The organism is Johnsonella ignava ATCC 51276 (genome assembly GCF_000235445.1).
Classification (GTDB): Bacteria; Bacillota; Clostridia; order Lachnospirales; family Lachnospiraceae; genus Johnsonella; species Johnsonella ignava.
Genome location: NZ_JH378829.1, coordinates 361242 through 461000, shown reverse-complemented (window position 1 = coordinate 461000; position 99759 = coordinate 361242). Strand labels below are relative to the sequence as shown.

78 protein-coding genes and 1 other annotated feature (1 of these 79 cut by a window edge) are annotated in these 99759 nt (G+C 36.1%); of the genes, 74 read left to right on the top strand and 4 right to left on the bottom strand.

Features of this window, described 5'->3' with window-relative positions:
- The 42 genes from HMPREF9333_RS12455 to pgeF form a co-directional block, all read left to right on the top strand.
- A partial coding sequence (locus tag HMPREF9333_RS12455; protein ID WP_156797249.1) for a tyrosine-type recombinase/integrase occupies positions 1-151 on the top strand: 151 nt, incomplete at its 5' end.
- A gap of 359 nt (positions 152-510) precedes the next feature.
- Positions 511-1356, top strand: a complete 846-nt coding sequence (locus HMPREF9333_RS12105) for a helix-hairpin-helix domain-containing protein (RefSeq protein ID WP_050798089.1) — start codon at positions 511-513, stop codon at positions 1354-1356.
- Positions 1357-1387: 31 nt separating this feature from the next.
- The gene (locus HMPREF9333_RS02115) at positions 1388-2086 is read left to right on the top strand and encodes a response regulator transcription factor (protein WP_005539446.1); all 699 of its coding nucleotides are present in this window, start codon (positions 1388-1390) and stop codon (positions 2084-2086) included.
- A gap of 3 nt (positions 2087-2089) precedes the next feature.
- Positions 2090-2572 carry a 23S rRNA (pseudouridine(1915)-N(3))-methyltransferase RlmH gene (rlmH, locus tag HMPREF9333_RS02110; RefSeq protein WP_005539445.1) on the top strand — a complete coding sequence of 161 codons (483 nt, stop codon included), beginning with the start codon at positions 2090-2092 and terminating at the stop codon, positions 2570-2572.
- A gap of 322 nt (positions 2573-2894) precedes the next feature.
- Positions 2895-3278, top strand: coding sequence for an Asp23/Gls24 family envelope stress response protein (locus HMPREF9333_RS02105; RefSeq protein WP_005539444.1), 384 nt, complete (start codon positions 2895-2897; stop codon positions 3276-3278).
- A gap of 207 nt (positions 3279-3485) precedes the next feature.
- Complete coding sequence (locus HMPREF9333_RS02100) at positions 3486-4007, top strand: Gx transporter family protein (protein WP_005539442.1); 522 nt, start codon at positions 3486-3488, stop codon at positions 4005-4007.
- Between the two features lie 26 nt (positions 4008-4033).
- Entirely contained in the window at positions 4034-5218 is a 1185-nt protein-coding gene (locus HMPREF9333_RS02095; protein WP_005539440.1) for a CobW family GTP-binding protein, read from the top strand.
- A gap of 156 nt (positions 5219-5374) precedes the next feature.
- Positions 5375-6322 (top strand): TIGR03943 family putative permease subunit, encoded by a 948-nt coding sequence (locus tag HMPREF9333_RS02090; protein ID WP_005539437.1) that lies wholly within the window; start codon positions 5375-5377, stop codon positions 6320-6322.
- Between the two features lie 150 nt (positions 6323-6472).
- On the top strand, positions 6473-9469 hold the full coding sequence (locus tag HMPREF9333_RS02085; RefSeq protein WP_005539435.1) for a toll/interleukin-1 receptor domain-containing protein: 2997 nt from the start codon (positions 6473-6475) through the stop codon (positions 9467-9469).
- Between the two features lie 39 nt (positions 9470-9508).
- A complete protein-coding gene (locus HMPREF9333_RS02080; RefSeq protein ID WP_156797230.1) occupies positions 9509-11410 on the top strand; it encodes a Rossmann-fold NAD(P)-binding domain-containing protein in 1902 nt (633 codons plus the stop codon).
- A 180-nt stretch (positions 11411-11590) separates the two neighbouring features.
- Positions 11591-11882 (top strand) — a binding site (T-box leader).
- Positions 11883-11987: 105 nt separating this feature from the next.
- Positions 11988-13010: a phenylalanine--tRNA ligase subunit alpha gene (pheS, locus tag HMPREF9333_RS02075; RefSeq protein WP_040882028.1), complete on the top strand. Its 1023-nt coding sequence runs from the start codon at positions 11988-11990 to the stop codon at positions 13008-13010.
- 152 nt (positions 13011-13162) lie between these two features.
- Complete coding sequence (pheT, locus tag HMPREF9333_RS02070) at positions 13163-15589, top strand: phenylalanine--tRNA ligase subunit beta (protein ID WP_005539429.1); 2427 nt, start codon at positions 13163-13165, stop codon at positions 15587-15589.
- Positions 15590-15603: 14 nt separating this feature from the next.
- A complete protein-coding gene (locus HMPREF9333_RS02065) occupies positions 15604-19206 on the top strand; it encodes a PD-(D/E)XK nuclease family protein (RefSeq protein WP_005539428.1) in 3603 nt (1200 codons plus the stop codon).
- On the top strand, positions 19187-23128 hold the full coding sequence (locus tag HMPREF9333_RS12100; protein ID WP_005539426.1) for a UvrD-helicase domain-containing protein: 3942 nt from the start codon (positions 19187-19189) through the stop codon (positions 23126-23128). The genes HMPREF9333_RS02065 and HMPREF9333_RS12100 overlap by 20 nt, the downstream gene beginning before the upstream one ends.
- Positions 23129-23294: 166 nt before the next feature.
- Entirely contained in the window at positions 23295-23792 is a 498-nt protein-coding gene (nusB, locus tag HMPREF9333_RS12450) for a transcription antitermination factor NusB (RefSeq protein WP_005539424.1), read from the top strand.
- Between the two features lie 86 nt (positions 23793-23878).
- Complete coding sequence (xseA, locus tag HMPREF9333_RS02050) at positions 23879-25090, top strand: exodeoxyribonuclease VII large subunit (protein ID WP_005539423.1); 1212 nt, start codon at positions 23879-23881, stop codon at positions 25088-25090.
- Positions 25091-25182: 92 nt separating this feature from the next.
- Complete coding sequence (gene xseB, locus HMPREF9333_RS02045; RefSeq protein ID WP_005539421.1) at positions 25183-25602, top strand: exodeoxyribonuclease VII small subunit; 420 nt, start codon at positions 25183-25185, stop codon at positions 25600-25602.
- A gap of 2 nt (positions 25603-25604) precedes the next feature.
- Entirely contained in the window at positions 25605-26546 is a 942-nt protein-coding gene (locus HMPREF9333_RS02040; protein WP_005539420.1) for a polyprenyl synthetase family protein, read from the top strand.
- Positions 26547-26550: 4 nt separating this feature from the next.
- Complete coding sequence (gene dxs, locus HMPREF9333_RS02035) at positions 26551-28413, top strand: 1-deoxy-D-xylulose-5-phosphate synthase (protein ID WP_005539418.1); 1863 nt, start codon at positions 26551-26553, stop codon at positions 28411-28413.
- 44 nt (positions 28414-28457) lie between these two features.
- Positions 28458-29429 carry a TlyA family RNA methyltransferase gene (locus HMPREF9333_RS02030; RefSeq protein ID WP_040882026.1) on the top strand — a complete coding sequence of 324 codons (972 nt, stop codon included), beginning with the start codon at positions 28458-28460 and terminating at the stop codon, positions 29427-29429.
- Between the two features lie 10 nt (positions 29430-29439).
- Positions 29440-30291, top strand: coding sequence for an NAD(+)/NADH kinase (locus HMPREF9333_RS02025; protein WP_005539415.1), 852 nt, complete (start codon positions 29440-29442; stop codon positions 30289-30291).
- Positions 30292-30304: 13 nt separating this feature from the next.
- Positions 30305-30748, top strand: a complete 444-nt coding sequence (locus HMPREF9333_RS02020; protein WP_005539414.1) for an arginine repressor — start codon at positions 30305-30307, stop codon at positions 30746-30748.
- 22 nt (positions 30749-30770) lie between these two features.
- Positions 30771-32447: a DNA repair protein RecN gene (recN, locus tag HMPREF9333_RS02015; protein WP_005539413.1), complete on the top strand. Its 1677-nt coding sequence runs from the start codon at positions 30771-30773 to the stop codon at positions 32445-32447.
- A gap of 16 nt (positions 32448-32463) precedes the next feature.
- Positions 32464-33909 (top strand): glycogen synthase GlgA, encoded by a 1446-nt coding sequence (gene glgA, locus HMPREF9333_RS02010; RefSeq protein WP_005539412.1) that lies wholly within the window; start codon positions 32464-32466, stop codon positions 33907-33909.
- A 55-nt stretch (positions 33910-33964) separates the two neighbouring features.
- On the top strand, positions 33965-34489 hold the full coding sequence (locus HMPREF9333_RS02005) for an HD domain-containing protein (protein WP_050798092.1): 525 nt from the start codon (positions 33965-33967) through the stop codon (positions 34487-34489).
- Between the two features lie 21 nt (positions 34490-34510).
- Entirely contained in the window at positions 34511-34966 is a 456-nt protein-coding gene (locus HMPREF9333_RS02000; RefSeq protein WP_005539410.1) for a divergent PAP2 family protein, read from the top strand.
- Positions 34967-35144: 178 nt separating this feature from the next.
- The gene (locus HMPREF9333_RS01995; protein ID WP_005539409.1) at positions 35145-35933 is read left to right on the top strand and encodes a Cof-type HAD-IIB family hydrolase; all 789 of its coding nucleotides are present in this window, start codon (positions 35145-35147) and stop codon (positions 35931-35933) included.
- A 202-nt stretch (positions 35934-36135) separates the two neighbouring features.
- Entirely contained in the window at positions 36136-37140 is a 1005-nt protein-coding gene (locus HMPREF9333_RS01990) for a peptidyl-prolyl cis-trans isomerase (protein ID WP_005539408.1), read from the top strand.
- Between the two features lie 119 nt (positions 37141-37259).
- On the top strand, positions 37260-37769 hold the full coding sequence (locus tag HMPREF9333_RS01985; RefSeq protein ID WP_005539407.1) for a DUF5721 family protein: 510 nt from the start codon (positions 37260-37262) through the stop codon (positions 37767-37769).
- 747 nt (positions 37770-38516) lie between these two features.
- Positions 38517-42419 carry a phosphoribosylformylglycinamidine synthase subunit PurQ gene (locus tag HMPREF9333_RS01980; RefSeq protein ID WP_005539406.1) on the top strand — a complete coding sequence of 1301 codons (3903 nt, stop codon included), beginning with the start codon at positions 38517-38519 and terminating at the stop codon, positions 42417-42419.
- A 204-nt stretch (positions 42420-42623) separates the two neighbouring features.
- Positions 42624-43946, top strand: a complete 1323-nt coding sequence (locus tag HMPREF9333_RS01975) for an aspartate kinase (protein ID WP_040882025.1) — start codon at positions 42624-42626, stop codon at positions 43944-43946.
- 130 nt (positions 43947-44076) lie between these two features.
- Positions 44077-45330 carry a BaiN/RdsA family NAD(P)/FAD-dependent oxidoreductase gene (locus HMPREF9333_RS01970; RefSeq protein ID WP_005539404.1) on the top strand — a complete coding sequence of 418 codons (1254 nt, stop codon included), beginning with the start codon at positions 44077-44079 and terminating at the stop codon, positions 45328-45330.
- 21 nt (positions 45331-45351) lie between these two features.
- On the top strand, positions 45352-46014 hold the full coding sequence (gene cmk / locus HMPREF9333_RS01965) for a (d)CMP kinase (RefSeq protein ID WP_005539403.1): 663 nt from the start codon (positions 45352-45354) through the stop codon (positions 46012-46014).
- A 375-nt stretch (positions 46015-46389) separates the two neighbouring features.
- Entirely contained in the window at positions 46390-47244 is an 855-nt protein-coding gene (gene ispH, locus HMPREF9333_RS01960; RefSeq protein ID WP_005539402.1) for a 4-hydroxy-3-methylbut-2-enyl diphosphate reductase, read from the top strand.
- Positions 47225-48478 carry a 30S ribosomal protein S1 gene (locus tag HMPREF9333_RS01955; RefSeq protein ID WP_005539401.1) on the top strand — a complete coding sequence of 418 codons (1254 nt, stop codon included), beginning with the start codon at positions 47225-47227 and terminating at the stop codon, positions 48476-48478. Before ispH ends, HMPREF9333_RS01955 begins: the two co-directional genes overlap by 20 nt.
- A 183-nt stretch (positions 48479-48661) precedes the next feature.
- Positions 48662-49267 (top strand): PadR family transcriptional regulator, encoded by a 606-nt coding sequence (locus tag HMPREF9333_RS01950; RefSeq protein ID WP_005539400.1) that lies wholly within the window; start codon positions 48662-48664, stop codon positions 49265-49267.
- Between the two features lie 262 nt (positions 49268-49529).
- A complete protein-coding gene (locus tag HMPREF9333_RS01945) occupies positions 49530-50633 on the top strand; it encodes a serine hydrolase domain-containing protein (RefSeq protein WP_005539399.1) in 1104 nt (367 codons plus the stop codon).
- Between the two features lie 186 nt (positions 50634-50819).
- A complete protein-coding gene (locus HMPREF9333_RS01940; RefSeq protein ID WP_040882107.1) occupies positions 50820-51704 on the top strand; it encodes an acetamidase/formamidase family protein in 885 nt (294 codons plus the stop codon).
- Between the two features lie 378 nt (positions 51705-52082).
- Positions 52083-52970, top strand: a complete 888-nt coding sequence (ylqF, locus tag HMPREF9333_RS01935) for a ribosome biogenesis GTPase YlqF (RefSeq protein WP_005539397.1) — start codon at positions 52083-52085, stop codon at positions 52968-52970.
- Between the two features lie 70 nt (positions 52971-53040).
- Entirely contained in the window at positions 53041-53685 is a 645-nt protein-coding gene (locus HMPREF9333_RS01930) for a ribonuclease HII (RefSeq protein ID WP_040882024.1), read from the top strand.
- A 29-nt stretch (positions 53686-53714) separates the two neighbouring features.
- Positions 53715-54068 (top strand): YraN family protein, encoded by a 354-nt coding sequence (locus HMPREF9333_RS13625; RefSeq protein WP_083816555.1) that lies wholly within the window; start codon positions 53715-53717, stop codon positions 54066-54068.
- Between the two features lie 77 nt (positions 54069-54145).
- Positions 54146-55090: a peptidoglycan editing factor PgeF gene (pgeF, locus tag HMPREF9333_RS01925; protein WP_005539395.1), complete on the top strand. Its 945-nt coding sequence runs from the start codon at positions 54146-54148 to the stop codon at positions 55088-55090.
- Positions 55091-55219: 129 nt separating this feature from the next.
- On the opposite strand, the gene HMPREF9333_RS01920 is transcribed toward pgeF, so the two are convergent.
- Complete coding sequence (locus tag HMPREF9333_RS01920; RefSeq protein WP_005539394.1) at positions 55220-56434, bottom strand: ribose-phosphate pyrophosphokinase; 1215 nt, start codon at positions 56432-56434, stop codon at positions 55220-55222.
- 261 nt (positions 56435-56695) lie between these two features.
- Between HMPREF9333_RS01920 and HMPREF9333_RS01915 the strand changes: the two genes are divergently transcribed.
- The 24 genes from HMPREF9333_RS01915 to HMPREF9333_RS01800 all read left to right on the top strand — a co-directional run bounded on the left by HMPREF9333_RS01915 (position 56696) and on the right by HMPREF9333_RS01800 (position 86512).
- Positions 56696-58192, top strand: coding sequence for a DUF512 domain-containing protein (locus HMPREF9333_RS01915; RefSeq protein ID WP_005539393.1), 1497 nt, complete (start codon positions 56696-56698; stop codon positions 58190-58192).
- A 96-nt stretch (positions 58193-58288) separates the two neighbouring features.
- On the top strand, positions 58289-59614 hold the full coding sequence (gene der / locus HMPREF9333_RS01910) for a ribosome biogenesis GTPase Der (protein ID WP_005539392.1): 1326 nt from the start codon (positions 58289-58291) through the stop codon (positions 59612-59614).
- A 42-nt stretch (positions 59615-59656) separates the two neighbouring features.
- Complete coding sequence (plsY, locus tag HMPREF9333_RS01905; RefSeq protein WP_040882105.1) at positions 59657-60298, top strand: glycerol-3-phosphate 1-O-acyltransferase PlsY; 642 nt, start codon at positions 59657-59659, stop codon at positions 60296-60298.
- Between the two features lie 218 nt (positions 60299-60516).
- Complete coding sequence (locus HMPREF9333_RS01900; RefSeq protein ID WP_156797227.1) at positions 60517-60813, top strand: hypothetical protein; 297 nt, start codon at positions 60517-60519, stop codon at positions 60811-60813.
- Between the two features lie 45 nt (positions 60814-60858).
- Positions 60859-61236, top strand: a complete 378-nt coding sequence (locus HMPREF9333_RS01895) for a YbaN family protein (RefSeq protein ID WP_005539390.1) — start codon at positions 60859-60861, stop codon at positions 61234-61236.
- Entirely contained in the window at positions 61233-63068 is a 1836-nt protein-coding gene (locus HMPREF9333_RS01890; protein ID WP_083816554.1) for an ABC transporter ATP-binding protein/permease, read from the top strand. Before HMPREF9333_RS01895 ends, HMPREF9333_RS01890 begins: the two co-directional genes overlap by 4 nt.
- Complete coding sequence (locus HMPREF9333_RS01885) at positions 63061-64821, top strand: amino acid ABC transporter ATP-binding/permease protein (protein WP_005539388.1); 1761 nt, start codon at positions 63061-63063, stop codon at positions 64819-64821. The genes HMPREF9333_RS01890 and HMPREF9333_RS01885 overlap by 8 nt, the downstream gene beginning before the upstream one ends.
- A gap of 101 nt (positions 64822-64922) precedes the next feature.
- On the top strand, positions 64923-66137 hold the full coding sequence (locus HMPREF9333_RS01880; RefSeq protein WP_005539387.1) for an acyltransferase family protein: 1215 nt from the start codon (positions 64923-64925) through the stop codon (positions 66135-66137).
- Between the two features lie 177 nt (positions 66138-66314).
- Positions 66315-67319, top strand: a complete 1005-nt coding sequence (locus tag HMPREF9333_RS01875) for an NAD(P)H-dependent glycerol-3-phosphate dehydrogenase (RefSeq protein ID WP_005539386.1) — start codon at positions 66315-66317, stop codon at positions 67317-67319.
- A 218-nt stretch (positions 67320-67537) separates the two neighbouring features.
- Complete coding sequence (locus HMPREF9333_RS01870; protein WP_005539385.1) at positions 67538-68734, top strand: ABC transporter substrate-binding protein; 1197 nt, start codon at positions 67538-67540, stop codon at positions 68732-68734.
- Between the two features lie 236 nt (positions 68735-68970).
- A complete protein-coding gene (locus HMPREF9333_RS01865; RefSeq protein ID WP_005539384.1) occupies positions 68971-69966 on the top strand; it encodes a GHMP family kinase ATP-binding protein in 996 nt (331 codons plus the stop codon).
- Between the two features lie 72 nt (positions 69967-70038).
- Positions 70039-71130, top strand: a complete 1092-nt coding sequence (locus HMPREF9333_RS01860; RefSeq protein WP_005539383.1) for a glycosyltransferase family 4 protein — start codon at positions 70039-70041, stop codon at positions 71128-71130.
- Positions 71131-71157: 27 nt separating this feature from the next.
- On the top strand, positions 71158-72390 hold the full coding sequence (locus HMPREF9333_RS01855; protein ID WP_005539382.1) for a glycosyltransferase family 4 protein: 1233 nt from the start codon (positions 71158-71160) through the stop codon (positions 72388-72390).
- 14 nt (positions 72391-72404) lie between these two features.
- Positions 72405-73181, top strand: coding sequence for an ABC transporter permease (locus tag HMPREF9333_RS01850; protein ID WP_005539381.1), 777 nt, complete (start codon positions 72405-72407; stop codon positions 73179-73181).
- Positions 73182-73922 (top strand): ABC transporter ATP-binding protein, encoded by a 741-nt coding sequence (locus HMPREF9333_RS01845; protein ID WP_005539380.1) that lies wholly within the window; start codon positions 73182-73184, stop codon positions 73920-73922.
- Positions 73923-73930: 8 nt separating this feature from the next.
- Positions 73931-76732: a glycosyltransferase gene (locus HMPREF9333_RS01840; RefSeq protein ID WP_005539379.1), complete on the top strand. Its 2802-nt coding sequence runs from the start codon at positions 73931-73933 to the stop codon at positions 76730-76732.
- Positions 76733-76824: 92 nt separating this feature from the next.
- Entirely contained in the window at positions 76825-77718 is an 894-nt protein-coding gene (locus HMPREF9333_RS01835; protein ID WP_050798087.1) for an NAD-dependent epimerase/dehydratase family protein, read from the top strand.
- 18 nt (positions 77719-77736) lie between these two features.
- On the top strand, positions 77737-78894 hold the full coding sequence (locus HMPREF9333_RS01830; RefSeq protein ID WP_005539377.1) for a hypothetical protein: 1158 nt from the start codon (positions 77737-77739) through the stop codon (positions 78892-78894).
- Between the two features lie 12 nt (positions 78895-78906).
- The gene (locus HMPREF9333_RS01825; protein ID WP_005539376.1) at positions 78907-80313 is read left to right on the top strand and encodes an MBOAT family O-acyltransferase; all 1407 of its coding nucleotides are present in this window, start codon (positions 78907-78909) and stop codon (positions 80311-80313) included.
- Between the two features lie 9 nt (positions 80314-80322).
- Positions 80323-81507, top strand: a complete 1185-nt coding sequence (locus HMPREF9333_RS01820; RefSeq protein ID WP_005539375.1) for an acyltransferase family protein — start codon at positions 80323-80325, stop codon at positions 81505-81507.
- Positions 81491-82438: a type I phosphomannose isomerase catalytic subunit gene (locus tag HMPREF9333_RS01815; protein WP_005539374.1), complete on the top strand. Its 948-nt coding sequence runs from the start codon at positions 81491-81493 to the stop codon at positions 82436-82438. Before HMPREF9333_RS01820 ends, HMPREF9333_RS01815 begins: the two co-directional genes overlap by 17 nt.
- A 114-nt stretch (positions 82439-82552) precedes the next feature.
- Positions 82553-83623: a mannose-1-phosphate guanylyltransferase gene (locus tag HMPREF9333_RS01810; RefSeq protein WP_005539373.1), complete on the top strand. Its 1071-nt coding sequence runs from the start codon at positions 82553-82555 to the stop codon at positions 83621-83623.
- A 19-nt stretch (positions 83624-83642) separates the two neighbouring features.
- The gene (gmd, locus tag HMPREF9333_RS01805) at positions 83643-84674 is read left to right on the top strand and encodes a GDP-mannose 4,6-dehydratase (protein WP_005539372.1); all 1032 of its coding nucleotides are present in this window, start codon (positions 83643-83645) and stop codon (positions 84672-84674) included.
- Between the two features lie 113 nt (positions 84675-84787).
- Positions 84788-86512: a phospho-sugar mutase gene (locus tag HMPREF9333_RS01800; RefSeq protein ID WP_005539371.1), complete on the top strand. Its 1725-nt coding sequence runs from the start codon at positions 84788-84790 to the stop codon at positions 86510-86512.
- A gap of 239 nt (positions 86513-86751) precedes the next feature.
- Here the strand turns inward: HMPREF9333_RS01800 and HMPREF9333_RS01795 are convergent, their stop codons facing one another.
- Entirely contained in the window at positions 86752-88566 is a 1815-nt protein-coding gene (locus HMPREF9333_RS01795) for an ABC-ATPase domain-containing protein (protein WP_040882021.1), read from the bottom strand.
- A gap of 415 nt (positions 88567-88981) precedes the next feature.
- On the opposite strand from HMPREF9333_RS01795, the gene HMPREF9333_RS01790 reads away from it, so the two are divergent.
- The 8 genes from HMPREF9333_RS01790 to ytvI all read left to right on the top strand — a co-directional run bounded on the left by HMPREF9333_RS01790 (position 88982) and on the right by ytvI (position 97790).
- Positions 88982-89401: a hypothetical protein gene (locus HMPREF9333_RS01790; protein WP_005539369.1), complete on the top strand. Its 420-nt coding sequence runs from the start codon at positions 88982-88984 to the stop codon at positions 89399-89401.
- Positions 89401-90387, top strand: coding sequence for a hypothetical protein (locus HMPREF9333_RS01785; protein ID WP_005539368.1), 987 nt, complete (start codon positions 89401-89403; stop codon positions 90385-90387). The genes HMPREF9333_RS01790 and HMPREF9333_RS01785 overlap by 1 nt, the downstream gene beginning before the upstream one ends.
- 86 nt (positions 90388-90473) lie before the next feature.
- Entirely contained in the window at positions 90474-91328 is an 855-nt protein-coding gene (cdaA, locus tag HMPREF9333_RS01780) for a diadenylate cyclase CdaA (RefSeq protein WP_005539367.1), read from the top strand.
- A complete protein-coding gene (locus HMPREF9333_RS01775; protein WP_005539366.1) occupies positions 91309-92808 on the top strand; it encodes a CdaR family protein in 1500 nt (499 codons plus the stop codon). Before cdaA ends, HMPREF9333_RS01775 begins: the two co-directional genes overlap by 20 nt.
- A 232-nt stretch (positions 92809-93040) precedes the next feature.
- Positions 93041-93310 carry an HPr family phosphocarrier protein gene (locus tag HMPREF9333_RS01770; RefSeq protein ID WP_005539365.1) on the top strand — a complete coding sequence of 90 codons (270 nt, stop codon included), beginning with the start codon at positions 93041-93043 and terminating at the stop codon, positions 93308-93310.
- A gap of 102 nt (positions 93311-93412) precedes the next feature.
- Entirely contained in the window at positions 93413-95116 is a 1704-nt protein-coding gene (ptsP, locus tag HMPREF9333_RS01765) for a phosphoenolpyruvate--protein phosphotransferase (protein ID WP_005539364.1), read from the top strand.
- Positions 95110-96588, top strand: a complete 1479-nt coding sequence (locus HMPREF9333_RS01760) for an O-antigen polymerase (protein ID WP_005539362.1) — start codon at positions 95110-95112, stop codon at positions 96586-96588. The genes ptsP and HMPREF9333_RS01760 overlap by 7 nt, the downstream gene beginning before the upstream one ends.
- An 80-nt stretch (positions 96589-96668) precedes the next feature.
- Positions 96669-97790, top strand: a complete 1122-nt coding sequence (gene ytvI / locus HMPREF9333_RS01755) for a sporulation integral membrane protein YtvI (RefSeq protein ID WP_005539360.1) — start codon at positions 96669-96671, stop codon at positions 97788-97790.
- A 153-nt stretch (positions 97791-97943) separates the two neighbouring features.
- Here ytvI and HMPREF9333_RS01750 read toward each other — a convergent pair whose 3' ends face one another.
- The gene (locus tag HMPREF9333_RS01750; protein ID WP_005539358.1) at positions 97944-98324 is read right to left on the bottom strand and encodes a RidA family protein; all 381 of its coding nucleotides are present in this window, start codon (positions 98322-98324) and stop codon (positions 97944-97946) included.
- A 154-nt stretch (positions 98325-98478) separates the two neighbouring features.
- Positions 98479-99759 carry the end of a 2-hydroxyacyl-CoA dehydratase gene (locus tag HMPREF9333_RS01745; RefSeq protein ID WP_005539357.1) on the bottom strand. It continues 3030 nt past the right edge of the window, so 1281 of the gene's 4311 nt are visible here — the last part of the coding sequence; the start codon falls outside the window, past its right edge; the stop codon is at positions 98479-98481.

Sequence of the window (99759 nt, the reverse complement as noted above, 5' to 3'; positions counted from 1 at the left end):
CACATTCTGCACTAAGTTAGCGGGTGCCGGGCTTAATCCCAAATCTTTACAGTATCTTATGGGACACGCAAGTATAGCAATGACACTTGATTACTATACCCACGCCAACATACAGACTGTAAAAGAGGAATTTAATAAGCTGGCTATGTGATATAAGTATTAGGATTACTACTATTTTACTACTTTTGAATAGCAAAATAAGTGAAGTTTTAAGAATTTATATCATATCTTCCATAAAAGAAAATACCGATAAAGCACGTAAATACGGGATTTATCGGTATATAAGAACTTATAAAAAGATGAATGGGAAAGTGGATATTATTTGGATAAAATTATAATATTCGGCTTGTATTTGCATATATATTTGGTAAAATATATATGTGCAGACTTATACGGTATCCTTTAAAGTTTAAAAATCCCGTTTAACTGTTTATGTATTATGCATTAAGCAGCATTAGATTTCATTAAGATGATTTCTATATATGGGATATGGATTTTGAAAGGAATATCATGGAAAAAAATAAAAAATATAAATACAAATTTAAATTAAGTAATAAGGATTTGGTTTTTATTATATTTTGTGTTTTATGTACTTTTATATGCTATGGCTGCAAAAAAACTGACAGCATTGATATAAAAAAGTATGATAATGATGATTTTATAAAAATGGACGGTGCAGTTTCAAGTACAAATTCAGCGGATACTGCCGATATATCCGATTTTACAGTTTCAGAAGGTTTTAATAAATCTTCCGGTACTGCTGTAAGTCAAATTCAGGCTTATTCAGATAAAGAAGATACAGATGATGCCGACATGTCTGAAAATAAAAAGATATTTGTACATATATGCGGAAGTGTAAACAATCCTGATGTATATGAGCTTGAAAGCGGTTCAAGGGTAATTGATGCGGTTAGGGCGGCAGGGGGGTTTAGGCAGGAAGCTGCAAAGGACTGTATAAACCTTGCAGGTATACTTTCAGACGGGGAGAGAGTTTATATACCTGATAATTCCGAGGCATCAAGTATGTCAGCAGCAGGTGAGCTTTATAAAAACGGAAATTTTTCAGAAAACTTTGCGAACGGTCTTTCGGAGAACTCTAAAGCTGCGGATTTATCAGAGGGTAATAAAATCGGAAATGATTTGCACACAGGAAGAGCAGCCGGAAAAATAAATATTAATACTGCCGGTGAAGAGGAACTTATGAGGCTTAAAGGTATAGGGAAAACCAGAGCAGGGGATATTATTTTATACAGAAATACACATGGAAGTTTTAATGACATTTCGGATATAATGCAGGTACCCGGTATAAAACAGGCTGCATTTGACAAAATAAAAGATGATATATGTGTAAAATGAACTTTTAAAACTTAAAAGAATTGAGGGTATTATGAGCAGAGCACTTATAGTTGATGATGAAAAAGGTATAGTTAAGGGTATTAAATTCAGTCTCGAACAGGAAGGCATGGAGGTTGATGCTGCATTTGACGGTGAGGAAGGATTAAAGCTTGCAAGGGAAAATGAATATGATATAGTGCTGCTTGATGTTATGCTGCCCAAAATTGAAGGCTTTGAAGTATGTAAGGCGATAAGAGAGTTTTCTCAGATGCCTATAATTATGCTTACGGCAAAAGGTACCGATATGGATAAGATACTTGGACTTGAATACGGTGCCGATGACTATATGACAAAACCCTTTAATATACTTGAGCTTAAGGCTCGTATAAAGGCTATTATGAGAAGAAATCAAAAAAGCCAGCATGCCGCCTATGAAGAAAGCAGTATAATCAGAGAGGGTGATATGCAGATAGATATTGACAGTCGCAGGGTTATGATAGGTGATAAAGAGATAAACCTTACTGCAAAGGAGTTTGACATACTAGAACTTCTTGCAGGCAATGCAAATAAGGTATATAGCAGAGAACAGCTTTTAAGTCTGGTATGGGGCGGAAAGTCAGGCGAAACCGGCGATGTCAGAACCGTAGATGTACATGTAAGAAGGCTTAGGGAAAAGATAGAACCTTCCCCCAGTGAACCCAGGTATGTACATACAAAATGGGGAATAGGCTATTATTTTAGAGCAAGATAATATATGGTCAATATATGCTTTTTAGTAGTCGGGAGTATTAAAGAAAGCTTTTATCGTGAGGCATTTGCCGAATATAAAAAGAGACTTTCAAGATATGCCGATATCGAAGTATTTGAAGTAAAAGATGAAAAAACCTCAGAAAAGGCATCTGAGGCTCTTAACAATAAAATATTATCAGCTGAGGGCTTAAGGCTGCTTGAAAAGATAAGGGACAATGATTTTGTAGTTGCACTTGTTATAGACGGAAATAAAACCTGTTCATACGGATTTGCGGAAAATATTTCAAAATGGCTATGCAGCCTCAGGGGCAGGCTTTGCTTTGTTATAGGGGGTTCAATAGGACTTTCAAAAGATGTAATTAAAAGGGCTGATTACAGGTTAAGCTTTTCAGATATGACCTTTCCGCATCAGCTTATGAGGGTAATACTTGCCGAACAGATATACCGTGCATTCAGGATAATAAATAATGAACCCTATCATAAATAATGAGCCTTATTAATTAAGCAGTTATAGGGATTATAAAAGATGTAAGTTTAATTATATTTGCCTTGGGGGAAATAATTAATAACGGTTATCGCCTGATATAATGTAAAAAAGTCATCTATGCAAAATAAAGATATTTTGTTATAATACGGTGTGATTCAGTTTTGAATCTGAATATAATAATACTTTTATTTTAAAGGAAATATTTATCAAATACGGTAGGGCATAAGCCTTTTGACCGCAAGCAGGGCTTTTTCACTGCTTTTAATTCTGCTGCAGCCGGCAATGCCGAAGCTGTATATATTTAAATTCCAGGAGGTGCTATATGGCAGAAATTGATGATGTAAAAGTCGGTTTATCATGTGATAATAAGGCATTGGGTGAGGTTAAAATAGCTGATGAGGTAGTCGCTGTAATAGCAGGGCTTGCGGCAACTGAAGTTGACGGTGTAAACTCTATGGCAGGCAATATAACCAATGAATTGATAGCCAAGCTGGGTATGAGGAACCTTTCAAGAGGAGTAAAGGTTGAAGTTGCAAATAAGCATGTGTCGGTTGATCTTGCACTAAATATAAATTACAATGCCGATATACCGGAAGTGAGTGAAAAAGTTCAGGAGAGAGTAAAGAATGCAATAGAGAATATGACAGGGCTTTCAGTTGTGGAAGTCAATGTGAAAATAGCCGGTGTTAATACAAAACAATCATAAAAACCGGCAAATTATAATATCATATATGTTTTATGAGTTGTTTAAGGAAAGTTTGTTAAAAATGGCTACATGCGATATAAGAGATAATAATACCGGGATATATTGATGGTATAATGGAGGAGGGAAAACATAGCTTTATTTTATATAAAATAAAGCTGCTGTTTTCCTTTGCCTTTTATGCGTAATTCTATACAATATGGAGGTGTTTTGAAAAAGGAATTTGAGCCGAAGGATATAGCATTATATGGTATGCTTATAGCACTTGCCATGGTTCTTAGTTTTATTGAAACTATGATACCGATACCTATGGGTATACCCGGGATAAAGCTTGGGCTTGCCAATCTTGTAGTAATAGTATGTCTGTATACTCTTGGTGAAAGGGCGGCATTTACGGTTTCACTTATAAGAATACTGCTTATAGGATTTACCTTTGCAAATCTTTCAACTATGATGTATTCAGTAGCAGGAGGTATGGTAAGTTTTGTGATCATGGCTGCGGCAAAGAGATTTTCAAGTCTGAGTATGCCTGCTGTAAGCGTGGCAGGTGCTATAAGTCATAATCTGGCACAGCTTGTATTTGCAGCCGTGATAGTTGGGACGGCAGGAGTGTTTTCTCTGCTTCCGTATCTTATAACGGCGGCGGTATTAAGCGGCTTTGTAATAGGTATAATTGCCATATTGGTAATAAAAAGGATTGTAAAAGTATTTGGATATAAACTTGAAGAATAGATGTAATTTGAGGAAGGAATATAGCTATGGGAAGAACTAAGGTTGATATAATTTCAGGATTTTTAGGTGCCGGAAAGACTACATTTATAAAAAGGCTGCTTGAAGGAAGACCTGATAATGAAAAGACCGTACTTATTGAAAATGAATTCGGTGAGGTAGGTATAGACGGAGGATTTTTAAAGGATTCAGGTATTGACATAAGGGAGATGAATTCAGGATGTATATGCTGCTCACTGGTAGGAGATTTTTCTAAAAATCTGAAGGAGATTCTTGATAAATACCGCCCTGACAGAGTTATTATTGAACCTAGCGGGGTAGGAAAACTCTCTGACGTATTAAAGGCGGTAGCCGATGCGGCAGAAGAATCCGGACTTGAGAACAACTCTGCGGTTACAATAGTGGATGCTAAGAAGGTAAGGCTTTATGCTAAGAATTTCGGTGAGTTTTTTAATAACCAGATAGAAAATGCCAAGGTTGTAGTACTCAGCAGAACCGATATTATGGATAGAGAAAAGATTGATGAGTCGGTAAAAGAAGTAAGAAAAATCAACCCTGATGTAAAGATTATAGATACTCCGGTAAATGAACTGTCAAGTAAAAAGCTGTTTGAGATACTTGAGACTGACGGGAATTTTGAAAAGGAGCTTTTGCGAGAGGTTCAGCTTAAAAGTTCTCATAGTCATGAGGAACATGAGCATCACAGTCATGAACATGAACATCATAGCCACGGAGAGCATGAACACCACAGTCATGAACATGAACATCATGGCCATGGAGAGCATGAGCACCACAGTCATGAACATGAACATCATGGCCATGGAGAGCATGAGCACCACAGTCATGAACATGAACATCATAGCCATGAGGAGCATGAGCACTCTGAAAGCTGTACTTGCGGCTGTCATGACCATCATCATCACCATCACCATGCAGATGAGGTGTTCGACAGTTGGGGAAGTGAGCAGATGCCGCCGGTGGAAGAGGGAAAACTTAGAGAAATCCTTGAAGAGCTTGCGGAGGGCAGCGATTACGGTATAGTTTTAAGAGCAAAAGGTATGTTAAGGGATAAAAACTCCGATAAATGGATTTATTTTGATCTTGTTCCCGGAGAAGTTGTTATACGAAACGGGGAGCCTGACTATACCGGAAAGGTTTGTGTGATAGGAACCAAACTTAATACTGAAAAACTTGAAAAAGCATTTAAATCTTAAACTTAAAGATACGTTTAAAGCGACTTTAAGAAGTATTTAAAAGTTGATTTGATGATTATTAACCGGCCGGCTGGATTGTAACTGTAAGAATATTGCAGCAATTTTCAGCCGGTAAAGTACATATAAATATAATTGCAGCAAGAGGGATATTTAAAGATGAATAATAAAGAACAGAGGATTCCCGTATTTTTAATAAACGGCTTTTTAGAAGCGGGAAAAACAAAGTTTATTAATTTCACATTGGAGCAGGATTACTTTAAAACGGACGGAACAACCCTGCTTATAGTTTGTGAGGAAGGTGAGGAAGACTACCATACTGATGTATTGGGAAAATTTAATACAGATATAGTTTATATAGAGGATAAAGAAAATATAAGTATACCGAAGCTTCTTGAACTTGAAAAAAAATATTCTCCTGAGAGGATACTTATAGAATGGAACGGGATGTGGATGCAGGATGAGCTTAAGATACCGCCTTTATGGTTTATAAATCAGACTATAAGTATATTTGATACATCAACTATGGATTTATATCTAAAAAATATGAAACCGTTTATGGGACCTATGCTTAAAAATTCCGAGCTTGTTATATGCAACAGAGCAGATAATATATCGGAGGAAAAGCTTGGAGAATACTATCTGGCACTTAAAGCCATGGCTTCCGAGGCTGAGATAGTATTTGAAGGTGAGGAGGGAGAGATAAGAGGCGATTTTTGTATACAAACTCCTTATGATATAGACAGCGATAAAATCACTGTAAAACCTGAACACTTCGGAATATTTTTTGTTGATACTATGGACAGATCTGAAAGATATGACGGTAAAGATGTTGAGTTTAGTGCACAGGTTTTAAGGGTACCGGGTTTTCCGAAGAACTGTCTTGTGGCAGGAAGAAAGTGCATGACATGCTGTGAGGCGGATATGCAGTTTTTAGGGTTTATATGCTTCTATGACGGTGCGGATGCATTTAAAAACCGTGATTGGATTAAGGTAAGGGCGAAACTTAAAAGTGAATATAATAAACAGTACGGCAGAGTAGGTCCGGTACTTTATGCATTTGATATAGTGCGTACAGGTCCTTTAGATGAAGTGGTGGCATTTTAAATTAAGCAGCTTAAAAAATGGTCTTAATCTGAATGTTTGCTGTTTTTGTTTATTTACAGCCGGAAAAAATTTTTTTAAAGAAGTATGTGTAATCTGAAAAGGCAATGAACCGTATTTGTATTTTATTAAATATGTTTGGAGAAAAAAGTAATGTCTGATAATATAATAAAGAAAAAAGAATATAAATATGATGCATTTATAAGTTACAGGCATCTTGATCCTGATGTTGATATAGCACAAAAATTGCACAAGCTCCTTGAAACATTTAAAATGCCTAAGGAACTCTCAAAAAGAATAGACTGGAAAAGCAGGTCATTTATAGACAGAGAGGAGCTTACTACAGGAGATCTTTCAAGTGCTATAATAGAGGGGCTGAATAATTCAAGACACCTTATAGTGATATGCTCAAAGAGAACAAAGTTTTCACCATGGTGTATAAAAGAAATAGAAACTTTCAGAAAAATACATGGCGATGATAAAGTCCTTGCACTTCTTGTTGAGGGTGAACCGGACGAAGCTTTTCCGGATCCTGTAAAGCAGCTTAAGAGCAGACAAAAAAATGAAGTAATAGATGCGGAATATCTGAATGATACAGACGACGAACCTTTAAGTGATAATAATGCCGGTGAAATACTTGCAGCAGATGTAAGACCGTCTAAAGTTAAATCTCCGGATTTTAAAGGATATGAATATTTAAACAGGGAAGAAATTAAAGAATTAAAGAAAGAATCTCTGCAAATACTTAAGCAGAAGGAAATTTACAGAATAGTGGCAGGAATGGCAGGTATAACTTATGGCGACCTGAAGCAGAGAGGGCGTGAAAGAAGACTTAAGATCATACTTGCAATAGGTACGGCTGCTATGACGGCACTGTCGATATTTACCACCTTTATGATCATGATGTATATGCGTGCATTAAAGTCTGAGAGGACGGCAAAGCAGCAGACGGCACTTATGATACAAAACTATGCGGATAAATCGATAGAAAACGGTGATAAAATCTCTGCCCTTTTAATTGCTAAAAAAGCTATGGAATATGCTTCAAATAAAATGGATTCAATAGACTATATAAATGCCGAAAATTATTCCATACTTACAAGAGCTGTTGTAAATGAACCATATTCAGCGTTTGCAGAAATTGACATAGGCAGAGAAAGTCCGCAGTTTGCCATAGTTGACAGCGGCAAAAAATTGGCAGTTATAGGAGAGGAGGGAGATATTGAGGTTTGGAATATAGAAAACGGAATGTTTGATAAAAAACTGGAATCGGATAAATTCTTTGTTTCAGTTACGGGTGAAGAAAATTCAGATAATGTTATAGGAATTACGATCGACAGAAAGATAATAAAATATAATATTTCAAATTCCTCACAGGAGGAGATAGGCAGCTCCTCAAATTCAAGGTATTCGGAAACCGTATTGACAAAAAACAGTACATGCATGATTGGATTCAGCACTTATACGGATAAGAGCTTTTTAGATATATGGGATATTGAGAAGAAAGAAATTGTATATAACAAAAAATTTGATTCAAACAATAAATTTGTACGTGCGGCACATTCAAATGCAGGTGCTCATATAACCTATCTTTTAGATGACGGTTCGCTTACAGGTATAGATCTTAATACAATGGAGGAAAAACAGATTGCACCGCCTGTAAGTGCTGAAACAAGCCGTTTCAAAAATATGGTTTATAATGAAAAAGGAGATAAACTTTATTATACTTTAGAAACAAAATTATATGCGGTGGACCTTGCGGACCCTTCAAATAATAAGGAGTATGATCTCGGTTTTTATGCAGGAAGTATTAGATGTAGTGATGGGCTGTTATATATAGAAAACAGAGCAGGTTCAAAAATAAATATAACGGTATTAAATGCCGATTCGGGCGAGACAGAGGCAATACTTAAAGGAAAATATGGAACTTTAAATAATTTCAGTATAAATCCGGCACAAAAAGAGGTTGTAGGTTCATGGTCTGACGGCAGCATAAGCGTATGGAGAGATATAACCTTTAATACAACGGCTGATAATGAAATATATAAGTATATAAAAGGTATTGACAGTTCGGTTTCTGCAAGGCTGAAATTCAGTGAGGACGGGAAATATCTGATAAATTCAAATATTGACGGCACTATCTCAGTTGTAAGCACGCTTGGGAATACGGAGTATGAAGAGTTTAGCGGAGAGCTTATGGCTCAAAGCAGAAATTACAGATATGCTCTTATTAAAAACGGGCTTAAACTTTCAATATATGATACTTTGGAAAAAACTGAAACTGCCGAGCTTACAATGCCTGAAGACTTTGATATATTTTATACTATTTATGCGGTTTCAGATGATGCCGGAACAATTGCGGTAAGTAATTTTAAAGATCTGGGAGTATTATTTGTAGATACTCAAACCAAACAGGTGATTTCGGAAAGCAAGGCGGTAGACTTTATCATTGATGATTTTACTATGATTAATGATATAAAGTTTGCACAGGATAATAAATCTGCATATATAACCTATTCAAACGGTGAATTTGCTAAGGTTGATATATCGGACGGCAAAAAGATACAGGACTACGAGGGAGCCGACTCAAGCATTGACTCGATTATACTGAGTGATGATGATAAGTGGCTGGCTATAAATACATCCGACAGGAATACATTTATTATAAATGCAGAGTCCGGAGAAACAGTGCATAAGCTTAACGGTGAAGCCTATGCATTAGATGAAAGCTCAGGAAGGCTGGAGGTTATAGGAACCCTGAATGACGATATATTTACATGGACAAAGGAGGATGGCGAAAAAATCACCTCAACCAATAATTTAAGACAGGGATTGCTGAATCGTGCTTTAAATTATAACTCAATATCTCCTGATAAAAAATATATGCTTACCAGTATTTCAAATGGAGATACGGTACTTACAGATGTAACAACCGGAGTATTTATAAAAAGTTTTTCAGGAGAAAAAAAATCATTCGGAAGGGCATTTTTTGCAGGGGATTCATCAAGTGTAATTTATACCTCTGCAAAAGGAGTTTCAAGACTTGAAAAGCTTTATAATATGGAAGAACTTGAAAAGAAAGCTGAAAATATATTGAGAGGGCGTGAACTTTCTGATGAAGAACTTGAAAAAATAGGAAAATCAAAATAATTATAATAATTTATTTAAAAACGAATGGATAAAATATTTATGAAAAAAAGAATATTAGATTTTTTTATAAGATTCAAGAATGAGATAATGACTATATGTATATTTATGGGCGGAATATGCGGTGCCATAGGTTCATATATGTATTATAAACCGGTTCTTTCAGGTTACAGGCTGGTATTTGCGGTTCTTTACAGTACAATTAAACTTTTTATATTTACTCCTGTAATACCGATTGATGCGGATTATTCGGTTTTATTTGAAATAGGAAAATGGCTTGCTCCGCTGGCTACATTAATAGGGCTGTTTTCAATATTCGGAAATGTATTTTATAAAATTAAGCAGATGATTATGTCATATGGAACATATAACTATATAGTATTCGGCAACAGTGAGGATGCAAGGAAGCTGCTTGGTAATATAATAAAAGAGGATAACCGGGCGATAGGCTATCTTATAGTTGATTCTTCTGAATTTTTAAATAATGAGGAAGAACTTATAAAAATCGGAATAAAAACTGAATATTTAAATTTTGAAGCTGAAAATTATATAGTAAAAAACGGTTTTAAAAATTCCGCTCTGTATGAAAAAATAAAATCGCTCAAATTAAAAAAAGCAAAGCATATTATTTTTTTTGATTCGGAGATGGAAAATTACGGAAGACTTAAATCTCTGATAAAATATCTGCCTGAAAGAAAAAATAAATATAAAATTCTTATGAGATATGAAACTGATGAGATTAAGGAGATTATTGAATCCGATATTGATGAAGCGGATAACCTGAATGTTGACTTTTTTAATTTTGAAGAAAGGATAGCGCAGGAGCTGCTTCAAAAAAGCTGCCGTCCTTATAGAAGACTGAATGCAGAGTCATCTGACGATAGTCAGACTTTAAAAATAAATTCTGAATTCAGTATTGAAAAAGAAATTTTAAATTCACAGGCTCCGCTTAAGGCGATAAGTTCATATCTGGGTCAAATGCATATACTTATAATAGGATTTGGAAAGCTTGGCAGAGCGGTGCTTATTCAAAGTCTTAATATAATGGTGGTAAATCCTGATAAAAAGCTAAGAATAACCATAGCGGATAAAAATATAAATGAGAAGTTTTCCGATTTTATTGCCGATTACAGACAGATTTCAGAGATGGCAGAGATAGAACTTATAAATGAAAATGTGCTTCACAGGGATTTTTATAAGGAAATTATTAATATTGATTCAAAAAATAAAATTAATAATATTATTTTTACGCTTGATAATTATAAAAATGTTATTATTGTCTTAAACAGGCTTAAGGGAATACTTCCGGATACTGATATAGCTGTAAGAACCAGAAAGCTGAAAAATGCCGAGATATTTGCCGAAAGATTAAATGAATATTACAGCAATATAACTCTTTTCGGGGAAGAAAGTCAGGTGCTTGGAAAGGGTTTTGTTCTTGAAAATGAGATCAAGGAAAAAGCTATAGAATTTAATTACAGATACAATATAAATGCTGCAAGGATAATGGGGTATGATGAACCGAAAGATTCTGCTTTAAGTATGTGGGAAGGGCTTAATACGGTAAAAAAGGAATCTTCTTTTAATCAGATATTTCACAATTCCACCAAGCATAAGCTTATACAATTTTTTATCGAGTCCGGGATTTTGCCTGCCGATCTTACTGTGGATAAAGTGCTTGAAAGTTGGGAGGAAGTAATTAAAAACAAGGATATAGATGAGCAGATTAATATCATAGAAAAAGATCCTTTGATGAATTATTTTGCGGCTCTTGAGCATAGGAGATGGTGTAACTTTTATTTTCTTAGAAATTTCTCATATAGTGAAAAAAAAGATGAGAAGGCTTTAAAGCATGACTGCCTTATTACAGATTGGGATAAGTTTTTAAAATCATCAAAGCGCAATACTGTAATATATGATTTTATTGCCGTGCTTAATAAATAATATGATTGTATAATTTTAAAGATATATATGGTTTTTTACAGGATACAAATAGCTTTTTTACAGCTTTATCCCCAAAATATAAGTTTAATTATTAAAAAGCTTTAAAAGACTTTTTATAAGAATCGCAGGAATAATTTGACTTTATCGCTTAAAGGGGTTAGAATAGTAGAAATTTCATATAAAAAAGCTGTGAAGGTGCATAGTAGTATTGCAGACAGGCACAGAGAGGGGGAGATATGCTGGAAATCCCCTGCCCCGGTCTGTATATACGAAATTCACACCGAAGCTCCGAAGCTGAACCGTTGTAGCAGTAGGCTCCGGCGTATTATACACGTTAAGTATTTAAGTGTCGTTTTATGTAGGCTGATATACCGTTTATAAACTGTATATATAAAAATATATAAGTTTGCGGAAGCTGTCGGCAGGTAATACGGAAGCCGGGTGGTACCGCGGGTTAATTCTCGTCCCAGTTTATACTGGACGGGAATTTTTTTGTTTAACGGGAAATTTTCCTGTTTACATTAAAATACTTTTTATATGAATATTTATAAAACAAATGAAAGGAATGCTAAAAACTATGAAGGAAAAACTTGAGAAACTTAAAAAAGAAGCATTTGAAAAAATCAACAGTGTTGATGCACTTGATGTTTTAAATGATATGAGAGTGGCTTATCTCGGTAAAAAAGGAGAAATCACAACCTTACTGAAAACCCTTAAGGATGCAAGCGATGAAGAAAGACCGAAGCTGGGTCAGTATATAAATGATACAAGGGTTGAAATAGAAAAATATATAAGCGATATGAAAGATAAGCTTACGAAGCGTATGCGTAAGGAGCAGATGGCATTTGAAGAGATAGATGTTACGCTTCCGGCAAGAGCTCCCGATATAGGACACAGGCATCCAAATTCAATAGCATATGAGCAGATAGAGAGAATATTTGTAGGTATGGGATATGAGGTTGTTGACGGACCTGAGATAGAATATGATGAATACAATTTCGGAAAATTAAATATACCGGAGAACCACCCTGCAAAGGATGAACAAGATACATTTTATATAAATAAGGATATAGTTTTAAGGACACAGACTTCGCCGGTACAGGCAAGGGTTATGGAGAAAGGGGAATTTCCTATAAGGATGATATCACCGGGAAGAGTTTTCAGGTCGGATGCCGTAGATGCGACACATTCACCGTGCTTTCATCAGGTTGAGGGACTTGTGGTTGACAGAGGAATAACCTTTGCGGATCTTAAGGGCACACTTAAAAAATTTGCCACGGAACTTTTCGGAAAAGATATAAAAGTTAAGTTCAGACCGCATCATTTCCCGTTTACAGAACCTAGTGCCGAGATGGATGTAAGCTGTTTTAAATGTATGGGAAAGGGATGCAGGTTCTGTAAAAAAAGCGGATGGATAGAGATACTTGGCTGCGGTATGGTGCATCCGAATGTGTTTGACAAATGTAATGTTGACAAGAGCAGGTATCAAGGCTTTGCTTTCGGTATGGGACTTGAAAGGATTGCACTTTTAAAATATGAAATAGATGACATGAGACTGCTGTATGAAAATGATATAAGGTTCCTTGAGCAGTTTAATTAAATATACCTGAATTTATCAAAGACATTAGATTAAAAGTAATATGGCTGATTCTTTACCGGTGGTATAGATATCGACCATAAAAATATATTGTAGGAGAAAGGAGAGTATGTTTATATCTTGTATAAAAGCTATACAGCATACGAAAAATATATATGAAGACAGCGTTATCGTGGATAAAGGAATATGTACCCGGGCTTGAAGTAGATGATGAAAAATACAGTGAAACCATGACAATTACAGGAACAAAGGTTGAAGGATATGAAAGACTTGATAAAAATCTTGACAAAATAGTGGCAGCCAGAGTGGTGTCTATGGAAAAGCATCCTAATGCCGATAAGCTCATGGTTTGTATGTGTGATGTAGGAGGGGATAAAAATCTTCAGATAGTTACAGGTGCGAAAAATGTGGCTGAAGGTGATATGGTTCCTGTAGTACTTAGCGGCGGCAGGGTGGCTTCAGTTCACGGCAAGGATGAGATTCCTGAAGACGGTGTAAAGATAAGCAAGGGAAAATTACGAGGCATTGAGTCGGATGGTATGATGTGCTCTATTGAGGAATTCGGACTTGACAGAAATTATTATCCTGAAGCCCCTGAGGACGGCATTTATATACTTGATAAAGATGTAAAGCCCGGTACTGATGTAGTGGAGCTTCTAGGGCTTCATGATACGGTATTTGAATATGAGATTACCTCAAACAGGGTGGACTGTTATGGTGTAAGCGGTATAGCAAGAGAGGCTGCCGCCGCATTTGACAAGGATTTTAAAGAACCTGAGATTATAAAGACCGGAAATTCCGAGGATATAAATGATTATTTAAGTGTAAAAATTCTTGATGATAAGCTTTGCAGGAGATATATTGCAAGAATGGTCAAAAATATAAAGATAGCACCGTCGCCCGCATGGCTGCGGCACAGGCTTGCTGCAAGCGGTATAAGACCTATAAACAATATAGTTGATATAACCAACTACGTTATGGAGGAATATGGTCAGCCTATGCATGCCTTTGATTATGATACCATAGAGGGGCATGAGATTATAGTTAAAAGAGCAAATGACGGGGAAGAATTTACAACACTTGACGGACAGCAAAGAAAGCTTGATCATGATATACTTATGATCAATGATGCAAAGAGGGCTATAGGTATAGCAGGGATTATGGGAGGTGAAAACTCCAAGATAAGAGATGATGTTACTACTATGGTATTTGAAGCGGCTACATTTGACGGAACCAATATAAGGCTTTCTTCAAAAAGGCTCGGATTAAGGACTGATGCTTCATCAAAATTTGAAAAGGGTCTATGTGCACAAAGTGCATATAAAGCTATAGAGAGGGCATGCACTTTAATTGAACAGCTTGGTGCGGGAGAAGTAGTAGGCGGCATAATAGATGAATACCCCAATAAGGATGCTCAGGTAGAGATAGATTTTAAGCCTGATGAGATAAATGCACTATTAGGCACTGAATATATAACGAAATATGAAATGATTTTTTATCTTAAAAGACTCGGAATAAAATATGATGAACAGACAGGTAAGGTAATATGCCCTGATTTTAGAAATGATCTTGAATCAAATGCGGATCTTGCCGAAGAGGTCGCAAGAATTTACGGTTATGAAATGATAGACACTACTCTGCCAAGAGGAGAGACTACACTTGGAGGTTGTTCGTTTGAAAAAAGGGTTGAAGATGCGGCAACTCTTGCGGCACGTTTCTTAGGTTTTTCTGAAACTATGAGCTATTCATTTGAAAGCCCTAAGGTATTTGACAAGCTCAATATATCAGAGAATGACAAGATGCGTGAGGCTGTTAAGATAATGAATCCGTTAGGTGAAGATTTTTCAATTATGAGAACCTGCCCTGTAAACGGTATATTAAATTCTCTTGCACTTAATTACAACAGGAGAAATAAGTCGGTAAAGCTTTATGAATCGGCACGCATTTACATGCCTAAAAGTCTTCCGCTTACCGAGCTGCCTGATGAAAGAAAGCAGCTTGTCCTCGGCTTCTATGACTGCGGTGATTTCTTTGATATGAAGGGTGCCGTACAGACAATATTTAAGTTTACCGGAGTTAACGGCAAAAAAACCTACAGCCCGGACTGCGATAAAGCCTTTTTACATCCTGGACAGAGGGCTGATATCCTCTATGAGGGTGAAAAGCTCGGTTATCTCGGAAGGCTCCACCCTGAAGTTGCCGATAATTACGGGATTTCACAAAAAACTTTCATCGCCGTTATTGACATTGAAAATGTAATTAAATATTCAAACTTTGATACCAAATTTAATGAAATTGCCAAATTCCCGGCTATGAGCCGTGATATAAGCCTTGTAGTGCCTAAAGCGGTTACTGCCGGTACAATTGAGGAGATTATTGAAGAAAAATCAGGCTCAATACTTGAATCTTATAAATTATTTGATGTTTATGAGGGCGGGCAGATTGCCGACGGATTTAAATCCATGGCATATAATATTATATTCAGACACAGGGAAAGGACACTTGAAGAAAAGGAAGTATCACAGATTATAAGTGATATTTTAAAAGAACTTGAAAAATTAGATATAAAGCTGCGCAATTAGTGTAAGGATAAGAAATGAAATTTATAATAGGTGCTTCAGGCAGCGGAAAAACAACATATGCCTATAAAAAAATAATAGAGCGGTCTTTAAAAGAAAAAAATACTGAATATATAATACTTGTGCCTGAACAGTATACTATGCAGGCACAAAAGGATATAGCCGGACTTCATCCGTACCATGCAAGCTTAAATATAGATGCTACAAGTTTTAACCGTCTTGCATACAGGATATTTAAAGAACTCGGCATAAAATGCCCCGATCTGCTTGATGATACGGCAAAAGCCGTAATAATAAGAAAGCTTTCTCTTGAATACAAATCAAGGCTTGGAATATGGAAAAACCAGTTTTCCAAGCCGGGATTTATAGAAGAAATGAAATCAATGATTTCGGAGCTGTATCAGTATGGTATAAGTGCAGATGATATAATAAATATAAAAAATAATTCATATAAAAATCAGACTGCCGGTGTACAGACATTTTTAAAATCAGGCAGGATACTTAAACAAAAGCTTGATGACCTTGAGGTAATATATAATGCATTTTGTGAATTTACAAAAAGAAAATATATGACTGCCGAAGAAATACCTGCGATATTATATGAGAATATACATAAAAGCGATATAATAAAAAATTCATATATACTGCTTGACGGATTTACGGGGTTTACACCTGTACAGTATAAAATAATAGACAGACTTTTGGACTGTTCAAAGGGGCTTGAATGTACGGTATCCATAGGTTCGGGAGATGAAAAATATTATGAATTTTCCGAAACCGAGCTTTTTGCCATGGGAAAAACAATGATAAATAAAATAAATGAAAGTGCAAAAAGCAAAAATATAAAAACGGAAATTTATGATTTAAATAAAAATTATAAAAACACACAATTAAGACCCAGATTTAAGGAAGCACCTGAGATAGATTTTCTTGAAAGACATTTCCTAAGATATGACCATGTAAAAAGCGTATATTCCGGGAAAAATATAAGGCTTATAAGAGCGGCAAATACTCAGGAGGAAGTGAATGCAGTATGCTGCACTATAATGCGGCTTATAAAAAATGAGAATATGAGATACCGGGATATAGCTGTAATTACCGCAGATGTTACGCTATATTCCGGGAAGTTTAAAAAATATTTTGAGCTTAATTCTATACCTTATTTTATAGACGGAAATATAGGCATAGAAGATAATAATCTTGTTGAATTTATAAGGGCGGCTTTTTTGCTTATGTCATCAAATTATTCATATGATGCGGTCATGCGATATATAAAAAGCGGTTTTGTATGCAGCAGCACAAGGCTTGAAAGCCTTATGGACAACTATATGACGGCATGCGGCATAAGGGGATATAAAAGAATTAAAAAACAGTGGGATTATGTGCCTTACTCGCTTGAGGGCATGGATATGGATGAGCTTAATGAATTTAAAGACGGGATATTTAATAAGCTTGAAGGCTTTCACAAGGCATGGCATAAAAAAAAGACGGATGCAGCTCTAATTCTTGACAGTTTTATTTTGCTTATGGAAGAACTTGATATAAGAGCAAAAATAATAGCTTTAAGCAATTTTTTTGAAGCGGAAAACCTTCCGGAAAAGGCAAGGGAATATGCAGAGGTTTATGATGCCACAGAGGAGTTTTTTGACAAAATAAAAAGGCTGCTTAAAGATGAAGAAATTAAGAAAAATGAACTGCTTGAGATAATTAATGCCGGTCTTGGCGAGATAAAAGTAGGGATAATACCTGCAAAAGTGGACAGGATAACCGTAGGTGATATAAAAAGGAGCAGACTTAAAGATATAAAGGCACTTTTCATAGTGGGTGCCGATGATAATATGATGCCCGGTATAAAAAAAACTCAGAGTATATTTAATGACCGTGAAAAGGGAAATCTTAAAAAGCTCGGTATAGAACTTTCATCAACTGCAAAGGAGGATTTATTTGTACAGAGATTTTATATGTACATGAATATAACAAAACCTTCAAAATATTTGTATATAAGTTATTCGGCTATGGATGCCGACTCAAGACCTGTAAGGGAATCATCATTTTCAGCTGCGGTAAAAAATATGTATAGAGGTCTACAAACCGAAGAAGCCTCAAAATTTACAGGGGTTTATTCAATATATACTGCAAAGCAGAGATTTATAGTCTTAATTGACATGCTTAAAAGACATCAGTTCAGTATAGGTGATAATTCTGAATGTGATATTGAATTTAAAAAACTTTCAGAGCTTTTTAACTGGTCAAAACTAAAAGAGGCATCATTATATACTTATGATGATACAGCCGCAGAAAACAGACTTAATACTTCTGCGGCAATTAATATTTATTCCCGGATTATAAATACGGATTATGTAATTAAAAACAATGACTTTGAAAGCGGTAATATTTCTAAAAATAATGCAGCTGAAAGTAACGAAGCAAATAAGAATATAATATCTTCAATTACACGCCTTGAAAAATATATAAGCTGTCCTTATGCATTTTTTATGAGATACGGACTGGGTATTGCAAAAAGACAGATATATTCATTGGAGGCGGTTGATATAGGGACTTTAGTGCATAAGACCATAGAGCTTGTATTCTTAAGCTGTAAAAGAAATTCACAGGATATAGCCTTGATAAGTGAGAATGAAAGAAACAGGCTTGTTGAGATATGTGCAAAACAGGCACTGGGTGAGAATCTAAGCGGCATATATAATGAAAGTGCCAGAAATGAATATCTTGTACAGAGGCTTATACGCATGGCAAAACAAAGTGTAGGGGTACTTTCATATCAGCTTAATCAGGGGGATTTTATACCCTGTGAATTTGAAAAAAAATTTGGCAGATATGATAAAATAAAGGCACTTGAGTTAAACCTTAACTGTAAGGCGACAGGTGCAGGCAGTGCCTGTAAAGATTCGGAAAATGTAAATATGTTTCTTGAGGGAAAAATTGACAGAGTGGATATATGTGATGAGGGAGACAGGATTTTTGCAAAAATTATAGACTATAAAACCGGCTCAATGTCCTGGGAACCCGATCTTGTATATTACGGAAGTCAGATGCAGCTTGTGATATATCTTGAGGCGTTAAAAGAGATGCTTATGAAGAAATTTCCGCATAAAGAGGTACTGCCGGCTGCAATGCTTTATTTTCATATAGACGATCCGTTGATTGAAGCAGTACCTTATGCGGATGATGACGAGGTAAAAAATGCTCTTATAAGAGAATTAAGACCCAGCGGTCTTGTAAATTCAGATATTGATATAATAAAACGCCTTGATAAAAATATAGAGGGGAGCAGTCTTGTAATACCCGCCTCAATCAAAGACAATACAGTGCAGGTTTATCGCTCAAGTACGGCTTCTACTGAAAGGTTTTCAAAACTGGGAGAATATGTCAAAAATAAATGCACTGATATAGGAAATGATATGTTAAGCGGCAGGATAAGCGTAAATCCGTCATTAAGGGGAAATATAAGTGCCTGCGATTACTGTGAATATAGGGCTGTGTGCGGTTTTGACAAAAAAACACCCGGATATAATTATAGGGTATTTAAAAAACTTGGACCTGATGAGGTATGGCATAATATAGAAAAGGATAAATATAATGGCGGCAAATTGGACTGATGAGCAAAGAGCGGCTATAAGCGTAAGAGATAAAAAGGTACTTGTGGCAGCGGGGGCGGGAAGCGGAAAAACCGCAGTACTGACAGAACGTGTTATAAGCCGTATAACTGATGAGAAAGCCCCTGTTGATATAGATGAGCTTCTTATAATGACATTTACAAGAGCGGCTGCTTCGGAGATGAGAGACAGAATATTTAAAAGAATAGAGGAGACCATATCGGATTATCCTTACGGTTCAAAGATGTATGAAAGGCTTAGAAGGCAGGCTGTGCTTGTAGAATATGCAAAAATAACTACCATAGACAGCTTCTGTCTTTCAGTTATAAGGGAGCATATAGATATGACACCGCTTGATCCTTCTTTCAGGATAGCTGATCAGGGTGAGATAAATATTATAAAAGATGAAGTGCTTTCAGAGCTTATGGAAGAAAAATATGATTCGGCTGATGAGGGCTATATCAGGCTTGTTGATTCATTTGCAGGTGCAAAAAGTGATGTCAGGATAAAAGAATATATTGAAAATCTTTATAGTTTTGCTTCGGCAAAACCATGGCCCCAAAAATGGCTTAAGGAACTGCTTAATTCTTATAAAGACGGTCATGACAGGAAAATGTGGCAGGATTATATAATTGAGAGAATAAAATATATTGCCTCAGATATAGAAAAAAAGATAGTTGTTGCCATAGATTTATGTGATAAATCTGAAGGACTTGCAGGATATAAAAAGACCTTTGAGTATGAGAGTGGTCTTATAAAAAGGCTTGCAAGTGTCGGTGATTATGAAGAACTACAAAGTGCACTTAAAGATTTTGATTTTCCTATGATAGGCAGAGCGGGCAAAGATGCCGATCCGGATTTAAAAAATATGGCAAAAAGTATACGTGATGATTATAAAAAAATTATAAAAGATAATTTTATAAAAAATTTTCTTGCAGATATCGAAAGGCTGGAGCTTGAAGAAAAATCACAGTATGCAGCCGCAGATGTGCTTATAAATCTATGTATTGAATATATGGATCGGCTTATTGAATCTAAAGTTGAAAAAAATGTTGCAGACTTTAATGATCTTGAACATTTTGCACTTGACATACTTTATAAGGATGGTAAAAAAAGTACGGCTGCACTTGAATATGCCTTGCAGTTTAAAGAAATATATATTGATGAATATCAGGATTCAAATTATGTGCAGGAAGAGCTTGTAAATGCCATAGAAAATGGCAATGTATTTATGGTAGGCGATGTAAAACAGAGCATATACGCTTTCAGACAGGCAAAGCCCGAACTTTTTAATCATAAATATAATACCTATAAAAGGTATGTGAGCCGCCGTGATGATTTGAATACAGAAAATTATATAAACGGTAAGTCATGTAATCTCAGGTCCGTTCAGCAATCTTCCGATTTGAATACAACAAGTTGTATAGGCAGCCGGGAGACTCCTTGCACTAAAGAGTGTGCAGGGAAAGATATACTTATAAATCTGAAAAAAAATTTCAGAAGCAGAGGCAGTGTAATTGACGGGATAAATGCACTGTTTTATAAAATTATGTCTTCAGGTCTTGGCGGTATCGATTATGACAGTGAGTCGGCACTTTACAAAGGGGCAAAATACGAGGATATAGATGATGAGAGGGGAAAAACCTCAATTATCCCTCAGCTTATACTGTATGAGGAGCCGAGTGATATAGCGGGCGGGGAAGATTTTAATGATGATTTTAATGATGAAGGCGAAAAAAATCAGGATGTATACGAGGATTACGGGCATACAAATGATATATTAAGAGGTATCGAGCTTGAAGCCGTTATGATATCAAAAAAGATAAAATCAATGATTTCAGGTGAAGGTGAGAAGCCTTTTTTGGTAAGGGATTCTGAAAGCGGTGATTACAGGAGACTTAAATATTCGGATATAGCAATACTTTTCAGAGCGGTATCGGGAAGGGCGGAAATTTTTGTTGATGCTCTTATATCAGAGGGGATACCGGCATATGCACAAACATCGGCAGGATATTTTGATACACTTGAGGTCAGGGTAGTACTTGCAATGCTTCAGGCTATTGACAATCCTTACAGCGAAGTTGAACTGGCAGCCTTTTTACATTCACCTGTAGTAGGGCTCTGTGATAATGAGCTTGCAGAAATAATATATAGATATAAAAGCCGTATGTATGAAAAAAAACATATAATCATGCTTTATGATGCCTGTATATATGCACTTAATATTGAACCTGAGAGTTTTAATAAAGATACTGTGCATAAAATTAAAAAGGCACTTGATATGCTTTCAGGATATAAGGAAATGTCAAGATATACCAAATTGTCCGAACTGTTAGTACATATCTATGAAGAAACGGGCTATCTTGATTATGTATCCGTACTTGAGGCAGGAGACATAAGAAGGGCAAATCTTATAATGCTTGTTGAAAAGGCTGCCGCCTACGAGGAAACCGGACTTAGAGGATTGTTTAATTTTATAAGGTATATTGATAATCTTAAGCAATACAATACTGATTACGGCGAAGCTTCTCTTTTGGGAGAGTTTGATAATACAGTCCGTATTATGAGTATACATAAATCAAAAGGTCTTGAGTTTCCTGTATGTTTTATAGCCAATATGGGAAAACAGTTTAATTTTCAGGAGACAAAATCACCTATAGTAATTGATTCGGAGCTTGGCATTGCCTGTGATTATATAGATCCGCAAAGGAGGGTAAAGTGGAGCAGCATAAAGAAAAATGTTTTAAAATACAGGATGAAACAGCAGGCTCTGGGTGAGGAGATAAGGATATTATATGTTGCAATGAGCAGGGCAAAAGAGGCTCTTATAATGACAGCCTGTGTAAAGGATTATGAAAAGGTTATTGAAAAGTATACACATCTTATAAATACGGATGGGCATTTAAGCACGGCAGACACCGGTGCAGCCTCCTCTTTTCTGGACTGGCTTCTTATGGCACAGCCATATATAAAAGAAAATATTGAAATAAAATGTGAAAGATATAAACAGGGCAAAGCGTGTGAAAATAATTATATAAAAGCTGAGAATATAACTGAAAGGCTGCACAGGCTTAAAGAGGAATTTAATAAAGCTTTAATTAATAAAAATACTGAAAAATCAGAGTATGAATATAATGATATAAAAAATCTTATAGAAAAACCCTATAAGTTTAATGCCGATATAGAGCTTTGTACTAAGATGAATATAATGCAGATTCATGAATTAAATAAAAATACATTAAGTAAAAAATATGAGAAAACCGATTATAAAATACAGTCTTTTAACGGACCTCATTTTAATAAAACGGCCGCTAAATTATCAGATGTGTCGGATTCAAAGGCTGACGAAGACTATACACTTTTTTTAGATGATGATTCTGATGAAAATAACTCCGGTTTTATTAATAAAAATAATAAGGCATTTGACAGGGGCAGCGCATTTCATCGTATTATGGAGATTATGGATTATAATTATGTGAGTGATATAAAAAGTCTGAATAAATTTATAGAAAAAATGCTTAAAGAAGGATTTATATCATTTTATGAAAAGGATAATATAAATATCACTGATGTAATGAATTTTATTAGTTCCGATCTCGGAAAATTATTTAAAGAGGCTTTAAATAATAAAACACTTAAAAGAGAAAAAGCCTTTACCATGACCGTTCCGGCAAATCAATTAGGTGTATCCTCAAGTGATGAGCCTGTTCTTATACAGGGGATTATAGATGCATATATAGAACAAAGTGATTCTGTAATTCTTGTAGATTATAAAACGGACAAGGCTGATTTACAAGAAGAACTTATAGAAAGATATTCATTTCAGCTTGAATATTATCAAAAAGCACTTGAGGCGGCATTACAGAAAAAAGTTGAGAAAAAATATATATGGTCATGTAGGCTGAATAAAAAAATAGAGCTTTGATATATTAAGATGATATTTTATTTTTCATTTTATGCCTGAATTTATTTTAATATTATTAAAATAAATTCAGTGCAGTTTTTTTAGAAAGGTTTAAAGGACTTGACATAAATAGAAGTATAAGTGTATAGTCTAGCTTTAAAGATCTAATTTAAGGATAAGGTAAGTTATGAGCAGAAGAAAGCTTAGGGAAAATTATTTTAAAATATTATTTTGTTCGTATTTTCATAGTGATAATGAGCTTCATGAACAAATTAAGCTTTTTATGGAAAATGAAGAAAACAGATACTCACAAAAAAAGGAAACTGAAAAAGAATATTCAGAAAAAGAATGTTCAGAAAAAAAGCATTCGGAAAAAAAAGAAGAAGTGCGGCATACCCGGGCTGAAGATGACGGCGGGTTTAATGAGTTCTGTTTAAGGCTAAAGGATATAAAAGAAAGATGTAATGATATAGACAGGGCGATCAGCTCGGTATCAAAGGGCTGGAAGCTTGACAGAATGGGGAAGGTTGAACTGACAATACTGAGGCTTGCAGTATATGAGATGGAATATGATGACAGTATACCAAAAAAAGTTGCAGTAAATGAAGCGGTTGAGCTTGCAAAGAGGTTTGGAGGGGACGATTCTCCGGCGTTTGTAAACGGTATACTTGCTAAGCTTATATAGAATTTTTATTATATAAAGCATAAATTAATGATTACTCAGCTATTTTGCAGTGCCATATATAAAAATCATATTTATTTCAGGGAGAGATGATGTCATCTGTATATTCGGTAACTCAAGTAAATACATATATAAAAAATATGTTTAGTCAGGACTTTTTATTAACAAAGATTAAAATAAAGGGTGAGATTTCAAATTGTAAATATCATAACAGCGGACATATATATTTTACCATGAAGGATTCAGGGGGAGTAATACAGGCGGTTATGTTCGCTTCAAACAGGGCCAATCTGAACTTTGAGCTGACTGACGGTATGCAGGTCATTGCAGGCGGCAGGATAGGTGTATATGAAAAGAGCGGGGTTTACCAGCTTTATGCCGACAGCATAGAAGAAGCGGGTACAGGAGATCTTTACCGGAAATTTATAATATTAAAAGAGAAACTTGAAAAAACCGGGATATTTGATCCTGTGAATAAAAAAAGACTGCCTTTTTACTGTTCAAGGCTTGGTATAGCTACGGCAAAAGAAGGCGCCGCCTTAAGGGATATAGTTAATATTTCACTGAGAAGAAATCCATATATAGAAATTGTAATATGCCCGTGTATAGTACAGGGAGCCGCTGCAAAAGAAAGTATAATAAACGCCTTAAAAACCCTTGATATATATGGAGTGGATGTAATTATAGCCGGCAGGGGAGGAGGCTCCATAGAAGACCTTTGGGCATTTAACGAAGAGGAGGTGGCAAAGGCACTGTATAACTGTAAAACTCCTGTAATAAGTGCAGTAGGTCATGAAACCGACTATACAATTGCCGACTTTGCAGCTGATTTAAGAGCATCTACGCCAAGTGCCGCAGCGGAGCTTGCAGTTATTGATATAAATTCATTTATAGACAGACTTGAAGTAAAAAAAGACCTTATGAAGGCTGCTTTGCTGAAAAGGCTTGAAAACATAAGGTACGAGCTTGCACATTTTAAAACGGAGCTTGAGCATCTTTCCCCTGGAGCTAAACTGGCTTTACAAAAAAGGATATGTATAAGCATTGAAACAAGGCTGAGAGAGGCTGCCGGGCATGTTTTTGAAAGCAGGCGGCATGAGGCGCAGCTTATGAATGAGAGACTTAAGGCTCTTTCGCCTCTTGATAAACTTGAACTTGGATATGCATTTGTAACCGATAAAAAATTTAAAAGGATAAACAGCGTTAAAAAACTTAAAAAAGATGATATAATTACATTGAGGTTCAGAGACGGAAGTGCAGATGCAAAAATCATATCCGGAGATGATATAAGCAGTTTATGATATGATGATAAGAAGAAGTGTAAAGAAACTTTAATTATAACCGTTTAGAATAATTGCTTATGATAAATAATAAAATTTAAGGAACTGTAAATATGGCAGATAAAAAGAGCATGGATGCCGCAAAAGAAGAGGCTCATACTTCAAAAAAAACTGTTACAAAAAAGGTACGGCAGGAAAAAGGTATAAAGAATAAAAAAGATAATAAAACGGGTGAGAGTCAGGTATGTATACATGATGACAGACCGGTTGAAGAGATACTTGCAGATATTGAAGATGTGATAAAAAAACTCTCGGATGACGAGATCTCACTTGAGGACAGTATAAAGACCTATGAAAACGGCATGATGCTGATGGCAGGTGTAAAAAGCAGGCTTGATAAAGCACAGAGGCAGATTATAATCCTTGAAAATAAATATACTAAAAAATCTGATAAAAAAGATAAAACTGTAGATGACGATTTTGCGGACAGCTTCAAAAATGACATTTCGGATAAAGAAACGGAGGTTGATTAGACATGGCTTCTGATTTTGATATATCTGAGATTGAAGAAAATATAATTAAATTTCTGCCTGAGGTCAAAGGACTTCAAAAAACGGTTCTTGATGCAATGTACAGTGCTGTAACCGGCGGAGGCAAGAGGATAAGACCCCTTATAATGCTTGAAACCTACAGGTTTTTTGCCGGTAAAAGTGCCGATATAAAAGCCGTAGCGCCTTTTATGTCTGCAATTGAGATGATACATGCATCATCTCTTATACATGATGATCTTCCATGTATGGACAATGATACGCTGCGGCGTGGGAAGCCTACTACATGGGTAAGTTACGGTGAAGATATGGCAGTGCTTGCAGGAGATGCGCTTATAGTTGAAGCGTTTTCAGTAATGTCTGAAGCCGTATTAAACTCGGATTTTCCAAAGAGGGCGGCACATGCCTTAAATATTATAGCACAAAAAACCGGTATAAAGGGTATGATAGGCGGACAGACTGTTGATGTTGAAAACACCGGAAAGCCTCTTGATAAACACAGGCTTGATTTCATATATAATTTAAAAACCTCGGCACTCTTAGAGGCATGTATGATGACGGGGGCAGTCATAGGAGGAGTTTATGAAAGAGATGCAAAGCTGATTGATGACATTGGAGAGTGTGCCTTATGTATAGGGCTTGCATTTCAGATACAGGATGATATACTTGATGAAACCTCAAGCGAGGCTGTACTGGGAAAACCTATACATTCCGATGAAAAAAATAAAAAGACTACATATGTAAGTCTTTATGGACTTGAATATGCACAAAATGAAGTAAAGAGACTTTCACAAAAGGCAAAAGATATTTTAAAAAATATTTCAAAAGCCGACATTAAAGATAATATGCGTTCAGGTGTTGATAAAGAATGTATGGATTATAAAGTCCTTGAAAAAATAATAGATAAACTGACATACAGAAAGAATTAGAGTAATGCTGCTTGATAATATTAATAAAGCCTCTGATGTAAAAAAAATCAAGGCTTCTGATTTAAACAAACTTGCAAAAGAGATAAGACGTTTTCTTATACGTAAGCTTAGCGTAACCGGAGGACATCTTGCCAGCAATCTTGGGGTGGTTGAGCTGACTATAGCTTTATACCGCTCTTTTAACATACCTGAAGATAAAATTATATGGGATGTGGGACATCAGTCCTATACACATAAGATTTTAAGCGGACGAAAAGATGCTTTTGATGACTTAAGGAGATTTGGAGGTATATCGGGCTTTCCTAAAACCAAGGAAAGTCCCTGTGATGCTTTTAATACCGGACATTCATCAACAAGCATTTCGGCAGGTCTCGGTATAGCCCAGGCACGGGATCTGATGGGAAAAGATTATAAGGTGGTATCAATTATAGGTGATGGAGCTCTTACAGGGGGCATGGCTTATGAGGCACTTAATAATGCTGCAAGAATGAAGAAGAATTTTATTATAGTATTAAATGACAACAGTATGTCAATTTCAAGAAATGTAGGCGGCATGTCAAATTACTTAAACGGTATAAGGACTGCAAACTTCTATAATAATTTAAAAAAGAATGTTCAGTCAACACTTGAAAAGTTACCTCTTCTTGGTAAACCCGTGATTGACAGTATAAAATATACAAAGAACGGAATTAAGCAGTTTCTTATACCCGGTATGCTTTTTGAAAATATGGGAATAATATATCTGGGTCCGGTTGACGGGCATAATACCATGCAGCTTTGTAAGGTACTTAATGAGGCAAAAAAACTTGACCTTTCAGTTCTTGTACATGTAATTACGAGAAAGGGAAAGGGATACAGACCTGCCGAAGAAAATCCTGAAAAATTTCACGGTGTTGGAGCATTTAATATAGCTACGGGAAAACCTTTAAAAGAAAAGACAAAGCCTGATTATACCGATGTATTTGCAGATAAACTGTGCGAACTTGCAAAAAAAGATAAAAGGATAACCGCAATAACAGCTGCCATGCCTGACGGCACAGGACTTGCAAAATTCGGAAAACTTTATCCTAAGCGTTTTTTTGATGTCGGTATAGCGGAACAGCATGCCGTTACACTTGCTGCAGGTATGGCTTCGGCAGGTCTTAAGCCGGTAGCCGCCATTTATTCATCATTTTTACAAAGGGGTTTTGATCAGGTGCTTCATGATGTATGTATACAGAATCTTAACGTGGTATTTGCTATTGACCGGGCAGGTCTTGTAGGTGCAGACGGTGAAACGCATCAGGGAATATTTGATCTTTCATATCTTAGCTGTATACCGAATATGAGTATAATGGTGCCTAAGAACGCCGTAGAGCTTGAGGCTCAGCTTGAATTTGCACTTTCATATAACGGTCCTATTGCTGTAAGATATCCGAGAGGACAGGCGTATACGGGTCTTGAGGAGTTTAATGCTCCAATTGAGTATGCAAAGGGCGAGATGATTTATGAGGAAGAAGAAATTGCACTTCTTGCTGCAGGAAGTATGGTAAGCTGTGCAAATAATCTGAGAAACAGGCTTAAAGCCACAGCACATAAATGCAGTCTTGCAAATGTCAGATTTATAAAGCCTTTTGATAAAGAACTTATTGACAGACTATGTAAAAAGCATAAGCTCATAGTAACTCTTGAAGAAAATGTTTTAAGCGGAGGTTTCGGGATTATGGCAGGCAGGTATATAAGTCAGAATTATCCTGATGTAAAGGTTTATAATGTAACTTTGCCCGATGCTTATGTTGAACATGGAGATGTATCGCTTTTAAGGCAGAGTCTTGGTATTGATTCGGAATCTATTTTTAAAAGACTTAAAGAAAGATACGGGCTGTAATATTTAATTATGCTTACTCTAAAAATAATAAAGACTATAAAGTGATGAATAATAAAAAAATATCAGACAAAATAAGACTTGATACACTGCTTGTAGATAGAGGGCTCGCTTCAAGCCGTCAGAGGGCAAGGGCTGTTATAATGTCAGGTGTTGTCTTTGTGGACGGAGAGAGAAATGACAAGCCGGGTACTGTATTTTGTAAAGATGCCGATATAATTATAAAGGGAAATCCGTTAAAGTATGTAAGCCGTGGAGGACTTAAGCTTGAAAAGGCGATCGAGAGCTTTTTTATAGAGCTTGAAGGCAGAGTGTGCATGGATATAGGGGCTTCAACAGGGGGGTTTACCGACTGTATGCTTCAAAATAATGCTGCAAAGGTCTATGCCGTTGATGTCGGATATGGGCAGCTTGACTGGAAACTTAGAACCGATCCCCGTGTTGTATGTATGGAGAGGACAAATATAAGATATATAGAAAAAAAGCTTATACAGGAACCGGTAAATTTTGCTTCAGTTGATGTATCATTTATATCGCTGTCAAAAGTGTTTCCGGCTGTTGTACCGCTTTTATCCAAAGATGCAAAAATGGCTGTTCTTATAAAACCGCAATTTGAGGCAGGGCGTGAGAAGGTAGGTAAAAAAGGGGTTGTAAGGGATAAGGCAACTCATATTGAAGTGATTGAAAATGTCATAGGCTACGCATATGAAAACGGACTTGGATTTGATTTAGATTTTAAAAAGTCTGAGCCACAAAATAATAATTTCATTACATATTCCCCTGTAAAAGGACCTCAGGGGAATATAGAGTATCTGCTTTATTTAAAAAAAATCACTGATGTTGATACATGTGATGCTGAAATAGATGATGTCGGTACAGATAAAGAAGAATTAAGCAGTGAAAAGCTGAAGGCGTATAGTTCGATACTATGCGTGGACGGCAGTTATAAAAAAGAAAAGAATATAGAGGAAATCATTAAAAATATAGTAGATGAGGCACATCTTAACCTCATGAGCTGAGGAGGGTTATATGAGGAATTTTTATGTTGTAGGAAATAGCGAAAAAACTGAAGCAGGCTATGTTGCAGAGATTATACAGGAGATAGTTAAAAAAAATAATGGCATATGCCATATCGGTTCAGGTTATGTCAATAGGCACAGTATACCTGAAAATATCGAATGTATAATAACACTGGGAGGAGACGGCACACTTTTAAAAGCTGCAGGAGAAACGGCAAGTCTCGGTATACCTCTTATAGGTGTAAATCTTGGGCATCTCGGTTTTTTGACAAGTGTAAGCTATGATAATGATATAAATGATATAAAGGATATGCTTAAAAAGCTTTTTGAATGCAACTTTACAATAGAAGACAGGATGATGCTTGAGGGCATCAAATCTGAAAAATATACGTCTGAAGTTGGCGCTTCAAAAAAATTTACTGCACTTAATGAGGTGGTTATAAAAAAAACGGAGACTGTAAAATTTACAAGATGCAAGGTATATGTTGACGGCGAATTCTTGAACGAATATTCTGCAGATGGTATAATAATAGCGACACCCACAGGTTCTACTGCATATAATCTCAGTGCAGGCGGTCCTATAGCAGGGACTGCCGGACGGATGATAATTATAACTCCGATATGCCCACATGCTTTAAGCCGCAGAAGTATAGTCTTATCACCTGAAAGCATAGTGGAGGTGGAAATGATAGACAGGGAAGATGTTGTAAAAGCGGCACTGTTTGACGGGGAGGTAAAATTAAGTCTTAATTATGCTGAAAGGATTTATATAAGAGAAAGCAGTGTTAAAACCAGGCTTGTTAAGCTTAAAGGGGCTTCATTTTTAGATAACTTAAGGCGTAAAATGAATAACAGTATATAAAACCGGAGGTGCTATGAAGAATCTCAGACATTCCAAAATTATAAATCTTATAAAAAAATATGATATTGAAACACAGGAGGAGCTTCTGGATAAGCTCAAAAAAGAGGGACTGAATGTAACTCAGGCTACAATATCAAGGGATATAAGGGATTTGAAGCTTACTAAAGCGGCTTCATCAAAGGGAGGGCACAGATATATTTTTAAACAGTCAAGTGAAAGCTTTTATGAAAAATATATCAGGATTTTAAAGGAAGGACTTTTAAGTGTAGAGCAGGCTCAGAATATGGTGGTAATTAAGACGGTTGCAGGTATGGCTATGGCTGTGGCTGCTGCGGTTGATGCACTGGAACTGGGGGAAGTTATAGGCTGTATAGCCGGTGATGATACTATAATGTGTGCTACAAAAGGGAATGAAGAAGCGGTTATTCTTATTGATAAAATCAAGAAAATTATGTGATAATATTAAGGCAGGTGATTAAATGCTTATAGAACTGCATATAAGAAATCTTGCACTTATAAGCAGGGCTGATCTGGAATTTTATACGGGACTTACGGTGCTTAGCGGTGAAACCGGGGCAGGCAAATCAATATTGATTGATTCGATAAATCTTGCTTTAGGTGCAAAGGCAGGGAAGGACGTTATAAGAAACGGCTCGGAATATGCATATATAGAACTTTTATTTTCAATAGACGATGAAGAAAAGATTAAAAAGATAAGGGCTCTTGATATAGAGATAGGTGATGAGGGGCTTCTTATCATAACAAGGAAAATAAGTTTTCAAAGATCGGTCATGAGGGTAAATGACGAAGCTGTGTCTGTAAATAAACTTAAAAGACTTACGGGCATACTTATTGATATGCATAGCCAGGATGAACATAGGAGCCTTATGGATCCGGTTCATCAGCTTGAACTTATAGATTTATATGCAGAAGATGAAACCGCTCCGCTTAAAGCACGGATTAGGGATTTACTTAAGGAATATGATGAAGTAAACTTGATGCTTTCCGATATACCAAGTGCACAGTTAAGACTTAGAGAGATTGAAATTTTAAAATATGAGATTGATGAGATAGAAGATGCACAGCTTAAAGCTGATGAGGAAGCCGAACTTGTCAGTCAGGTAAAAAAACTTAAAAATGCCTCAAGAATTATAGAAATGCTTAACAGAGCGGCTTTTATACTTGAGGAAAATGAATTTTCAGAGGCGGCGGCAAAAGTCAGAGAAGCTGCGGCATATGACAAGTCGCTTTCAGAGATAGCTTCACAGCTTGATGAGTCTGAGATTATAATGTCTGAGGCTTTGCACTCACTTAATGCATATATATCTGATTTTGAATATGACGGCAATGAGTTTGAGAGGCTTGAAAAAAGGCTTGATCTTGTAAGGAGACTTCAGGATAAATATTCGGATGACATAGATGAAATATTTAATATGCTTGAAGAAAAAAAAGAGAGACTTGAATTTCTGGAAAATTTTGATGTAAAACGTAATGATCTTATACAGAAAAAAAACTCATTAAGACAAACGCTGGATCAGGTATGTATGCAGCTTGGTAAAAAGAGGAGAGAAGCTGCTGGTATGCTGTCGGAAAATATAATAAAAGAGCTTAAAGACCTTAATTTTATGGGAGTTGATTTTAAAATTGATTTCGGCAATCTTAAGGAATATACAAAAACAGGAAATGATAGCGTTGAATTTATGATAAGCACCAATCCGGGTCAGCCTAGGAAGCCTTTAAGGCATATTGCAAGCGGAGGTGAGCTTTCCCGTGTGATGCTTGCCGTAAAAACCGTATTTGCAGGAAATGATGAGGCGGATACGCTTATATTTGATGAAGTTGATGCCGGCATAAGCGGAAGGACCGCACAGAGGGTTTCTGAAAAGCTGTGTATTATAGGCAGAAAACATCAGGTTATATGTATAACCCATCTTCCGCAGACAGCAGCTATGGCAGACCATCATTACCTTATAGCGAAACATACCGACGGTGTCGATACCGAAACCGATATTGAGTATATAAAAGATGAGCGCATAGTAAACGAACTTGCAAGGCTGCTTGGAGGAAGCAGAATAACCGAGGCTGTATATGGTACTGCAAGGGAGATGAAAACGCTTGCGGATAAATTTAAGGCAGAACTTGATTTGAAAGGATAAATAAAAATTAAAAACAATGAAAAATATACTATTTGTAGCATCTGAATCAGTTCCGTTTATTAAAACGGGAGGGCTTGCGGATGTTGTAGGTTCGCTGCCGAAATGTTTTGATAAAAAATATTTTGACTGTCGTGTAATAATCCCGAAATATATGTGTATACCGCAGGAAATGAGGGACAGGCTTGAATATGTAAGCCATTTTTATATGGACTATCTGGGACAGGGAAGATATGTAGGGATACTCAAAACAGTTGTTGAAGGTATTACATTTTATTTTATAGACAATGAATCATATTTTTCAGGTATGAGACCTTATGGAGACTGGCTTTATGACCTTGAAAAATTTTCGTTTTTTTCCCAGGCGGCACTTTCGGCACTGCCTATAATAGGTTTTAAACCCGATATAGTACATTGCCATGACTGGCAGACCGGGCTTATACCTGTATATCTGAAGGATAGATTCAGAGGCGGAGACTTTTTTAATAATATAAAATCAGTGCTTACAATACATAATCTGAAATTTCAGGGAGTATGGGATGTAAAAACTATACAGAGGTTTTCGGAGCTTCCGGACTATTATTTCAGCCCTGACAAGCTTGAAGCTTACAAAGACGGAAATCTCCTGAAAGGAGGTATAGTATATGCGGATGCTATAACTACCGTGAGCAGAACCTATGCTCAGGAGATACAGATGCCGTTTTACGGAGAGGGTCTTGACGGGCTTATGCGTGCAAGAAGCCAGAGTCTAAGGGGTATAGTCAATGGCATAGACTATAATGAGTATAATCCTGAAACTGATTCTTATATTGATACAAATTATACTAAAAAAAGTTTCAGGATTGAAAAATATAGAAATAAAGTACAGCTCCAAAAGGAACTGGGGCTTGAGGTGAATAAAGACAGATTTATGCTTGGTATAGTATCAAGGCTTACGGCACAAAAAGGGCTTGATCTTGTAAATTGTGTTCTTGATGAGATATGTGCATGGGATACACAGCTTGTAGTGCTTGGAACCGGCGATGAAATATATGAAAATACTTTTAGGCATTATGACTGGAAATACTCTGACAGAGTGTCTGCACAGATTTACTATTCTGAGGCTATGTCCCATAAGATTTATGCAGCCTGTGATGCTTTTTTGATGCCCTCTCTTTTTGAACCCTGCGGGCTGAGCCAGCTTATATCCCTTAGATACGGTACAGTACCTGTTGTGAGGGAAACAGGAGGTCTTAAGGATACGGTTGAACCCTATAATGAATTTGAAAATAAAGGAACCGGCTTTACGTTTGCAAATTATAATGCACATGAGATGCTTGCGAAGATAAATCATGCAAAAAGCGTATATTATAATAAAAAAAGGGAGTGGAACAAAATCATAGACAGAGGAATGTTAAAAGATTTTTCATGGAACAGCTCGGCACTTGAGTATCAGGAGCTTTATGACTGGCTTATAGGCTATTAATATAAAGTACAACTAAAAAGTGTAAATGCTTAAAAAGAACGAAAGATTGGGATTTATGAAAAAAATAACTAAAGAAGTTAAAAATGATGTATTGTATATAGAAGCGGTGTCGGATATAATAAGCTCAGTGCATTTTAAAAAAATGGATAAATTTATAATGCATGGTACTACAACCTGCCTTGAACACTGCATTGATGTGTCATATATGACCTATAAGATATGCAGGAGGTATGGACTTGATTATAAAAGTGCTGCAAGGGCGGCACTTCTTCATGATTTTTTCCTCTATGACTGGCACAGGCATTTTGAGGAAACAGGCGACAGATTTCATGGTTTCACTCATCCGAGGAAAGCCATGGAGAATGCCGTAAAATATTTTAAAATAAGTAAAAAAGAACAGAATATGATATTGAGGCATATGTGGCCTCTCACCATAATTCCTCCAAGAACTATTGAAGGTATGGTGCTTTTATATGCTGACAAGGTATGTACGGTCAAGGAAGCTTCAGCAGGTATAAGAAACAGATTAAGCGATAAGTTTAATAAACTGTGCAGGGTATTATATGTTACCGAAAATTAGACCTGTAAGGAGAGATATCCGATGACTATACTTAGCCAGCTTATTTCAAATCCTATGTTTATGAGTTCGGCAGCCGGCTGGCTTGCCGCACAAATTTTAAAAACTGTTATTGACTTCCGCTGTAATAAAAGTTTTAAAGCAGAAAGACTTTGGGGAAGCGGAGGGATGCCAAGCTCACACAGTGCGGCTGTGTGTGCACTTGCAACCACCTGTGCATATAGATTTGGACTGTCATCATTTGAATTTGCTGTAAGTGCTATACTTGCAGCCATTGTCATGCACGATGCCGCAGGTGTCAGGCGTGAGACCGGCAAGCAGGCAAAGGTGCTTAACCTTATAAAAGAAAGCATGGTGGTAAAAGAGGACGGAGAGACTTTTGATTTTGATGAAAAACTTAAAGAATTTGTAGGGCATACTCCGCTCCAGGTAATAATGGGAGCGATTCTAGGCATATTTATTGCAGTGCTTATGAAATAGATTCCTATATACCGGTATATAGAATTTGATTTTGCCGGTATATAGGCATTCAGAGTACTTTTGGCAGTAAAAGTGAGCTGTTTTTACTTTTTAACTGCCGTATTTTTTGTTATTTGACTGAATTTGTTTAGCCGCAGAAGCGGGTATGACCTATGTTTTAGAAGGTTGGATATAAAAAATGATCAGGCTTATTGCCACTGACATAGATGGAACTTTAGTAGAAGACGGAACTGCATCAATAAATCCGGAGATTTATGACATAATTCTTAAATTAAGAGAGAAAGGCATACAGTTTGCTGCCGCAAGCGGCAGGCACTGGTACAGTATAGAAAATCTCTTTAAACCTGTGTGTGAAAAAATTTTTTATATATCAAATAATGGTGCATATATAGGTATGAAGGGTAGAAATCTTTTTTTATATACATTTGAAAAGAAATTAAGCGATGAACTTATATCTGTAATAAAGGAAAATCCCAGACTTATAATTATGGCATCTGGAAAGGATACTTATTATACGGATACAAATGACGAGGATTTTCTTACATGGTTAAGGCAAGGCTACAGACCTCTTATAAAGATAGTCGATGACCTTACACAGGTTAAAGAGGATTTTATTAAAATATCCGCTTACAGCGCTTATCCGATAACCGATGAGGCATCATATATTGTTGACAGGTTTTCAAACAGGCTTGAGGCAAGGTATTCAGGAAAGATGTGGCTTGACTGTGTACCTTTGGGTGTTGATAAGGGAAAGGGAATAAAAATTATACAGCAGGCTCTGGGTATAAGTGATAAAGAGACCATGGTATTTGGCGATCAGGATAATGATGTAGAGATGCTTAAGTCTTCATACTATTCTTATGCTGTTTTAAACGCTGTTGACAGTGCTAAAAAAGCTGCAAGGTTTACAGCGGATAAAAATACTTCCGATGGCGTGCTGAAGATACTTAAACTATTGACAATATAAATATTTTGCACCTTTTAGGCTAAGTTTTTTACTTGGTCTTTTTAGAGTAGTCAGTTCAAGGTAACAACCTGGATTTAAAACCGATCATATTATTATAGCATTACAGACGGCAGGAAAGAACTGCCGGGTTTTATCATCAAAATTGTTCAGAGTACAAATATTAAAATCAGGATACAAATATTAAAAAGGGAAGTACGGATATATGAGATCTGTAAGCAGAATTGGTAGATGCGGTTATTTGGTTTATATTATTACGATGTTTGTATGTATGACCTGTATGGTATCATGCGGTAAAAAGGGAGTGTCAGGTCAGGAGACGGTTGCAAAAACCGAAATTATGGTTCCATATACTGAAAAACAGATGCTTATGATAAGCACCTCTCAGAGAAATGCTGAAAATAAGGCATATACTGATGAGATCTGGGGAGCAAAGATGGACAAACAGGGACATACTTATGATGAGGTATTTGATGTACGCATGAAGGAGTTCTTTCTAAGGCTCTATGTCATGAGTATGACAGCCAAATCGAGGGGAATAACTCTTACAGATAAAGAAAATGAGACTGTTTCAAAGCTTTCACAAGAGTATATAGATGCAGCTTTAAAGTCCGGTACAAAGCTGAATGAGCTTACATCTGATGAAGTAAATATGATGTTTAGAGATTATGCACTTGCAATGAAACTGAGTAAGTCGGTTACAGGGACAAAAGAGCTTGAAGTAAGTGAAAATGAAGCGAGAATTATGGATCTTGAATGTATAGTACTTGATAATAAAGAACAGGCTGAGAGGGCTCTTTTTGAAGTTAATGCAGAGGGGGCCGACTTTAGCGAAATTGCAAGAAAAAAATCCATAGAAAAAGAAATAAAGGTAAAAGCCGGTCATGCCGATCTTCCAAAAGAGGTTGATGAAAAGGTATCACTTCTTTCAGATTCTGAAATAAGTGATATTATAGAAATTGGCGGAAAATACTATATATACAAATGTATTAAAGGTTATGATGAAGATGCAACTGCAGATCGGAAAGAGCTTATGGAAAAAAGCCGTAGAGATGAAGAACTGAACAAAATTTATGATGAATATTTGAAATATAATAATGTAAATCTTAATATGGACGAATGGAATAAATTTGTTAATAGTAAAAAGACCGTTTTTAAAGAGGCTGATTTTTTTTCGTTATACAAAAAGGGTTTTAATAATTCAAAATAATTTAAAAGAAATCAGCAAAATAAAAAAGGTAAAAATCAGTATAAAAAATGAGGTAAAAAATAATTCGAAAAATATAAAGCATAAAATATAAAAATATATTTTTAGGATAAAATTAATTTATGAAAGTATATAATATATTAGACATAAAGGGATTTACAGGTGCATTATTTAACGGGGTATTATTTGATGATTTTTTTACTGTACAGGCTGAAATTACAACCTACAACAGTTTTTTAATAGACGGCAGAATAAAAAAAGAATATTATGATACTGATGAAATTAAAGATACTGATATAGACGTATATTCAAGATGGAGGAAATTAAAACCGATATGTTTTAATTTAATTAAAGGTAAAAAACTGCCTGTATCCTTTGCACTTGTTTTTAAATTTCCTCAAAAGGATTTTATCATTCGGCAGTATGATAAAATGCCGCAACTGGAACAAAAAGCCGATTATTATATTAATATTAAATATAATAATAAAATACTTTCATGCACCAGTGTATGTTCTATAAACACATTTACTGCAGAATTTCTTAATAAAGGGAATTTATTGCAGGAGGCGTGGGATGATTTTATAAAGTTTTTTTTAAAAGATAATAATATTGCGGTTGAAAGTGAATTGTAATAATAATAAAATTATATTAAATCAATAGATTTAAATATGAATAATATATTATACTCTTTTATATAAAAAATAAAACCATATATAATGTATAACAAATAAATTATTTCAAACAATAGGATTTACATAATAAAATTTATAAAAAATATATTATTAAATTTCCTCCGGTTATTTGTATTTTAAAATAACAGGAGGAAATTATATTTGGGTTTATTATTTTAATTTTTCTTTATTATAAAAAGATAAAATTTATTTTTACTAACCGACAGGACATTATTTTTTATTTATTATTAGGAATCGGATTTATAATATTTTTTATTTGTAATATTTATTTTTATAAAAAACTGTTATAAAAAGCTGTTTTTTATTATTGATATATTTAAATAAATGATGATGTGAATAGGATATAAAATACAGCATAAAAAATTTTAATATAAAACACTCTAACGTAAAATGTTTAAATAAATATCCGGATAAATATTCAAGCAAATAAAAATATTCGTAATCCGCCCATTTTTGCAAAAAATGACTACTTACTCATATTTTTTGCCAAAAGATAATAAATTCTCCTGCAAGCAATCTTACATCGAATTTTTATACCTTTGACATTTATATCATATATATTATTGATTAATGAATACTATGCAAATTGAGAATTTTAGTTTATACTGTATCGCAGAATTTCACGTCTTTAAGGCGGCAAATCATAAAATTCACAATAGCAAAGATATGTAATTTAAGGAGAAATTTATGAAAAGAGTTTATGTTGAAAAAAAACCGGAATATGCACTGAAAGCAAAGCATCTTAAGGAAGAACTTAAAAGGCATCTGGGTATAGAAGGGATTGAGAATGTAAGGATACTTTCAAGATATGATATAGAAAACATATCGGAGAAGACTTATAAAGAGTCGTTGAATACTGTATTTTGTGAACCTCCGCTTGATGAATGTTATGAGATGGAATTTCCTTATAATGATAATGAAATTTATTTTTCGTCTGAATATCTTGCAGGGCAGTTTGATCAGAGAGCCGATTCTGCTATTCAGTGTCTTAAACTTATAAATGAAAATGAGGATCCTGATGTAAGGACTGCATTTACATATGTTATATCAGGCAGTATAAGCGAGGATGAAGTAAAAAAAATAAAGAGTTATATAATAAATCCGGTAGATTCTCATGAAACGGATGAAAAGTCTCCTAAAACACTTAAACAGAGCCTTGAATCTCCTGATGATGTAGAAACGGTTTATATGACATCTGCAGGTGATTTAAAAAAAATCTATGATTCTTTATCTCCCGCTATGACATTTGAGGATTTTAAATGTATACGTGATTATTTTAAATCTGAGAAAAGAGAACCTACAATCACTGAACTGAAGGTACTTGATACATATTGGTCAGATCATTGCAGGCATACTACGTTTTTAACAAATCTTGATAATATATCTATAGATGAAGGGTATTATAATAAGGTATTTTGTGATAGCTATACCAAATATCTTGAGGGAAGAAAAATTCTTAAAAGAGAGAACGGAGTATGTCTGATGGATCTTGCACTTGCAGCCATGAGGCAGCTAAAGCTTGACGGCAAATTAAATGACCTTGAAGAAAGTGATGAGATTAATGCCTGTTCAATAACTGTAAATGTAAAAATTGACGGAAAAGATGAAGAATGGCTTATTAACTTTAAAAATGAAACTCATAATCACCCTACAGAGATAGAGCCTTTTGGAGGTGCTGCTACATGTCTGGGCGGTGCTATAAGAGATCCGCTTGCAGGAAGAACGTATGTATATCAGGCTATGAGAGTGAGCGGTGTCTCGGACCCTGAGACACCTTTAGAAGATACTATACCGGGCAGGCTGCCTCAAAGAAAGATAGCGGTTGAGGCGGCACACGGATATTCATCATATGGAAATCAGATAGGACTTGCTACGGGTTATGTCAAGGAGATATATCATGAAGGCTATGCGGCAAAGCATATGGAGGTAGGTGCGGTGCTTGGAGCGGCAAGGCGAGCTGATGTTGTCAGGAAAAAACCCGTACCCGGGGATGTGGTTGTACTTCTGGGAGGCAAAACAGGCAGAGACGGAATAGGTGGTGCTGCCGGCTCCTCAAAGGCACATAAAAAAGATTCTATGGAAACCTGCGGTGCACAGGTACAAAAGGGTAATCCTCCTGAAGAAAGGAAAATACAAAGACTTTTTAGAAAAAGTGATGTAAGCAGGCTTATAAAAAAGTGTAATGATTTTGGTGCAGGAGGTGTATGTGTTGCGATAGGAGAATTGGCGCCGGGTCTTATGATAGATCTTGACAAAGTACCTAAAAAATATGCAGGTCTTGACGGTACCGAGCTTGCGATATCAGAATCGCAGGAAAGAATGGCGGTGGTTTTGGATAAAGCGGATCTTGATACATTTATCGCATTTGCAAAAGCTGAGAACCTTGAATGTGTAAAAGTTGCAGAGGTAAGTGCCGAACCGAGACTTGTGATGCTGTGGAGAGGGAAAAGGATTGTAGACATAAGCAGAGCATTTCTTGATACAAACGGAGCGGTGCAGAGTGCTTCTGCAAGGCTTGCCATGCCTGATACAGAAGAAAATCCTTTTAAAAAGAATGTTTATTTCAGCAGCCTAAATCCCGGCATGTATATAAAAAAGCTTAAAAACTGTGATGATACCTGTAAGACCTTTGAGAGTATAATACTGAATAATAATGAAGATGATTCTAAAAAGCTCAAAGCATTATGGTTTGATATGTTAAATGATTTGAATGTATGTTCACAAAAGGGGCTTGTTGAGATGTTTGACTCCTCGGTGGGGGCAGCTACGGTAAATATGCCGTTTGGAGGGCGTTTTCAGCTTAGTGAGATTCAGGCAATGAGCGCAAAGCTGCCGCTGCTTAGAGGTGATACTGATGCGGTAACTATTATGAGTTATGGATTTGATCCGTATCTTTCATCATGGAGCCCGTATCATGGAGGTGTTTATGCGGTTATAGATTCAATCGCAAAGATAGTATGTGCAGGTGGAGACCGCAGAAAAATACATTTTACATTTCAGGAATATTTTAAACGCATGGATGATAATCCGTACTCATGGGGACAGCCGTTTTTGGCACTTTTAGGTGCATATACAGCACAACTTGGCACCGGTCTTGCTTCGGTAGGAGGAAAAGATTCGATGTCAGGAAGCTTTAACGATATGAATGTGCCCCCTACACTTATTTCATTTGCGGTTGCAATGGGAGATATAAATACAAGTTTAAGTCCTGAATTTAAGAAGCAGGGAAATAAACTTGTACTTATAGATATTAAAAAGGACGGGTACGACTTGCCGGATTATGATGATCTGTGCTTAAAATACGATACTTTTTTTGAAGATGTAAAAAAAGAACTTATAGAGTCTGCATTTGCACTTTCAAGATTCGGTATTGCCGAGGCGGTTACAAAGATGGCGTTTGGAAATCTTCTTGGTGTTAAGCTTGAACATAATGTTGACAGCAGGCAGCTTTTCGCTCCTGCATGGGGAAACATACTGGCAGAAGTAAAGCCTGAAAATGTCGGCAGGCTGTCTTTTAATTATACAGTGATAGGAGAGGTTGATGAAAAACCACGCATAAGCTGGCATTCACTTGATATAAGGCTTGATGATGCACTAAATACATGGTACGGCAGGCTTGCAAAAGTATATAAATGTGAGGATATAGAACCTGTAACAAGGAAGATAGCTGAACTCTCAGGCAATGAAGCAAATACCGTGCCGTTAAAATCGGCAGATGATGTGAGATTATACGAAAATGATGCGACCTTATATAAAAATAAGGATATCTATATATGCAGGCATAAAAAGGCGCAACCCAAGGTGTTCATACCGGTGATGCCCGGAACAAACAGTGAGTATGATTCGGAAAGAGCATTTGTTAAAGCGGGTGCGGATGTAAATAGTGTTGTTTTTAGAAATTTAAGTACAAACGATATAAATGATTCAATAGAGGCATTTAAAAGAGAGATAGCTTCTGCACAGATTATTATGCTTCCGGGAGGTTTTTCCGCAGGAGATGAACCTGACGGTTCTGCAAAGTATTTTGCTTCGGTTTTAAGGAACGCCTATATAAAGGAGGAGATATATAAACTGCTTAATGAAAGAGACGGGCTTATACTGGGTATATGCAATGGCTTTCAGACACTTATAAAGACGGGACTTCTGCCTTACGGAAATATATCCGCACAAAATAAGGATTCTGCAACACTTGCTAAAAACGGCATAGGAAGGCATATTGCCAAAACTGCGTATACGAAAGTTATAAGCTGTAAATCTCCGTGGCTTGCAGGAGCAAAACCGGGCGAAATCTATGCTGTGCCGGCATCACATGGCGAAGGCAGATTCATTGCTTCTAAGGAGATTCTTGATGCACTTTTTGCAAACGGTCAGGTGGCTTGCGTATTTACCGACTGTTTTGGAAATGCAAGTGATGAAGGCTACTGGAATATAAATTCCTCATATATGGGTATAGAGGGGATTACAAGCCCTGACGGAAGGATTTTCGGAAAAATGGCTCATGCCGAGAGAACTTATGACGGTATTTGCAGAAATACCTATGGAAATAAGGATATGGGAATCTTTAAATCAGGAGTTGAATATTTCAGATAATGATTTAATGCGCTTTTAAACCCTATATATATCAGATATATTAAAATCGGCTGTATATTTATATTTTATATATTATATATTATGCAGCCTTGTGCAGCTGTATTAATATTTTATATGTTTTGTAAATATATTTAAATGCTGTATATATTGCAGTTATACTTTGACTGTGTATTTCTTTAGAAAGGATAAATTTAGTTATAATTTATGAGAAAAGTAGTGAAATTCGGAGGCAGCTCTCTTGCAAATGCAGGGCAGTTTAAAAAAGCGGGCGATATAGTGCGTGCCGATAAAAGCAGGAGATATGTAGTGCCTTCAGCACCGGGTAAAAGAGACGGAAAGGACGATAAGATAACCGATCTTTTATACCAAACCTATGATGCTGCTGTTTCAGGGGCTTCATATAAAAAAATATATGAGAAGATCAAATCAAGATATAGGGGCATAATAGACGGACTTAACCTTGATTTAAACCTTGAATCCGAATTTGATAATATAGAAGAAAACTTTCTGGCAAAATCAGGGAGAGAATATGCCGCTTCAAGAGGTGAATATTTAAACGGTCTTATAATGGCTGAGTATCTCGGATTTGAGTTTATAGATGCCGACAGGATTGTGTATTTTAATGATGACGGAAGTTTTGATGCGGAATTTACAAATAAAGAGATAGAGGAGGTGCTATCAACTGTTGAAAAGGCGGTAATACCGGGATTTTACGGTATAGACCATTCGGGAAGGATAAGAACATTTTCAAGAGGGGGCTCTGATATAACGGGTTCTATAATTGCGAGAGGGATAAATGCTGATATATATGAGAACTGGACAGATGTGTCAGGATTTTTAGTTGCGGATCCTAACATAGTTGATGAACCGGCAGTTATTGAAACCATTACTTATAGAGAGTTGAGAGAGCTTTCATATATGGGAGCAAGTGTATTGCATGAAGATGCCATATTTCCGGTCAGAAAAGAGGGCATACCTATAAATATTAAAAATACAAACCGCCCGGATGACAGGGGTACTATGATTGTTGAAAGCACATGTAAAAGATCTCCGTATACTATAACCGGAATAGCGGGTAAAAAGGGATTTTGTTCAATAAACATCGATAAGGCTATGATGAATAATGAAGTCGGTTTCTGCAGGAAAGCTCTTCAGGCATTTGAAGACAGTTCAATCTCAATAGAGCATATGCCGTCGGGTATTGATACTATGTCGGTGATAGTGCATCAGGAAGAATTCCAGGATAAGGAGCAGCAGGTAGTAGCTTCAATACATAGGCTTGCAAAGCCGGATTCGGTAGAGATGGAGTCCGGCATAGCACTTATAGCGGTTGTAGGAAGGGGCATGAGGACTACAAGAGGAACTGCAGGCAGGGTATTTTCAGCACTTGCACATGCAAGGATAAATATAAAGATGATAGATCAGGGTTCATCAGAACTTAATATAATAGTGGGTGTAAGTGATACCGATTTTGAAGCGGCAGTAAGGGCGATTTACGATATATTTGTATCAACACAATTAAATTAAATATTATGATATAAGTGTCAAAAGTATAAAAGTTCGATGCAAGTTTGCTTGCAGGAGGATTTATTATATTTTAACACGCAAATCATATTACATTTAATGAATATTAAATATAATATAAGCTGGCAGGATTATGAAAACAATTATAGTAATAGGTGCAGGGGCGGCAGGTATGATAGCCGCTTTGGCTGCAAAGTCGGCAGCGCGAGCCGGTGCTGTAAGGGTACTTTTATTTGACGGAAATGAAAAGGTAGGCAAAAAGCTTTTTATAACCGGGAAGGGCAGATGTAATGTTACAAATGCTTCAGATATGAAAACTGTAATGGAAAATGTAGTTTCAAACCCGAAGTTTTTATACAGCGCATTTAAATGCTTTGGAAGTGCCGATATTATGAAAATACTTGAGGACGGCGGATGCCGCCTTAAAATTGAAAGAGGCAACAGAGTATTTCCGGTCTCCGACCATTCATCAGATGTTATAAATACACTTTATAAACTGCTTAAAAATGCAGGAGTAAATATAAAATTAAACTGCATTATAAAAAAACTGCTTATAAATGACAGAAAATGCAGCGGAGTGGTTCTGGCTAACGGCTCAAGTATCAGTGCCGATGCCGTTATAGTCGCCACAGGCGGTATCAGTTACAGGCTTACCGGTTCAAGCGGGGACGGTTATAAATTTGCCTCAGCGGCAGGGCATAAGGTGAGTGAGCTTTATCCTTCACTGGTTCCGCTTGTACTTTCAGAGCATGACTGCACCAGACTTCAGGGACTTTCGCTTAAGAATGTAAATGCCGCAGTTTATAAAGGTTCAAAAAGAATATATGAGGGTTTCGGTGAACTTTTATTTACACATTTCGGTGTAAGCGGTCCTCTTATACTTTCTGCAAGCTCCTATATTGCCGGACTGGTTAAAAACGGTAATCTGAGGCTGGTTATAGATTTAAAGCCTGCTCTTGATAAGAATGTGCTTGATGCAAGAATTTTAAGAGACTTTGAAAAATATAAAAATAAAAGCTTAAAAAATGCACTTGGCGATCTTCTTTTGCAAAGCCTTATACCGGTTATTATAGACAGGATGAATATAAGCCCTGAAACCAGGGTTAATGAGATAAAAAAAGAACATAGGCATAGACTTGTAAATATACTTAAAGATTTTGAATTTACGATAACGGGTATGAGGGGATTTGATGAAGCGGTTGTAACTAAAGGAGGAGTAAGTGTTAAGGAGGTAGAACCTTCAAGCATGGAGTCAAAACTTATAAAGAGTCTGTATTTCGCCGGTGAAGTGCTTGATCTTGATGCACTTACAGGGGGATACAATCTGCAAATAGCATGGTCAACCGGCTGGATGGCAGGAAGCTGTGCGGCAGGAAGTCTTTTATAAAAATTATACTGAGGGGAAATTATGCGTAGTATAGCAATAGACGGACCTGCAGGTGCGGGTAAATCAAGTATTGCAAAAGAGATAAGTAAAAAAACCGGTTTTGTATATGTTGATACCGGTGCCATGTTTCGTGCATTGGGTCTGTATTTTATAAAAAAGGGTATTAAACTTGAGGATGAAACTGCTGTTGCCCGACTTTTGGATGATATTGACATAAAAGTTGTATATAAAGATGAAGAACAGAGGATAATGCTTTCAGGTGAGGATGTTACCGGGCATTTAAGAAGTGAGGAGGCAGCCGGTGCGGCAAGCAGTTTGAGTGTATATAGTGCGGTAAGAGAAAAATTGTTATGTGTGCAGCGTGATATAGCAAAACAATATAATGTTGTAATGGACGGAAGAGATATAGGAACTAAGGTGCTTCCCGATGCCGATGTAAAAATATATCTTACTGCCGGAATTAAAGAAAGGGCAAAAAGGAGATTTTTTGAGCTTGTACAAAAGGGGGAAAAACCTGATATTAAAAAAATAGAGAGAGATATGCAGGACAGGGATTACAGAGATATGCACAGAAAAAATTCACCGCTTGCAAAGGCGGAGGATGCATATGAGATAGATACAACCGATATGACTATTAAAGAAGTTGTTGAGAAAATTCTTGATATTGCGGCTCTCACCGGATAATTGTACTAAATAAAAAACTAAAAAAATCGAAATTTTTAGTTTATATTATAAATTTATGTTTCAGGTCAATATTTGGTATAAATAATTCAAAAAACTATATATAAGTACAGTGTTATTCTTAAGACGATATTGGTTTTAAACTACATATATGACTTGATTTTATGCTTTCTTTTGCTCAAATGATACAAAAGTATTTTTAGACGGCTTTAAGCAGGAAATTCGCTAAAAATTAATGCTTATGCTATAATACCGGTAGGGTATTAGTAGAGGGTTTTAATATTTTTGTAACGGAAACACCTAATAGTGTTTCTATTAACTTAAATCCATAGCCCGTTAAACCAATAGCCCGGATTTAAAAAGAGAGGTTAAAACCTTATGAAGAAATTAAAAACTGCCAGGACCGCAGGCTTTTGTTTCGGAGTGGAAAAGGCGGTAAATAAAGTTTATGATGAAGTTGGTAAAGAGAATGGGAAGGTATATACCTACGGTCCTATAATACATAATGAAGAAGTGGTAAAGGACCTTACTGAAAAAGGTGTAGGTGTTATAGAAGAAGGCGATGACTTTACAAAACTTGAAAAAGGAACTTTAATAATACGCTCACACGGCATAGGCAAAACAGTACAGGAAAAGCTTGAAAGTGCAGGTATGACACTGATTGATGCAACATGCCCGTATGTAAAAAAGATACATAATATAGTTTCAAGGGAATGTGAAAAGGGGAATAAGGTAGTTATAATAGGCAGTCCTTCACATCCCGAGGTTGAAGGGATAAAGGGCTGGGGAAATGAGGAAACGGTTGCAGTAAACAGCTTTGAAGAGTTTGAAGGACTTAAAATCGACAAAAACAGGAAGATAAGCATAGTAGCTCAGACGACATATAATTTTAATAATTTCTCAAAAATTATTGATAAAATAAAGAATTTAGGTTATGATATAATCTGTTTCAATACAATTTGCAATGCAACGCAGGAAAGGCAGTCCGAAGCACAAAAAATTGCTTCCGAGGTAGATGCTATGATAGTGATTGGAGGCAAAAACAGTTCAAATACGGCTAAACTTGTAGACATTTGTAAGAAAACATGTAAGAATACTATGTTTATTCAAACACTAAAGGATTTAGATTCAGAGAAATTGCTTTCTGTGCGAAGTGTAGGCATTACGGCAGGGGCATCGACCCCAAAACATATCATTGAGGAGGTTCAAAATAATGTCAGATCTCAGTTTTGAACAAATGTTAGAACAGACATTTAAAGACATTCATGTAGGGAGTATTGTTGTCGGTAAAATTATTGATATCAAGGAGGATCTTGCAGTATTAAATGTCGGCTATAAGTCTGACGGCATATTAACTCGAAATGAGTATGGCAATGATGCCTCATTAGATTTGCGTACAGTTTTACATGTCGGCGACGAGCTTGAAGTAAAAGTGCTTAAAATCAATGACGGCGAAGGTCAGCTTATGCTGTCATACAAGAGAATTGCCCAGGATAAGGCAAGGAAAAAGCTCGAAGATGCTTTTGTAAATCACAAGCTGCTTAAAGAAAAAGTAAGCAGGATTGTAAATGGCGGAGTATGTGTCGATATAGAAGGGAACAGGGTATTTATACCTGCGAGCCTTATGTCGGATCCCTATGAAAGAGATCTTGCAAAATATCAGGATCAGGAGATAGAATTTGTACTCACTGAATTTAATCCGAAAAGAAGAAGGATTATAGGTGATAGAAAGCAGATTATTACTGAAAGAAAGGCACAGCTGCGCAAACAGTTTTTTGAAAATCATGCAGTCGGAGACACAGTTGAGGGAACTGTAAGCAGTGTACCGGTATTTGGAGCATTTGTTAATATAGACGGAGTTGAAGGTCTGCTCCATGTAACTGAGATGAGTTGGCTCAGGATTTCAAATCCTAAAAACGCATGCAAGGTCGGAGATAAAATAAAAGTATTTATAAAAGATATGAGCAATGACAGAATATCTTTAAGCAGAAAATTTCCTGAGGAAAATCCATGGAAGGATGCACAAAAAAAATATCCGATCGGAACGGTAGTAAAAGGGAAAATTATAAGGCTTGCAGATTTCGGAGCATTTATTGAAGTTGAGAAAGGCATAGACGGTCTTGTACATGTTTCACAGCTTGTAAAAAGGCGAATAGAGCATCCGTCAGAGGCGGTTGAAGTAGGTCAGACGGTTGAAGCTCTGGTTGTAGGCGTAGATGAAGCGGCAGAAAGGCTTTCTTTAAGTATAAGGGCATTTCAGGCACAAAAACGTAATAATGGAAGCAATAACGAAGAAGCCGATACAGATGGTAAAGATATTGCTGAAAGTGCCGCAGATGATAAAGAAAACTCGGTTAATGACAAGGCTGAAAGTACTGCAAATGAAGCGGCTCAAGGCGATGACAGTGCGGACGGTGCCTTAAATGAGGCTACCGGCGGTAATGAGGGCGATGCCGCAAATGATTAAGTCGCCGGTGAAGGCGATACCGGCAGTGATAGGTAATATAATTAAGCAATAAAGAAGTTAAAATCCTTGTAGGGCATTTATTTATAGTGCTTACAGGGATTTTTTATTTTGCAAAAATCTATAAAAAAACATTGACTATACCTAAAAGGTATGTTACTATAAAGTATGAAATGGAGGAATACTATGGATAAAATAATTTTAGGAATTTTGATGTTGCACAGAATGACGGCGTATGAAATTAAAAATGTCATCAAAAATAGTTTTAAATCAATGTGCAGTGATAGTCTCGGAAGTATACAAGTGGCACTTAAAAGGCTGTTTGAAATGGAGATGGTTATTTTTGAAGAAGTGGTAGAAAACGGAGTAAATAAGAAAAGGTACGCAATTACTGAAGTAGGACAGGCAGAATTGCTTGAATGGTTGAAGATTCCAATAGATAATTCAAAGACAAAAAATGTAGATCTTGCTAAGCTTCTCTTTATGGGTTATGTATCAAAAAAAGAACAGGAAATTTTGATTGATAAAGTCATTCTTTCATTGGAAGAAGAGTATAAGTCATTTTTACAATTAAGAGAATCAATAGATATAAGTGCTGAACAATTGCAGATTGAAGAATATCTGAATCTGGATAAGCAGTATCAGGAAAGAATGAAATCTCTTTACAATGAAAACAACCTGTCCAGCAAAATAAAAGAAATAAGCAAATTTACATTGGCAGCTTTGGATTACGGCATTGATAATATGGAATTTAATATAGAGTGGTTCAAAAAGCTTAAGAAAAAGTTGTAGTACTTACAATCAAACAAATATTATTAAGTTGAAAAAGGTGATTAGATTGAAAAATACTTTTCATTACTATTTGTGTCGCAGTTTGGCGGCGGAATGGAGATTAATATGAATGATGTAAAAAAAATCAGGCGTAATATACTTATGATGAGTCTAATCTACAGAATAAAATAGAAAATAACAGTATCTGAATGTATTAAACAACGAAACAAATAAAATGAAAGGGCTATGTTGTTATTGCTTCTATAACATCATACAGGATAATATGATAAAAAAAATTATGTTTGCACCATTAATTATAATAGCCGTTATTTTCACTGTTGTGGCGGGATTTAGAATCTATTGGCACATACAAAGCTCAACAGATTTACTTAATAGTCTTGACTATAACTTTAAGAAAACAAGAGGTGAGAAAGAATCTATTTTATTAATTGAAAATTCTGATTCAACTAAAAGCCATATTGTTACCAACAAAATGGATGAAAATCAATCAATTATGTTAGCCTCCGTTACTAAACTATATACACATTCGGTCATATATTCCATGGCAGATGAAGGGCTGATTGATCTTCAAAAACCTATTTTATTTTATCTTGAAAAATCCCAATGGCAAGAAATTAATACTATTGCCGGCACCGATTATAGCGATAAAATCACGGTTCAAATGTTAATTGACCAAAATTCAGGAATAGCTGATTATGAGACTGATTTTAAAAATGATGAATCAATCATAGATAAAGTTAAAAAAGAAGATTTTTCGCTTTCAGAAGCTGAGGCAATTGAACTCACAAAGAAATTGGAAGGGCGTTTTAAACCCGGTGAAAATAAGGCTCATTATTCTAATCTTAACTCTATTTTACTGGGAATAATTGCTGAAAAGGTATCCGGAGAATCACTATTGAATTTGTATGAAAAATATATTTTTCAACCACTAGGGTTAACAAATACCATGGTGGTTTCACAAGACAACTGCATAGCACCGTATTTAAAAGATAAAAAAGCAAGTAGAGCATTATATGCTTCTTCAGCTGTAGCTGCAGGTGGATTAGTTTCCAATGTAAGAGAGCTGATGATTTTTTTAAAGGCGTTTTATCAGGGTTCTTTATTTAAAAAATCACATATTAGTGATGTTGATTTTAATAGTATACAATTTTTTCCTTTAAAATATGGATCAGGTATGATGTCAGTAGAAATACCTTTTGTTTTATCACCGTTAATTGATTCGCCACAAATTTTAGGTCATTCAGGTTTATCAGGCAGTTTTGCATTTTATTGCCCTTCTAAAGATTTATATGTTGTAGGGAGCTTAAACGAATATGAAGCTAAACCTTATTCACTGATATATAAATACATAAATGCAATTAAATGAGTAAAGGTATTATGCTAACTAAGATGATTTAAAATATTGTTTTTGATTTTAGGTAAACAAATCTTGAGTTAATAGTATATTTATTATAATATTATTGTTGAGTAGATCTTTTATTTTTACTACATAACAGCGGAAAGGAGTAAATCCGTTCTTCTACAACAGAGTACGATCGGATTATACATGGATATGAAAATAATTGAAAACAAGAGAATATTTGCATTTGATTGTAAAAATGAATGTGTAGCAGAGGTTGAAGATGGTGAAATTCTGATTTTTCGTACACATGATTGCTTTGACAACCAGCTGAGTAAAGAGGGTTCAACTATCGGAAGTTTGAACTGGGATTGTATAAATCCGGCTACCGGTCCTGTTTATGTCAAAAATGCATTGCCGGGTGATGTACTTAAAGTTGAAATTTTGGAAATTGCACTTGGAAAACAGGGAGTAATGTGTGCCTTGCCGGATAACGGTGTGCTCGGTTCATTAGTTAAGAAGGAATCAGTTAAACGATTAAAAGTTGAAAATGGAAAAGTTCATTTCAATGAAAACATAGTATTTGACACAAATACTATGATAGGTGTGATTGGTGTGGCTCCTGAAAATGGTTCTATAAATTGTGGTACACCCGGCAATCATGGCGGAAATATGGATAATAAAAGAATAACTGAAGGGGCGACTTTATATTTTCCGGTATTTCATAACGGTGCAATTTTTTCTTTAGGCGATGTTCATGCTGCCATGGGAGACGGGGAAGTTATGGTAAGCGGTGTTGAGATTTCGGCTGATGTTAAAGTTAGGCTGTCTGTAATAAAAGGCTTAAGTATTGAAACACCTATGCTGGAAAATGATGATATCTGCGGGGTGATTTATTCTCATGAAGAAATTGAAAAGGCAGTATTTCATGCAGTAAGGATAATGAATGATACTGTACAAAAAAAGCTTGGATTATCCCTTAATGATGCCGGTATGTTGCTTAGCGCAGTAGGTGATTTGAAATTTTGTCAGGTAGTTGATCCTGAGCGTACGGTTATGATGTGCATACCAAAATCAATTCTTGCTCAGTTGTTTTAGCCGGTATATTTACTAAAAGTAGACTTAAAAAGATAATCAAAGTAAGAGAAAATAGACACAAACAAATTAGTGGATTATATGGAAAAAATTAAAATATAGCATATATAAAAACAGATTCTAAAATTATAAAGAATCTGTTTTTTATATGCTAAAGTGTGTATATTAAAGCCGGATTGAGCCGTATTTACACAGATGTTTTTATATAAGATAAAGTAAATTCATAACAAAGTAGGAAAAAAATTAGCTATTATTTTGATTAAACTATTGCATTTTTATATAGAATGATGTATATTAATCAAAAAAATAAAATTGTGGCAGGTATATTTAAGCTTTTTAAATAATGCAGTCAAGTCAAAAGAGCCGCAGAGGTGATAACACATGAAAATTCAATGGTATCCCGGTCATATGACAAAGGCAATGCGTGCTATACAGGAAGATATTAAAATTGTAGATATAATAATAGAAATGCGAGATGCAAGGATCCCCCTTGCTTCCTCAAATCCTGACATAGCCGTACTTGGTCAGGGAAAGGCGAGGGTCATTGTTCTGAACAAGTCTGATTTATCAAATGAACAGATAAATAAGGCATGGGCACAATATTTTAGAAAACAGGGGTGCAGCTGCATTTTTGCCGACTCACGGCAAAAGGGAGTGGTAAGAAAGCTTACTGAGCTTCTTGAAGAGGCTTCAAAGGCAAAAAGGGAAAGGGATTTAAAGAGAGGTATCAGCAACCGTCCTGTACGTGCTATAGTGTTAGGAATTCCAAATGTAGGAAAATCTACTCTTATTAATTCAATAGCAGGTAAGGGCAGTGCGAAAACCGGCAATAAACCGGGAGTTACAAAAGGGAATCAGTGGATAAGACTGAATAAACAGGTAGAGCTTTTAGATACTCCGGGCATGCTTATGCCCAAGATTGAAAATGAAGAAACGGCGGTAAAACTTGCTTTTATAGGAACTGTAAATGATCTTGTATTTGACAGTAATGAACTGGCTCTTGAACTTCTTGAATATCTTATTTTAAACCATATAGATGCACTTTATGAAAGATACGGTATAGGCGGTTTGCCGGAGGATGTGGACAGTAAAGATTATAAAACCGGTGCACATAAATATCTGGCAGATATAGCAAGAGTGAGGGGATGTCTAAAAAAAGGTGGGGAGTACGATTATGAAAAAGCTTCAAATCTGATTATAAGTGATTTCAGATCCGGAAGACTTGGGAGGATAAGTCTTGAGGAAGTGTCTCAAGACAGCGGCATTTAACTACATATAAAAAATTTATAAAAGCCTGATGCAGTGCTTTTTAAATAAAATTAAAAAGGAAGATAGTGTAATGAAAAGAAGAATCACAGAAAAACTGCTTGAATCCGAGCATGAAAGACTGAAACAAATGCATGAGTTTGAGGAAAAGTATGATGAGTATTCATGCATCTGCGGAATAGATGAGGCAGGCAGAGGTCCGCTTGCAGGTCCTGTTGTAGCTGCCTGTGTGATATTGCCTAAGGATACTGAGATACTTTTTTTGAATGATTCAAAAAAGGTTACAAAAAAAAGAAGACTTGAACTTTTTGAAGAGATCTGCTATAAGGCGGTTGATATAGGCGTGGGTATAATAGACGAAAACAGGATAGATGATATAAATATCTTAAACGCAACATATGAGGCAATGCAAAAGGCGATAGTAAAGATGGATACAGAGCCTGATATATTGCTTGTGGATGCGGTAAGAATACCCGATATAGGTATAAAGCAGATAAGTATAATACAGGGTGATGCAAGAAGTGTGAGCATAGCTGCTGCAAGTATTATAGCCAAAGTTACAAGGGACAAGCTTATGATAGAATATGACGAGCAGTATCCTGAATACGGTTTTGCAAAACATAAGGGGTATGGAACTACTGAACATATAGCAGCCATACGCAGACATGGGGCATGTCCTATACACAGAAAGAGTTTTGTAGATAAGTTTTTTGATTGACCTTGCTCTGGGCATGATGGAGGTATAAAATAAATAAACGCAGTATAGGTACGGCTTTTGAAGAAATCTCGGCAAAATACCTTATATCAAAGGGATATAGGATACTTGAGAAAAACTTTAGAAGCCGTACTTCGGAAATAGATATAATTGCATATAAGGACGGTACTATAATTTTCTGTGAAATAAAATACCGTTCAGGCAGTGATTATGGTGATGCACTTGAGGCTGTTGACATAAGGAAACAAAAAAAGATATGTCATGCAGCCCGCTTTTTTTATATGTGCAGGGGATATAGTGAAAATATGCCCTGTCGTTTTGATGTAATTGCGATATATGGAGATAAGGGTATAAAACATATAGAAAATGCCTTTGATTTTATATAGTGAAACATAAATTAAGTGTTTTGGGTGCAAAGTACCGGGACTTGACCGGTCATAAAATATATTTAAGGGAGATAGTGATGCTTAACTGGAAAATAAAACCGGAATATAGAAATATATATGAAAGAACAGGAGATAACGGCACAGTATATCTTAGTTTTCCCGCTCTTGAAGATATAGGTTTTATAAGACATGCATTTTCAACAAGACTGGGAGGCGTAAGCAAAAATAATCAGTCTTCTATGAACCTCAGCTTTTCAAAGGAACCGCTAAGCAGAGAAAATGTTATGGAAAATTTTTCAAGGATAACTTCAGTTCTTGGTGCAAAGCCGGATGATCTGGTATTTACACAGCAGACACACACTGTAAATGTAAAAAGAGCTATGCCTGATGATAGAGGAAAGGGTATAATCAAGCCGCTTGATTACAGCGATGTGGACGGGCTTATAACAGATGCTTCGGGTATATTGCTTACGGCATTTTTTGCAGACTGTATACCTCTTTATTTTGCAGATCCCGTACACAGGGCGGTAGGGATTGCACATTCCGGATGGAAAGGCACACTTGGTAAAATGGGTGAGGTAATGACAGTCAGGATGGCTGATGAATTTATGACTGAGCCTAAAGACCTGATTGTATGTATAGGTCCGGGCATATGCATGGACTGTTATGAAATAAGTGATGAGGTGGCAGTAAAATTTATAGACAGATTTAAGGATATAAGGGGATTTAAAGGTCTCAATCAGGATTTTGCAGGAGAGGGTGAGTATATATCACAGAAAAACGCCGGGAATATGAAAAAATATATATCTGATAATGCAGATATACTCAGGGAAGGCAGGAAAGGGCATTATTATCTTGACCTTTGGAAGGCAAATAAGCTTATACTTATGAATGCCGGCATACCTCCTGAGAATATATATATATCGGGAGTTTGTACGAAGTGTAACAGCCGATTTTTATTTTCACACAGGGTCATGGGAGAAGACAGGGGAAATATGGCTGCGTTTATAGGGATAAGATAGCTGAAATAAAAAAAGGGGAGTATCGCATCATAACTGAATCAGTTGTTTTGCGACACTCCCTTAATAAGTTTCGATAAAATAATTTATTTTTATAATTTGTATTTATGCGGTTTTAGTTTTATAACTAACCTAGCCTATCTTTCCGAAATACTGGTAGCCGCTTTCCTTGTTACAGAACCTTTTAACGAAGGTCTGGAGTTTTGTTGTAGGAGAAAGCACCCTTTCAATAGATACATCATGGTTAAGCGAATTTATTATAGCGGCTAAAAACTTGCTTATATCAGCCTCTATATACCAGGGTTTGTTAAAAATCTCAGGGTCTTTGTAATTAAGGTTCGTAGTGCATACATAGTCTATAATTTCTTTGTGGTAAGCCTCATCAAATTGTGAAAAACCGTTTGTAAAAAGTCCGAATGTGGCACAGACTATAACTCTTGCGGCATTTCTTGATTTAAGCTCCTTAGCCGTATCAATCATGGATTCACCTGAGGAAATCATATCATCAATGATTATAACGGTTTTTCCGTCAACACCGTCCCCTAAAAACTCATGTGCCACTATGGGATTACGACCTCCTACAACCTTTGAATAATCACGTCTTTTATAAAACATTCCCATGTTTACACCGAGATTATTTGCAAGATATACGGCTCTGTGCATAGCTCCCTCATCAGGACTTATAATCATAAGATGTTCTTTGTCAACCTGCATATCGGGAATAGTTGTAAAAATAGTTTTAACCAGATTGTATGTAGGTAAAAAATTGTCAAAACCGTGCAGAGGTATGGAGTTTTGTACTCTCGGGTCATGGGCATCAAAAGTAATTATATTGTTGACACCCATTGAAACAAGTTCCTCAAGTGCATAGGCACAGTCAAGAGACTCTCTTTTTATTCTTTTGTGCTGCCTGCCCTCATACAGGAAGGGCATTATTACAAAAACTCTATGTGCAGTCGAAACACTTGCACTTATAACCCTTTTCATATCCTGATAATGGTCATCAGGAGACATATGGTTTACAAAGCCGTTTACGGTATAGGAGAGTGAATAATTGGTTACATCAGCCATGACAAATAAATCAGTGCCTCGTACCGATTCATTTATTATGCACTTGCCCTCACCGGTACCGAATCTGGGACACTCAAGGTCAAGAAGATAACTCTCCCGTTCATATCCTCTGTAATGCAGGCTTTCTTTCCTTTCTGCAAGCTCTTTCATATCATTCTGTCTAAAAGTAACTATATGTTTATTTACCTTGTCGGCAAGTTCCATACAGCCTTTTAGGGCTGCAATCTTTAACGGGGCAACCGGAAGCTGCTCACTGAATGCGTAACTGTCTGGCATGAGTTCCTCCAAAAAAATCTTAAATATATTATCGTATATAGTGTACTAAAAATACATTTATAGTCTAACATTTTTATATGCTATTAGTCAATCTTACATATTCTTTTTTCTTTATATATTATATTACAGTTCTTTATAATCTTAGGCATAAGTCAATTTTACATCTTATTTTTTTGTTAATCCGATGATGCTGCCCGCTTCTTTTCTTTACAAAAATTATATAAATTGCTAATATATGTATGGCACGGCTTTTAAATATAAATGGAAACGGAGAAGTATGTGAGATCCAGAGGACATTTGATAACATCAGTCGCTCCCGGATCCATAGCCGAAGAACTTGAGATAAAACCGGGAGACAGACTTTTATCCATAGACGGGCATGAAATCAGTGATGTATTTGATTACAGATTTTATGTCAATTCAGCCGGCATGAATATGCTTGTGCTTAAAGAGGACGGTGAGGAGTGGGAGTTTGATATAGAGCATAACTATGAAGATATAGGGCTTGATTTTGATCTGGGGCTTATGAGTGAATGTAAATCATGCACAAATAAATGTGTATTCTGCTTTATAGACCAGATGCCTCCGGGCATGAGGGAAACCCTATATTTTAAGGATGATGATTCAAGACTTTCCTTTTTGCAGGGAAATTATGTAACTCTTACCAATATGAATATAAATGACATAAAGCGGATAATAGAGTTTAAGCTTGCACCTATAAATATTTCAGTACATACTACAAATCCGAAACTGAGGGTCCGTATGCTGCATAATAAATATGCAGGGAGCTCACTTAAATATATTGACATGCTTTATAAGCATAATATACCTATGAACGGGCAGATAGTTATGTGTAAGGGGTATAATGACGGAAAGGAACTTGAAAGGACTATAACGGATTTAATTAAATATGTGCCTGTTATGGAATCGCTTTCAGTAGTGCCGGTAGGCATTACAAAATTCAGAAAAGGTCTTGCCAGGCTTGAACCCATAGACAGGGAAAGCGCCTGTGAGACCATAGATATTATAGAAAAATACCAAAAGACCGTTATGGATAAACATGGCATACATTTTGTACATGCAAGTGATGAGTTTTATCTGCTTGCAGGCAGAAAAATACCTGAAGAAAGCAGGTATGACGGATATATACAGCTTGAAAACGGTGTAGGTATGCTGAGGCTCTTAAGACAGGAAGTGAAGGCGGCAATAAAGCAGGTAAAAACCGGATATAAAAATGGTCGATATAAAAGTGATAAATACAAAGGTCATAAATGTAAAGGCGGTATGGCAATAAACATGCCGTCTGATGCAGGGGGCAGCCATACAGGCAGATATGATGACATGCCTCAGAAAAAAAGGGTTGTAAGTATAGCGACCGGCATGCTTCCTTCAGATACTATAAGTGAACTTGCCGGGAAAGTTGAAGCCGCTTTCGGCGATATAATCGTAAAGCTCTATACTATAAAAAATGATTTTTTCGGAAATAATATAACGGTAACCGGACTTATAACCGGAGGAGATCTTATAAAACAGCTTAAGGGGAAGATGCTTGGAGAGAGATTGCTTCTTTCCGTAAATATGTTCAGAAGCGGAGAAGAGGTGTTTTTGGACGATTTAAGCAGAGCCGATGTCGAAAAGGAGCTTGGAGTAAAGGTGGTTATAGTAGGAAGAAGCGGATATGATTTTGTAAGTGCCATACTTGATGATGAATATACTGAAGTTAATGAAAACAGTGCATATGAGCCTGAAAAGCTCTGATAAGTTTTGAAAATAAGCATTGTTTTTTGTTTGCAGCTATTATCCGACGGCTGTTATATTGAGTACAAAATATAAGAAAGGTTTAAGGTAAATGTGATGGGAAAGCCGGTAGTGGCAGTAATAGGAAGGCCTAATGTAGGAAAGTCGACACTTTTTAATGTTATAGCGGGAGACAGCATATCCATAGTTAAAGATACCCCCGGAGTTACAAGAGACAGGATATATGCGGACTGTAATTGGCTTGATATGAATTTTACGCTTATAGATACAGGAGGTATAGAACCTGAAAGCACCGATATAATATTGTCGCAGATGAGACAGCAGGCACAGATTGCCATAGATAACGCAGATGTTATAATATTTATGACCGATGTAAGACAGGGTCTGGTTGATGCGGATTTAAAGGTTGCAGATATGCTCAGAAGGTCGGGAAAGACCGTAGTGCTTGCCGTAAATAAGGTTGACAGTATTCAAAAATTCGGCAATGATGTGTATGAATTTTATAATATGGGAATAGGCGATCCTATGCCTATATCGGCAGCCTCAAGACTGGGAATAGGTGATTTGCTTGATGCGGTATGCAGTCATTTTGATAAGGCATCGGCATCACAGGATATACAGGATGACAGACCGAAGATAGCTATAATAGGCAAACCTAATGTGGGAAAATCGTCTATAATCAATAAACTTATAGGTACCAGCCGTGTTATAGTATCTGATATAGCAGGAACTACAAGAGATGCCATAGATACGGTTATAGTACATAATAAAAAGGAATATGTATTTATAGATACCGCAGGCATAAGAAGAAAAAGCAAAATAAAAGAGGAACTTGAGAGATATAGTATAATCAGAGCGGTTACGGCAGTGGAAAGAGCTGATGTAAGCATACTTGTGATAGATGCACTTGAGGGTGTAAGTGAACAGGATGCGAAGATAGCAGGCATAGCACATGACAGAGGAAAGGGAGTTATAGTGGCGGTAAATAAGTGGGACCTTGTAACAAAGGATAATAAGACCATGAATGAGCATCTTTCAAACTTAAAACGAATACTCTCATTTATACCCTATGCCGAATATATATTTATCTCAGCAGTAAGCGGACAGCGTCTGTATAAACTGTTTGACCTTATAGATATGGTGGTTGCAAATCATGCACTCAGGATACAGACCGGAGTATTAAATGAGATAATCTCCGAAGCGGTTGTACTTCAGCAGCCTCCGTCAGACAAGGGAAAAAGGCTTAAAATCTTTTACAGTACACAGGCGGCTGTCAAACCGCCAACTTTTGTAGTATTTGTAAATAACAAGGAACTTATGCATTTTTCATATGTAAGATACCTCGAAAATAAAATAAGAGAGGCATTCGGGTTCAGAGGAGTGCCTATAAGGTTTATAATAAGAGAGAGACAGGATAAATAATTTTACAATGAAAGGTCAGGAGTTATGATATTTTATGCTATTATCAGGAGGATAATACTTCTTGCGATAGGGTATATGACCGGCATTATACAGACCGGGTATATATTCGGGAAAACTAAAAAGCTTGATATAAGAAATTACGGAAGCGGAAATGCAGGTACTACCAATGCACTCCGTGTTATGGGAGCAAAAGCCGGGCTTATAGTGTTTATAGGCGATTTTTTAAAATCATTTATACCATGTATAGCGATTTTGTATATATTTAGAAATCATCCGGGATATAAGTATACCTATATGCTTTATATAGGATTTGGAACGGTGCTCGGACATGATTTTCCGTTTTATCTTAATTTTAAGGGCGGAAAGGGTGTAGCTTCCACAGCCGGTGTACTTACAGCACTTGATGTGCGTATAATGGCAGCCTGCCTTGTGGTATTTTTAGCAACTGTTATAAAAACCAGATTTGTATCGCTTGCCTCTATATTGGTAATGTTTGTATTTGTGGGCATGTGCTTTATATTTTCGCATTACTGGTTTACAGGACTTGGCACCGGCGCACTGGTAGAGTTTCGCATATTGAGTGCGGCAATAGGAGTTTTGTCGATTTACAGGCATAAGGAAAATATTAAGAGGCTTATAAACGGCAGCGAAAATAAGCTTTTTTCAGGAAAAAAGCAGTCTTGAGAATAAACGAAAATAGGATATTAATTAAAATAGGACATTAATTAAAAAGGGGAAATATCAAAAATGAATATATGCAGGGAGAATATGAATAAAAGTTATGATACAAAGCAGTATGCCTTTTACCAAGGAACAGTGGAGCTGTCTGCGTGTGAGAATGGAGGCTCCTGAAAATACAAAATACATAATACCTTATATAATAAAGGTACTTGAAAAAAAACATGTCTGCAAAGAAGGTGCGGCGTGCCGTATCATTGCTCTGTGATAACGGCTATCTTCAAGGACGTGAGTATATAATAACCGAATACGGCAGAAAAATTTACGAGAATTATATAACTGCATGGCAGGCATTGTGCCATGCCCATGAAAATATAATACCCGAGAAATCTGAACGTGAAATGACAGCCGACTACCTTATTACGGTGTATCCTAAGTCCGCATTGTTTGAAATTGCGGAAAAATACAGGGAGGAACAAAAAAGGCTGCAGTTTTGTCGGCATCTGATGCTGGGCGGTTAAAAATCCGGTCGGTACAGGTTTTAATAAGCGTGAGGAAAGGCGGTTATGAAACATATTGTTAACGGTGTTTGTGTTACACTCGCTTTTATAAGTCTTTTCATAGGAAGTATAGGCATAGTTGTGCCTATACTTCCGTCAACACCGTTTTTTATACTTGCACTTGCATTATTTGCAAAGGGTTCAAAAAAATTTCACGGCTGGTTCATGTCAACCGGGATTTATAAAAAACACCTGCATGATTTTGTAAGTACACGTTCTATGACTAAAAGTACTAAAATCAGGGCACTTACCATAATAACTCTGTTTCTGGGGGCGGGAATTATATTTTCGCCCCCGTTTGTAAAAGCTGTACTTTTAGTCGTGCTTGTGTTACATTATATATACTTTATATTCGGTATAAAAAGCAGGGGAGATTCCATATGATAAATAAACGCCTTATGCATCTTATGGGGGAATCGGGAAGATATATTATAAAAAATGTTTTTTGGCAGTGGTGTATACTGCTTTCATCAATAGTAAGTGCAATTGTCTCGGTAAAATTAATCAGCGACTTTGATTTTAAAACAATTTCAATAAGGGATGCCGGTTATTTTATAATAATAGCTGTATCGCTTTTTACCAGATTTTTCGCTTCACGTATGGCGGCGGCAGCCTCATGTATGTCAGGCAAAGAGGTTAAGAAGGTACTTAGGACGGGGCTGTATAAAAAACTTGTCGGTCTTGGTGCTTCCTATCATGAAAAAGTACCTACTGCGGAGGCACTTCAGGTAGCGGTTGACGGAATTGAACAGCTTGAGGTATATTTCGGCAGTTATCTGCCGCAGCTTTTTTACAGTATACTTGCACCGCTTACACTTTTTATAGTATTGTCATTTTACAGTTTCAGGGCAAGTCTCATCCTGCTTGTATGTGTTCCTATGATACCGGTGTCAATAGTGGCGGTTCAAAGTATTGCAAAAAGGCTGCTTAACAAATACTGGGGCATATATACCGGACTTGGTGATCATTTTCTTGAGAATTTACAGGGGCTTTCCATATTGAAGCTTTACGGCAGAGAGTTGCAGCGTGGAGTGCAGATGGATGAAGAAGCTGAAAGATTCAGAAAAATCACCATGAAGGTTCTTATGATGCAGCTTAATTCGATAATAATTATGGATATAATAGCATACGGCGGTGCCGCACTCGGCATGGCGGTATGCCTTATTGAGTTAAAAAATGGCAGAATTGACTTTTTCAGTTTTTTAACACTTGTATTTTTATCAGCAGATTTTTTTATACCTATGAGACTTTTAGGCAGTTATTTTCATGTGGCTATGAACGGTATGGCGGCACTTGACAGATTGTTTGCAATTATGGATCTGCCTTCAGACGGTTCTGCAGGCAAAGATATTGCTGTAAATAACTTTGTATCAGGCTTTAAGATGGAAAATGTAAGCTTTTCATATAAAGGCAGTAATGAAGATAAGGTGCTTGACGGTTTTTCAATGGAGATACCGAGAAAAGGCATGGTTTCTCTTACAGGGCTGTCGGGCTGCGGTAAAAGTACTGTCGCCGGCTTGCTTTCAGGCAGGTATAAAGGTTATGACGGCAGCATAAGACTTTCAGGCACGGAGCTTTCCGATATATCCGAAAAGAGCCTGATGCAGGCAGTTACACTTGTAAGGCATGACAGCTATATATTTAATACAAGTATAAGGGATAATCTTCTTGCAGCCGCACCTGATGCTTCTGACAAAAGACTTTATGAGGTGCTTGATGAGACGGGACTTTTAGATTGTCTGAATAGCCGTGATGGACTTGATACCGAACCGGGGCAATGCGGGGCAAGTCTTTCAGGCGGACAGAAGCAGAGACTTTGTATAGCTCGTGCACTGCTTCATAATACTCCTTTTTATATATTTGATGAGGCGGCTTCAAATATAGATGCAGAAAGTGAGGAGCGGATAATGAAGGTAATAAGAGCACTTTCATCACGCTGCGGGGTTCTTTTAATTACTCACCGCCTTAAAAATGCTGAAGGTTCAAAATGCATTTATATGATGAAGGACGGGCATGCGATAGAAAAAGGAACCCATGAAGAACTTATGGAGCTTAATAAGGAATATGCAGAGCTTTATAAAAAGCAGGAGGAGCTTGAAAGCTATGCATTGTCTGCAAGAAAAAATGAAAATATTAAAAATATGAAAATCTCTAAAATCACTGCTGCCTTTAAGTCTGAATTGTCTATAAAGACCGGGAGGGAACGTCATGCGTAGATCGGGCATAAAGATAATGGGAAAGCTTATACGTCTTATAAAACCGCTTATACCGACTATGTTTGCGGCTATTGTAATGGGGGTTTCAGGATTTTTATGTGCTATTTTTATTACAATCACCGCAGTAGCAGCCGGTCTTAAAATCATAGGAATGCCTGTAAGTATATTTTCGGCATTTACACTTAGGGGTATGTTTGTTATAATGGCACTTATGGCAGTGTTTAGAGGGGTACTTCACTATGCGGAGCATTATTGCAATCATTATATAGCTTTTAAACTGCTTGCAGTATTAAGGCATAAGGTTTTTGCCGCACTTTGCAGACTTGCTCCGGCAAAGCTTGAAGGCAGGGACAGAGGAGAGCTGATTTCAGTTATTACAAGTGATATTGAACTTCTTGAAGTCTTTTATGCACATACCGTCTCACCGGTTGCCATTGCCGTTATTACAGGTATTTTTATGGCAGGTTTTATAGGCAGCTTTAATGTAATGTGCGGTATACTTGCAGTACTGGGATATCTTGTTATCGGTGCTGCAATTCCGCTTGTAAACGGCAGAATAGGAAAACAGCCGGGAATGAAATATAATAAAGCTTTCGGCAGGATGAACGGTTTTGTGCTTGACAGCTTTAGAGGCATAGAAGAGAGTATACAGTATGAAAATACATATGCCGTGGAAGATGAGTTTGAAATACGAACCGAGGATCTTTTTTTAGAGCATATGAAGCTTACACTTCTTTCGGGTACAAGCTCAGGGGCGGCAGGTATATGCATTTCGATATTTTCATTTGCTATGCTGTTTTTAAGCTTTTATCTTTTTTCAGAAGACAGGCTTGGATTTCAGGAAGCAGTTATTGTTACAACGGCGATGATGGGGTCATTCGGACCGGCTGTCGCTTTGTCAAACCTTTCAAACAGTCTTAATAAGACACTTGCTTCAGGGGAACGTGTGCTTGCACTGCTTGAGGAAAAGCCTGAAACTGAAGAAATTATAGGTTGTGAAAAAATCGGATTTTGCAGTGCAGGATTTAAGAATGTGAGCTTTTCATATAAGGATAAATTTCCCGACGGCAAACTTTCCGGTGATAGTACTCTATATAATAAATCCGCCGACAGTAAACTTTCCGACCATAAGATCGTATCCGATAAAATCCTTGAAAATATGAATCTCCATATAAAGGAAAATGAGATTTTAGGGATACATGGAAAGAGCGGTTCGGGTAAATCTACCATGCTGAGGCTTTTAATGCGCTTTTGGGATGCGGATGCCGGCAGGGTTGAGATATCGGAGAGGGATATAAGGCATATAAATACATCGGATCTTCATGAAATTGAGGGTTTTGTAACACAGGAAACTGTGCTGTTTCATGATACAATAGCAGGCAATATAACACTGGGAAAATCGGGTGCATGTAGTGAAAAGATAATAGAAGCTGCCAAAAAGGCTTCTATACATGATTTTATTATTTCACTTCCGGACGGATATGATACTATGGTAAGCGAACTTGGAGAAAGCCTTTCAGGCGGACAGAGGCAGAGAATCGGTCTTGCCCGTGCCTTTTTTCATGATGCACCTTTTCTGCTGCTTGATGAACCGACTGCCAATCTCGACAGCCTTAATGAGGGCATAATACTTAAGGCACTGCATGATGAGAGGCATATGAGAACGGTGATTTTGGTATCGCACAGAAAATCAACACTTAACATAGCTGATAGGATTTATGAGTTTGATCAGATTAATGCGGCAGGCGGTTAGGATATCAGCCGGTGCCACTTTTAATAATAGTTAAAAAGGGAGTATGGAATACTGTGGTGTTTCCGCTCCCTTTTAAAATTAGATTTTAGGAGAAAGATAAAATGACTGAAAAAAAGGCGGAAAAAATATATTTTTTAAACGGTATAAAAGGTATGTCGGCTATAATTGTCGTAATATACCATCTTCTGTCTGCCGTTTATCCTCCGATTATAAACAAAACTGCACTTATACGACCTGAAAGTCTTTTTCTTACAAAGATAGGCATTTCACCTTTAAACATCTTTTTTGACGGAGATTTGGCAGTAGCCTTTTTCTTTTTAATAAGCGGATTTTTTAATGCAAAGACATCCTTTAATACTGAATTTAATGGCGATTCGGGAAATTTTATTAAAAAATATCTGGCTTTGGAACCGTATAAAAATCTTTATAAAAGATATATAAGACTGACGCCATATATTTTTATATCGGTGATGCTTATATATATAAGTCTGAAAACCGGGCTTAATAAAAGTCATGAACTTGCACAGGCGGCTCAGTCAGGTTGGCTTTTTCAGTTTTATAATGAACCTGTTAATCTGGGAAGTACATTGGCAGAAGCGCTATATGGGAATGTTTTTTTCGGAGTGTGTAAGCTGAACCCTATATTATGGTGTATGCATTATATACTTTTAGGCAGTTGTTGTGTTGTTATAACGGTTGCTATAGTTATGGGCAGGGATTCTAAGCATAGGGCAATGATATATACAGCTTTATTTACTGTAACTATGCTGGCAAGAACATATATTTCAGTTTATTTTATAGCTGTTGCTTTGTACGATTATTATAATGAACGTGATAATATAAAAATACCCAGATATATCTATATGGCAGCCTTGTTTGTCGGATTATTTTTTGCCTCATATCCGGCGGAATTTCCCACGGATAATACAGTTTATGCTGTAATGTCGGCTATATTTGATACTCCTGTGTTCTGGCATTATATAGGTGCGGCTTTAATTATATTTGCTTTTTTCGGCATAGAAGAGCTGCAAAAGTTTATGTCCTGTAGGATATTACTTTTTTTAGGGGATATTTCCTATGAGATATATATACTTGGATTTTTACTTCAAAATACCGTATTTGCAAGTATATTCCTATATTATTACAATAAAGGATATTACGGACGGGGATTTTTAATCGCAACAGTTGTAACATTTGCACTTCTTATCATATTATCAGTCATCTTAAAAAAGGTCTATTACAATTTTGAAAAAATATGCACCGGCATGTTTGCTTCTGTAAAGGAACGATTATTAAACTGCAGTTTCATCAGATAACTGTGTACGTCATAAGCTTCCGATAAAAAGCAAAGCAGTCGTAAAGTGCGATTATCAGGGCATTACATTGACATAGAACCGGTGTAATGGTACAATGAAATTGTTTGATTAAAGCCAGAGTATGTATAAATGCAGCTCTTTATTTTCATATAATTAATCTATACGGAGGTGGCAAACATGCCAAAGATAGCAGTTATAGGAGCAGGGACATGGGGAACATCACTTGGGGCGCTGCTTGATGACAATGGCCATGAAGTGGTAATATGGTCGGCATTAAAGCCGCAGATAGAGTCTTTAAGCAGTACTTACAGACATGAGAATCTGCCTGAACTTATAATTCCACGAAGTATAAAATTTACTCCAAATATTGAAGAGGCTATGGAAAAGGCGGATATGATTGTACTTGCAGTGCCGTCAATCTATACGAGGCGGACCGCCGGACTTATGAAACGGTATTATAAAGAAGGTCAGGTGGTTGTAAATGTAGCAAAGGGTATAGAGGAGGGGACAAATCTAACGCTTATACAGCAGATAGAAGATGAGATACCGGGAGTAAATGCCGCCGTACTTTCCGGTCCGAGTCATGCCGAGGAGGTGTCAAGAAAGCTTCCCACAACCTGTGTTGCAGGTGCAAATGATATAAAAACTGCGGAATTTATACAGAATATGTTTATGAACCCTGTATTTCGGGTTTATACCTCATCAGATATTATAGGTATAGAGATAGGAGGTGCACTTAAAAATGTTATAGCACTTGCGGCAGGTATAGCTGACGGACTTGGGTACGGTGATAATACAAAAGCTGCACTTATAACCAGAGGTATAGCCGAGATATCAAGGCTAGGTGTAAAGATGGGCGGGCATTTCCAGTCATTTTACGGGCTTTCAGGCATAGGCGATCTTATAGTAACATGTGCAAGTATGCACAGCAGAAACCGTCGTGCAGGTATACTTATAGGAAAAGGAAAGAGCATGCATGAGGCTATGGATGAAGTAAAGATGGTGGTTGAAGGAGTATATTCCGCAAAAGCTGCAAAAGCTCTGTCATTAAAGCATGGGGTTGAGATGCCTATAGTAAATGAAGTAAATGCCGTGCTGTTTGAGAAAAAAAGCCCTAAGACGGCGGTTGACAGTCTTATGTTAAGAGACAGGATAGCGGAAAACAGCGAGCTTGCATTTTAGAAATCCAGTTTTATATTTTGAATATTTGTCGTATTTAGAAGTGCAGCATAGACTTAAAAACAGGTTATAGGCATATTTTAAAACATAAAAATTTTCATAATAAATTATATATATATTAAATTATAATTAATAATTAAATACAGTCGTTGGAGTATAATATAGGCTCAGGTATGCTATTTATAAATTAAAAAATGTATAAAAATGCAAGGGAGAAAGATATGAAGAAAATAATTATATATACTTTGGCAGTTATGCTGTCGTCATTTACACTTGCCGCTTGTTCTAACAAAGCCGACAGCGGTAGTGAAAAGAAATCTGAATCACCTGCAAGCAGCGGTAAACAGGATAGTACGGTATCTGAGGAGTCTGACAAATTTGTTATAGGAGGTATAGGACCGCTTACAGGAGAACTGTCTTCTTACGGTATTTCAGTAAAACAGGGTGCAGAATATGCGGTAGACGAAATAAATGCATCAGGAGGATTAAAGATAGGGGATAAGACATATAAGGTGGAACTTGACTTTAAAGATGATGAAGGGGAGCCTGAAAAGGCGCTTACAGCTTATACATCACTTAAAAGTTCAGGTATAAATGCACTTATAGGCGGTGTTACAAGCCAGTCCTCTATGGCAGTGTCAGATCATACCAAGGATGATTATATACTTCAGATAAGCCCCTGTGCTACGGCAGAGGGTATAACTTCAAACCCGAATGTATTCAGGCTTGGATTTACCGATAAACAGCAGGCGGAAGTAATGGCTGATTATGTAGACAGAGAAGATTATGAAAATATAGTTCTTTTTTATAATGAGTCGAATGAATATTCAAAATCAGTACATGATGCATTTGTAAAAAGCCTTAATGACAAGGGCAAGGGAAGCATTATAACTGCGGAAGAGACATTTAATGACGGAGATAATGATTTTTCAAACCAGTTTATGGATATTGACGGCAGTGCACAAACTCTTATAGTGTTTTTCGGCTATAATAATGAGGCTGCCGCTTTAATAGAACAGGCAAAAGAGTTTGACAACCGGTCCGATTTTGTAGGCACTGACGGCATGGATCTTGTGATTGACAAGGTTTCAGACCCCGGGGTGCTTGACGGAACTATATTTACTAGCGATTTTATACCTGTTATGGGAGGAAATAAAGCTGAAAAATTTGCTATCGGTTATACAGGCAAATATAAAGAAACTTCAAACCACTTCGCAGCAGGGGGTTATGATGCGGTATATGCCGCAGCTGAAGCTGCAAAAAAGGCAGGCGGTATTGATAACAATGCACTTGTAAGTGCAATGAGCGAAATCAGTTTTGAGGGAGCCTCAGGAGAGATAAAATTTGACGCTTCAGGTGAGGCGAATCAGAAAGTCGGTCTGGTGTATATAGAAGACGGAAAGTATAATGCAAAGTAGGGGAGCCTATATAGACCGCAATTTTATTGAAATACCAATTATCCTGACATAAAACATAATGCAGGTTGGTGAGATACGACAGGGTGAGTATAAAAAGAGTTAGAAATAATATTTGTCTTATATCCTTATATATAGTATAATTCCACAGGATATAAGAATTATGTAAGTTCAGCCGCTGATTTAGATTAATCTTAAATCAAGGCTGAACTTTTACAAAGATATGAAGAGGATAAATAATGATAATTACCAGAACTCCTTTTAGAATGTCATTTTTTGGAGGCGGAACCGATTTTCCTGAATTCTATCAGCAACATGGCGGAGCGGTTATTTCAACAACTTTTGATAAATACTGCTATTTGACAGTCAGGCATCTTCCCAGATTTTTTGACTATACATCACAGATAGTGTATGCAAGAACAGAATCTGTAAAAAGTGTTGATGAGATAGAACATCCTGCTGTTAGGGAAGCTATGAAATATCTTGATATGAGGGAGCTTAGGATAACCTATGATGCCGACCTGCCTGCACGTTCAGGACTTGGAACAAGCAGCTCATTTGCAGTGGGACTTTTAAATGCTTTTTATGCATTAAAGGGAAAATATGCTGACAAAAGGAAACTTGCTGATGACAGTATTTACCTTGAAAGGGTATTATGTGCTGAAAGCGGAGGAGTGCAGGATCAGATAGCGGCATCATTTGGAGGATTAAATAGAATTAGATTTGGCTCAGGAGGTTATGATGTGGAACCTGTGATAATATCACCTGAGCGTAAAAAAAAGCTTAATGAAAACCTTATGCTTTTTTTTACAGGTTTTTCAAGATTTTCCTCAGATATACAAAAAGGCACTCAGGCTGCTATAAAGGATAAAACAAAAAATTTGCTTGATATATTAGGACTTGTAGATGAAGCGTACAGGGTGCTTACTTCAAAGACTGATTTGAATGAGTTTGGGAGACTGCTTGATTACACATGGAAATTAAAAAAGGGCATAGAAAGTAAGATATCAACAGATGGCATAGACATTCTTTATGATAAAGCCATAAAAGCCGGGGCATTAGGAGGTAAACTGTTAGGTGCAGGCGGTGGGGGTTTTCTGCTTTTTTATGTTGAAGCGGATAAAAAGGAATCTGTAAGAGAGGCACTTGACGGTTTATTGCATGTTCCTTTTGAATTTGAGAATGGTGGAACTAAGGTTATACATTATTCTCCTGAAATTTATGAATTTAAATAGATAGAATATGGTCTTATTGGCTTTACATAACGACCGGTTCGGAAAAGTATTGCAGCTTTAGAGGTATATTTAATGAAATTGCTTATAGATGCCAGAAGCTTAGGGACAAAACCAAGCGGTATAGGTATGTATATTTATAATATAATAAGAGAATTATTGCGATTTTCTGATTATAAATTGGTTTTAATAACTGATGTATCACTAAGTGATGAAATGAAATTATTGGAAAATTTAAATGTAAGAATTTTAAAATATGGAAAGAGTGTATCAAAAAGCTATAAACTGTTTCCATATTATCTTTTTGTGCAGGAATGTATATACAAGGAAAAGCCTGAAATATTCTGGGAGGCAAACAACCTGGTTCCTATAAGGATAAAAAATCCTTACGGCAAATTAATGGTTACAATACATGATATTTTTCCTATCACTGTACCACAGTACTATGGCTGGAAATATGAATATTATTTTAAGTTTGCTTTAAACAAGACAATAAAAAATTTTGATATGATATTATATGATTCAGTTGAAAGTAAAAATGAGACAGAAAAGAAATTTCCTAAAGCCAGAGAAAAAAAGAATTTTGTAAGCTATATTATAATTCCCAGGCTGCCAGGTGTTGAAGTAACTGATAATAACTCTTTCTTATATATAGGAAACCTTGAAAAAAGAAAGGGAACGGATTTGTTATTGAAGGCGTATGAAAAATACAGGCAGTCAGGCGGAGGCAGAGCTCTAAGGCTTTGCGGCAGAGTAAGAGAAAAAAAAATAGAAGAGCTTATAAAAAAACTTAACGAAACATATGGAACTATAAGCTGTCTGGGATATATAAATGAAGCTGAAAAGATCAGGGAATATGCCTCATGTCATTGTTTTGTATTTCCTTCAAAAGCCGAGGGTTTTGGTATTCCGGTTATAGAAGCTATGAATTATAAAAAACCTATAATAGTAACAGAACTGAGTATATTTAGGGAAATAGCAGGAGAAAATATTTATTATCTTCCACATGCAAATGATGATAATGTTATAATAGACAATCTTGCCAAAGCAATGCTTGATGAAAGCTATATAACTGATACAAATAAATATACTGAAATAGTGGAAAAATTTCAGGCTGAAAATATTGGTGAAGGAATAAGGAGATTTTTAGTTAAAAATATAAATTAATGAGTGTATATAATATGGAGCGGAAAAATGATAGAAAAAAATATAAAGACAATTATAAAATATCTGATTCCTATAAATATATTAAGATTTATAAAATATAAACTGGTTCAGAAAAAAATAGATAAAATCGGCAGGATGCATGTTTTGCCATATGATAATGAGTGTTATCCGTATGGCATTAATATTATAGGTCCTATAGGTATGCCGACAGGACTTGGTCAGAGCTGCAGGCTGCTGACCGATGTTGTTTCAAGATGTAATATAGACTATATTATTAAGGATTTTTCGGTGTATGATTATAAGGATAATATAGAAAAATTTCTGCCTAAAATTTCCGAAAAATTAATTTATTCAATTAATTTAATTCATGTAAATATGAATGAAATACATATATTGCTTAAAAGATTGGGTGAGACATTTTTAGATAAAAGGTATAATATTGCATTCTGGCTGTGGGAGATGGAAAATTTTCCAAAGGAATGGGTTCCGTTAATAAATATATTTGATGAGATTTGGACCCCGTCAGATTTTATAAGCAGTTCATTGAAGAAGGTTACAAATAAGCCTGTTTTAACCATGCCGTATGCAGTAACAGCTGAATATGATGCCGGACTAAAGCGTTCTGATTTTAACCTGCCTGAAGATAAATTTCTTTTTTTAATGATGTATGACAGTAACAGCATACGGGAAAGAAAAAATCCTAAATCAATTATAAAAGCTTTTAAGAGTGCATTTAAAAAAACACAGGATGTAGGTCTTGTTTTAAAAATCAGCAATATAAGTAGCAAGGAGCTGAATGAGTTAAAAGATATTCTTAAGGGATATGACATTTATTTTATAAGTGAAGTTTTTGAAAAAAAAGTTTTAAACAGTCTTATAAGGCTTGCAGATGTTTATGTATCACTGCATAGAGCTGAAGGTTTTGGTCTTGTGCTTGCAGAGGCGATGCTTTTAGGAACACCTACTATAGCTACTGATTATTCATCAAATACGGAATTTCAAAATTATGATTCTGCATGTATGGTAGGGTATGATAAGGTTCCTGTAGGCAGAAATATATATCCGTATAAAAAGAATGATTTATGGGCTGAGCCTCATGTATCGGAAGCGGCAGCTTTTATGCTGAGATTATATGAAGACAGGGAATTTTACAACAGTATTAAAATAACTGCACAAAAACATATTAAAACCAAGACGGATATAGAAAGTATTACTTTATTAGTATCTGAACATCTTGGCAGTCTTAAAAAACTTTCTTAAAAATAGGGGAAAATATGAAATTAATTAATGAGTTATATAATTACAGGGAGATGATTTTCAGTCTCGTAAGAAGGGATCTGAAGGGCAGATATAAGGGCTCGGTACTGGGCTTTCTTTGGACCTTCTTAAATCCTCTGTTTCAGCTGGGTATTTATACTTTGGTATTTTCAGTGATACTTGACGGAGGTGTTGAAGATTATTATATGTTCCTTTTTGTGGCATTAGTACCTTGGATTTTTTTTAGCACATCTGTACTTGGTGGTGCAACATGTATATGGGATCAGCAGGATCTTGTAAAAAAAATCTATTTTCCAAGAGAGGTGCTGCCTATATCATTTGTATTAAGTCAGCTTATAAACATGATTCTAAGTATGCTTGTTGTATTTGCATTTCTTGTGTTTTCAGGCAGGGGGATTAATTGGGTGGCAATGTTATGCCTTCCCGTAGTAATAATTGATGAATTGCTTCTTTCACTGAGCATGGCTATGATAGTATCAGGTATAACTGTATACTTAAGAGATATACAGTATATATTAAATATAATTGTAATGGGATGGCAGTTTATGACTCCGGTGTTGTATGGAATTGACAGAGTTCCAAAAGAACTTATGCCGGTTTTTATGTTAAATCCTATGACTCCTGTAATTATAGCATATAGAGATATATTTTATTATAAAAAGGTACCTGAGCTGCAAACGCTGTTTCATGGAAGTGCAATGGGTATAGCAGTCCTGCTTATAGGTATATTTATTTTTTCCAGACTTAAAAGAAGGTTTGCGGAGGTATTGTAAATGAGTAAAAAATATGTCATAGAGGTATCCCATATATCAAAGCACTTCAGAGTTTTTAAAGATAAAGGATATACACTAAAAGATATTGTATTGTTTAAAGCAAGAAGGACATATGAAGAAAGACAGGTAATAAAGGATATAAGCTTTAAGGTAAGAAAGGGTGAGGCGGTAGGACTTATAGGAAAGAACGGGTGCGGAAAAAGCACTACACTTAAACTTCTTACAAGGATTATGTACCCTGACAGCGGAATAATTAATATTAAAGGAAGAGTTTCAAGTCTTCTTGAGCTTGGTGCAGGTTTCCATCCTGATATGAGCGGCAGGCATAATATATATATAAATGCGGCTATATTTGGACTTACAAGAAAGGAAATAGACCTAAGGCTTGATTCAATAATAAAATTCTCAGAGCTTGAAGAATTTATCGACAATCCGGTAAGGACATATTCATCAGGTATGTATATGAGGCTTGCATTTGCAGTTGCGATAAATGTAGATGCGGATGTGCTTCTTATTGATGAGATACTTGCAGTCGGGGATATGTCATTCCAGGCAAAGTGCTTTAACCGGTTAAAGGAGATAAAGGCTAAGGGTGTTACAATAGTTATAGTATCACATTCTTTATCACAGATTGAAGAAATTTGTGATCGAAGTATATGGATAAAAGACGGTATTGTAGAGATGGAAGGTACACCTGAAAAAGTTCATGAAGAATATAAAAAATATATGATGAATAATTAGGAGGAATGATGGCTGTTTGGATGGATCTTACATACACTATGAGTGTATGGAAAGGCGGAGTGGTTGGAATAGTCAGGGCAGAGCTTGAGCTTGCAAAAAATCTTCATAAGATTAATAAAGAAATACGTTTTTGTAAGGCTACGGCAGCCGGTTTTGTAGAGATTGACACGGATTCGCTCTCATGGCTCTGGAACTCTGAAAAAACCGGAGATGCGTATTTAAAGGAAATGAACAGGTATAAAAGTGATGAAAAAAAAGAACCTGAGATGCCTCAGGGGCTTAAGTCAGCATACGGATATTCTCTTGGCAGATATGACAGGATTAAAAGATTAGGCTATATGCTTATAAAAAATACTCCATGGGCTATTAGATTTATACCGTATATATTATTTTCTCCTATATGGCTTATATCTAAAATGATATCGGTTATTAAAAAGAATATAAAAAAAATTAATTTTAAAAACATTTCAGACAGATACTCTAAAATTGAAGGTGCTAGAAAGCAAAAAATAGTATATCCATTTAAAAATGAAGATGTTTTTTTTACGACAGGCTGGACTGCTGTATCAGGTATAATTAAAGAGGAGTATTTATCATATATAAAGGATGAACTTCCTGCTCTTACAGTATCTTATTTAATATATGATTTAATATTTGTAAATCCCGATACTGCTGCACTTTATGATTTTAAAGAAGCTTTTAAAAAATACCTGCTTTGGATAGGGGCTAATTGCGATTATATATTTTATGGAGGAAATACTGCTAAAAAAGATACGGAGAAATTTTTTAAAGAGAACGGATTTCCGATTAAAAAAGGATATGTTCTTAAATTCGGTTCTGATGTGGCAAAAGGTGGAAATGCAGAAGAGTTTGATATAATTAGAAAAAAATACAAATTAGAGAAAAACTATATACTGGCTGTAGGCAGTGTTGATACAAAGAAAAATTATATAACTCTTTATTATGCCTATAAGCATATGACTCTTTTAACATCAAGTGATAAGATACCTCAACTTGTAATTATAGGCGGTAAATTCGGAAATACAAATTTTACTGAATTTGCGGAAACAGATCCTGATATAAAAGAAAAGATAGTATTTTTAAGACCAAGTGATGATGAGCTTGCACAGCTGTACAGAAATTGTCGTTTCAGTGTTTTACCTACATGGTATGAGGGCTGGAGCCTTACGCTTCCTGAATCTTTAGAATTTGGAAAGTTTTGTCTCGCTTCAGATGTTGCACCCTTAAGAGAGATAGGCGGAGATCTGATTGATTATGCGGATCCTAATGATCCTAAAGAATGGGCTGAGAAGATATTATTCTACCTGGAAAATAAAACTGAGCTGGAAAAATTAAATAAAAATATAAAAGAAAAATATAAACCGATCAGATGGTATGATTGTGCTGAGGTATTAAATAATAATTTAATTGATATAAACAAATATAAAATCTATAAAGACAGCCGTTGGAACTATGATTTAAGTCTTGCCTACGCTTTATGTTTACATGATGCACCTGTAAGCGGTATTTTAAGAACGCAGCTTTTGCTGGCAAGATATTTAGGCAGACTATATCCACATATGAAATTTATAGCTTTTAATGAGAGGGAAGTGGTTTATCTTGACAGATTTACCTACCTGCCTTTATTAATGGATGAGCCTATAGATGTGGCATTTGGGAAGATGAAATACAGTCTTAGGAATGACTTTAGCAATAAAACAAACAATATAAATAATGCTGAAAAATTCAGTGATAAAGAGATAATATGGATGTTTATAAGTTTATTCCCGTCAAAGTTTAGAGATAAACTTACAGCCTATGTAATCAGGAAAAAGCTTAATAAGTTGTCAGCAGAAGATAATACAAGATTGTTATATAAAATACCTCTTAAAGAGGATGAAATCGTATTTTCTACGGGTGCCGGATATTCTGCCGATTTATATGCAACTATAAGTGCAGAAAAAAATAAAAATAAATTTAAATTTATACAGCTTATATATGATCTTACTCCAATAGTTTGCCCTCAAGTGCATACTTTGGAAACAAGGACTTTTTATAAACCTTTCCTTAAAAATATATATAAAATATCCGATTATATATTTTTTGGCGGAAAAACTGCTATGCTTGACAGTATGGAGTATGCTAAGAAAAATGGATTTGAAGATAAGGAATCATTTCCTATTAAATTCGGTTCAGACATATCAACTAAAAATATAAAGCTAAATGATAGTACAAAGCTGAAGCTTTTTGAAAAAATAGGTATAGATAAAGATTATATACTTACAGTCGGAAGTATTGAGGCTAGAAAAAATCATGAAATTTTATACAGAGCATATGTAAAAATGCTCCAGGAAAATAAAGATGTACCGCAGCTTGTATTTTGCGGATATCCCGGATGGAAAACCGAATGGCTGCTGGGCATTATAAGCAGAGATGATAGGGTAAAGGATAAGCTTATAATCTATTCACCGTCAGATGAAGAACTTGATATACTGTATAAAAACTGTTTATTTACAGTACTTGCCAGTATATATGAGGGCTGGAGCTTAACTCTGCCTGAAAGCTTAAATTACGGTAAATTCTGTCTATGCACGGATACTCCGCCTCTTAAAGAGATAGGAGCGGATTTATTGGATTATGTAAAGCCGTATGATGTTGCAGGATGGGCTGAAAAAATGATGTATTACGCTAACAACCATGATGAATTAACTTTAAGACAAGAGCAAATAAAATCCGAATGGAAGCCTGTTTCATGGAAAGAATGTGCTGAAAATGTAGGCAAAATTATGGAAGGGTTAACTGTAATATAGGAAAATTACAGATTTATTTTTATATAATATTAAAAATGCAGCTTGTGATTAATGTAAATAATTTTAATATATATTTTTAGGAAGGGAAAATGATGAAGGTTTTTTTAACAGGTGCTGGAGGTTTTATCGGAAGAAATCTTATAAAAAAACTGCATGAACAAAATATTGAAGTTTTAGGATGTGATAATACCGGAGGCAGGGATGATATAAAAAAAATATCATTGCTTGACTATGATGAATTAAAAAAACAGATTGCTGAATTTCAGCCTGATACCGTAATTCATCTGGCGGCAATAGCTCTTGCTATATATGGAAATACAAGTGAAATATACAATGTTAATGTAGTCGGAACTGAGATACTTTTAAAAGTTTTATCAGAGGTATGTAAAAATAAAGTAAAATTAATTCTTATAAGCACTGCGGGAGTGTACGGAAACCAATCCGAGGAATTTTATCATGAAGATCTGCCCTTTAATCCTGCAAACCATTATTCATACAGCAAAATGGTTACTGAATATATGTTGAGACAGCATCCTGATTTAGAATTTACTATTGTAAGACCGTTTAATATAATAGGTGTAGGTCAGAGACAGGTTTTTTTAATACCTAAGCTTGTAGAACATTTTGCAAAAAAAAGTCGGGAGCTTCATGTTGGAAATTTAAAGCCTGAAAGAGACTATGTTGATATCAATTACTGTGTGTATATACTGTCAGAGCTTGCACAAAGAAATGATATGAAGCACAGTATTTATAATATATGTTCCGGTGTTGGACATTCAGTAGAAGATATTATAGAAATACTGGCAGAATATTCCGGTCATAATCCTGAAATAGTTGTTGATCCTGCGTTTGTCAGAAAAAATGAAGTTTGGAGGATGGTTGGCGACCCGACCAGACTGCTGGATTTTGTAAATGGGAAAAAATGCAGTGATTTTAGAAAAACACTGATTGATATGTATGAATATTCAAAAAATAATATGATATAGGGAGGCACAGATTTTATAATGAAGGCTGCAAAGATGCTTTTCTGTATTATAAATTTAGGAATATGCATTTTGGTATTCGGTCTTTTTATATTTAAAAAAGATTTTACCACTCCGCTTGTAGGAGTAACTGTTGATAAGCCAAAACCTGTTTTTAGTATAAAATCATTGATGGTAGGCAGCTTTCAGCATGAATATGAGGATTGGCTCGGTGAAAATTTTCCGCTCAGGAGTTTTTTTATAAAAGGCTATGATCAGATAATATATTCTTTCGGCGGTACTGTAAATGATATACAGCCCGGTAAAAAAGAGGATTTGCATGGCAAGATGTGGCTTAATGGTTATTTAATGTATGACATAGATGCTTCGGTATTGGAGCAGTATAAAAATGACCTGAATACTATAAATCAATATCTTATTTCCCATAATAAAAAGCTGTGCTACATGCTCTCACCTAACAAATCAGAAATTTATTCTGATTCGATGCCGTGGAATTATAAACTGATTGAAAAAAATACACAAAAACCAGCACAGGCAAGATGGAAGATAAGGAATCTATTAACCGAACTTGAGATTCCTTATCTTGATACTGCCGATATTATGTTTGATTTGAAAAAAAACGGAAAATATCAGCCATTTCCTAAAACAGGTATACACTGGAACAGATATGGTTCATCAATAGCATTAAATATGTGGATAAAGTTTTTAAATGAAAGAGGATTTCAGGTTCCTCAGATTCAAGCTGAATTTGATGAATCTGAAACACCTGATAAGTCCGATACAGATTATAGGGATTTATTGAATGTTTATATACATTCCAAGGGGGAGCTGTATCCGCATGTAAAATTTACTTTAGATATGTCAAAGGAGCCGGAAGTAAAGATTTACGCTATGACTACAAGCTATCATACCGCATTTATGGAAATGTTTTTAGAAAATGATATGCCTTTTAGTAAATATAAAAGGTTGTATTACAATCAGTATCAATCCTTACTTATAAGGGATCAGAATGGATTATCTGGTGATTTATGGATGAATGCAACGCCTTTTGATCAAATAGATTATTCTGAAATTATTGATTACGATATATTTGTCATAGAACATAATGCAGGTGAGCTTCCTGAGGCACATATAGATTTTATAAGGCGTTTTGCGGAATATATTAATAGCTTAAATTAACGGAGAGGCATAATGGTATTTTCATCAGTTTTATTTTTATTTATTTTCATGCCTGTAACCATAGGTATTTATTTTATATTGCCTAAACCTGCTAAAAATACATGGCTGTTTATTATGTCATTTATATTTTATGCCTGGGGAGGTATGGCATATGCACTGCTTGTACTGTTCTCTACAATTGTAAATTATATAACAGGACTTTTAATGGACAAACAGGAGGGGAGCAAGAGGAAAATCTGTCTGGCAGCGGGTGTGGCATATAATTTATTTATATTATTCTTTTTTAAATATTTTAATTTTGTAGTTGAAAATATTAAATTTGTACTCGGACCAGCCGGAAACAACATAAATCCCCCTCTTATACCACTTCCAATAGGGATTTCATTTTTTACATTTCAGATAATGTCGTATATTATAGATTTGTACAGGAAAGAGATAAAGGTTCAAAAGAACTTTATAAACCTGGGGCTTTATATATTACTGTTTCCGCAGTTGATTGCAGGTCCTATAGTAAGATATATAGATGTTGAAGAAAAAATATCTAAAAGAAGTGTAGATTTAGATTCATTTTCACATGGATTAAAAAGATTTATACTTGGACTTGGTAAAAAGGTTATAATTGCAAATGCTATGGGTGAATGGGCAGATATTGCTTTTAATGATATAAGCAGGCTAAGTACCCCTATGGCATGGCTTGGCATAGCGGCGTATACCTTACAGATATTTTTTGACTTTTCAGCATATTCCGATATGGCTATAGGTCTTGGAGAAATCTTTGGATTTCATTTTTTAGAAAATTTCAACTATCCATATGGTGCCGTTACTATACAGGATTTCTGGAGAAAATGGCATATGTCATTGACCACATGGTTTAGAGACTATCTTTATATACCTCTTGGCGGAAACCGAAAAGGAGCAGTTCGCACATATATAAATAATTTTATCGTATTTTTTATGACGGGACTATGGCATGGTGCGGCATGGAATTTTATATTATGGGGATTGTTCCACGGTTTTTTTCAGATTGTTGAAAAAACATTATTTGGAAAATATATAAGAAAACTTCCTGCTGTACTGGGGCATATATATACAATGCTTATTGTTATGGTCGGCTGGGTTTTATTCAGGGCAGATACTTTAGGTGATGCACTAAAGTATTGTCATTATATGTTTTCATACAATATAAAAGATATAAATATATTTTTCAGTGTCTTAGATAACTGGAAAATATTTGTATTGGTTTTGGCTGTTTTATTTAGTGTACCTTTTGCTGCTAAGATTAATACACTTCCTGTAATACAAAAACATACAACCGCAAAGAAGTATGCAGATATGGTGCTTTATACAATGTTATTTATTATATCTATTATGTTTGTATCAGGTTCAAGCTTTAATCCTTTTATATACTTTAGATTTTAGGGAGAAAACATGGAAAGTAAAAAAGGAGAGAAAATATATTTTTTGACAGGGATAAAGGGTATGTCGGCTATAGTTGTTATACTGTACCATATGCTGTCTGCTGTTTATCCTCCTATTATAAATAAAACTGCACTTATAAGACCTGAGAGCCTTTTCCTTACGAAGATAGCTATTTCACCTTTAAACATTTTTTTTGATGGGAATCTGGCAGTGGCCTTTTTCTTTTTAATAAGCGGATTTTTTACTGCAAAAGCCTGTTTTAACAGTAAATTGCATAATAGTGCCGAAAAATTTTTTAAGAGATATATAAGGCTTGCACCCTATATATTTATATCGGTTATGCTTATATATATAAGTATAAGGATAGAGATTAATAAAAGTCATGAATTTGCACAGGCTACCCAGTCCGCATGGCTTGCACAGTTTTATACGGTTCCTGTTAAGTTAAGTACTGCATTGGCAGAGGCACTGTATGGAAGTCTTATTTTTGGAGTATGCAGTATGAATCCTACATTATGGACTATGCAGTATATATTTTGGGGAAGTTTTTATGTTATTGGAACGACTGTCTTGGTTATGAACAGGAACTGGAAGCATAGAATACTTATATATACAGCTTTATCTTTTATGTTGTTTAATACATATTACCTGGGATATATTTTATCTGTTGCATTATATGATTATTATAATAATCGCGGCAATATAAGACTCTCTCGCTATCTCTATTTTGCAGCTTTATTTGTAGGATTATTTTTTGCTTCGTATCCGGCGGAATTTCCAACAGATAATACAATTTACAGTATAATGTCAAAGCTTCCATGGACATATCAGGTTCCGATGTTTTGGCATAATATAGGTGCGGCTTTGATTATATTTGCATTTTTTGGTATAGAAAAGCTTCAGAAGCTTATGTCATTTAAAATATTACTTTTTTTTGGTGATATTTCTTATGAGATATATATACTGGGATTTTGGCTGCAAAATACTTTATTTGCAAACATATTTTTACATAATTATAAAAAGGGATATTATGGACGGGGATTTTTAATTGCGGCAATTATTACATATATAATTCTTATTATATGTTCCGTCATTTTAAAAAAAGTCTATTATAATTTGGAAAAGGTATGTGTCAGTTTTTATAAAAATATAACAATATATTACAGGAATAGAAAAAATGAATATAGACGATGAAAAAATACTGTTTCTGGAACCTGTATTTAAACAGAAGATATGGGGAGGAAATAGAATAAATTCTCTTTTTAATTATAATATTGATATAAATAATATAGGTGAGTGCTGGGGCATAAGTGCACATAGTGAGGGAGACTGCATTATAAAAAATGAACCTTTTAAGAATATGCCGTTAAGCGTATTATGGGATAAAAGAAGGGATCTTTTTGGAAATTATAATTCACCTGTATTCCCGCTGCTTATAAAATTTATTGATGCAAACGAGGATCTGTCAATACAAGTGCATCCGGATGACATATATGCTCTAAGCTATAAAAATGGAGAACTTGGGAAAACTGAATGTTGGCTTGTACTTGATTGTGATGAAGATGCTTCGATTGTAATAGGTCATAATGCCATAGACAGGGATGAATTTAAAAAAATGGTTACACAGGATAACTGGTCTGGACTTATAAGAGAAGTTCCGATAAAAAAAGGAGATTTTTTTCAGATTAATCCCGGATGTCTGCATGCTATTAAAAAAGGCACACTTTTAATTGAAACACAGCAAAGCAGTGATTTGACATTCAGGCTTTATGACTATGGCAGACTTGAAAATGGCAAGCCCAGGCAGCTTCATATAAAGGAGTGTATGGATTGTATAAGTATACCGTTTGAACCTTTTAAAAATAATATATTATATTATAAAACCGCATTTGGTTATAAAATACATTATATAGATTGTAAATATTATTCATTTTATGAATATGGTATAAGCAATTCGGCTAAAATAAATATGCCGGGAAGCTTTAACTGTGTAAGTGTATTATCAGGAGAAGGGCGGATTGATGATATAAGTATAAAAAAGGGAGATCATTTTATACTGACTGGTTTATATAGAAAATTTAATTTATCAGGCAGCCTGAGACTTGCGGTTTCAAATCCAAATTAGTAAGTATTTAATGTATTTAATATTAAAATTAATTTACAATTTAGTTTAAGCTGTTTGTAATTAAATATATTCTATGATAGAATTATACACATAATTTTGAAGGAGATAATGTGAATGAAAAAAACGGCGTTAATAATGGCAGGAGGCAGAGGAGAAAGGTTTTGGCCGAAATCAAGAAAGAGTTTACCGAAACAGTTTTTGTCTTTAACAGGTGATGGCAGAACTATGATTCAGCTCACAGTGGAGCGGCTTATGCCGTTAGTCGCCCTGGAGGATATCTATATTGTTACAAATAGGGAATATAAGGATATTGTTTTAGAACAGATAAAGGGGATACCTGCTAAAAATGTCTTATGTGAGCCGTCATCAAAAAATACTGCACCGTGTATAGGGTTTGGTGCTATGTATATTGAAAAGCTATATAACGATGCGGTTATGTATGTTTTGCCTTCAGATCATCAGATTAAATTTACACAGATTTTTTTGTCAGCTCTTTCTGATGCTTCTGATATAGCAGTAAAAAACAGTAACCTGGTTACTATCGGGATTAATCCCGACTATCCTGAAACAGGGTATGGATATATAAAATTCAACCCCGGTATTACTGACGGACGTGCGTATATGGTTGACAGCTTTGTAGAAAAACCGGGGATAGATCTGGCTAAGGAGTATATTGCTTCTGAGGAGTATTTATGGAATTCAGGCATGTTTACATGGAAAGTTTCATCAATACTTAAAAGTATAAAGGAATTTATGCCTGATACTTATGAAAGGCTTAAAACAATACAAGCTTCTATGGATAATGTGGATAGTGAGAAGGTAATTGAAAAAGAATATTCTTTAATTGAAGCTAAGTCAATTGATTACGGCATCATGGAAAAAGCTAATAATATATATGTAGTTCCGGGTTCATTCGGATGGGATGATGTTGGTTCATGGCTTGCACTTGAGAGGCTGCAAAAGAGCAATGAGTTTGGTAATGTTGTAACAGGAGATGTAATATCAGTAAATACGGAAAATTGTATTATACAGGGAGAAGATAAGTTGATTGCAACAGTTGGATTAAGAGATGCGATAGTGGTTGATACCAAAGATGCAATACTTATATGCAATAAAGATAATGCAGGGGATATTAAGAAAGTTATAGAAAATTTAAAAATATGCAACAGGAATGAATTTATATAAAATAATAGGAGATTAATATATGAAAAAGGCGTTAATTACAGGTGTTACAGGTCAGGATGGTTCATATCTGGCTGAATTATTACTTGAAAAAGGTTACAGTGTTTTTGGGATCGTAAGGAGAAAAAGTACTCTTGATTACGGCAATGTGGAACATATAAAGGATAAAATTAATTTTATCTATGCTGATATGACGGATATAGTTTCACTTATAAATGCCATGAGAATATCCGGGGCTGATGAAGTATACAATCTTGCGGCACAGTCTTTTGTACAGACAAGCTGGGAACAGCCTGTTGCAACTGCTGATATTGATGCTATAGGAGTAACAAATATGCTTGAGGCTGTGCGTATTGTAAATCCTAAAGCGAGATTTTATCAAGCTTCAACCTCAGAGATGTTTGGACTTGTACAGGAAATACCGCAGACTGAGAATACTCCTTTTTATCCACGCAGTCCATATGGTGTTGCAAAGCTTTATGGGCATTGGATTACAAAAAACTACCGTGAAAGTTATGATTTATATGCATGCAGCGGTATATTATTTAACCATGAAAGTGAACGAAGGGGAAAGGAATTTGTAACCCGTAAAATAACTGATGCTGTTGCCAGAATCAAATTGGGTGTTTTAGATTGTCTTGAGCTTGGCAATATGGACGCTAAAAGAGACTGGGGACACAGTATAGATTATGTAAAAGCGATGTGGCTTATGCTGCAGCAGGATGTAGCGGATGATTATGTTATAGCTACCAATGAAACAAGAACAGTGCGTGATTTTGTAAATATCGCTTTTGAAAGAGCGGAACTTCCGATAGTTTGGGAGGGTGAAGGTGTTAATGAGACTGCCCGCAGAAAGGATAACGGAAAAATTGTAGTAAAGGTTAATGAGAGATATTTCAGACCGGCTGAGGTAGAGATTCTTTTAGGTAATGCTGCAAAAGCTGAAAAAAAGCTTAAGTGGAAGAGAGAGATTTCATTTACAGAACTTGTAAACAGAATGGTTGATAATGATTTATTGCTTGTTGAAAAAGAAATAAAAAATAATGCAAAATAATTCTTAAATAAAAGCATTTTTATAAAATTAACTGTACTTTATATATTATAATTATTCTGTGCAGGAGAGGATTTTCCGGGGAAATGAAAATTAGATAAATATATGGAGAATTTATGGATAAAAGGGTTTTTGATAATTATATCATATGGAAGAATTTTACCATGGCTGATAGTTTATTGAATGAAGAATTAGATGCAATAGAGGCTGATGAAGAAGCTATAAATGATAGATTTTATAAAGAGCTTGAGTTTGGAACCGGGGGGCTTAGAGGAGAAATTGGAGCCGGTACAAACAGGATGAATATATATACGGTTGCAAGGGCAAGCACGGGGTATGGGAGATATCTTTTAAAAAACAATTCTAATGCTAAGGTTGCAATAGCATATGACAGCCGCATAAATTCAGATAAATTTGCTAAAACGGCAGCTCTCTGCTTTGCAGCTATGGGAATTAAGGTATATATATGGAAAGAGATTATGCCTACCCCTGTATTATCATTTACAGTACGCAGTTTAAAATGTGATGGAGGCATTGTAATAACTGCAAGCCATAACCCCTCCAGGTATAACGGATATAAGGTTTATGGAAAAGACGGATGCCAGATTACAACCGGTTCTGCCGCTCAAATTTATAAATATATTAATGAAATTGATGCACTTAATTCTATGCCTGACTATAATTTTGATGAGGGAATTAAACAGGGGATTATAGAGTATATAGAAGATGATGTATTTAGAAACTATATCGCAGAAGTTAAAAGGACATCATTATTTAATGATAATGTTAATAAAAATATAAAAGTTGTATACACTCCCCTGCATGGCACAGGGCTGAAACCTATAAAGGCAGTTATGAAAGAAATGGGTTACAGCAATTTTTATGTAGTAGATAAACAGGCGGTTGCAGACGGTAATTTTCCAACCTGCCCATATCCAAATCCTGAAATTGGGGAAGTATTTAATCTGGGGCTTGAGATGGCTGATAATAATGGTGCAGATCTGATTATTGCAACGGATCCTGACTGCGACAGAGCAGGCGTGGTTGTAAAAGACCGGGCTAATTATACACTTTTATCAGGAAATGAGATAGGCATACTTTTATTTGACTATATATGCAAAAGAAGGCTTGAACTTAAAAATATGCCTGACAATGCACTGGTTATTACTACTATTGTAAGCACGGATATGATAAATCATATTGCACGGACATATGGAGTTGAAGTTATAAAAGTTCTTACGGGCTTTAAATTTATAGGCGAACAGATCGGCATGCTTGAAAATAAAGGAGAAGAGGAACGGTATATCTTTGGTTTTGAAGAAAGCTACGGATATCTTTCAGGTACTTATGTGAGGGATAAGGATGCGGTAAATGCATCTTTGATGGTAGCTGATATGTGTGAATATTACAAAAATCAGGGAAAAACACTTGTAGATGTTTTGAAAGAACTTTATGAAAAATACGGATTTTTCCTTAATACACTCCATAGTATAGAATTTCCGGGAGAATACGGGATGAAAAGTATGGAAAAGATTATGGAAACATTTAGAAAAAAAGATCCGTTTAAAGACTTTGGCTTTAACGTTCTTGAGGTCAGAGATTACTTAGAGTCCGTTTCAAGAAGCTTTTATGAAAAAGCAGCAAGCATATCAAATATAAAACTTCCAAAATCAAATGTTCTCACCTTTGTTTTAGAAAATAAGATCAGCGTAACGATGCGTCCGTCAGGTACTGAACCTAAGCTTAAGCTTTATTTAAGTATAAATGCGAAGGATAAAAAAGAAGCACAGGATTTGGAACATGATGTATATACTGCAATAAAGGAATATATAGAAAAATAATACAAGAACAGTTATAAAAAATATATCAATAATATATACTACATTTTTAAGACAGCAATTAAAGGAATATTAAAACATAAAATCCCTGAAAGGTATGTTAGATTCTATTACATATCTTTTAGGGATTTTTTATAAAATACAGATGTTTGGCGATATATAAAAAAACTCTCAAAATCAATATAGCGAATTTGTTATATTTTATGAAGATGATTTTGTGAGGGTGCTTTCTTATCCTATACCTACACCTCTACACATTCAACACTAAGTCCCCTATACCGGTTAAGTGCTGCACATACCTCCTGTTTTCTAGGCAATACCAGATTGCCGGTACGGTTTGTATATGGAAATAAAATCGCAATTCCCTCTCTGTCGATTGTTTTGTATGCCATATCAACCAAATCAGGAAGCGGGAGTTTTATACTTTTTTCTTTTGATTTATATGTATCACTGTTCTTGCCGGCAATAAGCTTATTTTCCATGTTTTCACCTGCAATCACTTTAACTTCCCTGTTTTCACCTGCAATCAGCTTATCCTTTATATATCCTAAAATTGCGGCTATGCAGTCGGTTTGTCCGCTGCCTGTAAGCTGTTCAAGATATGAAAGATCTATAGCTTCATCTCCATAAAGTATTGTATAAGCTCCTTTTGCCTTAAACGTATCCATTCTTCCGGATTTTGAAAATCCGGCTTTAAGAGGCAGCCTTTTTGAAAGTCTGCCGAAAGATTTATGGTCAAACTTCTTTGTAAGATCTTTATACATATCGGCTATCTCCCGGGCTTTGTCCGTAACATCAAAAGGAATATATTCATCCATCATTATTACTCTGTCGGCTATATCAAAATAATCGCCTGAGCCGCCGGCTATTATGACTGATGATATATTAAGCTCATCATACAATACTCTCGCCTTATCTATAAAAGGTGTTATAGGTTCTTTATTATCCGCAACAAGCTGCTGCATACGCTTATCTCTTATCATAAAATTGGTTGCGGAAGTATCCTCGTCAATTAGAAGAAGTGTTGCTCCGCTTTCAATCGCTTCCATGACATTGGCTGCCTGTGAGGTTGAGCCGCTTGCATTTTCAGTTGAAAAATTTGAGGTGTTATTTTTCCCGGGGAGATTATTTATAAAAGGACTTATATTTACATTTCTGATACTTCTGCCGTCCTCAGCCCTTATTTTTGAACAATCAGGCACAGTAATCACAAATTCTCGCCCGTCTCCTGCTCTATGGTTATATACACCTTTTTCAAGGGCTTTTAAAAGAGTGGATTTCCCATGATAGCCTCCTCCGACTATAAGAGTGATGCCCTCCGGTATGCCCATGCCCGTTATATTTTTGCCTGACGGAAGTTTAAATGAAGTTATAAATTCAGGAGGAGATTTAAAGGCTGTCGCTTCCTTCATAGGCTTTCGGGAAATGCCGCTTTCACGGGGAAGTATTGCAGAGTCGGCAACAAATGCGATAAGTTTTTTCTTTTTAAGCTCCGTCCTTATAAATTCCTGATCCGCTGTAAGTTCAGCCTGCTTTTTAAGTGCTGCCGAATCTATATTTTTATATATAAGAGAGGCGTTTACAGCCTTAGGAAGCAGCTCGGCAAGGATTTTAGCGGCGGCATGCCCCATTATACGCCTGCCTGCCGCCGGCAGCTGAACTTCAAACCTTACATCAATATATTCGGGATATATAATAACTGAACTTCTTTCAATGATTTCCTGACCGCAGTCAGATATATATATGCCTCCGCCTGCTCCGGTCGAGTCTGTATGAGGTACAAAACGTGAAACTGCCGATTTAAATATGCGTGTAAGAAAATCTGATGCCGATATAAGTTTTAGCTTATTATCAAGAATTTCATCCGGAAAGCCCGCAGATTTTCTGCTTATTATAATATGCATCCTTGAAGGCGGTGCATAGGGGTCGGGCTGTATATGGTCTATAACAAGTTTAAAATTATTAAATAAATATTCACCCTTCAGGGATTTATATGCGGCATAACTTTGCCTGTCCATTGACTTTAAGGCTTCATGCAGCCATGTGCTGTTTTTCAAAACTTACCTCCGTTTTCAGTCTGAAATTGTAAATAACAGTGCATTGCAGTGCATCTGCAATTACTGATATACAATTATAGTTCATTAAAATAGTATAATCCAGAAAAATCTTTTAATAAAATACGATATATAAAAGGTAAAATTTTAAGGAACATGCCGGAAACATCCGGAAAAGGAGGTTGTATACCAACCTCAGACTGAAATTTAAACTGCAAAAAACTTTAAAAGATATGCTTTGAACCTACTGTCCGAATTAACTGCACTAATTGCATACAGCCCTGATTTGTGATATACTTTTGATACTGTTTATATAAAACTGCCGCATAGATACAGGCTTTTCAGGTCGGATTTTAAAAATTATACAGGTATTTCAGGCAGTGTAAACAGCTATATTTATTACGGCAGGAGTATTGATATGCTAAGTGAAGATAAGATAAAGCTGATGACTGAGTTGTCGCTTTATGAAAAAAAAGAACATGATGCAATATTCGGAATTAACAGTTTTTTTAAAAAAGACTATGTTATAAAAAGGCTGCTTGAATCTTTTGTTTCTTATACCTTTTGCTATGGTCTTTTGCTGCTTATTGAGCTGCTTTACAGTGCTGACGGCATCATAAATACAGTTGATGTGATGCTTGTAATAGGAGTTTTTTACGGCTATATAATACGATATTTTGTAGGTCTTGTAGTCTTTGAACTGATTACATTGACGGTAGCTTTAAGCGTATTTAACAGGGCATTAAGAAAGAAAAAGGTTTATCAGGGAAAGCTTAAAAAATTACAGAAAAGATATGAATTTCAGGCTAAAAGCAGGGAATTGGGAGGATATAGATAATGCTTGATTTGCTGGTTCTCAGGGAAAGACTTAGGGCTTTTTATGCAAAATATGAACTCTTTATAACACCCTTTTTAAAATTTGCAGTTACATTTGCCGCTTTTTTGTTTATAAACAGCCATGCAGGATATGTTGAGAAATTTAAAAGTCCTTTAATCTATATTGCCGCCTCCATTATATGTTGCATACTGCCGTATGGAGTTATAAGCGTACTGCTTGCAGGCTATATGGTATTTAATATATTTAATGTCTCAATGGATATGGCACTTATTATGACGGTATTTATAATGTGCATGGGATTTTTGTATTATGGATTTAAGCCCGGCGACAGTTTTCTGCTTATAGTTACACCGCTTGCTTTCGTGCTTAGGGTGCCTTATATGGTGCCTATCCTTGTAGGTCTTGGCGGAGGCATCATATCAATAGTTCCTGTGAGTTTCGGAATATTGGTTTACTATATGCTTGTATTTGTTAAAAATAATATAGGGTCTATTGCAAACCTGAGCAATGTTGATATATTAAAAAAATACACTATGCTTTTTAACGGACTGTTTGCAGATAAGACTATGTTTCTTATGATGATTGCATTTGCCGTATGTATAATCATAGTTTATATAATAAAAAATCTGTCAATCACATATGCGTGGGGAGTTGCGATTGTATGCGGCATTATAGCACAGCTGTTAGTTGTATTTATGGGAGATTTCGTATATGGAATCGTAGTGCCGCTGACCACACTTTTAGGAGGTATGGCAATATCTGCAGTGTGTGCCGCAGTATATAACTTTTTTATATTTGCAGTCGATTATTCACATATTGAATATACCCAGTTTGAGGACGATGAATATTATTATTATGTAAAGGCGGTTCCTAAAATTGTAGTTGCAAGACCTGATGCAAAAGTACAGAAATTTTCCGCCGGCAAGACTGACAGAAAGATTAGGGCATGGCTGCCTGATAAAAAAGCGGATAAAGAGGATACCTAAAAGACTGATTAAAAAAGATTTATAGTAATTGATTTTGACTTTGCGATTCGACAGTTATAAACATCAGAAGGTGAGGTAAGATAATTTTGAGGGATTTTTTTTCAAATATACTGTCATATTTTCCGAGAATAACCATCTCAAATATATTTGAGATAATAATAATTGCCTACCTTGTATATGAGATTTTGCTCTGGATAAAAAATACAAGGGCATGGCTGCTTCTTCAGGGAATGGTAATAATACTGGCATTTATGGCGGTTGCAGCCATATTTCGTTTTGATACCATACTTTGGCTTGCAGGCAAACTTGCAGCAATAGCGGTTACTGCTGTTGTTGTGATATTTCAGCCTGAGCTCAGGAGAGCACTTGAACAGCTCGGAAGCAGAAATCTGTTTTCATTTATGTTTATAACATCAAGAAGCGCAGGGGCATTTACTGAAAATACGGTTGATGAGCTTGTAAAGGCGGCATATGAGCTTTCAAAGGCAAAGACAGGTGCTCTTATGGTGATAGAGCGTGAGGAATCGCTTGAAAATATAGAAGAAACAGGTATAGACATAGATGCGGTGATTACAAGTCAGCTGATTATAAATATATTTGAACACAACACTCCGCTTCATGACGGTGCGGTTGTGATACGAGGCAACCGTATAAGCTCGGCAACATGCTATCTTCCGCTTAGCGACAATATGAATATAAGCAAGGATCTGGGCACAAGACATAGAGCTGCAATAGGTATAAGCGAGGTTACCGATTCGTTTACTATAGTAGTTTCGGAGGAAACCGGCAGGATATCCGTTGCACGCAGCGGAAAACTTACAGGTCTTAATGATGCGCAGGAGCTTGGAACAATGCTTAGGAAATTATATGATGTATCAACACAGGAAAAGGTATTCTTTTTATTGAAAGGTATGACAAAGAATGAAAAAAAGGCTGACTAAAAATGGAGGCTTGAAGCTTTTGTCGCTTGCTGTGGCATTTATAGTTTGGCTTCTTGTAATAAATATTTCAAATCCGAAAGTACGGCGTACAAAGACTGTTGAGATAGAGGTGCTTAATGAGGATGCGGTTACTAAAAAGTCCCGTGTTTATGAAATAAGAGGCGGAAATAAGGTTAATGTGTCATATGATGTCAGAATACTTGATGAAAATAAAATAAAATCTTCCGACTTTAGAGCGTATGTTGACTGTAACAAGCTGTATGAGGACACAAACTCACTCTATGTCGTTGTTGAGGTGGTTGACAATAAGGAACTTATAATAGGCTCTCCCTCGGCAAGTCCCGGGGTTATCAATTTAGACATTGAGACGATACAGCAGAAAAAATTTGACCTTATATCACATGCCGAGGGTACTCCGGGCGAAGGATATTCGGTAGGTGAGATAAAGCTTGATCCGTCGTCAATTACGCTTACGGGACCTGAAAATGTATTTGGAAGCATAAGTAATGTAGGAATAGAGGTAAATGTAGACGGTGCCGTATCGGACCTTAGCGGTGAGGCTGTTCCAGTTCTGTATGATGCAAATGGAAACAGGCTTGAAACTGACACTTCAAAGCTTAAGTTCAGTATGGAGGGGATACATTATAATGTTACAATACTGGGCGGCAAGACGCTTCCTCTTAATTTTAATGTAGGAGGCAATGTGGCTTCAGGCTATAAATTTATAGGAGTTGAAAGTGCTACAAAATCAGTTCAGGTAACAGGACCGCCTGCTGAACTTGAAAAACTTTCATCAATTGAAATTCCGCAAAACGTGCTGAATATAGAAGGGGCTACCGAGGATAAAAGTGTGGTGCTTGATGTAAATGAATATCTGCCTGCGGGGGTTTCGGCTTCAGGCAGCAAGGATGTTATGATCACATTGAAGGTGGCGGCAATCAATAGAAAGACGTTTGAATTAAAGCTTTCAGATATAAGGCTTAATGGCAAAAACAGTGCGTATACATATGCTACATCACCTGAAATTATAACACTTGTAGTATCAGGTCTTGAGACCGAGCTTGCAAAGCTTAAAGCTTCCGATCTAAATGCGGTTATGAATATATCGGGACTTACTGAAGGCACTCATACTGGAAGTCTTGCATTCAAACCGTCAGGGAGTCTGGCAGTGGAGTCCTATACACCGTTTAATGTTATAGTAACGGCAAGGGATGAGACTCAGCCGGCACAGACATCTTCTGAAAGCTCCAGCAGTGATTCTCAGGGAGGCTCAAGTTCACAAAACCCCTCTGAAAGTGCTTATCAGGGAGAGACTTCACAGCCTGCCACCTCTGCTACAAGAGAAAGTACAACGCATAGGAGTGAGCCTTCGTCAAAAACGGAAACTCCTGCTCCTTCACAGACTGTGCCGCCCAGGGAAACGAGCTCAAAGCCGGAAACTCAGACAAGGCGTGAAAGCGGGTCAAAGACTGAACCCTAGCCGGAAGAAAATTATCCTTACCCTGATTCCGGAAAGAGTTATAGAGAATTATTTTGATAAAAAATGCAGCCTTAATCAGATATAAATCAGGTGTAAAACTGCTATAAAACCGAAATATGAACGGAATTTTATACCGGTAAATAGAAGTAATTCAAAAAATAAGGCAGCTACAAAGTAGTCAAGGGCTAAACTTTATACAGGTAAGTATCTGCATATGAAAGGAATATGATATATGGTCAGCCGCAAAATTACAATTATAAATCCCAGCGGACTGCATCTGCGGCCTGCCGGAAATTTATGCAAGGAGTCGCTTAAATATAAATCAAAGATAAAGATTAACTTCGGTGATAAAAGTGCAAATGCAAAGAGCGTGTTAAGTGTACTTGGAGTGTGTATTAAATTCGGTGATGAGATAGAATTTGTATGTGAAGGCACTGATGAAGAAGAAGCACTTGAGGCTGTATGTACACTTGCCGATGACGGTTTCGGTGAAAATGAATAGGATATAAAGCAGTAAAGATAATTTATTAAGCTTTAGCAATCCTGTATCAATAAGTGTCAAATATTTTTGACACCTACATCATAATATTTAAAAGGAGGGAATATGAAAGGGACGGGAGCATCTTCAGGCATAGGTATAGGAAAAGCGGTTATAGTGAATGATGTATTGCCTGAGGTTTTAAAAAGGTATATCGACGATGCGGACAGAGAGATTGAAGTGTTTATGGAGAAACTTGAAAATACTAAAAAGGAAACTGCCAGGCTTGCCGGGATACTTGAAGAAAAAGCTTCAGAAACTGAAGCACAGATACTTAACGGGCATGTACTGCTTATGTCTGATCCGGCACTTATTGATGAGATTACGGGAATTATTAAAAACGAAAAGATATGTGCGGAATCGGCGATAGACAGTGTATGCGGTAATTATGCGGATATATTTGCCTCAATGGATGATGAGCTTATGCAGCAGAGAGCGGCAGATATGAAGGATATAAGAAACAGGCTTATAAAGGCGGTTCTTGGTATAGAAACTGTGGATACTGCATTGATTCCGGCAGGAAGTATACTTGTAGCACAGGATTTAACTCCTTCTATGACTGCCGGTCTTAATCCTGAAAATATATGCGGTATAGTTACAAAATTTGGGGGCAGGACATCACATAGTGCTATACTTTCAAGAGCACTTGAGATACCGGCTGTGGTAGGTGCAGCTGATATACTTGAATATGTAAATGATGCGGATATAGTATGCTTTGACGGAGACAGCGGAGAGATCTGTATAAATCCTGATTTAAAGACACTTGCCGAATATGAGGGAAAAAGAGATGCCTTTTTAAGAGAGAGATCAGAGCTTAATTCATATAGAGGAAAAACTTCACAAACTCTTGACGGTGTGAGAGTTGAGCTTGCAGCCAATATAGGAAATCCTGATGATGCTAAAAAAGCACTTGAATATGATGCTGAAGGTATAGGGCTTTTCAGGACGGAATTTCTATTTATGGACAGAAATACGGCTCCAAGTGAAAACGAGCAGTTTGAGGCTTATAAAAGCGTTGCTCTGATTATGGGAGGGAAACCTGTAATTATAAGAACTCTTGATATAGGCGGCGATAAGGAAATTCCATATATGAATATAGAGAAAGATGAAAATCCTTTTTTAGGGTATCGTGCTGTAAGGCTTTGCCTTGACAGAAAAGATGATATCTATAAACCGCAGCTTAGAGCTCTTTTAAGGGCGAGTGCATTTGGAAATATAAAGATAATGATTCCTTTTATAACAGGTGTTGATGAGTTTAGGGCTGCAAAGGCGGCAGTGCTTGAGGCTATGAAGGAGCTTGACCTTGAAGGGATTAAATATAACAGAGGTATTGAGATAGGTGTTATGATGGAAACTGCCGCTGCATCAATCATGGCTGATGTCATAGCTAAAGAGGCGGATTTTTTCAGTATAGGAACCAATGATCTTACACAGTATACACTTGCGGTTGACAGGGGCAATACAAAGATATCCTATCTGTATTCAACCTATAACCCTGCCGTACTCAGGAGCATCAGAAATATTATATATGCAGGCAAAAATGCCGGTATAAGTGTGGGAATGTGCGGCGAGGCGGCTGCGGATCCGAAGATGGTACCGCTCCTTCTTGCATGGGGGCTTGATGAGTTTTCAATGAGTGCCTCCTCCATATTAAAGACCAGAAAAGCGGTTATGGGCTATGATACCGCATTATTAAAGGAGATTGCTGATAAAGCCTTAAGCTTTGCCACCGAGGAAGAAGTAAGGCATTATCTTGAAGGGATATGCTGATATATACAATATGTTATCTGGCAGCATTTTTATCTGACCGGATGCGGCTTTATGCCGTATCCGGGATTCTTTTAACAGGTGCTGCAATTTATTTATTTTATAATGAGGGATTAAAGGCGGGCAGTATTATTAATCTGAGAGGGCTTTTTTCATTAAGCTTTGTAGGCGGGCAGGGAATATCATGTTTTAAGCTGTCTTATTTGCAGGAAAGCTGGCATATAGTTACATGGCTTTGCTTTTTTCTGGGCTTTATATCCTTCTGGCTGATATTTGGATGGGCATGTAATAAATTCGGTTCACCCTATGCACTGAGAAATGCCCAAACGCCTGAATGTAACTTGATTAAAGATGAGATAGCTGAGGATAAATCATCTAAAAACGGGACGAATGACTATAACTCATCAAAAGACAAGACAGATGAATATAAACCATGTAAAGACGGCACAAATGAATCCAAGTCGTCAAAAGATGGGATAATGCGGGATAATCCGCTCAAAGATAACGGACCGGAGCATATGAGTATAATATTGTATTCAGTCTCGGTTATGAGCCTTATTTCTTTAATTGCTTTTATAATAGAGGCGTCTGTACTTAGATATATACCTCTTTTTACAAGAGGTGTTCCACATGCATACTCTTATTTTCATATATCCGGACTCCATTATTTTACTGTAATGTGTGTGCTTGTACCGGCACTTTCCGTGATTTATTTGCTTTTTGCGAAGGATATAAGTCTGATTGAAAAGCTGGTGCTTGTAATATCAAATCTCATATCATTTTCAGTGCCTATACTTTGTGTATCAAGATTTCAATTTATATTTGCAGTAATGCTTGCGGTTATATGTTTTTTAAGCATTAAAAGGGATACTCCGCTAAAGAAGACGGCATTGCCGGCAGTGCTTTTTATAATACCCGTGTATGTGGTGCTTACTATTGCAAGAAGTCATGATATACCCTACCTGAATTCAATATTTGAGATGAGATGGAATTTGCCTATATTTATAAGCCAGCCTTATATATATGTGGCAAATAATTATGATAATTTTAATAAACTTGTCATAGAGCTTCCTAAACATTCAATGGGACTTAAAATGCTTTTTCCGTTTTTTGCACTTACAGGACTTAAATTTATATTTCCTCAGCTTATAAATTTTCCTCTTTATACTACAAAGACCGAGCTGAGTACACTTACTATTTTTTATGATGCCTATTATGACTTTAATATAGCCGGTGTAGTAATATTGGCAGCAGCTTTATCGGCTGCGGCATATAGGCTTGAAAAAGCGGCTGACGGATGTAAAAATCCCATAGCCTTTATGTTTTACGGTCAGTTTGCAGTATATTTTTCATTTTCATTTTTTACTACATGGTTTTCAAATCCTACTACATGGTTTTACCTGGGTGTAACCTCCATACTTTATTATATATATAATTATTATGCACGGACTGTAAAGTTAAAAGAACTTAAGTGATAAAGAGTCTATGCTTTTCTACTTTCAGCTTTTTTAAGTTTTACAGGATATTAAAGGAGCTTAAGTGATGAGGTGATTTTATGAGCTCAAAACGAATATTGATTCTTTGCATGAATATATTGATACCGATTGTATCGGTTTTTGCGACAGCTTTTTTTGCAGTAGCCGCATTTAAGTATTTTATGCCGTTTATAATCGCATGGCTTATCGCCATGGCGGCAAATCCTGTGGTCAGGTTTCTTGAGGGAAGGATTAAAATACACAGAAAGCACGGTTCAATTATAATAATAGTTTCAGTACTTGCCGTGATTATAGGGCTGATATATATAACTTTCTCATGGCTTTTTATGCTTGCAGGCAGATTTATAAATATACTCCCGGAGCTTTATGAAACTGTAAGTGCCGATATAGCCAGTACTTTCAGAGAACTTTTATCAAGGTTTATGATTGACGGTTCCGATAGAACATATATGTTTTCGGAAATTGGCAGGAATATCAATGATTCGGCATCGGGAATTATAAAAAATATTGCACTTCCTACGGCAGGTGCGGCAGGTAGTTTTGTTAAAAAACTTCCGAATGTACTTGTTTATATTGTAATTACAATACTTGCATCATACTTTTTTACTGCCGATATGGATACGATCAAATCAAAGGTAGTTTCATGTATGCCTGTCGGTATTTTAAAATACAGGGAATATATAAGACGTGATGTAAAAAAACTTATAAAGGGTTATTTTGCAGCACAGCTTAAGATAATGTGTGTGGTAGGTCTTATACTGCTTGCAGGTTTTTATCTGCTTAAGGTGAAATACATATTTGTTGCCGCTTTTTTTATAGCATTGCTTGATTTTTTGCCTATATTCGGTACAGGTACAGTGCTTATACCGTGGGCGGTTTTAAAGCTTATATCTGCAGACTATATGTATGCATTCGGACTTGCTGCCATATATATAATAACACAGGCGGTAAGACAGCTTATACAGCCTAAGCTTGTAGGAGATTCAATAGGGATGCCGGCGCTCTACACTCTTGTATGCCTTTATATAGGGTACAGATGGTCGGGAATAGGCGGAATGATAGTTTCAATACCGATTGGTATGTTTGTATTAAAAGCTTATGAATATGGCGTATTTTACGGTATAAAGATGAATATGGAACTGCTTGCAAAGGAATTAAATAATCTGCGTAAAGAAATATAGCTAAACGGAGCAGCTCAATGTTTATGTAAAAATAAAAGGGAGTGCCGCAAAATAACTGATTCCAAATAACTGAATTCAGTATGATGCGACCTCCCTTTAATTTAGTAAGCATAGGCAATGCTTATGAAAAAAGGCATTGTTTTTAAACAATTTTTATGCTATATAGCAGATAGCCTCAATTTCAATCATTACGCCTTTTGGAAGCTTAGCTACCTCAACGCATGAGCGTGAGGGGCATGGCTGCGGAAAATATTTTGTATAAATCTCGTTAATCTTTGCGAAATCATCCATATTTTTAATAAATACAGTTGTTTTAATTACATTTGCCATTGATGAACCGGCATCTTCAACAAGTCCCTTAAGTGAGTTTAAAGCAAGCTCTGTCTGTGCCTCAATAGTTTCAGGTATATCTCCGGTTTTAGGATCAACAGGTATAACTCCTGATGTAAGCACGAGATTGCCGTATTTTACAGCCTGTGAGTATGGTCCTATTGCTGCCGGAGCCTTATTTGATGTAATAACTTCTTTTTTCATAAAAATCTCCTTTTTAAATTTTTATATATTTATTTATAAAAAATATCAATTATAATTTAAACTTTGATTATAATATGATCTCTTAAAATGCAGTATGAATCATGATGTTTTTAATGTCTGGCAGAATAAGAGCTACAGGTTTAACTTAAGTTCTTTAAATTGTAACCACAGCCTCGCTTTCACCTGAAAGAGGATTTCTTTTTAGCTTTGCCGCACCTGCTTCTTTAAGATTTTTCTGTGCAGTGGCAAGCATGAGTTTAATCCTGTTTAGCTGGTTTACTTCCGAGGCTCCTGGATCATAATCAACAGCTATTATATTTGCTTCAGGGTGTGCATTTCTGAGTTCTTTTATAACGCCCTTTCCTACTATATGGTTTGGAAGGCAGCCGAAAGGCTGTGTACATACTATGTTCGGAGTGCCTGTTTCTATAAGTTCAAGCATCTCACCCGTAAGGAACCACCCCTCACCTGTCTGGTTGCCGAGTGAAACAAACTCTTTTGCCATATCGGCTATATGATTTATTCTTGAAGGTGCTATAAAGTGTTTGCTTGCTGAAAGTGCATCCTTTGCATCTTTTCTGAATCCCTCAAGTATCTCTATCGCTATATTGCTGAAAAATGCGGATTTTTTAGAAGCACCGAGGTTTTGTGCCCTGAAATTATTATTGTAAAAGCAATAAAGCAGAAAGTCTAAAAGATCGGGCATAACAGCTTCAGCACCCTCTCTTTCAAGGAGTTCAACTATATGGTTGTTTGCAAGGGGTGAAAATTTAACCAGGATTTCACCGACTACTCCTACCTTAGGCTTTATTATATCTTTTCTTTTAAGGGTATCAAAGTCATTCACCATGGCAAAGATATTTTGCTTAAACTCTTTAAATGCGGGGGCACGCTTACTTAAAGCCTGAGTACATATATTACGCCATTTTTTATGAAGTTCATCAGCCGAACCCTTTACATACTCATATGGTCTTGTAGCATAAAGCACTCTCATAAGTACATCGCCGTATATAACCGCCTGCATTGATTTAATCAAAAGCGGAAGTGAGAATTTAAAGCCGGGATTTGTTTCCATACCGTTTGCATTTACCGAAATCACCGGGATCTGAGGCATGCCGGCTTTTTCAAGCGCCCTTCTTACAAAGCCTATGTAATTGCTTGCACGGCATCCGCCTCCGGTCTGGCTCATAAACACTGCGGTTTTATTTAAATCATATTTGCCTGAAAGCAGAGCCTCCATAATCTGCCCTATAACTATGAGGGACGGATAGCAGGCATCATTATTTACATATTTAAGCCCTGTATCTATGGCGGATCTTGTGTCATTTTGAAGCACTTCAACCTTATAATCAAAGGCATTAAGTGCAGGCTCAAGGAGATCAAAGTGTATAGGCGACATCTGAGGACATAGGATTGTATAGTCTTTTTTCATATC

What these genes read in the sequence shown, in the direction of transcription:
- HMPREF9333_RS12105 (WP_050798089.1), top strand. Translation starts at nt 511, where the DNA reads ATGGAAAAAAATAAAAAATATAAATACAAATTTAAATTAAGTAATAAG.
- HMPREF9333_RS02115 (WP_005539446.1), top strand. Translation starts at nt 1,388, where the DNA reads ATGAGCAGAGCACTTATAGTTGATGATGAAAAAGGTATAGTTAAGGGT.
- rlmH (WP_005539445.1), top strand. Translation starts at nt 2,090, where the DNA reads ATGGTCAATATATGCTTTTTAGTAGTCGGGAGTATTAAAGAAAGCTTT.
- HMPREF9333_RS02105 (WP_005539444.1), top strand. Translation starts at nt 2,895, where the DNA reads ATGGCAGAAATTGATGATGTAAAAGTCGGTTTATCATGTGATAATAAG.
- HMPREF9333_RS02095 (WP_005539440.1), top strand. Translation starts at nt 4,034, where the DNA reads ATGGGAAGAACTAAGGTTGATATAATTTCAGGATTTTTAGGTGCCGGA.
- HMPREF9333_RS02090 (WP_005539437.1), top strand. Translation starts at nt 5,375, where the DNA reads ATGAATAATAAAGAACAGAGGATTCCCGTATTTTTAATAAACGGCTTT.
- HMPREF9333_RS02085 (WP_005539435.1), top strand. Translation starts at nt 6,473, where the DNA reads ATGTCTGATAATATAATAAAGAAAAAAGAATATAAATATGATGCATTT.
- HMPREF9333_RS02080 (WP_156797230.1), top strand. Translation starts at nt 9,509, where the DNA reads ATGAAAAAAAGAATATTAGATTTTTTTATAAGATTCAAGAATGAGATA.
- pheS (WP_040882028.1), top strand. Translation starts at nt 11,988, where the DNA reads ATGAAGGAAAAACTTGAGAAACTTAAAAAAGAAGCATTTGAAAAAATC.
- pheT (WP_005539429.1), top strand. Translation starts at nt 13,163, where the DNA reads ATGAAGACAGCGTTATCGTGGATAAAGGAATATGTACCCGGGCTTGAA.
- HMPREF9333_RS02065 (WP_005539428.1), top strand. Translation starts at nt 15,604, where the DNA reads ATGAAATTTATAATAGGTGCTTCAGGCAGCGGAAAAACAACATATGCC.
- HMPREF9333_RS12100 (WP_005539426.1), top strand. Translation starts at nt 19,187, where the DNA reads ATGGCGGCAAATTGGACTGATGAGCAAAGAGCGGCTATAAGCGTAAGA.
- nusB (WP_005539424.1), top strand. Translation starts at nt 23,295, where the DNA reads ATGAGCAGAAGAAAGCTTAGGGAAAATTATTTTAAAATATTATTTTGT.
- xseA (WP_005539423.1), top strand. Translation starts at nt 23,879, where the DNA reads ATGATGTCATCTGTATATTCGGTAACTCAAGTAAATACATATATAAAA.
- xseB (WP_005539421.1), top strand. Translation starts at nt 25,183, where the DNA reads ATGGCAGATAAAAAGAGCATGGATGCCGCAAAAGAAGAGGCTCATACT.
- HMPREF9333_RS02040 (WP_005539420.1), top strand. Translation starts at nt 25,605, where the DNA reads ATGGCTTCTGATTTTGATATATCTGAGATTGAAGAAAATATAATTAAA.
- dxs (WP_005539418.1), top strand. Translation starts at nt 26,551, where the DNA reads ATGCTGCTTGATAATATTAATAAAGCCTCTGATGTAAAAAAAATCAAG.
- HMPREF9333_RS02030 (WP_040882026.1), top strand. Translation starts at nt 28,458, where the DNA reads ATGAATAATAAAAAAATATCAGACAAAATAAGACTTGATACACTGCTT.
- HMPREF9333_RS02025 (WP_005539415.1), top strand. Translation starts at nt 29,440, where the DNA reads ATGAGGAATTTTTATGTTGTAGGAAATAGCGAAAAAACTGAAGCAGGC.
- HMPREF9333_RS02020 (WP_005539414.1), top strand. Translation starts at nt 30,305, where the DNA reads ATGAAGAATCTCAGACATTCCAAAATTATAAATCTTATAAAAAAATAT.
- recN (WP_005539413.1), top strand. Translation starts at nt 30,771, where the DNA reads ATGCTTATAGAACTGCATATAAGAAATCTTGCACTTATAAGCAGGGCT.
- glgA (WP_005539412.1), top strand. Translation starts at nt 32,464, where the DNA reads ATGAAAAATATACTATTTGTAGCATCTGAATCAGTTCCGTTTATTAAA.
- HMPREF9333_RS02005 (WP_050798092.1), top strand. Translation starts at nt 33,965, where the DNA reads ATGAAAAAAATAACTAAAGAAGTTAAAAATGATGTATTGTATATAGAA.
- HMPREF9333_RS02000 (WP_005539410.1), top strand. Translation starts at nt 34,511, where the DNA reads ATGACTATACTTAGCCAGCTTATTTCAAATCCTATGTTTATGAGTTCG.
- HMPREF9333_RS01995 (WP_005539409.1), top strand. Translation starts at nt 35,145, where the DNA reads ATGATCAGGCTTATTGCCACTGACATAGATGGAACTTTAGTAGAAGAC.
- HMPREF9333_RS01990 (WP_005539408.1), top strand. Translation starts at nt 36,136, where the DNA reads ATGAGATCTGTAAGCAGAATTGGTAGATGCGGTTATTTGGTTTATATT.
- HMPREF9333_RS01985 (WP_005539407.1), top strand. Translation starts at nt 37,260, where the DNA reads ATGAAAGTATATAATATATTAGACATAAAGGGATTTACAGGTGCATTA.
- HMPREF9333_RS01980 (WP_005539406.1), top strand. Translation starts at nt 38,517, where the DNA reads ATGAAAAGAGTTTATGTTGAAAAAAAACCGGAATATGCACTGAAAGCA.
- HMPREF9333_RS01975 (WP_040882025.1), top strand. Translation starts at nt 42,624, where the DNA reads ATGAGAAAAGTAGTGAAATTCGGAGGCAGCTCTCTTGCAAATGCAGGG.
- HMPREF9333_RS01970 (WP_005539404.1), top strand. Translation starts at nt 44,077, where the DNA reads ATGAAAACAATTATAGTAATAGGTGCAGGGGCGGCAGGTATGATAGCC.
- cmk (WP_005539403.1), top strand. Translation starts at nt 45,352, where the DNA reads ATGCGTAGTATAGCAATAGACGGACCTGCAGGTGCGGGTAAATCAAGT.
- ispH (WP_005539402.1), top strand. Translation starts at nt 46,390, where the DNA reads ATGAAGAAATTAAAAACTGCCAGGACCGCAGGCTTTTGTTTCGGAGTG.
- HMPREF9333_RS01955 (WP_005539401.1), top strand. Translation starts at nt 47,225, where the DNA reads ATGTCAGATCTCAGTTTTGAACAAATGTTAGAACAGACATTTAAAGAC.
- HMPREF9333_RS01950 (WP_005539400.1), top strand. Translation starts at nt 48,662, where the DNA reads ATGGATAAAATAATTTTAGGAATTTTGATGTTGCACAGAATGACGGCG.
- HMPREF9333_RS01945 (WP_005539399.1), top strand. Translation starts at nt 49,530, where the DNA reads ATGATAAAAAAAATTATGTTTGCACCATTAATTATAATAGCCGTTATT.
- HMPREF9333_RS01940 (WP_040882107.1), top strand. Translation starts at nt 50,820, where the DNA reads ATGAAAATAATTGAAAACAAGAGAATATTTGCATTTGATTGTAAAAAT.
- ylqF (WP_005539397.1), top strand. Translation starts at nt 52,083, where the DNA reads ATGAAAATTCAATGGTATCCCGGTCATATGACAAAGGCAATGCGTGCT.
- HMPREF9333_RS01930 (WP_040882024.1), top strand. Translation starts at nt 53,041, where the DNA reads ATGAAAAGAAGAATCACAGAAAAACTGCTTGAATCCGAGCATGAAAGA.
- pgeF (WP_005539395.1), top strand. Translation starts at nt 54,146, where the DNA reads ATGCTTAACTGGAAAATAAAACCGGAATATAGAAATATATATGAAAGA.
- HMPREF9333_RS01920 (WP_005539394.1), bottom strand. Translation starts at nt 56,434, where the DNA reads ATGCCAGACAGTTACGCATTCAGTGAGCAGCTTCCGGTTGCCCCGTTA.
- HMPREF9333_RS01915 (WP_005539393.1), top strand. Translation starts at nt 56,696, where the DNA reads ATGGAAACGGAGAAGTATGTGAGATCCAGAGGACATTTGATAACATCA.
- der (WP_005539392.1), top strand. Translation starts at nt 58,289, where the DNA reads ATGGGAAAGCCGGTAGTGGCAGTAATAGGAAGGCCTAATGTAGGAAAG.
- HMPREF9333_RS01900 (WP_156797227.1), top strand. Translation starts at nt 60,517, where the DNA reads ATGTCTGCAAAGAAGGTGCGGCGTGCCGTATCATTGCTCTGTGATAAC.
- HMPREF9333_RS01895 (WP_005539390.1), top strand. Translation starts at nt 60,859, where the DNA reads ATGAAACATATTGTTAACGGTGTTTGTGTTACACTCGCTTTTATAAGT.
- HMPREF9333_RS01890 (WP_083816554.1), top strand. Translation starts at nt 61,233, where the DNA reads ATGATAAATAAACGCCTTATGCATCTTATGGGGGAATCGGGAAGATAT.
- HMPREF9333_RS01885 (WP_005539388.1), top strand. Translation starts at nt 63,061, where the DNA reads ATGCGTAGATCGGGCATAAAGATAATGGGAAAGCTTATACGTCTTATA.
- HMPREF9333_RS01880 (WP_005539387.1), top strand. Translation starts at nt 64,923, where the DNA reads ATGACTGAAAAAAAGGCGGAAAAAATATATTTTTTAAACGGTATAAAA.
- HMPREF9333_RS01875 (WP_005539386.1), top strand. Translation starts at nt 66,315, where the DNA reads ATGCCAAAGATAGCAGTTATAGGAGCAGGGACATGGGGAACATCACTT.
- HMPREF9333_RS01870 (WP_005539385.1), top strand. Translation starts at nt 67,538, where the DNA reads ATGAAGAAAATAATTATATATACTTTGGCAGTTATGCTGTCGTCATTT.
- HMPREF9333_RS01865 (WP_005539384.1), top strand. Translation starts at nt 68,971, where the DNA reads ATGATAATTACCAGAACTCCTTTTAGAATGTCATTTTTTGGAGGCGGA.
- HMPREF9333_RS01860 (WP_005539383.1), top strand. Translation starts at nt 70,039, where the DNA reads ATGAAATTGCTTATAGATGCCAGAAGCTTAGGGACAAAACCAAGCGGT.
- HMPREF9333_RS01855 (WP_005539382.1), top strand. Translation starts at nt 71,158, where the DNA reads ATGATAGAAAAAAATATAAAGACAATTATAAAATATCTGATTCCTATA.
- HMPREF9333_RS01850 (WP_005539381.1), top strand. Translation starts at nt 72,405, where the DNA reads ATGAAATTAATTAATGAGTTATATAATTACAGGGAGATGATTTTCAGT.
- HMPREF9333_RS01845 (WP_005539380.1), top strand. Translation starts at nt 73,182, where the DNA reads ATGAGTAAAAAATATGTCATAGAGGTATCCCATATATCAAAGCACTTC.
- HMPREF9333_RS01840 (WP_005539379.1), top strand. Translation starts at nt 73,931, where the DNA reads ATGGCTGTTTGGATGGATCTTACATACACTATGAGTGTATGGAAAGGC.
- HMPREF9333_RS01835 (WP_050798087.1), top strand. Translation starts at nt 76,825, where the DNA reads ATGAAGGTTTTTTTAACAGGTGCTGGAGGTTTTATCGGAAGAAATCTT.
- HMPREF9333_RS01830 (WP_005539377.1), top strand. Translation starts at nt 77,737, where the DNA reads ATGAAGGCTGCAAAGATGCTTTTCTGTATTATAAATTTAGGAATATGC.
- HMPREF9333_RS01825 (WP_005539376.1), top strand. Translation starts at nt 78,907, where the DNA reads ATGGTATTTTCATCAGTTTTATTTTTATTTATTTTCATGCCTGTAACC.
- HMPREF9333_RS01820 (WP_005539375.1), top strand. Translation starts at nt 80,323, where the DNA reads ATGGAAAGTAAAAAAGGAGAGAAAATATATTTTTTGACAGGGATAAAG.
- HMPREF9333_RS01815 (WP_005539374.1), top strand. Translation starts at nt 81,491, where the DNA reads ATGAATATAGACGATGAAAAAATACTGTTTCTGGAACCTGTATTTAAA.
- HMPREF9333_RS01810 (WP_005539373.1), top strand. Translation starts at nt 82,553, where the DNA reads ATGAAAAAAACGGCGTTAATAATGGCAGGAGGCAGAGGAGAAAGGTTT.
- gmd (WP_005539372.1), top strand. Translation starts at nt 83,643, where the DNA reads ATGAAAAAGGCGTTAATTACAGGTGTTACAGGTCAGGATGGTTCATAT.
- HMPREF9333_RS01800 (WP_005539371.1), top strand. Translation starts at nt 84,788, where the DNA reads ATGGATAAAAGGGTTTTTGATAATTATATCATATGGAAGAATTTTACC.
- HMPREF9333_RS01790 (WP_005539369.1), top strand. Translation starts at nt 88,982, where the DNA reads ATGCTAAGTGAAGATAAGATAAAGCTGATGACTGAGTTGTCGCTTTAT.
- HMPREF9333_RS01785 (WP_005539368.1), top strand. Translation starts at nt 89,401, where the DNA reads ATGCTTGATTTGCTGGTTCTCAGGGAAAGACTTAGGGCTTTTTATGCA.
- HMPREF9333_RS01775 (WP_005539366.1), top strand. Translation starts at nt 91,309, where the DNA reads ATGAAAAAAAGGCTGACTAAAAATGGAGGCTTGAAGCTTTTGTCGCTT.
- HMPREF9333_RS01770 (WP_005539365.1), top strand. Translation starts at nt 93,041, where the DNA reads ATGGTCAGCCGCAAAATTACAATTATAAATCCCAGCGGACTGCATCTG.
- ptsP (WP_005539364.1), top strand. Translation starts at nt 93,413, where the DNA reads ATGAAAGGGACGGGAGCATCTTCAGGCATAGGTATAGGAAAAGCGGTT.
- HMPREF9333_RS01760 (WP_005539362.1), top strand. Translation starts at nt 95,110, where the DNA reads ATGCTGATATATACAATATGTTATCTGGCAGCATTTTTATCTGACCGG.
- ytvI (WP_005539360.1), top strand. Translation starts at nt 96,669, where the DNA reads ATGAGCTCAAAACGAATATTGATTCTTTGCATGAATATATTGATACCG.
- HMPREF9333_RS01750 (WP_005539358.1), bottom strand. Translation starts at nt 98,324, where the DNA reads ATGAAAAAAGAAGTTATTACATCAAATAAGGCTCCGGCAGCAATAGGA.